Raw genomic sequence first — 87516 nt, 5'->3', positions numbered from 1 at the left:
GGTTACATTCCGAACCCGGAAGCTAAGCCTCACAGCGCCGATGGTACTGCAGGGGGGACCCTGTGGGAGAGTAGGACGCCGCCGAACAATCATTCCAAAAAGCCCCTTCCCGGACCGGGAAGGGGCTTTTTGCGTTAGCCTCTGCCAATGCAGAACCTGACCCTGACCTGGCAGTCCGCCGGGGGCGCCGCCGCCGGCCTCTACGCGGGCGCGTACGTCGCGTCGAGGGTCCGGAAGCCGTGGCTGTCGGCACTGCTGCGGGAGGCCGGCACGCTGCTGGCGCTGTTCGCGCTCTGGCAGTTGGTCGGGCACCTGTCGGTGATGAGCGCGGACCACGCGCTGGACCGGGCGAACTGGATCCATCACGCCGAGCAGGTGATCGGGTTACCGGACGAGGCGTCCTGGCAGGCGGCGGTCATGCCGTACCGGGTGCTGGTGCGGTTGGCGAACTACTACTACGCGGTCATGCACTTCGCGGTGATGCTCGGGGTCCTGCTCTGGGTGTTCCTGCGGCACCGCGAGCGGTACGCGTGGGTGCGGAACACGGTGGTGATCACGACCGCGGTCTGTCTGCTGGTGCAGTTCATCCCGGTGGCACCGCCGCGGATGCTGCCGGAGAGCGGTTTCGTCGACGTGGCCGCGGAGTACGGGCAGTCGGTGTACGGGGGCGCGGTCGGCGGTGTGGTGGTGGCCGACCAGCTGTCGGCGATGCCGTCGGTGCACGTCGCCTGGTGTGTGCTGGCCGCGGTCGCGGTGGTCCGGGTGTCGCGCAGTTCGCTGCGGTGGGTCATGGTGCTGCACCCGGTGGTGACGATCGCGGTGGTCGTGGTGACGGCGAACCACTTCTGGGCGGACGGCATCGTGGCCGTCGCGATCCTTCTCTTCGCCTACGGGGTTCTGGCGTTGGCGGCACGCCGACGGGGTCGGGTCTCCGTCGAGACGGAGACTCGACCCCGCAGTGGTGCCGAGGACCGGTTGGAGCAGGTCGGCTGAGCCCGGCGGGCGGGTCGACCGGACGGGTCGGCTCGGTGGGTCAGCGGAGCCGGGGGCTCACTTGACCGGCAGGGCGAGCTTTCCCCAGGCGCCGTTGCTCAGCGCGGAGGTGGCCCAGTACCAGGCGGCGAGCCCGGAGGCGGCCGCGACCCATCCGGCGAGCTTGGCCAGACCGCCGGAGCTGCCGAAGGTGGCGATGGCGCTGAGCAGCAGGGAGACGGTCAGCAGGCCGTAGACGGCGCGGCCGATCATGCCCGCGCCCCAGCCGGCCGCGGTGAGGGTGAGGGCGAGCAGGGCCCACAGCAGCAGGAACAGACCGGTGGCGTTCTTGCCCGCACCGCCGGCCGCCGACCAGGTCGCCCAGAAGGCGCCGAGGCTGGTGAAGGCGGTTCCGGTGAAGCCCTCGCCGCCGCGGAGCTGCCAGAGGCCCGCGATGAAGAGGGTGACGCCGCCGAGGAGGTGGGCGAGGTGGGCCGCGTCCCCGACGCCGGCGCCGTGCAGGATGCCGGTGGAGAGCAGACCGTAGGCGAGCAGTGTCAGGCCGAGGGCGAGGTAGCCGAGGTTACCCGCGTCGGCTCCGGTGGAGCGGGCGTTCGTTGCCCCGGTAGCGTCATTGCTCACCGGAGGCTCCTTTCACTCTGGGCGCGCGCAGGGCGCAGTAACGCTGTGGTGTCGTTCCGATGAGTGGATGCGCGCGACCGCGCCGAGGGCGCACGGCTGTGAGCGTGCGTGGGCTGCGGTCAGAAGTGAGGGGCCAGCGGAGAGCCCGCTGGTCACGTCCCCGCCGGGGGGTTTCCCGGTGAGATCGGTCTACCCGGCCGAGGGCGCTTGTACCCTTGTGAAGATAACAATTTGTGACTGCGTCAGCTGCGGAACGCTCAGGGCTGGCGCTGGGTGGGCACCCGCAGGGTCAGGATCGCCATGTCGTCGGACGGCGGCTCGGGCGCGAAGCGTTCGACGGCGCGCTGGACCCGGGCGGCGACGGCGCCGGCGGTCAGGCCGGTGCAGCCGGTGAGCACTTCGGCGAGCCCGTCGTCGCCCAGCATCCGCTGCCCCTCGCGGCGTTCGGTGACGCCGTCGGTGACGCAGAGCAGGACCTCGCCGGGGGCGAGCACCAGGCGCTCGGCGGTGAGGTCGAGGTCGTCCATGACGCCGAGCAGGGGCTGGGGGGTCGCGGCGCGGTCGACCTGGCCGTCGGTGCGCAGGCGCAGCGGCAGGGGGTGGCCGGCGCAGACCAGGGAGAGTTCGGTGCTGCCGTCCGGGCGGGGCGTCAGTTCGCCGTAGAGCAGGGTGAGGAAGCGGCTGCGCGAACCCTCGTCCAGGATGGCCGCGTTGAGGCGGCGCAGCACCTGCGGGGCGTCCAGGCCCTCGCGGGCGAGCAGTCGCAGCGAGTGCCGGGCCAGGCCGGTGACCGAGGCGGCCTCGGGGCCGGTGCCGCAGACGTCGCCGATGGCGAAGCCGTAGGTGCCCTCGCGGATGGTGAACAGGTCGTAGAAGTCCCCGCCGACCTCGTTGCCCTCGCCGGCGGCCTGGTAGTACACGTCCACCTCGACGCCGGGGATCTCCGGCAGGTCCGGCGGGAGCAGACTGCGCTGCAGGGCCTGGCTGGTGGCGGTGCGCTCGGAGTAGAGGCGGGAGTTGTCGAGCGCGAGGGCGGCGCGGCGGGAGAGGTCCTCGGCGAGTTCGAGGATCTCCTGACGGAACCGGACCCCGGCCGGGACGCCGAGCGCCAGCAGGCCGATGACGCGGTTGCGGGCGGTGAGCGCGATGGCGACCGTCTCGCCGAGCAGGCCGGCGAGTTCGGGGCTGTCGGTGAGGCCGCCGGCCGCGGCGGTCTCGACCGGCGCCGTCCAGAAGCGGACGCCGTGGGTGGGTCCGGCCTCGGGGACGGGGGTCTTGTCGAGCAGGTCGCGCAGCGGGTCGATGTGGTCCTCGTCCTCGTGCAGGACGAAGGCGAGCCGGGCCGGGGAGGTGTGGTCGGCGGTGGTGTAGACGGCGCACCAGGAGGCGAGGGTGGGGACGGCCATCTGGGCCATCAGCGCGAGGGTCTGCTCGTGTTCGAGGGTGCCGGCCAGCAGGTCGGAGGCCTCGACGAGGAAGGAGAGCGAGCCGCGGCGCAGCCGTTCCAGCTCGGTCAGCCGGGTGCTCTCGACGGCGAGGGCGACCCGGTCGGCGGCGAACTGGAGGCGCAGCGCGTCCTCGTTGTCGTAGCGGCCGGGGGCGGTGGCGGCGATCCCGAGCGAGCCGATCAGGCGGCCCTCGACCTTGAGCGGGACGGTCAGCAGGGAGCGCATGCCGCTGTCGGCGAGCAGGGGCAGGCCGGTGGGGCGCGCGGTGAGGTCCTCGTGGACGGAGGGCAGCCGGGCGGAGTGGTAGCGGTTGCCGGTCTCGACCGGGAAGCGGGCGTGCCGGCGGTGCCCGGAGGTGAGGCCGGTGGCGGCGCGGACCTCGAACTCGCTCTCGTCCTCGGTGGTGAGCAGCAGGTAGGCGGCGTCGCCGTCGAGCAGGTCGCGGGCGCGTTCGACGGTGCGCTGCAGCAGGGTGTCGAGGTCGTCGGTGGCGACCGGGCCGGCCAGCAGGTCGAGCCGGGGGCCGGCCGGGTCGGGGCGCTCGCCGGGCAGGGCGCGGGCGGGGGAGCGCAGGACGGCGCGGTCGGGTTCGAGGACGAGCAGGCAGAGCGTGGAGGGGACGCCCTCGGTGTCGCGCACGCGGACCTGGACGCCGTACACCTCGACCTCGTGCCCGTCCCGGCGGCGGATCCCGTAGCCGCCCTCCCAGCGGGCCAGCCGGAGGGTGTCGGTGAGGCCGAGGCCGCGGCCGGGGGACTGCGGCCAGACGGCGAGGTCGGCCCAGGGGCGGCCGAGGACGGTGGCGGCGGGGTACTGGAAGAGGGCCTCGGCGTCCGGGTTCCAGGCCAGGACGCGGCCGTCCTCGTCGAGCTGGACGACGGCGACGTGGACCGGTCCGGCGCTGCTCGGCAGGTCGCTGCCGGGGGTGGCGGGAACGGCGTAGCGGGTGCCGACCACGTGAGCGGGCAGCTGGAGGCGGAACCAGACGGTCTTGCGGCCGGCTCCGTACTCGACGCCCCATCGCTCGGCGAGGGCGGAGCACATCAGCAGACCGCGGCCGCCCTCGCCGTCGGGGTCGGCGTAGCGGTCGGAGGCGGTGACGGGTCCGTCGCCGAGGGAGGGCAGGCCGCGTTCGGGGTGGTGGTCGGTGACCTCGATCCGGACGGTCTCCTCCTCGCGCAGGCAGCAGACCTCGGCGGCGGTGCCGGCGTGCACGACGGCGTTGGTGACCAGCTCGCTGACCAGGACGACGGCGTCGTCCACGACCTCGGGCAGGCCCCAGCCGAGCAGCGCGTCCCGGACGAACCCCCGGGCGGCGGCCGCGGACCGGCCGTCGGGGTCGAAGGTGGCGGCTGCGCGCGCGGTGACCACGTTGCCACTTCTCCTCTGCTGCTCTTGCCCTGGCTGTCCGGGGTGCGGCGCCGACGCCCCGTGCGCGCCGTCGGGGCAGAGCGGCGGCGCTGGGGTCGGGTTGTGGCCCGGTGCAGCGCTCCACCCTACTTTCCGCTTGGTTCCCCGTGGGGGCGGGGCGTCGAAACAGGCACCTGAGGGTGATTCTGCCCACCTGTTTCGGACGGTGCGGTACCGACCGTGCGCAACCGACCGGACACCGGGCGCCAGTGCTGCCAGACTGGGGGGTCCGCGATGACCGGTACGAGCAGTACGGTCGTGTGGGTGCCGGTGCGCCGCAGGCCGCCGGTACGCAGCCCAACCGGGCCGGTGCCCGGGCGCGTGCCGGGTCCGGCACGGGCGGTCACCGGACAGTTCACGATGTGGGAGGGGCCCGTTGAGTTCGGCCACCAAGGACGCAACCGGTACGACGCCGCCCGCCCAGCGCGGCGGCCGCCCCGGGACCGCGCCGCGGAACGCGGCCGGCCGGCGGGCGAGCCACAACCGCGGCGCGGAGCCCGCCGAGCTGCGCAAGCTGCTGTCCGCGCTGACCGCGATGCGGGACGGCAACTTCCGGCGCCGGCTGACGGTTCCGGGGGACGGGCCGATGGCGGAGATCGCCGCGGTGTTCAACGAGGTCGCCGAGCGCAACCAGCACCTGACCGGTGAACTGGCCCGGGTGCGGCGGGCGGTGGGCCGCGAGGGTCGGCTGAACGAGCGGTTGGAGACGGGCGCGGGCGAGGGCGCCTGGATGGCGGCGGTCGACAACTGCAACGCGCTGATCGACGACCTGGCCCGGCCGATGGCCGAGGTGGGCCGGGTGCTGACCTCGATCGCCGAGGGCGACCTGGACCAGAAGATGGAGCTGCGGTCGCTGCACAGCAACGGGGTGAGCCACCCGCTGCGCGGCGAGTACCTGAAGATCGGCCGGACGGTCAACGGACTGGTCGACCAGCTCTCGGAGTTCACCGACGAGGTGACCCGGGTGGCCCGTGAGGTCGGCACCGAGGGCAAGCTCGGCGGCCAGGCCAAGGTCCGTAGCGTGTCGGGCAGTTGGAAGGACCTGGCGGACTCGGTCAACACCATGGCCGGGCGGCTGACCGCGCAGGTGCGCAACATCGCCCAGGTGACCACGGCGGTGGCCAAGGGCGACCTGTCCCGCAAGGTCACCGTCGAGGTGGCCGGCGAGATGCTGGAGCTGAAGAACACCGTCAACACGATGGTGGACCAGCTGAACGGCTTCGCCGCGCAGGTCACCACGGTGGCCCGGGACGTGGGGACGGAGGGCCGGCTGGGCGGTCAGGCCCAGGTGCCGGGCGTGGCCGGGGTGTGGCGGGACCTCACCGACTCGGTGAACTTCATGGCCGACAACCTGACCGGCCAGGTGCGCAACATCGCCCAGGTGACCACGGCGGTGGCGCGCGGGGACCTCTCGCAGAAGATCGAGGTGGACGCGCGCGGCGAGATGCTGGAGCTGAAGAACACCATCAACACGATGGTCGACCAGCTCTCCGGCTTCGCCGAGCAGGTGACCCGGGTGGCCCGCCAGGTGGGCACCGAGGGCCGGCTGGGCGGTCAGGCCCAGGTGCCCTGGGCGGCCGGGGTGTGGCGGGACCTCACCGACAACGTGAACTTCATGGCGAACAACCTCACCGACCAGGTGCGCAACATCGCCCAGGTGACGACCGCGGTCGCCAAGGGCGACCTGTCGCAGAAGATCCAGGTGGACGCGCGCGGGGAGATCCTGGAGCTGAAGAACACCATCAACACGATGGTGGACCAGCTGGGCGCCTTCGCGGACGAGGTCACCCGGGTCGCCCGGGACGTCGGCACCGAGGGCATCCTCGGCGGCCAGGCGAGCGTGCCCGGTGTGGCCGGGATCTGGAAGGACCTGACCAACTCCGTCAACCTGATGGCCAACAACCTGACCAGCCAGGTCCGCAACATCGCCGAGGTGACCACGGCGGTGGCGCGCGGCGACGTGTCGAAGAAGATCACCGTCGACGCCCGGGGCGAGATCCTGGAGCTGGTGACCACCGTCAACACCATGGTCGACCAGCTGTCGGCCTTCGCCGACGAGGTGACCCGGGTGGCCCGCGAGGTGGGCACCGAGGGGATCCTGGGCGGCCAGGCCAGGGTGCGCGGGGTGTCGGGCATCTGGAAGGACCTGACCGACAACGTCAACTTCATGGCGTCGAACCTGACCGGCCAGGTGCGCAACATCGCCGAGGTGGCCGGCGCGGTGGCCCGCGGCGACCTCTCCAAGAAGATCTCCATCGACGCGCAGGGCGAGGTGGCGGCGCTCGCCGCGACCCTCAACACCATGGTCGACCAGCTCTCCTCCTTCGCGGTCGAGGTCACCAGGGTGGCCCGCGAGGTGGGCACCGACGGCACCCTGGGCGGCCAGGCGAGCGTGCCGGGCGTGGCCGGGATCTGGAAGGACCTGACCGACAACGTCAACCTGATGGCCAACAACCTCACCGGACAGGTGCGGAACATCGCGCTGGTGATCACCGCGGTGGCCCGCGGTGACCTCTCGCAGAAGATCGACGTCGACGCGCGCGGCGAGATCCTGCAGCTCAAGACCAGCATCAACACCATGGTCGACCAGCTCTCCGCCTTCGCCGACGAGGTGACCCGGGTCGCCCGCGAGGTGGGTACCGACGGGCGGCTCGGCGGCCAGGCCCGGGTGCCCGGGGTGGACGGCACCTGGCAGGACCTGACCGAGTCGGTGAACGAGCTGGCCAACAACCTGACCCGGCAGGTGCGCGCGATCGCGCAGGTCGCCACCGCGGTGACCAGGGGCGACCTGAGCCTGCGGATCGATGTGGACGCCGCGGGCGAGCTCGACGAGCTCAAGGACAACATCAACCAGATGATCGCCAACCTGCGCGAGACCACCCGCACCAACCAGGAGCAGGACTGGCTCAAGACCAACCTCGCCCGGATCTCCGGCCTGCTCCAGGGCCGCCGGGACCTGGAGGCCGTCGCCTCGCTGATCATGACGGAGCTGACCCCGGTGGTCTCCGCCCAGCACGGGGCCTTCTTCCTCGCGCAGCCGGCCGGCCGCACCGCGGAGCTGATCACCGAGGACGACGACGAGAACGACACCGTGCTGCGCCTGATCGGCAGCTACGGCTACCAGCGGCGGGCGATGCCGACCACCTTCCGCCCCGGCGAGTCGCTGATCGGCCAGGCCGCGGTGGAGAAGCGGGCGATCATCCTCAAGGAGGCGCCCCCCGGATACCTCAAGATCGCCTCCGGCCTCGGCGAGGCCTCCCCGGCCCACATCGTGGTGCTGCCGGTGCTGTTCGAGGGCCGGCTGCTGGGTGTGATCGAGCTGGCCACCTTCAGCTCCTTCACGACCGTCGCGCTGGACTTCCTCAACCAGATCGCCGACCTGATCGGCGTCACCGTCAACACCATCAGCGTCAACACCAAGACCGAGGGCCTGCTGCTGGAGTCCCAGCGACTCACCGCCGAACTCTCCATGCGCTCCGCCGAACTGGAGGCGCGCCAGGAGGAACTGGAGCGCACCAACGAGGAGTTGCAGGAGAAGGCCGAGCAACTCGCCCAGCAGAACCGCGACATCGAGATCAAGAACAGCGAGATCGAGGAGGCCCGCCAGGTCCTGGAGGAGCGCGCCGAACAGCTCGCCCTGGCCTCCCGGTACAAGAGCGAGTTCCTCGCCAACATGTCGCACGAGCTGCGCACCCCGCTCAACTCGCTGCTGATCCTGGCCAAGCTGCTCTCCGACAACAACGAGGGCAACCTCTCGCCCAAGCAGGTCGAGTTCGCCGACACCATCCACGGCGCCGGCTCCGACCTGCTCCAGCTGATCAACGACATCCTCGACCTGTCCAAGGTCGAGGCCGGGAAGATGGACGTCCGTCCGGCCCGGATCGCCCTGGTCCAGCTGGTCGACTACGTCGAGGCCACCTTCCAGCCCGTCGCGCTGGACAAGAACCTGGCCTTCGCCGTCCGGGTCTCGCCCGCGCTGCCCGTCACCCTGCACACCGACGAGCAGCGGCTCCAGCAGGTCCTGCGCAACCTGATCTCCAACGCGGTGAAGTTCACCGACGCCGGAGCCGTCGACTTCTCGATCCGCCCGGCCGGCCGGGAGGTCCCGCAGCACGTGCGCGAGCGGCTGCTGGAGTCCGGCTCGATCCAGGACCCGGACGACGAGCTGATCGCCTTCGCGGTCTCCGACACCGGCATCGGCATCCCCGAGAACAAGCTGCGGGAGATCTTCGAGGCGTTCAAGCAGGCCGACGGCACCACGAGCCGCAAGTACGGCGGCACCGGCCTCGGCCTGTCGATCAGCCGCGAGATCGCCCGGCTGCTCGGCGGTGAGATCCACGCCGAGAGCGAGCTGGGGAAGGGCTCCACGTTCACGCTCTACCTGCCGCTGCGCACCGAGGCCCCGGACGCCACCGGGGAACCGCGCCAGGCCGGGTCGAACGGCCCGGTGCCGCGCGCCTCGGTCGGCGTGACCCCGGTGGGCCTGCCGGTGCCGGTCGGCGAGAACCCGGCCGACCACTGGGCCCAGGAGGTCCGCGAACTGGCCGAGGAGCGCCGCCGCGGCGCGGTGGAACGGCGGCGCAGCGCCGCCCTGGAGGCGGCCGCCGGGCCGCGGACGGTGGAGCCGGCCCAGCCCCGGCCGGCCAACGGGGACCGGCGCTTCGACGGCCAGCAGGTGCTGATCGTGGACGACGACGTCCGCAACGTGTTCGCCCTGACCAGCGTGCTGGAACAGCACGGCCTGACCGTCCTGTACGCCGAGAACGGCCGCGAGGGCATCGAGATGCTGGAGCAGCACGAGAACGTGGCGCTGGTCCTGATGGACATCATGATGCCGGAGATGGACGGCTACGCGACCACCGAGGCGATCCGCCGGATGCCCCAGTTCGCCGGCCTGCCGATCATCGCACTGACCGCCAAGGCGATGAAGGGCGACCGGGAGAAGTCCCTGGAGGCGGGCGCCACCGACCACATCACCAAGCCGGTGGAGACCGACCACCTGCTGTCGGTGATGAGCGAGTGGCTGAGCGGGGACCGCGGGTGATGCCGGGCGCCGGGGGCGCGAACTCCCGCCCTGGCCCCGGGGTTCGCGCCTGCCGGCCGGTCGGTTTGCTGGCGGTCGGGCCCGGGAACCGGGTAGGGTCACCGATCGTTGCGAACAGTGACCGAATGGCGACGCCCTGCTGAGCGTGCGCCGGAGCACTGGCCGCACGCGCTCCGGACCGGTTCGCGACGGAGCGATGTGCCGGGCGAGGGGGTGCGGCTAGCATGACCGGGGTAGCGGTGGGCAGTACGCGGGTGCCTGCACCGGGAAGCAGGCAGGCGACAGGAGGGCGAGCCCTGATGCAGAAGGCGAAGATCCTCCTGGTCGACGACCGACCGGAGAACCTGCTGGCGCTGGAGGCGATCCTCTCCGCCCTGGACCAGACGCTGGTGCGCGCCGCCTCCGGCGAGGAGGCGCTCAAGGCGCTGCTCACCGACGACTTCGCGGTGATCCTGCTGGACGTCCAGATGCCCGGGATGGACGGCTTCGAGACCGCCGCCCACATCAAGCGCCGCGAGCGCACCCGGGACATCCCGATCATCTTCCTGACCGCGCTCAACCACGGCCCGCACCACACCTTCCGCGGCTACGCGGCCGGGGCCGTGGACTACATCTCCAAGCCCTTCGACCCGTGGGTGCTGCGCGCCAAGGTCTCCGTCTTCGTCGACCTGTACGTGAAGAACTGCCAGCTGAAGGAGCAGGCCGCGCTGCTGCGGCTGCAGCTGGAGGCCGGCGGCGGCGAGCCGGCCCTCGGCGGGGCCCTGCTGGGCGAGCTGTCCGCCCGGCTGGCGGCGGTCGAGGAGCAGGCGGAGTCGCTCGGCAAGCAGCTGGACGGGGTGGAGGACGCCGGGGTGGCGGCGACCGCCGCGCACCTGGAGCGCAAGCTCGCGGGGCTGCGCCGGGCGCTCGACGCGATGCGCCCCGGAAGTTCCTGATCCGCCGCCCCGGCTCACCCGCCCGGGTGGTTCCGTACGGCGACCCGGGTGAATCCCGGTCAGGGTGACGGTGTGTCTGCGACACGTCCGGGCGGCCCGACTCGGGCGCATGTGCTCCGGTGGTCCCCACCGGTAGGCTGCTGACCCATGGCCACTCGCACGCCCGGGAACGCAGCACGTAAGACGAGTCCGGGACCGTCCAAGAAGGCCGCGGCGAAAGCCCCGGGCAAGCCGCCCGCGAAGAAGGCGGCGGCGAAGAAGGCGGCTCCCGCGAAGAGGGCGGCGGCCGCGTCGGCTCCGCCGCCCAAGCCGTCCCGGTCGGTGCTGATGGGCGCCCTCAACGCCCTGGCGAGCCCGATCGCCGCGATCTTCCGGGGCTTCGGCGACGGTGCCAAGAACCTCGATCCGGCCCACCGCAAGGACGGGGTCGGCCTGCTGCTGTTCGCGCTCGCGCTGGTGACCGCGGCCGGCACCTGGTTCAGTCCGCAGGGCTGGCTGGGCGAGGCGGCCACCGCGGTGGTGTCCGGGCTGTTCGGCCGGCTCGACGTGCTGGTGCCGTTCCTGCTGGCCGCGATCGCGATCCGGCTCTGGCGCCACCCCGAGCTGCCGGAGGCCAACGGCCGGATCGTGATCGGGCTGAGCGCGCTGCTGGTCGGCGTCCTCGGCCTGGTCCACATCGGCTGCGGCGCGCCCATGATGGGCAGCGGCGCCTCCCGGATAAGGGCGGCCGGCGGGATCGTCGGCTGGGCCGCCTCCACCCCGATGATGGCCGCCGCCGGGCCGGCCCTCGCGGTACCGCTGCTCCTGCTGCTGGCCTTCTTCGGTCTGCTGGTGGTCACCGCCACCCCGGTCAACCGCATCCCGGAGCGGCTGCGGGCGCTCGGGGTACGGCTCGGCGTGGTCGAGCCGGGGCCCGAGGACGAGCTGCGCCGGGGGCGTGCGCCGGAGCGTGAGCTGTCCACCGAGCCGCCCGAGGACGCCGACCCCGACGCCCTGCCGTTCACCGTGGACAGCGACGACCCGACGGACGAGGTCGCCGCCCGTCGGCGCCGGCGTCGGCGGCGGCAGCCCGACGCGGACGAGCCGGAGCAGGCCCTGCGGGTCTCCCTGGACAAGGAGCCCCTGGACCCGTACGCCACCCGCGACCTGGCCGCCGGCGCGGCCGCCGACCTGGACGGCGCCCTGGTCTACGGCGTGCCCGCCTCCTCCGCGGTGGCGGACATGATGCACCAGGTGCAGGACCACACCGCACCGCCGGAGGAGCCCGCCGTCCCGGCCGCCCGCAGCGGCGGCCCGGGCGCGCCGGAGGAGCACGGCCCGGCGCCGGTGCGGATGGAGCAGCTCCAGCTCGGCGAGGGCGTCACCTACGCGCTGCCCTCGCTCGACCTGCTGGAGCGCGGCGGCCCGGCCAAGGCCCGCAGCGCCCTGAACGACGAGGTGGTCGCCCAGCTCACCGGTACCTTCGCGGAGTTCAAGGTGGACGCCAGGGTCACCGGCTTCACCCGGGGCCCGACGGTCACCCGCTACGAGGTCGAGCTCGGCCCGGCGGTCAAGGTGGAGCGGATCACCGCGCTCGCCAAGAACATCGCGTACGCGGTGGCCAGCCCGGACGTGCGGATCATCAGCCCCATCCCGGGCAAGTCCGCGGTCGGCATCGAGATCCCCAACCGGGACCGCGAGATGGTCAACCTCGGCGACCTGCTGCGCTCGCGCGCGGCGGCCGAGGACCGGCACCCGATGGTCGTCGGCATGGGCAAGGACGTCGAGGGCCACACCGTGATGGCCAACCTCGCCAAGATGCCGCACATCCTGGTGGCCGGCGCGACCGGCGCGGGCAAGTCGTCCTGCATCAACTGCCTGATCACCTCGATCCTCGCCCGGGCCACCCCGGACGAGGTCCGGATGGTCCTGGTCGACCCCAAGCGGGTCGAGCTGACCGCGTACGAGGGCATCCCGCACCTGATCACGCCGATCATCACCAATCCCAAGAAGGCCGCCGAGGCCCTCCAGTGGGTGGTGCGCGAGATGGACATGCGCTACGACGACCTCGCGGCGTTCGGCTTCCGGCACGTGGACGACTTCAACGCGGCGGTGCGGGCCGGCTCGGTCACCCCGCCGCTGGGCAGCGAGCGGGAGCTGCGGCCGTACCCGTACCTGCTGGTGATCGTCGACGAGCTGGCCGACCTGATGATGGTCGCGCCGCGCGACGTCGAGGACTCGGTGGTCCGGATCACCCAGCTGGCCCGCGCGGCCGGCATCCACCTGGTGCTCGCCACCCAGCGGCCCTCGGTGGACGTGGTGACCGGTCTGATCAAGGCCAACGTGCCGTCCCGGCTGGCGTTCGCGACCTCCGCGATGGCCGACTCCCGGGTCATCCTGGACCAGCCCGGCGCGGAGAAGCTGATCGGCAAGGGCGACGCGCTCTTCCTGCCGATGGGCGCGAGCAAGCCGATCCGGATGCAGGGCGCCTTCGTCACCGAGGCGGAGATCGCCAAGGTGGTGCAGCACTGCAAGGACCAGCTGAGCGCCGTCTACCGGGACGACGTGGTGGTCGGCGGCGGGCCGAAGAAGGAGATCGACGAGGAGATCGGCGACGACCTGGACCTGCTGATCCAGGCGGCCGAGCTGGTGGTCTCCACCCAGTTCGGCTCGACCTCGATGCTCCAGCGCAAGCTGCGGGTCGGCTTCGCCAAGGCGGGCCGGCTGATGGACCTGATGGAGTCGCGCGGGATCGTCGGCCCCAGCGAGGGCTCCAAGGCCCGTGACGTCCTGGTCAAGCCGGACGAGCTGGACGGGGTCCTGGTGACCCTGCGGGGCTGAGGGCGCGGCGGGGGCTGACGGGCCGTGCCGTCCGGTGCCTGCCGTCCGGTGCCGCGGGCCCCGGACGGCCCCGTGTCCCGGACGAGGTGTCACTCGTTCGGAGGAGGGCGGGCGCCGTTCGGGGAGCCCCGGGGAACCGGAGATCCGTACGCCGCGTCACAGGCCGGAGAGTGAACCCCGGGGCCCCGCCGGGGCTGCGCTGACGGCCGGTCAGCGGGGTGCCGGACCCGGGGCGGAGCGGGTGCGCGCATTCGGTCCCGTTCCGCTTGAGAAACGATCCGCCCACGCCCCTAGACTGTTCCCCAGCAGGTGGCCATCCGCTCGAAAGGCGTGCCCCGTGACCATCGGCAAGTCCCCCGACCGCGAGAACGCGTCGTCCGTCGAACCGACCGACGACGCGGTACAGGCGGCCGATGCCCCGAGCATCGGCCGGGTGCTGTCCGCCGCCCGGATCGACGCGGGACTCACGGTGGACCAGGTGAGTACCGCCACCCGCGTCCGGGTGCCGATCGTCCATGCCATCGAGGAGGACGACTTCGGCCGCTGCGGAGGCGACTTCTACGCCCGCGGGCACATCCGCCTGATCGCCCGCGCCGTCGGCGTGGACGGCGATGAGCTGGTCGCCCGCTACGACGCCGCGCACGGCGGCCCGCCGGACGCCAAGCGCACGGCGAGCCAGCTGATCGACAGCGGCCCGATCAAGGTGCCCGCCCGCGGCCGGCCCAACTGGGCGGCCGCCATGGTCGCCGCGATCGTCGCGGTGGTCGCCCTGATCGGCTTCAACCTGGTCAGCGGCAAGGACGGGCACGGCACCACGGGCTCGGCCAGCGCGCCGCTGCCCAGCGGCTCCGGCACCGGCTCGGTCGCCCCCGCCGCGACGCCGACCGTCCAGCCGCCGGCGCCCGTGCCGAGCGCCGCCGCGATCGCCGCCGTCCCGGCCGACAAGGTCACCGTCAAGCTGGTCGCCGAGGGCACCAGCTGGGTCTCGGCGATGAACAGCAGCGGCAAGTCGCTGTTCCAGAACAACCTCAGCGACGGCCAGGACCAGACCTTCACCGACCCCAAGCAGATCAAGCTGGTGCTGGGCAACGGCGGGGCCGTGCACGCGTACGTCAACGGCAAGGACCTCGGCCTCCTGGGCAAGGACGGCCAGGTGGTGCACGTCACGTACACCCCCGGAGACCCGCAGGCGGGCTGACCACAGGGGCCGGCGGGGCCCGGTGATGATCAGCTGATCCGAGGCGCGCGGCCTCCGGGGCGAACGGCACCGGAGGCCGCGCGTTAATCTTGGGCCTATGCCTGAACGCCGTACTGTCGCCCTTGTCACGCTCGGATGCGCCCGCAACGAGGTGGACTCCGAGGAACTCGCCGGGCGACTGGAGGCCGACGGCTGGTTGCTCGTCGACGACGCCGCCGAAGCCGACGTCGCCGTCGTCAACACCTGCGGCTTCGTCGAAGCCGCCAAGAAGGACTCCGTGGACGCCCTCCTGGAGGCCAACGACCTCAAGGGCCACGGCCGCACCCAGGCCGTCGTGGCGGTCGGCTGCATGGCCGAGCGGTACGGCAAGGAGCTCGCGGACGCGCTGCCCGAGGCCGACGGCGTGCTCGGCTTCGACGACTACGCCGACATCTCCGACCGCCTGCAGACCATCCTCTCCGGCGGCCACCACGCCCCGCACATCCCGCGCGACCGCCGCAAGCTGCTGCCGATCAGCCCCGCCGAGCGGCAGTCCGCCGCCGAGGCCGTCGCGCTGCCCGGCCACGGCGCCGAGGCCGCCGCCGAGCCCATCGCCGACCTGCCCGAGGGCCTCGCCCCGGCCTCCGGCCCGCGCACCCTGCGCAAGCGGCTGGACGACAGCCCCGTCGCCTCGGTCAAGCTCGCCTCCGGCTGCGACCGGCGCTGCTCCTTCTGCGCCATCCCGGCCTTCCGCGGCTCCTTCATCTCCCGCCGCCCCTCCGACGTGCTGAACGAGGCCCGCTGGCTGGCCGAGCAGGGCGTCCGCGAGATCGTCCTGGTCAGCGAGAACAACACCTCGTACGGCAAGGACCTCGGCGACATCCGGCTGCTGGAGACGCTGCTCGGCGAGATCGCCGCGATCGAGGGCGTCGAGCGGGTGCGGGTCTCCTACCTGCAGCCGGCCGAGATGCGCCCGGGCCTGATCGACGCGATGACCGGCACCCCCGACGTGCTGCCCTACTTCGACCTGTCCTTCCAGCACTCGGCGCCGGCCGTGCTGCGCCGGATGCGCCGCTTCGGCTCCACCGACCAGTTCCTGGAGCTGCTCGGCACCATCCGCGACAAGGCCCCGCAGGCCGGCGCCCGGTCCAACTTCATCGTCGGCTTCCCCGGGGAGACCGAGGAGGACTTCGCCGAGCTGGAACGCTTCGTCACGCACGCCGGGCTCGACGCGATCGGCGTCTTCGGCTACTCGGACGAGGACGGCACCGAGGCCGCGACCTACGACGGCAAGCTCCCCGAGGACGTCATCGCCGAGCGGCTGGACCGGCTGAGCCGGCTGGCCGAGGAGATGACCGCCCAGCGGGCCGAGCAGCGGATCGGCACCGAGGTCGAGGTGCTGATCGAGTCGATCGAGGACGGCGTGGTCGAGGGTCGGGCCGCCCACCAGGCGCCGGAGACCGACGGCCTGACCACCCTGGAGGGCGTCGAGGCGCCCGAGGTCGGGCAGTTCTGGCGGGCCAAGGTGGTGGCCAGCGAGGGCGTCGACCTGATCGCCGAGGCGCTGGAGCAGGTGCGACTGCCGAAGGCCCCCGGGGCCGGGACCCCGGGAGCCGGGGAATGACCAAGGGGCCAGCCGCCCCGGCCGCGGCCCACCCGGGCAGACCGGCGGCCGCGGCGCCGCCGACCCCGGGGGTCTGGAACATCGCCAACGTGCTCACGATGGTCCGGGTGCTGCTGGTGCCGGTCTTCGTGGCGCTGCTGTTCGCCGACGGCGGGCACAACCCCAAGTGGCGCTCGGTCGCCTGGGCCGCGTTCGCCATCGCGATGATCACCGACCTGTTCGACGGTGAGCTGGCCCGCCGCAAGGGCCTGGTCACCGACTTCGGGAAGATCGCCGACCCGATCGCGGACAAGGCGATCATGGGCTCCGCGCTGATCGGCCTCTCGCTCCTCGGCGACCTGCCCTGGTGGGTCACCGTGGTGATCCTCGCCCGCGAGCTGGGCATCACGCTGATGCGCTTCTGGGTGATCCGCTACGGCGTTATCCCGGCCAGCCGCGGCGGCAAGCTCAAGACGCTGACGCAGGGCACCGCGGTCGGCATGTACGTCCTGGCGCTGACCGGCTGGCTGGCCACCGGGCGGGCCGTGCTGATGGGGCTGGCGGTGCTGCTGACCGTCGGCACCGCGCTGGACTACGTCGGACAGGCGCTGCGACTGCGCCGCGAGGGCCAGGCCGCGGAGCGCGCGGGCCGTTGAGCGACGGGGGAGAGCCGATGGCGGAGCACGACTACGCGCTGGCCGAGCGGGTGCACGCCGCGCTGCGGGCCGAGGGCGGCACGCTGGCCGTCGCCGAGTCGCTGACCGGCGGTCTGCTGGCCGCCGCGCTGGTGGACGTCCCCGGGGCGTCCGCGACGTTCCGGGGCTCGGTCACGGCGTACGCGACCGAGCTGAAGGCGTCCGTGCTCGGGGTGGACGAGGGCCTGCTGGACGTGTACGGGCCGGTCCACCCGGTGGTGGCCCGGCAGATGGCCGAGGGCGTGCGCGGGCTGCTGGGCGCGACGTACGGGCTCGCGACGACCGGGGTGGCCGGCCCGGAGCCGCAGGACGGACAGCCGGTGGGCACCGTACACCTCGCGGTCGCCGGACCGGGGGGAACTCTGGTCAGTTCGCCCCTGCTGTCGGGCGCGCGTGCCACAATCCGTCACGGGGCGGTGACCGCCGCGCTGGAACTGCTCGTCGGCCGGCTCACAGGATGACGACGGGCCCCGCTCCGGCGGATCTCCACCGAACCGAGATCCGCCGCTCTGGCGCCCGGGCATGACACAGCTGGAGGATCGTGTTACATCCAACGGCCTGGTTGGGCAGAAACCAGGTGGCGAACGAGTTGCGTGACGGTGGCCGGGTGGCCCGCGTCGGGTACCACGAGGGGCCCGCAAACCCGGGTAGGACACCGGAACAAGGAGGGGGACAGCCTTGCAGCCCAGAGTGAACACGACCAGGGTCCCCGCACGCGAAGCGGGCAAGGCGGTACGGTGGGGGCGTGACATCTCGATCCGCAGTCCGAGGAGGGAGGCACCGATGATCCTGCTCCGTCGCCTACTGGGCGATGTACTGCGTCGGCAGCGCCAGCGCCAGGGCCGCACACTCCGCGAGGTGTCGGCGGCCGCCAGGGTTTCGCTCGGGTACCTCTCCGAGGTGGAGCGGGGTCAGAAGGAGGCCTCCTCGGAGCTGCTCTCCGCCATCTGCGACGCACTCGACGTCCGGATGTCCGAGGTCATGCGCGAGGTCAGCGACGAACTGTCGCTCGCCGAACTTGCGGCGATGGCCACCCTCTCCGAAGGTGATCTGCTGAGGCCGGTACTCGAACCGGTTCCGCTGCCCGCCCCCGGCACCGATCGGGCGAACATGTCGCCCAAGGCTGCCGCGATGGACGTGGTCGCCGCCTGATCCCGGCCTCGACTCCCGGGCGTCCGTGCCCGGGGCGAGCGAAGGGAGGGCGGTCGTGCGGAGAGTCGCGATGGTGCGCCCGGTGGCCCGAATACGGGTCCGGGCGCGGTTGTTGCTCCGGGTGCGACGCCGGGTGCGGTGGGTCCTGGCCGTGTCGGCCGCCGCTCTCGTCTGGCTGCCGGTCGTCCACGGCCGGCCGGCCGACGGGGCGGTGCTGGGCCTGCTCGCGGCCGGAGGCTGGGGGCTCGGTCTCATTCCGGTCCACGCCGACCGGGACGCGACCGGACCGGCCACCCGCCGACGCGCGGAGGCGGTACGACCGGTGGAGGCGCAGCCGCCGCCGATCGGGTGAACCGACGTGGCCGAAGGCCGCGGGGTCCTGGACCTCGCGGCCTCCGGTGTGTTCGGGGCGCTGTGCTTCGGGGGCTGTGTTCCGGGGGTTGCCGGGCGTCCGCGGGCGGCGGCTCGGCGGTGCGGGCGGGGGCGGGCTCAGGGGCGCAGGCGCAGTCCGCGCGGGGTGGCGTGGAAGCCGGCCTCCTCCAGGGCGCGGCCGAGCTCCGAGCCGAGGGCGGGCTCGCCGTTCGCCCGCTCCACCGTGACGCTGCCGAGCGCGCCCTCGCGGACGGCGGCGGCCAGCGCTCCGGCCGCGAGCGCCCGGGTGGGCCCGTCCTCCGGCCAGGCCAGCAGGGACTTTCCGCCGCGCTCCACGTACAGCGCCAGCTCGCCGTCCACCAGGACCACCAGGGCGCCCGCCTTGCGGCCCGGGCGGTGCGCCGTGGACTCCTTGCCGCCGGGAGCGGTGGGCGGCTCCGGCCAGGGCAGGGCGGCGCCGTAGGCGTTCGCCGGATCGGCGGCGGCCAGCACCAGCGTCTGGGCCGGCTCGGTGGCCGGGCCGGACGGCCACTCGGTGGCCCGGGCCCGCTCCAGCCGGCCGTTGACCGAGCGCAGCCGGTCGGCCGCGCCCTCCATGGCGAACTGGGCGCCGCCGAGGCCTTCGACGAAATAGCCCCGGCGGGCCTTGCCGCGCTCCTCCATGGCGGCCAGCACCCGGTACACCCCGGCGAAGCCGCCGGGCACCCGTTCGGCCGCCACCGTGCCCCGGGTGAGCAGGCCGTGCCGGTCCAGCAGGCTCTGCGCCTGGGCGGTGGCCCGGACCGTCGGGTCGGCGGCGAAGGCGGGCAGCAGCGACCAGCGCCCGGCCACCGTCGGCGGGCCGCTGCGCAGGGCGCCGCCGGCCCGGCCGAAGGCGCGACCGGCGCCGCCGTAGCGGCCGCGCGGGGTCGCCCGGGGCGCGCGGTGGGCGGTGGCGCCCGCCGTCCGGCCGGAGCCCAGCAGGGCGCGCAGCGGGGCGAGGGTGTCGTTGGTGACGTACCCGGCCCAGACCAGGTCCCACAGGGCCTCGACCACCTCGGGCTCGGCGGTCTCCTCCGGGAGCTGCTGGACGAGCTGGCGGAAGAACAGGCCGTAGCCGCCGGCCAGCGCGGACATCAGCGCGCTGTGCAGCGGGGTGAGCGTGGGCGGGACGGGCTCCGGGCGCAGCAGGTGGGCGTTCTCGGTGAGGTGGAGGCTGAGCCAGCCGTCCTTGCCGGGCAGCGCACCGGCTCCGCACCAGCCGATCTCGCCGGCCGCCATCAGTTCGTCCAGCAGGCCGGGGGAGTAGTCGGCGAGCCGGGCCGGGAGGACCAGCTTCTCCAGGGCGGAGGCGGGCAGCACGGTGCCCTGGAGCTGCTCGACCACCCGCAGCAGGCCGTCCGGGCCGCGCAGCCGGTGTCCGGCCAGGTGCTGCCACTGCGGGAGGAAGGCGGCCAGGGCACGGGGCGGGACGGGCTCGACCTCCTGGCGCAGGGCGGCCAGCGAGCGCCGGCGCAGTCGGCGCAGCACCTCGGCGTCGCACCACTCGGGGGCGGTGTGCCACTCGGGGGTGCGGAGGCCGTCGGGGGCGGGGTGGCCGTCGGGGGCGAGGTGGCCGGCGACCGGCCTGAACTGCCCTTGGACCAGGCGGCCGGCGGCGGTGAGACGGTGCAGGGTGCCGGTGACGACGGCGCTGCCGAGGCCGTAGCGGGCGGCGGCCTCGGCGGCGGTGAACGGCCCGTGGGTGCGGGCGTGGCGGGCGATCAGATCGCCGAGCGGGTCCTTGACCGGCTCGGTGAAGGCCTCGGGGACGCCGACCGGCAGCGGGGTGCCGAGCGCGTCGCGCAGCCGCCCGGCGTCCTCGATCGCGGCCCAGCGCTGCTCGCCGGCGATCCGGACCTGGATCACCCGGCGGGCGGCCTCCAGCTCCAGGGCCCACAGCGGTTCGGCGCCGCGGGCGGTCAACTCGGTCTCGGAGAGCGGGCCGAGCAGGCGCAGGGCGTCCGCGACGCCCTCGACGTCCTTGATCCGGCGCTCGGGGGTGAGGCGCTGGAGCTCGGCCTCCAGCTCGGCGAGCACCCCGGGGTCGAGCAGCTCGCTCAGCTCGGCCTGGCCGAGGAGCTCGGACAGCAGCCGGGAGTCCAGCGAGAGGGCGGCGGCGCGGCGCTCGGCGAGCGGGGAGTCGCCCTCGTAGAGGAACTGGGCGACGTAGCCGAAGAGCAGCGAGCGGGCGAAGGGCGAGGGCTCGGGGGTGGTGACCTCCACCAGGCGGACGGCGCGGGACTCCAGGTCCCCCATCAGCTCGACCAGGCCGGGGACGTCGAAGACGTCCTGCAGGCACTCCCGGACGGCCTCCAGGACGATCGGGAACGAGCCGTACTCGGAGGCGACCTCGAGGAGTTGGGCGGCGCGCTGGCGCTGCTGCCACAGCGGGGTGCGACGGCCGGGGTTGCGGCGGGGGAGCAGCAGGGCGCGGCCGGCGCACTCGCGGAAGCGGGAGGCGAACAGGGCGGAGCCGCCGACCTGGTCGGTGACCAGCTGCTCGATCTCGCCGGGGTCGAACAGCGCGGCGTCGGCGCCCACCGGGGCCTCGTCGGCGCCGGCCGGGGCCTCGTGGGCGCCGGACCCGCGCCCGTCGGCGGGAAACGGGATGCCGTCCGGACCCCGCTGCTCCGGCGGGCTGCCGAAGTCGAAGTCCGGGGAGAACAGGTCGGCGTCGGGGAGGCGGAGCACGATGCCGTCGTCGGCGTGCATGACCTGCGGGTCCAGGCCGTGCTTCTCTCGCAGCCGGGCGCCGAGGGCGAGGGCCCAGGGGGCGTGCACCTGGGCGCCGAAGGGCGAGTGGATGACGATCCGCCAGTCGCCGAGCTCGTCCCGGAACCGTTCGACCACGATGGTGCGGTCGTCCGGGAGGTGGCCGCAGGCGGCGCGCTGCTCGGCGAGGTAGTCGAGCAGGTTGGCCGCGGCCCAGTCGTCCAGGCCGGCCCGCCGCAGGCGCTCGGTGGCGGCCTCGGGCTGCAGGGCGCCCAGCTCGCGGGTGAACGCGCCGAGGGCGCGGCCGAGTTCGAGCGGACGGCCGAGGGAGTCGCCCTTCCAGAACGGGAGCCGGCCCGGGATGCCGGGGGCCGGGGTGACGAGCACCTTGTCGTGGGTGATCTCCTCGATCCGCCAGGAGGTGGTGCCGAGGGTGAACACGTCGCCGACGCGCGACTCGTAGACCATCTCCTCGTCCAGCTCGCCGACCCGGCCGCCGCCCTTCTTCGGGTCGGTGCCCGCGATGAAGACGCCGAACAGGCCGCGGTCGGGGATGGTGCCGCCGGAGGTCACGGCGAGCCGCTGGGCGCCGGGGCGGCCCGTGACGGTGCCGGCCACCCGGTCCCAGACGAGGCGGGGGCGCAGCTCGGCGAAGGCGTCCGAGGGGTAGCGGCCGGCCAGCATGTCGAGCACGGCGTCGAAGGCGGACTGCGGGAGGGTGGCGAAGGGGGCGGCCCGGCGGACCACCGCGAGCAGGTCGTCGACCGGCCAGGAGTCCAGGGCCGTCATCGCGACCAGCTGCTGCGCGAGCACGTCCAGCGGGTTGCGCGGGACGCGCAGCGCCTCGATCCGGCCCTCCCGCATCCGCTCGGTGACCACCGCGGACTGCACGAGGTCCCCCCGGTACTTGGGGAAGAAGACGCCGGTGGAGACGGCGCCGACCTGGTGGCCGGCCCGGCCGACCCGCTGCAGGCCGGACGCGACCGAGGGCGGGGACTCGACCTGGACCACCAGCTCGACGGCGCCCATGTCGATGCCCAGCTCCAGGCTGGAGGTGGCGACCACGGCGGGCAGCCGGCCCGCCTTCAACTCCTCCTCGACCAGGGAGCGCTGCTCCTTGGAGACCGAGCCGTGGTGGGCCCGGGCGATGACCGCGGGAGCGCCCTTGGCGGCGCCCGAGCCGCCCATCAGCTGGGCCGGGGCGTGGGCCTCGGGGGCGGCGGTGCCGGTGGCGCGCTCGTGGGCGATCTCGTTCAGCCGGTTGCACAGGCGCTCGGCCAGGCGGCGGGAGTTGGCGAAGACGATGGTCGAGCGGTGCGCCTCGACCAGGTCGACGATCCGCTCCTCGACGTGCGGCCAGATCGAGGTCTGCCGCTGCGGGTCGCTGCCGGCGGCGCCGCCGGTGGCCGGGGCGGCGGGCAGGTCGTCCAGGTCGGGGACGGGGACGACCACGGAGAGGTCGAAGTCCTTGGCGGCCGGGGGCTGGACCACGACGGCGCCGCGCTGCGGACTGAGGAAGCGGGCCACCTCCTCGACCGGGCGGACCGTCGCGGACAGGCCGATCCGGCGGGCCGGGCGGTCCAGCAGTTCGTCCAGCCGCTCCAGGGTGAGGGCGAGGTGGGCGCCGCGTTTGGTGCCGGCGACGGCGTGCACCTCGTCGAGGATCACCGTGTCCACGCCGCGCAGGGCCTCCCGGGCGGCCGAGGTGAGCAGCAGGAACAGTGACTCGGGGGTGGTGATCAGGATGTCCGGCGGGTGGGTCGTGAAGCGGCGGCGGTCGGCGGCCGGGGTGTCGCCGGAACGGATCGCGACCTGGACCTCCGGCTCGGGCAGGCCCAGGCGGACGGCGGCCTGGCGCAGGCCCGCCAGCGGGGCGCGCAGGTTGCGCTCGACGTCGACGGCGAGGGCCTTGAGCGGGGAGACGTACAGGACCCGGCAGCGGCGCTTGGGCTCGGCGGGGGGCGGGGTGCTGCTGAGCCGGTCCAGGGCGGAGAGGAAGGCGGCGAGCGTCTTGCCGGAGCCGGTGGGGGCGACGACCAGGACGTCCGTCCCCCGGGCGATGGCGCTCCAGGCCTCGGACTGGGCGGTGGTGGGGGCGGAGAAGGCGCCGCTGAACCAGGCCCGGGTGGCGGGGGCGAAGCCGGCCAGGGGGTCGTCGGCGGGCGGGGTCGGGGGGTGGGGCGCCATGCCCCCATGGTGCCCGGTGGGACTGACAAGTGGGGGTGGGACGGGGCTGGGGAGGGTGCGGGGGCGGGGTGGGGGAGGGCGAGGAGGTGGGGTGGGGGAGGGCGAGGAGGTGGGGTGTAGGCCGGGGGGCAGAAACGGCAAATCGCTCATATGGTGATGATTCGGAATCATGATCCATCCGTGACCCACCGGAACGACGAGCGGAGGCCGGGCGATGGCGCAGGGGCACCCGTCGGGCGGACCCGCTCGGCGCCGCCGGGTCTGCGGGCCGGTCCGGGCACTGCTCGCGATGCTGCTCACGGCGCTCGTGGTCGGCGGGGCCGTCCCGTACGTCTCCGGGCCGGGGCGGGCCTACCTCAGCTACCTGGTGCTGGCCGAGCGGGAGGACGCCTCCGGTGCGGACCGGGCCGGGGCGGAGAGCCGGGCGGTGGGCGGACGGGTGGTGCAGGAGTACCCGCAGATCGGGGCCGTGCTGGCGTACGCGACCGGGGGGTTCGCGGACAAGGTGCGGGCCAGGCCCGGGATCGCCGCCGCGGGGGCGACCAGGACCGCGCCGGTGGTGGCACCGCCCCGCGGGGTGGACGGGGCAGGGGACTTCTCGGCGGGAGTGGGCGGGGAGTACTCGGTGGGGCGGGGTGGGAGTGGGGGGACCAACGGGGGTGGGGCGGTGGGGGTGGGCAGGGTGGGGCGGGCGGACGGGGTGGACGGGGGCACGGTGACCGTGCCCGATCCGGGGGAGGGGGGTGCCTGGAACCTGGCCATGGTGGGCGCGGGTGCCGATCGGGCCGGTGATGCGTCCCCGGCTGCGGGCGGAGGTCCGGACCCCGCTGCGCTGCGCCGGGTGCTGGTCGCGGTGCTGGACTCCGGCGTGGACGACACCCATCCGGACCTGCGCACCGCCGTCGATCCGAAGGCCTCCGCCTCCTGCGCCGACGGCCGCCCCGACGCCCGCACCGGCGCCTGGCGGCCCGACCCCGGGGTGGGCGAGAGCGGCCACGGCACCCACGTCGCCGGGATCGTCGGTGCCGCCCGGGACGGGCACGGTGTCACCGGGGTCGCGCCCGGCGTGCGGATCGCCGCCGTCCGGCTGCTCGGACCGCTCGGGCAGTACTACGTGGAGAACATCGTCTGCGGACTGCTCTGGGCCGCCGACCACGGGGCCAAGGCGATCAACAACAGCTACTTCGCCGATCCGTGGAAGTACAACTGCCCCGAGGACAAGGATCAGGCGGCACTGATCACCGCCGTCGACCGGGCCGTCCGGTACGCCCGGAGCAAGGGCGCGGTCGTCGTCGCCTCGGCGGGCAACGACGCGCAGGACCTCGGCGCCCCGCGGAGCGACGAGCGCAGCCCCAACGACCGGGTCTCCGGGCCGGCGCAGATCCGGTACCTGGGCACCGAATGCGTACGGCTGCCCGGGGAACTGCCCGGCGTCGTCACCGTCACCGCCCTCAACCGGGACGGGCACCCGTCCGCGTACTCCAACTACGGGCGGGGGCGGGTCTCGCTGGCGGCCCCGGGCGGGGATCCGGACGGCGGGCCCCAGAACGCGATCGTCTCCGACTGGCCCGGTGGGCAGTACGCGGCCCTGGCCGGGACGTCGATGGCGGCTGCGCACGTGACCGGTGCGGTGGCAGTGGCGGCTGCGGCGCACCCGGACTTCGGGGCCGATGCGTTGGCGGCGCTGCTGGCGAGCTCGGCGGCGGCGGGGTGTCCGGTGGGGCCGTACGGGTGTGGGGAGAGGCAGTATTTCGGGGCGGGGGTGGTGGGGGTGGGGCGGGTGTGAGGTTCCGCTGCGCGGGGCTGGGGGGTGGGTGGGTGCTCTCGGGAGGGTGGGTGCCGGGGCGGCTCCGGGGGTGGCCGCTCCGAGGGGCTGGATGATTTTCAGACTGCCGACTCTGGCCTGCGGGGGTTGGGCGTCGTTGGCAGTCTGAAAATCACCCGCAACGCCCCTCTCCGGGCCACCCCCTGCGCCGCCCCTTCCGCAGCGCGTCCCTCTCGCGGGGGCCGGTGAGGGGTGAGGAGGGGGAGGTGGGTGAGAGGGAGGGAGGTGGGGTGGGGTGGGTGTGGCGGCGGTGGGGGGCTGTGGGTGGGGTGGGGATTGTTGGGGGCTGGGGGTGTGGGGTGGGTCCGGGATACTGGGGGGTATGAGGCTGACGGAGTTCTGGCGACGGATGTACGCGCACTTCGGGGAGGCGTACGCGGAGTCGTTCGCGACCGATCATGTGATGGCCGAGTTGGGTGGGCGGACGGTGCGGCAGGCGTTGGAGGCGGGGTGGGAGGCCAAGGACGTGTGGCGTGTGGTGTGTGAGACCCAGGGGGTTTCGACGCTGCTGAGGTGAGTTCCGTCGCCCCGTATGGGACAGACTGTCGGGGTGACAAGCAGCGCAGAACAGAGGAATTCGGACAGGGTTGAGGGTGCTGAGCGCGCTGGTGGGGGCGGCGCGCTGTGGGGTGGCGGGATGCCGCGGTGGCTGCCGCGGGCGATGGTGCTGTTCCTGGTGCTGGTGGGGGTGTTCCAGCTCGCGGACTGGGCCTTCCGGCAGCTGATCGACCTGTTCGTGATGCTGTTGGTGGCGTTCTTCCTGTCGCTCGCGCTGGAGCCGGCGGTGGACCGGATGGCGGCGCGCGGGGTGCGTCGGGGGGTGGGCACCTTCCTGGTGTTCGTGGCGGTCGGGGTCGCGGTGCTCGGGTTCCTCGCGGCGCTCGGGACGCTGTTGGTCGACCAGGTGGCGAAGATCGCCGAGGACCTGCCGCACCTGGTCGACGGTCTGATCGGGTGGATCAACCGGACCTTCCACCAGGAGCTGTCCCTGGGGGAGTTGCAGAAGAAGCTGCTCAAGGATTCCGGGACCATCGAGAACTACGCCCAGCAGGCCGCCGACAACGTCTGGGGCGTCTCCTCCACCGTGATCGGCGGGCTCTTCCAGACCTTCACGGTCGGGCTGTTCACCTTCTACTTCACCGCCGAGGGGCCGCGGGTGCGCCGGACGGTGTGTTCGCTGCTCCCGCCCGCGAAGCAGGGGGAGGTGCTGCGGGCCTGGGAGATCGCGCTGGCCAAGACCGGCGGGTACCTCTATTCGCGGGCGGTGCTCGCGGTGGTGTCGGCCGCCGGGCACTGGGTGATGTTCGCACTGCTGGACCTGCCGTACTCGGCGGCGCTGGCGATCTGGGTGGGCGTCATGTCGCAGTTCGTGCCGACCATCGGGACGTACCTGGCCGGGGCGCTGCCGGTGCTGGTGGCGCTGACCGTGGCGCCGGTGGACGCGCTCTGGGGGCTGGTCTTCGTGGTGGTCTACCAGCAGGTCGAGAACTACCTGCTGCACCCGAGGATCACCGCGCGGACGGTGGACGTGCACCCGGCGGTGGCCTTCGGCGCGGTGATCGCGGGCGCGGCGCTGCTCGGTGCGGTGGGCGCGCTGATCGCGATCCCGGCGGCGGCGACGCTGCAGGGCTTCGTGGGGACGTACGTGCGGCGGTACGAGGTGACCACCGATCCGCGGATCGACCGGGGGGAGCAGCGCCGGGCGCGGCGGGAGCTGCGGCGGGAGGCGGCGCGGCGGCTGCGGCGGATGGTGGGCGGGGACGGGGAGTGACCGGATGTGCGAGGCTTGAATCGAACAGATGTTCTTTGTACTCTCCGGCGAAGAGTTTTCCACAGGCGGAGCCGGGTCGGGCTCGTTTGTCAGTGGGACGCGCTAGCGTCGATGACGATGAAGCGCACAGCACAGAACCCGAGGGAAAAAGCCATGGCAGGTACGGACCGCGAGAAGGCCCTGGAAACCGCGCTCGCCCAGATCGAGCGGCAGTTCGGCAAGGGCTCGGTGATGCGCCTCGGCGAGAAGGCCAACGAGCCGGTCGAGGTGATCTCCACCGGATCCACCGCTCTGGACGTCGCCCTCGGGGTCGGCGGCATTCCGCGTGGCCGGGTGATCGAGATCTACGGCCCCGAGTCCTCCGGTAAGACGACCCTGACCCTGCATCTGGCCGCCAACGCCCAGAAGGCCGGCGGCACGGTCGCCTTCGTCGACGCGGAGCACGCGCTCGACCCGGAGTACGCCAAGAAGCTCGGCGTGGACACCGACGCCCTGCTGGTCAGCCAGCCGGACACCGGTGAGCAGGCGCTGGAGATCACCGACATGCTGATCCGCTCCGGCGCGATCGACCTGGTGATCATCGACTCGGTCGCGGCGCTCGTCCCGCGCGCCGAGATCGAGGGCGAGATGGGCGACTCGCACGTCGGTCTGCAGGCCCGACTGATGAGCCAGGCGCTGCGCAAGATCGCCGGTGCGCTGAACCAGTCGAACACCACCGCGATCTTCATCAACCAGCTGCGCGAGAAGATCGGCGTGATGTTCGGTTCGCCGGAGACCACGACCGGTGGTCGGGCGCTGAAGTTCTACGCCTCGGTCCGGCTGGACATCCGCCGGATCGAGACGCTGAAGGACGGCACCGAGGCGGTCGGCAACCGCACCCGCGTCAAGGTGGTCAAGAACAAGGTCGCCGCGCCGTTCAAGCAGGCCGAGTTCGACATCCTCTACGGCGTGGGCATCAGCCGCGAGGGCGGCCTGATCGACATGGGCGTCGAGCACGGGTTCATCCGCAAGTCGGGTGCCTGGTACACCTACGAGGGCGACCAGCTCGGCCAGGGCAAGGAGAACGCCCGGAACTTCCTGCGGGACAACCCGCAGCTCGCCGACGAGATCGAGCGGAAGATCAAGGGCAAGCTCGGCATCGGCCCGAAGACCGAGGAGCCCGCGGCCGAGGGCGCGGCGGACGCCGCCGCCGACGGTGCCGCGAAGCCGATCACCGCGACCGTCACCAAGGCGGCTGCGGCGAAGAAGACGGCGGCGGCCAAGGCCTGAGCCGTTGACGCAGGACGACACGGTGGGCGGCGGCCCGGAGGACGACGACTACGGGCCGCCGGACTGGTTCGCCGCAGTGGCGGAGGAGCCGGAGAACGACCGAGCTCCGGCCCGGGTGGCGCGCGGCGCGGCGCCCGGGCCGGTCGTGGAGTGGGAGCAGTCGTCGGCGGAGGCGCTCGGGCTGGTTCCCGCCTCCGAGCTGCCCGCCGGCAGGCGCCGTCGGCGATCGGCCCTGGAGGTCGAGGCGGCCGGTCACGGGGGTGTGGCCGCCTCGACCCCCCGCTCCGCCGACCGCCGGGCCGGTGAGGAGGAGGGCGCTCGGCGTGGCGCCCGGAAGAAGCAGGCCGAGGAACCGGCCGACCCGGAGACCCGCGCCCGGGACATCTGCCTGCGGCTGCTGACCGGCGCCGCCAAGACCCGTAAGCAACTCGCCGACGCCCTGCGCAAGCGGGAGATCCCGGACGACGTCGCCGACGAGGTGCTCACCCGGCTCGAAGAGGTCGGGTTGATCGACGACGCGGCCTTCGCCGCGGCCTGGGTGGAGTCCCGGCACGCCGTCCGGGGGCTGTCCCGGCGGGCGCTGGCCCAGGAACTGCGCACCAAGGGGGTGCCCGCCGAGCTGGTCGAGCCGGCCCTCGCCCAGGTCGACCACGACGACGAGGAGGACGCGGCCCGGGTGCTGGTCGAGCGCAAGCTGCGGTCCACCCGGGGGTTGGACCGGCAGGTCCGTACCCGGCGGCTGGTCGCGATGCTGGCCCGGCGCGGCTACTCCGAGGGGCTGGCGTTCCGGGTGGTGCGCGCCGCGCTGGACGAGGAGCCGGGGGAACCGCCGGGGAGTGAGTGACCTCCGCCGTCAGCTGGGGGAGTCGACCTGTTCGGGGGCGGGTTCGGGGGCCGGGGTGAGGGTGGCCGGCCCGCCGCGGGCGTGGTCCGCCAGGGCGAGGAGGTCCTCGGCGACGGCGCCCTGGGTGACGCCGACCAGGTGGCCGTCGGGGCGGATCAGCAGGACGGTGTGCGGGCCGGCACCCGGGTAGTCCTCGGTGACCAGGACCTCGGCGGGGACGGGCAGGGCGGCGGCGACCTCGGCGAGCCGGGGCATCAGACCGGCGCCGAGCCAGTGCTCGGACGACCAGACGGCGGTGCCGGGCGCGACCAGCAGCAGCAGGAAGGTGGCGCCGAGCCGGGCGTGCAGGTGGTCCGGGGTGCCGTCGGTGGCGAGCACCGGGAGGTCCGGGACGAGCACGCCCGGGGCGGTGGCGGGCAGCAGTTCGCTGAGCGAGGTCGCGCCGCGCGCGCCGCGCTGCACCGGGACCCGGCCGGGGACCCCGGAGGGGGCCGCCGGGTAGGCGGGCGCGCCGCCGAAGCGGCCGGTGCCGAGCTGGCCGTCGGCGAGCAACGGGGCGTGCTTGCGGAAGCCGCCGACCAGCAGGGAGCGCCGGGTCTGCTGCCAGCCGCGCAGCGGGCGCAGCAGGGGCATGGCCTGGTCGACGGCGCGCAGCCGGGCGCCGACCGCGCCGCGCCGTTCGGCCTCGTAGCCGTCCAGCAGCGAGCCGCCGGGCTGCGGGCCGCCGGCGTGGAGGTGCCAGGCGAGGGCGAGCCGCCAGGCGAGGTTGTCGGCGTCGCGCAGCCCGTCGGCGAGGTTCTGCATGCCGAGCGCGCCGTGCAGGTGGGCGGCGTCGCCGGCCAGGAAGCAGCGGCCGACCCGGAACCGGGCGGCGAGGCGCTGCTGGGCGGTGTGGTCGGCGGCGGCGAGCAGTTCGAAGCGCGGGAGTTCGCCGCACCAGCCGGTGAGGGTGGAGGTGACCCGGGTGAGCAGGGTGTCGCCGGTGACGATGCCCGGCCAGGTGGCGTGCGGGTCGACCGTCTCGGTGGGGGCGGGGCGGCCCGGGGGCAGCCGCCAGTCGAGCCGCCAGACGCCGTCCGGCAGCGGACGGGCGGAGGCCTCGCGGTCGCCGCGCCACGGGGGCTCGCGGTGCAGCCGGGCGCCGTCGAAGGGCAGGTCGACCCGGACGGTGGCGATGGCGTTGCGGTCGACCGCGGGGCGGCCGGGGAAGCGGATCTTCAGCAGCTTGCGGACGGTGGATCTCGCGCCGTCGCAGCCGACCAGGTGGCTGCCGCGCCACCAGGTGGCGGAGCCGTCCTGGGTGCCCACGGTGCGGACGCTGACGCCGTCCCGGTCCTGTTCGAGCTCCCGGACCCGGTGGAGCGGGACCAGCTTGATCAGCGGGGTGCCGGTCAGGGCGTCGCGCAGGCCGCGCTGGAGGCGGTGCTGGGGGAGGTGGAAGGTGGGCGACTCGGTGAGGTCGATCCGCAGGACCTCCTGGCGGCGGCGCCAGATGGCGAAGGAGTCCCACAGGGCGGAGTCCGAGACCGCCCGGGCGTAGCCGATCCGGGTCAGGAAGGCGGTGGTGTCGGCGCCGAGGACGAGGCTGCGGGGGCCCTCGGGGCAGAGTCCGGAGCCCTCGTCGAGGACGACGGTGGGCACCTCGTGCCGGGCCAGGGCGAGGGCCAGGGCCAGACCGACCGGTCCGGCCCCGACCACGATCACCGGGTCCATGCGGGGACCTCCGGGCACGAACCGGCCGATCGGCCGGCGTCAGTTACCGCTGCCGCATATGCCGCGTGGATGCTCCCGGGAGGTGTCACGAAGAGCAATGCAACAGTTCACCTGCGTGTCCGTCAAGCAGCAGCTGATGTGCGCCGGTTCGCGCCGCGACGGCCGCGTGCTTCGATCCAGCGCGCGAGCGCGGTCAGCAGCAGGCACATGGCGATGTAGATCGGGCCGATCACGAGCACCACCGGGATGTAGGGGAAGCCCGCGGCGTTCAACGGCTGGCTGGCGATCTTCTTGCCCATGAACAGCAGCTCGTTGTAGGTGATGATGTACCCGAGCGAGGTGTCCTTGAGGGTGACGACCAGCTGGCCGATCATCGAGGGCAGCATCGAGCGGACGGCCTGCGGCACCAGGATGCCGCTCATCACCTGGGTCTTGCGCATGCCGAGGGCGTACGCCGCCTCGCCCTGGCCCCGCGGGACGGCGTTGACGCCGCTGCGGATGATCTCCGCCTGGACCGAGCCGTTGTAGAGGGTGAGCCCGAGGACCAGGGCCCACATCGGCTCCTTGGCGAAGAACGCGTAGTAGAGCGCGACGATCAGGATCAGCAGCGGCATCGCCCGGAAGAACTGGACGAAGCCGACGCAGAGCCAGCGGACCGGCCGGTGGTCGGAGAGCTGTCCGGCGGCCAGCAGCGCGCCGAGGGTCAGCGAGAACGCCGCCGCGAGGCCGAAGGCCTTCAGGGTGGCGAGCAGGCCGTCCAGGATCATCTGCTGGACGGTGTTGTACTGGAACGCGTCCCACATCTCCGCGTCGAACTGGCCGTTGTCGGCGAGCGCGGTGACGGCGTACCAGAGCAGGCCGGCGACGCCGATCAGCGAGAGCACGCCGAACACGCGGTAGCGGGCCCGGGCCCGGGGGCCGGGGGTGTCGTAGAGGACGCTCGCCGTCGCGGGGCGGTTGAGGACGTTCATCGGGCCACCGCCAGTCGGGATTCCAGGAAGCGGAAGAACGTGGCGACCGTCGCGCTGATCAGCAGGTAGGCGCAGGCCACCCAGAAGAAGATCGCGAAGATCGAGTAGCCGCGCTCGGAGAAGGTCTGCTGGGCGCTGTACAGCTCGGGGACGCTGAAGGCGCCGGCGATCGCCGAGTTCCTCGGGAGGGCGATGAACACGCTGCTCATGGGGGCCAGGACGGTGCGGCCGGCCTGCGGCAGGACGACCAGGGTGAGGGTCTGGCCGAAGGTCATGCCCAGGCTGCGGGCGGCCTCCGCCTGGCCGAGCGGCACGGTGTTGACGCCGGAGCGGATCACCTCGCAGACGAACGAGGCGGTGTACCCGCCGAGCGCCAGCACCGCGAAGACCAGATGGCTGAAGTGCACGCCCAGCGGCGGCAGGCCGAAGGTGACGGCGAAGAACAGCAGGGTCAGCGGGGTGTTGCGGAAGAGCGTCACCCAGGTGGTGCCGAAAGCGCGCAGGACCGGCACCGGGGAGACCCGGAAGGCCGCCAGCAGGGTGCCCAGCAGCAGGGCGAGCAGTGCGCTGAGGGCGCTCAGCTCGATCGTCTGCAGGAAGCCGTCGCGGAACAACGCGAAGTTGTCGTCCTCGAACAGGAACCCCATCCGGCGGCCCTCCTCTCAATCAGGGTCGGGAACGTGTCGTGCGGCGGACGGATCAGTAGCGGTCGAGGGCCGGGACGTCGGGCGCGGGGGAGCCGGAGGCGCCGAGGGTGGCGTCGTAGGCCTTCTTCCAGTCGCCGTTGTCCTCGTGGGCCTTCAGGGCGTCGCTGATGGCGTTGCGCAGCACCGCGTCGTCCTTGTTGAGGCCGACGCCGTAGTTCTCCTTGGTGAAGGGCTTGCCGACGACCTTGAGCTTGCCGGCGTACTTGGAGGCGTAGCCCTTGAGGATGGCGTCGTCGGTGGTGACGGCGTCGACCTCGCCGGAGAGCAGCTTCTCGACGCAGGCCGAGTAGGTGTCGAACTGCGTGATCTTCGGGCTGTACTGCTGGATGTTCTTGATCGAGGTCGAGCCGGTGGCGGTGCAGACGTTCTTGCCGTTGACGCTCTCCGGGCCGGTGATCGAGGTGTTGTCCTGCTTGACGAGGAGGTCCTGGCCGGCGATGTAGTACGGGCCCGCGAAGGAGACGGTCTTCTTGCGCTCGTCGTTGATGCTGTAGGTGCCGACGTAGAAGTCGATCTGGCCCTTGGCGATGGCGGGCTCGCGCTGCGAGGAGACCAGGGTCTGCCACTTGATCTGCTGCGGGGTGAAGCCGAGGTCGGCCGCGATCATCTTGGCGATCTCGATGTCGAAGCCGCTGCGGTCGCCGCTGGCGACGTCCTCCCAGCCGAGGTTCGGCTGGTCGGCCTTGGCGCCGATGATCAGCTGGCCGCGCTTCTTGGCCTCGGCGATGATCGGGGAGTCGACCTTGGCGTCGGTCTTGACCGTGTAGGTCGGGAGCTTGGGGGCGTTGCTCGCGCTGGCGGCGGCGCCGGGAGTGCCGTCCTTGCCGCAGGCGGCGGTGGCGGTGAGCGCGACGGCACAGAGCGCGACGGCGAGGGTGCGGGAAGTCCTCATGAGGGTTGTTCTCCTGGGGCCGGGCCGCGGTGTCAACCGGGCTCTGACGTCTGGAAGTTGTGCGCGGGCAGGGCTGACCGGCACCGTTGCCGGAGGCGGCCCCGCGTGGTCTCGAAGCGTCGGTGGGGCGTCAGTGGTGCAGGATCTTCGAGAGGAAGTCCTTGGCACGGTCCGAGCGCGGCGCGGTGAAGAAGGCGTCCGGGGTGTTCTGCTCGACGATCCTGCCGTCGGCCATGAACAGCACGCGGTTGGCGGCGGAGCGGGCGAAGCCCATCTCGTGGGTGACCACGACCATGGTCATGCCGTCCGCGGCGAGCTGGCGCATGACCTCCAGCACCTCGTTGACCATCTCCGGGTCGAGCGCCGAGGTGGGCTCGTCGAAGAGCATCACCTTCGGCTTCATCGCCAGCGCGCGGGCGATCGCCACGCGCTGCTGCTGGCCGCCGGAGAGCTGGGCCGGGAACTTGCCCGCCTGCGCGCCGACGCCGACGCGCTCCAGCAGCTCGCGGGCGGTCCGCTCGGCCTGCGGGCGGGGCACCTTGCGCACCTTGACCTGGCCGATGACCACGTTCTCCAGCACGGTCTTGTGCGCGAACAGGTTGAAGCTCTGGAACACCATGCCGACCTCGGCGCGCAGCCGGGCCAGCTCCTTGCCCTCGGCGGGCACCGGCCGGCCGTCGATGGTGATGCTGCCGGAGTCGACGGTCTCCAGCCGGTTGATCGTCCGGCACAGCGTGGACTTGCCCGAGCCGGACGGGCCGATCAGCACGACCACCTCGCCCTGGGCGATCTCCAGATCGATGTCCTGCAGGACGTGCAGCGCGCCGTAGTGCTTGTTGACCTTGCTCAGCACGACCAGCGGGGCGGCTGCGGGGGTGGAGTCCTGGACCGGGCTCTCGGTCATCGCGCCTGCTCCCTCGGTATCGGATCGTGCCCCCGGGGAGTCTCAACTCCCTTGGGGGACAATGGTGGTGCTGATCCGGGAGCCGCGACCGGCGGAGCCGCAGCCCCCGGTGGGCCGACCATAGGAGCCGTGACGGCACGCCGTCAGCCGATCTGAGCGGAACTTGAGGATCACGAAACGGCCACACGGCGGGCGCGCGCTGTTCGCACGGATGCCGACGGGGCATGTCACAGCGGGGATCCGCCCCGGTGCTCCCCGTCCCCCACGGGCCCGGTGCGCGGTCGAACCTGGCGCCGGGCCGCCCACTGGCCCATACTGCGCAGGACCGGGACCTGACCGATCGGTCCGGTTCCCACCGGTGATCGCGTGGGGGAAGGAGGAGGACAGGATGCGACTGCTGCTCGTCGAGGACGACGAACGCGTGGCCGCCGCGCTGGTCGCGGTGCTGGGCCGGCACGGCTTCCAGGTCAGGCACGCCCGCAGCGGGCACGAGGCGCTGGACGCCCTGGTGCCGGACGGCAACGAGCCGTACCGGGTGGTGCTGCTCGACCTCGGGCTGCCCGATCGCGACGGCTTCGAGGTGTGCAGCCGGATCAGGGCCGGCAGCGGCGTGCCGGTGATCATGGTCACCGCCCGCGCCGACGTCCGCTCCCGGATCCACGGCCTCAACCTGGGCGCCGACGACTACGTCACCAAGCCGTACGACATGGGCGAGCTGCTCGCCCGCATCCACGCCGTGGCCCGCCGCGGCGCCGTCCCCTCCTCGGTGTCGGTGCCCACGCCCGACGCCGTACCGCAGCAGCGCGGCCCGCTGGAGTCCCGCGGCATCCGGATCGACCGCGAGCGCCGGCGGGTCAGCGTGGACGGCCGCGACGTGCCGCTCACCCGCAAGGAGTTCGACCTGCTCGCCCTGCTCGCGCAGAGCCCCGGCGTGGTCTACCGGCGCGAGCAGATCTTCAGCGAGGTCTGGCGCAGCGGCTGGGAGGGCAACGGACGCACCCTGGAGGTGCACATCGGCTCGCTGCGCAACAAGCTGGCGCTGCCCGGCCTGGTCGAGGCCGTCCGCGGCGTCGGCTACCGCCTGATCCCCGAGTCCCCGGCGCCCGCGGCCGCGGACCCGGCCCCGAACACCCCCGCGGAGCACTGACCGCACGTGCGCACCCGCCTGCTCGGCATCCTGATCGCCCTCATGCTCTGCGTCCTGGCCGCCCTGGGGCTGCCGCTCGCGGCGGCGGTCGCGGCGGCCGAGCAGAGCAAGGTGGTCGTCGACCGGCTCGACGACGCCGCCCGCTTCGCCCAGGACCTGCCCACCTCCGGCGCCAACGACGCCGCCCGCAAGGGCGAGCCCGAGCCCGCCCCCGGCGACCTCAGCCGGCAGCACTCGATCGACGCCGAGGTCCGCCGCTACTACGACCTGTACGGGCTGCGCCTGGGCATCTTCCAGCGCGACGGCCTGCCGATCGCCGCCGCCCCCGCGAACTGGCGGGTGCCCACCACCGGCTGGGGCGCCCAGGCCTTCCAGGAGGCGCTGGACGGGCGGCGCAGCCACAACCCGCCGCAGGTCTGGCCGTGGACCCCGGACCGGACGATCACCGTCGCCGCCCCGGTGGTGCGCGACGGCGACGTGGTCGCGGTGGTGCTGAGCGAGTCCCCGACCGGGCCGCTGCGCACCCGGGTGCTGCACAAGTGGATGGTGCTCGTCGCCGGCGAGGCCGCCGCGATGATCGTCGCCGTGCTGCTCGCCGTCCGGCTCACCGAGTGGGTGCTGCGCCCGGTGCGCACCCTGGACCGGGCCACCCACGACATCGCCACCGGCCGGATGGCCGCCCGGGTCGCCCCTGGCGGCGGACCGCCCGAACTGCAGAGGCTGGCACGCTCGTTCAACGAGATGGCGGACCACGTGGTGCTCGCCATGGACCAGCAGAAAGCCTTCGTCGCGGACGCCTCGCACCAGCTGCGCAACCCCCTCTCGGCCCTGCTGCTGCGGGTCGAGGTGCTCGGCCTGGAACTGCCCGAGGGCCACGAGGAGGAGCTCAGCGGCGTACGGGAGGAGGGCGCCCGGCTGGCCCGGGTGCTGGACGACCTGCTCGGGCTGGCCACCGCCGAGCACGCCCGCCCCGAACCGGAGCGCACCGACCTCGCCGCGCTCACCCTGGCCCGGATGGACGCCTGGCGGCCGGTCGCCGAACAGCGCGGCATAGACCTGCGCTGGGACGGCCCGGCGCTGGCGATCGGCATGGCCGACCCGATCGGCTTCGGCTCGGCGCTGGACGCCGTGCTGGACAACGCGCTCAAGTTCGGGCCGGCCGGCAGCGAGGTGCGGGTGCGGGTCGCGGTGCGCCGGGACGAGGTCGCGGTGACCGTCACCGACGCCGGGCCCGGGCTCACCGAGGACGAGCTGTCCCGGGCGGGGGACCGGTTCTGGCGCAGCCCGCGGCACCAGAACGTGGACGGCTCCGGGCTGGGCCTGTCGATCGCCCGCACCCTGCTGGCGGCCGGCGGCGGCTCGCTCGGCTTCGCGCCGGTCCAGCCGACCGGGCTCGCGGTGACGCTGGCGGTGCCGCGCCCGGAGCGCTGACGGCGGCGGGAGCGCCGGGCGAGCCGCGGGTCTTCCGCTCAGGGCATCCGTACGGGGCTTCCGCTCAGGGCTTCCGCATAGGGCTTCCGCTCAGGGCTTCACCGAGCGGTAGTAGCGCGCCGCGCCCGTGTGCAGCGGGAGTGGATCGGTGTAGACGGCGGTGCGCAGGTCGACCAGCTGGGCGGCGTGCACCTGGGCGCCTATCTGGTCGCGGCTGTCGATCACCGCCCGGGTCATCCCCTCGACCAGCCCCGGGTCCGCGTCGTCCCGGGTGATCAGCAGGTTGGGCACGGCCACCGTGGCGACGGCGTCCGTCGGCTCGGCGTTCGGGTAGGTGCCCTTGGGCATGGTGGCCGCCCGGTAGGCGTCGGTGCCGCCGCCCTCCGCCCTGTGCAGGGCCTCCGACAGGTCGTTCAGCGGCACGATCCGGATCTTGAGGTGGTCGGAGAGGTCCGTGAGCGCGCTGGTGGGCAGACCGCCCGACCAGAAGAAGGCGTCCAGCTGGCCCGCGCGCATCGCGTCGGCGGCCTCGCCGACCCCCGTCGGGACCGCGACGACGTCGCGCTCCGGGTTCAGCCCGGCCGCGGTCAGCAACCGCTTGGTGACCAGGTTCACCCCGGACTGCGGCAGGCCGACGCCGACCCGCAGGCCCTTGAGGTCGGCGGTGCGGCGCACCGGGGAGGAGGCCGGGACGACCAGCTGCAGGTAGTCGTCGTACAGCCGGGCGATCGCCCGCAGCCGGTCCTTGCCGGGGCCCTTGTAGTCGGCGACCGCGTCGGCGGTGGCGATCGCGAAGGCGTCCCGGCCGCTGATCACCCGGGTGAGGTTGTCTATCGAGCCCTCGGTGTTGTCCAGGGCCAGCCGCACCCCCGGCATCGTCCGGGCGACGTGCGTCTGCAGCAGCTGCCCGTACCGGTCGTAGACGCCGCGGTCCACACCGGTGGCGAAGCGGACCTCCCCGCTCGGGTACCCGGGCGAACGGCCCGCCGACAGCCACCAGCCGCCGAACCCGGCGACCAGCAGCACCAGCACCAGCACCGTCCGCCACAGCGGGCTGCGGGCCGCCGTGCGGACGGCGGCACCGAGATGTGACGGGGTGGTGGGGGTCATGCAGGGATACTGCCAGGCGCTCCGGCCGAACGGGAGGGGAACGGGACGGGCAAGCTCCGGGAAAAGCGCTTCGCGGCTGCCCGTACCCTGGTCTGGTGAGCGGTGAGAGCGGATTGAAGAGCTACAAGGTCGTCACGCACGGCTGCCAGATGAACGTCCACGACTCCGAGCGGCTGTCCGGGCTGCTGGAGGAGGCGGGCTACGTCAAGGCCGGGCCCGAGGGCGACCCGGACCTGGTGGTGTTCAACACCTGCGCGGTGCGCGAGAACGCCGACAACAAGCTGTACGGCAACCTCGGCCAGCTGGCGCCGGTCAAGACCCGCCACAAGGGCATGCAGATCGCCGTCGGCGGCTGCCTGGCCCAGAAGGACCGCGACACCATCGTCCAGCGCGCCCCCTGGGTCGACGTGGTGTTCGGCACGCACAACATCGGGCACCTGCCGGCGCTCCTGGAGCGGGCCGCGATCGAGAAGAAGGCCCAGGTCGAGATCCTCGAATCGCTGGAGACCTTCCCCTCCACCCTGCCCACCCGCCGGGACTCCGCGTACGCCGCCTGGGTCTCGATCTCGGTCGGCTGCAACAACACCTGCACCTTCTGCATCGTCCCCGCGCTGCGCGGCAAGGAGGAGGACCGCCGCCCCGGCGACGTCCTCGCCGAGATCGAGGCGCTGGTGGACGAGGGCGTCATCGAGGTGACCCTGCTCGGCCAGAACGTCAACGCCTACGGCTCCGACCTGGGCGACCGCGAGGCCTTCTCCAAGCTGCTGCGCGCCGCAGGCCGGATCGAGGGCCTGGAGCGGATCCGCTTCACCTCGCCGCACCCGCGCGACTTCACCGACGACGTGATCGCCGCCATGGCCGAGACGCCGAGCGTGATGCACCAGCTGCACATGCCGCTGCAGTCCGGCTCGGACCGGGTGCTCAAGGCGATGCGCCGCTCCTACCGCCAGGAGCGCTTCCTCGGGATCATCGAGAAGGTCCGCGCGGCGATGCCGGACGCGGCGATCTCCACCGACATCATCGTCGGCTTCCCGGGCGAGACCGAGGAGGACTTCGAGGAGACGATGCACGTCGTCCGCGAGGCCCGCTTCACCAACGCCTTCACCTTCCAGTACTCCAAGCGCCCCGGGACCCCGGCGGCCGAGATGGCGGACCAGGTCCCGAAGGAGGTCGTCCAGGCCCGCTACGACCGGCTGATCGCCCTCCAGGAGGAGATCTCCTGGGAGGAGAACAAGAAGCAGGTCGGACGGACCCTCGAGATCCTGGTCGCCGAGGGCGAGGGCAAGAAGGACGACCAGACCCGCCGCCTCTCCGGGCGCGCGCCCGACAACCGGCTGGTGCACTTCAGCAAGCCGGAGGAGCCGGTGCGGCCGGGCGACATGGTGACCGTCGAGATCACCTACGCCGCCCCGCACCACCTGCTCGCCGAGGGGCCCGCGCTCGCGGTGCGCCGCACCCGGGCCGGGGACGCCTGGGAGAAGCGCCAGGCCAAGCCCGCGGCCAAGCCGGCCGGCGTGATGCTCGGCCTGCCGTCCATCGGCGCCCCCGCCACGCTGCCGTCGGCGGCACCGGCCGGCGGGGCCTGCTGCGGCGACTGACGCGCGTGCTGCCGTAAGGGCGGCCCGGAGGCGAGCGTGCTCACACCTCCGGGCCGCCCTTCGCTTTGGCTAGAGTGATCGACATGCTGGTAGCCGCCGCCGTGTGCCCCTGTCCGCCACTGCTCGTCCCGGAGGTCGCCGCCGGGGCGGCGGGCGAACTGGACGCGCTGCGCGCCGCCTGCGACGAGGCGCTGGCGGCGCTGGTCGCGGCCGGGCCGCAGCTGGTCGTGGTGGTCGGCACCGGCCCGCAGGCCGAGGTGTGGACCGAAGGCGGGGCCGGCTCCTTCCACCGCTACGGCGTGCCGCTGGTCGCCAAGCTGCCGGGCGGGCGGGTCGGGGGACCGGAGCTGGCGCCCTCGCTGACCGTCGGCGCCTGGCTGCTGGAACGCGCCGGAGTGACCCTGCCCACGCACGCCTGCGCGGTGCCCGCCGACGCCCCGGCCGACCGGATGCTCGGCCTCGGCCAGGGACTGGCCGGGCTCGCCGACCGGGTCGCCCTGCTGGTGCTCGGCGACGGCAGCGCCTGCCGCTCGCTGAAGGCGCCCGGCTACCTCGACGAGCGGGCCGAGGGCTTCGACGCCGCCCTGGCCGCCGCCCTGGGCACGGCCGACCTGCCGGCCCTCGCGGACCTGGACCCGGGCCTGGCCGCCGAACTCAAGGCCGAGGGCCGGGCGCCCTGGCAGGTGCTGGCCGGCGCCGCGGAGGGCGCCGGCCTCACCGGGCGGCTGGGCTACCAGGACGCCCCGTACGGGGTCGGGTACGTCGTAGCGTCCTGGTCCTAGGACGCGCCCCGAACCGGCCCGCGGCGGTACGGGACGGGTGGCCGTACCGGACGGGCGGCGGGACGGGGCTCAGGCCTGCGGGGGCTGTCCCTCGCCGGGCTTCGGCTTGTGGGCGAAGTCGCCGACCGCGTCCTTGGCCTTGCCCGCGCCGTGCTCGATCTTCTCGCTGTACTTGCCCTTGGTCGCCTTGTCGATCGCTCCGCCGGCCTTGTCCACGAAGTGGTCGATCTGGTCGCTGTGCTTGCCGGCCAGCTCGCTCGCCTTCTCCTTGAGCTCCTCGGCCTTGCCCTTGAGGTTGTCCATCAGACCCATGGCGATCTCACCCTTTCATCCCTGTATCCGGGACAACGCCCGTGCCCGGCGAAGCGTTCGCGAACCGGTCCCGGTCGGGGAACGGCCGGAAACGGTCATCTGGCCGGAAACAGTCATATCGTCGCTCAGTCGGAGCGGAGCGGCAGCCCGGTCCGGGGACCGCCGGGGGTTTGCGAGACTGGAGCGGTGAGCAGCTCCCGTACCCCGCGTGTCGTCTCGATCGTCGGCGCGACCGCCGCCGGCAAGTCCGACCTGGCCGTCGCCATCGCCCGGAGCCTCGACGGCGAGGTGATCAACACCGACTCCATGCAGCTGTACCGGGGCATGGACATCGGCACGGCCAAGCTCACCACGGCCGAGCGCGGCGGAGTGCCGCACCACCTGATGGACGTCTGGGACGTCACCGAGGCCGCCAGCGTGGCCGAGTACCAGCGGCTGGCCCGGGCCGAGATCGACCGGCTGCTCGCCGCCGGGCGCACGCCCGTCCTGGTCGGCGGCTCCGGGCTGTACGTCCGGGCGGCGATCGACGAGATGGAGTTCCCCGGCACCGACCCGGCGGTCCGCGCCCGGCTGGAGGCCGAACTGGAGCGGCTCGGCCCGTACGCGCTGCACGGGCGGCTGGCCGCGCTCGACCCGGCGGCCGCCGAGGCGATCCTCACGAGCAACGGTCGGCGGATCGTCCGCGCGCTGGAGGTCATCGAGATCACCGGGCAGCCGTTCACCGCCAACCTGCCGAGCAACACCGCCGTGTACGACGCGGTGCAGATCGGCGTCGCCGTGCCGCGCCCCGAGCTGGACGAGCGGATCACGCTGCGGGTCGACCGGATGTGGGAGGCCGGGCTGCTGGACGAGGTGCGGGCGCTGGAGAAGGCCGGACTGCGCGAGGGGAAGACCGCCTCCCGGGCGCTCGGCTACCAGCAGGTGCTCGACCACTTCGCGGGCGAGTGCACCGAGGACGAGGCGCGGGCCGAGACCGTCCGGGCCACCAAGCGCTTCGCCCGCCGTCAGGAGTCCTGGTTCCGGCGGGACGACCGCATCCACTGGCTCTCCCGACCGGCCGGCACCGACCCCGTCGAGCTGCTGCAGCAGTCCCTCGAACTGATCGGGCGTCAGGGAGTTCCGGCCGCGTAGGACGGGTTCCGGCCAATCCGGCGGTGCACCTGCGCGCGCAGGTGGCCGTGCAGGACGAACCGGCGGTCACGGCCCGATCACGTGATGGCCACGGATCACCCGACGACCCCGGTCAGGCCCGGAACGACCTTCTGGACATGCCATCATCGATGCCATAGGGGTCGGCCGAACGGGCCGACCGTGCCCGGCCGCGAGTCCGCTCGTGTCGAACAGTCAGGGGAGGCCGTGTGTCGACGGGTACCGGCCCCGAACCCGGCCAGAGCGGGAGTGTCACCGCACCGGCCGAGGAGTTCGACGAGTCGACGATGGGCGACCTTCCCGTGCTGACCGGACTGGAGGCGCCGACCTCCTACGCGGCCGCGCTGCCCGCCCTGGACACCCGCACCCCGCCCGACGCCGCGGTGCACGAGCGGGAGATCCGGCCGCTGCGCCGGCTGCGCTGGTGGCAGACGCTGCCGATCGCCCTGCTGGGCACCCTGGGCTCGCTGATGTTCGCCTTCCCGCTCGCCTTCGGCTCGGCCGGGGCGCGCGCCACCATGGTCGGGATGCTCGGACTGCTGCTCACCGCCGCCTCGGTCGGCTGGGGCGCGATGGCCGCCCGGCACGCCGGCTACTCGTGGCCGGGCCTGCCCCGCCGGGGCTCCGGGCAGCGGGCCGGCTGGAAGGCGATCGTGCTCTACACCCTGATCGCGGTGGCCGCCTGCGCGCTCGCGGTCTGGCGGGTCGCCTACCTGCGCTGACCCCCGGGCCTCCCCGCGCCGGGCCGTCCGGCCGCTCAGTACTATCGGGAGGGTGAGCGCATCCTCCTCCCCGCAGGGCGGCATCCCCTTCTTCAAGGGGCACGGCACCCAGAACGACTTCGTCATCGTCCCCGACCCGGACGGCGCGCTGGAGATCGGTCCCGCGACCGTCGCCGCGCTGTGCGACCGGCGGGCGGGCATCGGCGGGGACGGGCTGCTGCGCGTGGTGCGTTCGGCCGCCGACCCGGCCGCCGCGGGGATGGCCGACCGCGCCGAGTGGTTCATGGACTACCGCAACTCCGACGGCAGCGTCGCCGAGATGTGCGGCAACGGCCTGCGGGTCTTCGCCCGCTTCCTGGTCGAGGCCGGTCTGGCCAAGCCCGGGGAGCTGGCGGTCGCCACCCGCTCCGGGGTGCTCACCGCGACGGTCGCCGAGGACGCCCCGGACGGCACCCCCGGCGACGTCACCGTCGACATGGGCCGGGCCCGGCTGCCCGGGCCGGACGGCATCGAGGTCGCGGTCGGCGAGCGGCGCTGGCGGGCGCTGAACGTCAACATGGGCAATCCGCACGCGGTGGCCTTCGTGGCGAGCCTGGACCACGCCGGTGACCTCTTCACCGCGCCGCTGACCAGCCCGGAGGGCGCCTACCCGGAGGGCGTCAACGTCGAGTTCGTGGTGGACCGCGGGCCGCGGCACGTCGCGATGCGGGTGCACGAGCGCGGCTCGGGCGAGACCCGCTCCTGCGGCACCGGCGCCTGTGCCGTCGCGGTGGCCGCGATCCGCCGGGACGGCCTCGACCCGGCGGTCACCGGTGAGGCCGTCGCGTACACCGTGGACGTGCTGGGCGGCCGGCTGGTGATCACCGAGCACCCGGACGGCCGGGTGGAGATGACCGGGCCGGCGGTGATCGTGGCCGAGGGGCGGCTGGACGAGCGCTGGTGGGACTCCGTCCGCACGAGCTGACGGCCCGTTTTGCCCATTTCGCACGGCGACGAATCCCCCCGATCGGGTGATAGCGGTCGCGGACGGGAACCATCGCGTCGCGGAACGTGCTCCGCTCGGTAGCATGGACCACCGGGTCGATCACCCCGCGGGGAGGGGCAGCGCCCGGCGACCGTTGCCGGAGGTGCGCCGATGACCATCGAAGCCGGGCAGTCCCTGACGGGGCAGCCGACGACCGTACGGCAGGCCGGGGCCAGGAGGCCCCTCGGAGAGCTCGGCCGGGCCGCCCTCGGCCGGGCCGGGCGGGCCGCGTTACTGGCCACCGGCCGGCCGCCCGTGCCGGACGCCCTGGAACCGCTCGTCCGGGTCCACCGGCAGCACCATCCGCAGGGCGACCTCGGCCTGCTCGCCCGGGCGTACCGGCTCGCCGAGGCCAGCCACCGCGGCCAGAAGCGCAAGAGCGGCGAGCCGTACATCACCCACCCGCTGGCCGTCACCATGATCCTGGCCCAACTCGGTGCCGGGACGACCACCTTGGTCGCCTCGCTGCTCCACGACACCGTCGAGGACACCGATTTGACGCTGGACCAGGTGAGCGCCGGGTTCGGGCCCGAAGTCGCCTACCTGGTCGACGGAGTGACCAAGCTGGAGAAGGTCGACTTCGGCGCGGCCGCCGAGGCGGAGACCTTCCGCAAGATGCTGGTCGCCACCGGGGACGACGTCCGGGTGATGGTGATCAAGCTCGCCGACCGGCTGCACAACATGCGCACCATCCGGCACATGAAGCCCGCCAGCCAGGTGCGGATCGCCAAGGTCACCCGGGACGTGCTGATCCCGCTGGCCGAGCGGCTCGGCATCCAGGTGCTCAAGGCCGAGCTGGAGGACATCGTCTTCGCCACCCTGCACCCCGAGGAGCACGCCCGCACCCGGGCCCTGATGGCCGGTCACGAGGCCGAGCCGGACACCGTGCTGGAGCCCTTCGCCCGGCAGCTGGCCCGGCAGCTGGCCGAGGCCGGGGTGGCCGCCGAGGTGACCGTACGGCCCCGGCACTGCGTCTCGCTGCACCGGGTGCTGCTCAAGCGGTCCGGCGGGACCGGACCGGACGGTCGGCCGCAGGGGCCGCGCCCGGCCGACTTCGGGCGGCTGCTGGTGGTGGTCGAGGAGAACGCCGACTGCTACGCCGTGCTGGGCGAACTGCACACCTGCTGGACGCCGGTGCCCGGGGAGTTCAAGGACTTCGTCGCCGCGCCCAAGTTCAACCTGTACCAGTCGCTGCACACCGCGGTCGCGCTGAGCGGCGGCGCGGTGGTCGAGGTGCTGGTCCGCACCCGCCGGATGCACCAGGTCGCGGAGACCGGGGTGGTCGCGCTGGGCGACCCCTCCCCGGCCGGCGCCGCCCAGGACACCGACGAGCTGGACCGCACCGACCCGGCTCGTCCGGGCTGGCTCAGCCGGCTGCTGGAGTGGCAGCAGGAGACGCCCGACCCGGACGCCTTCTGGTCCGCGCTCACCGCGGACCTGGCCGGTGACCGCGAGATCACGGTCGTGACGGAGAGCGGCGAAACGCTTCAGCTGAGGGCCGGAGCCACCTGTGTGGACGCGGCCTACCTGCTCGGCGAGGAGACCGGCCACCGATGTATCGGCGTCCGGGTCAACGGGCGGCTCAGCGCCCTGTCCACCGTGCTGGAGGACGGCGACCAGATCGCCGTGCTCACCGAGACCCTCCCGGCCGGCGGAGGACAGCCCTCCGGCCCCGCGCCCGAGTGGCTGGCGCACGCCCGCACCCCCGCCGCCCGGCTGGCCATCGAGCGCTGGCTGGCCGACCCGCCGGCCCGGCCGCCGGCCGTCCGCACCGGCCCGGCCGGGGCGCAACCGGCCCCGCCCGGGCGCCGCGCCCCCGAGAAGCGCTCGGCCCCCGTCACGGTGGTCGGACGGCCCGGGGCGGCCGTCCGGCTGGCCCGCTGCTGCACCCCGGTGCCGCCCGACGCGGTCTGCGGCTACCCGATCCGCGGCGGCGCGGTGGCCGTGCACCGCACGGGCTGCCCGGCCGGGGAGCGGATGCGGGCGGACGGGCGGGCCGTACTGGAGGTCCGCTGGCAGCCGCAGGACGCCCCCGCGGCCGGGCACCGGGTCACCCTGCGGGCCGAGGCGCTGAACCGGCCCCGGCTGCTCGCCGACATCACGGCGGCGATCTCCGCCGAGGGCGTCGGGATCGTCGCGGCCGAGGTCGAGCCGCCGCAGGAGTCACGGGTCCGGCAGACGTACACCGTCGAACTGCCGCAGCCGGGGGCCCTGCCCGGGCTGATGCGGGCGATGCTGCGGGTCTCCGGGGTGTACGACGTCAGCCGGCCGCACGCCCCGGAGGTGGGGTAGCCCCGGGGCCGGGTGTCGGCGACCGGGGGGGCGCGCGCCGGCGGTGCCGGTCGTTCCGGCGCTGCGCGGCGACGGTGCCGGTCGTTCCGGCGCTCCGCGCCGAAATGGGGATGACCCGCCCGCGCCGGGCGTGCGACCATCATGGGGAATTCACGGCCGGTCCACGGCGTTGTCGGGCACAGGAGCCCGGTGGCACCCGGGGACCTGAGGGGTAGCTCACCCCGCCCGGACGGTAGCCGGGGCGGCAGCTGGGCAGACTCCGTACGGGACCGCCCGCCGGTCCCCGAAGCCACCCGTACCAGCAGCCAAAGGACAGAATGACCTCCACGTTCGACACCCGCGACCACGCCGACGCTCCGCGCCGCCTCGACGGTCTGCGGGCGGAAGCCCTCATGGACGAGGACCTCGCGGCCATCGACGAGGACCTCGGCCACCACTACGACGGCGACCAGTACGACCGCAGCGAGCGTGCAGCGCTGCGTCGTGTCGCCGGACTCTCCACCGAGCTCGAAGACGTCACCGAGGTCGAGTACCGCCAGCTCCGCCTGGAGCGCGTGGTGCTCGTCGGCGTCTGGACCGACGGCACCCTGGAGGAGGCGGAGAACTCCATGGCGGAGCTCGCCGCGCTCGCCGAGACCGCCGGCTCCCAGGTGCTGGACGGCGTCATCCAGCGCCGCGACAAGCCCGACGCGGCCACCTACATCGGCTCCGGCAAGGCCAAGGAACTGCGTGACATCGTCGCCTCCACCGGCGCCGACACCGTGGTCTGCGACGGTGAGCTCACCCCCGGCCAGCTGATCCACCTGGAGGACGTGGTCAAGGTCAAGGTCGTCGACCGGACGGCCCTGATCCTGGACATCTTCGCCCAGCACGCCAAGTCCCGGGAGGGCAAGGCGCAGGTCTCGCTCGCGCAGATGCAGTACATGCTGCCGCGCCTGCGCGGCTGGGGTCAGTCGCTGTCCCGGCAGATGGGTGGTGGTGGCTCCGGCTCGTCCGGCGGCGGCATGGCCACCCGCGGTCCCGGTGAGACCAAGATCGAGACCGACCGGCGCCGGATCCGCGAGAAGATGGCGAAGCTCCGCAAGGAGATCGCCGACATGAAGAAGGGCCGCGACACCAAGCGCCAGGAGCGCAAGCGCCACCAGGTGCCGTCCGTGGCCATCGCCGGGTACACCAACGCCGGCAAGTCCTCCCTGCTCAACCGGCTCACCGGCGCGGGCGTCCTGGTGGAGAACGCGCTGTTCGCCACCCTGGACCCGACGGTGCGCCGGGCCGAGACCCCGAGCGGGCGGCTCTACACCCTGGCCGACACCGTCGGCTTCGTGCGGCACCTGCCGCACCACCTGGTCGAGGCGTTCCGCTCGACCATGGAGGAGGTCGCCGACGCGGACCTCATCCTGCACGTGGTGGACGGCTCGCACCCCGAGCCGGAGACGCAGCTGGCCGCCGTCCGCGAGGTCATCGTCTCGGTCGAGGCCCAGAACGTCCCCGAGATCGTGGTGATCAACAAGGCGGACGCCGCCGACCCGCACGTGCTTCAGCGGCTGCTGCGCCGCGAGCCGCACGCCATCGTGGTGTCGGCCCGCAGCGGTGCCGGCATCGAGGAGCTGCTGAAGCTCATCGACGACGAGCTGCCGCGACCGGCCGTCGAGGTGCGGGCCCTGGTGCCCTACACCCAGGGCGCGCTGGTCTCCCGGGTGCACGCGGAGGGCGAGCTGCTCTCCACCGAGCACACCGGCGAGGGCACCCTGCTGCACGCCAAGGTGCCGGCCGAGCTGGCCGCCGAGCTGGAGTACTTCGCGGTCGCCCTGCAGGGCTGAGAGAGCGAGCGTCGGGAGGGGCCCCGGGACCGTACTGGTCCCGGGGCCCCTCCGTGTGCCGTCGGGGGTCATCGGACGTTCTTGGCGAAGTAGTCGAAGGCCTGCTTCGCCTGGTCCTGCAGCGAGGGGCCGGCCTGGTAGCCGGCGGGGTTGCGGTCGCCGATCGCGCCGACGCTGATCAGGTTGGGCTTGCCGTCCCTGGTGACGAACCAGCCGCCGCCGCTCGAACCGGCGGTCATGGTGCAGCCGATCACGTACATCGGCGGGCGGGTCCGGTCGAAGGAGAGCCGGCCGGGCGCGACGGGGGAGTCGCAGTGGGCCAGTTCCGTGCCGTCGGCGGGCCGCTCGGCCGGGTAGCCGTACGCGGCGGCCGAGGTGATCCGGTCGCGCGGGGCGTTGAACCAGATCGGGACGGAGCCGCCGACCGTCTCCTCCAGCGAGGCGCCGGAGCCGCTCTCGGCGCGCACCCGGAGGATCCCGTAGTCGAACTGGTTGCGGGCGCCCACGCCGCTCTCCTGGAGCCAGGTCGGGGAGACCAGCGCGCGCACCGCCGTCCACCGGCCGTACGGGGCGGCCTGCGCGTCGGGGTACGGCTTGCCGTGGCTCGCCCGGCCGTCCCGGTTGAACCCGGGCACGAAGACCAGGTTCTTCAGCCAGCCGCCGCCCTTGCCGTCGTGCAGGCAGTGCGCGGCGGTGAGGACGAGGTTGCTGCGGCCGGGGTCGGTCGGGTCGGAGACCACGGTCGCGGAGCAGGCGGCGTCGCCCTGCGGGGTGGTCATGAAGAGCCGGCCGACGGCCGCGGTGGCCTGGCCGTACGGGTGCGGCTGCGGCTCGGCCGGGACGGCGGCCGGCGGGGCGTCCCGCTCGACGCCGGGGGCGGCGGGGCCGGTGAGCGAGTACTCCGGGGTGGGCCGGGGCTTGGCCGCGTCCATCCGAGCGGCGGACCAGTAGCCCGGCGCCGGGTCGTTGGCGAACCCGCCGGCGGTGACGTACCTCCTCCAGTCCTCCAGCTTCCAGCCCGTCAGGTCGCCCACGCTGGTGGGTGCGGCGGTCGGGAGGGCAGGGGGCGGGGCGGCGGGCCTGGCGGGCCCGCTCGGGCCGCACCCGGCCGCGGTGAGCGCCGCCGCGGCGAGCATCGTGGCGCCGGCCGCCCCGGCCCGGCGCCCCCGGCTGGTGGTTCTCGGCATGCTGCATCGTCCCCCGTGCTGTGCTGGTTCTCCGTACGGCCCCGGTGGCGGTCGCCGCCGCTCGCCCCGCCGCCGGCGACCGCCCCGCTACTGCTTCCTGGAGATCCAGTCCAGGGCCTGCCGGGCGACCGTCTCCAGGTACGGGCCGCTGAGCGAGGTGTGCTCCTGGGTGCCGATCGAGGTGTTGCTGACCAGGGCGGTCCTCCCGTCGGGCATGGTGGCGAACCACCCGCCGCCGCTGGAGCCCTGGGTCATGGTGCAGCCGATGGTGAGCATCGAGGGCCGCTTGGCGTCGAAGGAGAGCCGGGTCGGCTTGCCGCCGTCGCACTTGTACAGCTCCTGGCCGTCGAACGGCTTGAGCAGCGGGTAGCCGACGGCCGAGACGGCGAGCTTGTCGCGCGGGGCGTCGAACCACACCGGGACGGCCGAACCGACCGTCTCCTCAAGGGACTTGCCGGTGTCGTTCTGGTTGTGCACGCGCATGACGGCGAAGTCGTACTGGTTGGCGGCGTCCCCGGTGCCGCCGCCCTCGACCATCCACTGCGGCGAGGTGGTGACCTGGTCGGCCCACCAGGTGCCGAGCGGCGCCAGTTCGGACAGCGGGGCGCGCTTCCCGCCGCTGGAGGCACCCGAGTTGTTGTAGGCGGGCACGAAGACCAGGTCCTTGTAGAAGTTCCCGCCCTTGCCCTCGTGCACGCAGTGGCCGGCCGTCCAGACCAGGTTGCTCCGGCCGGGGTGCTGCGGGTCGGCGATCACCGTCGCCGAGCAGTTGCCGCGGCCCCCCTTGGCGGAGAAGAAGACCTTGCCGGAGGGCTGCTTGGTGTACGGGCGGGGCACCGCCACCGCGTTGACCACCGGCGGCTCGGGGTCGGTCACGCCGTCGTCGGTGGCGGGGCTGGGGGTGGCCGGCGAGGGCTTGGTGACGGGCGGGGCCGGCTCGGCGGGCTTGGAGTCGCCCATCTTGTCCGGGTCCCAGAAGTCCTTCACCACCGGGTTGTTGAAGACGTGCTTGGAGGCCCAGGAGTCCCAGTCCTCGAACTTCCACTTCTTCAGGTCGTCCCAGCTCCGCGGCAGGCCCTCCAGCAGGCTGGTCGGCAGTCCGGACGGCAGGGTGATCCCGCCGATCACCCCGCCGGTGCCGCCGCCCGACGCGGCGGCGGAGGGCGGCGGCGCGGCACTGCCGCCGCCGTCGCCCGGCGGGCCGTCCGGCCCGCAGGAGCTGACGGCGAGCAGGGCCCCCGCGACCAGGGCGGCGGCCAGGGCTGACCGGTGGATCGTGGGCATCTGTGCGCTTCCCCCTGCGTTCGATCGGTGTCGGGTCGGTCGGTGGTCGCTCGGATGGTGCTCGGTCGGATCCGTGCCGTGTCCGGCCGGTCCGGGCCGTGGCGCCCGCCGTCCTGGAGTCTTCCACCGCGGACGAGGACGGCCGTGCCCGCCCCCCGGGTTGCGGCACCGGCCGGAGGCCGCCGATCCGTGACGCGGGCCCGGTCGGCTCGTTGGCACAGCAGGGCGCTTCGCTCCGGTGGCGGACAATCCCCGATCTTCACCCGGACGAGTGAGCCGTCCTTGTGATCACCCCTCAGGGATAGGTAACCCTTACCTGACGCGACGGTGTGAGTGCCCGCCGATCCTGCCGGCACAGAGCGCGTCCGCACGTCCACGCGCCCCAAGGAGCAGCCTTGAGCACCGCCCTCACCGGAGCCCCGCCCGAACCGCCGCAGCAGGTGGCGCCCGTGCGCGAGGAGCACCGGACCGAGCCCGACCCGCTGCTGCACCCCGATCCCGCCGTCGCGGCCGAACAAGCCGCCCTGGAAGCCCTGTTGCGCTGCTGGACCCGGGAGACCGGGGCCCGGCCCGGCCCGGACGGCCGGTTGCGGATCGCCGTCCTCGGCGGCGCCGCCCGGCTCACCGTCCCGGTCCGCTACTGGTCGCCCGGCGGCTGGCACCGCTTCGGCCCGGCCGGCCTCGCGGCCGGCGGGGGCGGTGCCACCGGGGAGAGCGGTGCCGTGGAGGAGATCGGTGCCGGAGCGGACGGCGCCGACGCCCCGGTGGACGCCGTCACCGCCGCCGCGCTGCTCGCCGCCGCGGCCGCCGACCGGCCCGACCCCGGGCAGGTCGCCGACCTCGCCGGCCGGGTCGCCGACTCCGTCGTCCGCACCGCCGAGATCCTCGCCCACCGCCGTACCGCCGCCGCACCCGGCGGCCCCGAGCGTTCGCACTTCCTCGCCGCCGAGCAATCCCTGCTGCTCGGCCACCCGCTCCACCCGACCCCGAAGAGCCGCGACGGCCTCGGCCCGGCCCAGAGCGCCGCCTACTCGCCCGAACTGCACGGCTCCTTCCGGCTGCACTGGTACGCCGTGGACCGCGAGCTGCTCGCCGCGGGCTCCGCCGTCGCGGAGACCGCCGACCGGCTCACCGCCGGACTGCTCGACGGCGCGCTCGCCCTGCCGCCCGGCACCGCCGCCCTGCCGCTGCACCCCTGGCAGGCCCGCGAACTCGCCCACCGCCCCGCCGTCGCCGCGCTGCTCGCGGACGGCCTGCTGCAGGACCTCGGTCCAGCCGGCGAGCCCTGGTACCCCACCTCCTCGGTGCGCACCGTCTACCGGCCCGGCACCCCCTGGATGCTCAAGCTCTCGCTCGGCCTGCGGATCACCAACTCCCGCCGGGAGAACCTGCGCAAGGAGCTGCACCGGGGCCTGGAGATGCACCGGCTGCTGGAGAGCGGGCTGGCCGCCGAGTGGCGGGCCGCCCACCCCGACTTCGACATCGTCCGCGACCCGGCCTGGATCGGCGTCGACCACCCGGCACTCGGCGACCCGGGCGGACTGGACACCGTGCTGCGCGCCCAGCCCTTCGCGCCCGCCGAGCGCGTGCTGTGCGTCGCCGGGCTGGTCGCCGAACAGCCGCTCGGCACCGGCGACACCGTGCCGTCCCGGCTCGGTGAGATCCTGCGGGCGCTCGCCGCCCGCTGCGGCCGACCGCTGCAGACCGTCGCCGCCGAATGGTTCCTGCGCTACCTGGACGCCGTCGTGCTGCCCGTCCTGTGGCTGGACGGCCGCGGCGGCATCGCCCTGGAGGCGCACCAGCAGAACAGCCTGGTCCTGCTGGACCGGGACGGCTGGCCGAGCGGCGGCCGCTACCGCGACAACCAGGGCTACTACTACCGGGAGAGCGCCGCCGAGCGGCTCACCGCCCGGCTGCCCGGGCTCGGTGCCGAGAGCGACACCTTCCTGCCGGACCCGGTGATCGACCACCACTTCGCCTACTACCTCGGCATCAACCACGTCCTGGGCCTGATCGGCGCCCTCGGCTCCCAGCGACTGGCGGACGAGACCGTGCTGATCGCCGGGCTGCGGCGCTTCCTGGCCGGACCGCGGGCGGCCGCCACCGGCTCGGCGCTGCCCGGCCTGCTGCTGGACGCGCCCACGCTGCCCTGCAAGGCCAACCTGCTCACCCGGATCAACGGCATGGACGAGCTGGTCGGCCCGGTCGCCAGCCAGTCCGTCTACGTGGACATCCCCAACCCGGTGGCGGGCCGCTGATGTGGGACGACCTGCCCGGGTGGGGACCGATCCCCACCCCGGCCGGGGAGTTCCGGCTCAGCCCGGTCCGGCTGCCCGGCGACCTGGCGCTGCTCGCCGGATGGATGAACGACCCCGAGGTCGCCGCCTTCTGGGAGCTGGCCGGCCCGCCGGAGCTCACCGACCGGCACATCCGGGCCCAGCTGGACGGCGACGGCCGCAGCGCCCCCTGCCTCGGCCTCCTCGACGGCGAGCCGATGAGCTACTGGGAGGTCTACCGCGCCGACCTCGACCCGCTGGCCGCGCACTACCCCGCCCGGCCGCACGACGCCGGCGTCCACCTGCTGCTCGGCCCCGCCGCCAGCCGCGGCCGCGGGCTCGGCGCCGTGCTGCTGGCCGCGCTCGCGGAGCGGATCCTGCGCCGCCGCCCGTCCTGCGAACGGGTCGTCGCCGAACCGGACGTCCGCAACCGGCGCTCCGTCCGGGCCTTCGAACGCGCCGGGTTCCGGGCGGCCGCCGAACTCGACCTGCCCGACAAGCGGGCCGCCCTCATGGTGCGCTGCCGGGCGGCCACTCCCTAGCCCCCGACCGCGACCGGCCCGACCCGGCAGGCCCCGACCGGCCCGCCCCGAGCCCGACCGGCCCCGCGCCGGCCGGCCCGACCCCGTCTAGGACACCCCGTGGACACCGCAGCACCCCAGCCGCCGTACGACCTGCTCGGCGTCGGCATCGGCCCGTTCAACCTCTCGCTCGCCGCACTCGCCGCGCCCGTCCCCGGCCTGCGCACGCTCTTCTGCGACCAGCGCCCGGAGTTCCGCTGGCACCACGGGATGCTGGTGGACGGAGCCCGGATGCAGGTGCCCTTCCTCGCCGACCTGGTCTCGCTGGTGGACCCGACCAATCCGTGGTCCTTCCTCAACTACCTGCGCGAGCAGGACCGGCTGTTCCCGTTCTACTTCGCCGAGCGCTTCCAGCTGCCGCGCCGCGAGTACGACCACTACTGCCGCTGGGCCGCCGAGCGGCTGGCCAACTGCCGCTTCGGCACCGAGGTCACCGCCCTGCACTGGACCGCCGCACCGGGCGGAACGCCCTGCTACCGGGTCGAGCTGACCGACACCGCGACCGGTCGACGGTCCACCGTACGGGCCCGCAACCTCGTCCTCGGCGTCGGCACCCGGCCGGTGCTGCCCGAGGCCTTCGCGGGCCTGGCCGGCCACCCGCGGGCCTTCCACTCCGCCGACTACCTGGACCGCCGCGCCGACCTGGCCGGCGCCCGGGACATCACGGTGATCGGCAGCGGCCAGTCCGGCGCCGAGGTCTTCCTCGACCTGCTCCGCCGCCACCAGGACGACGACGTCCGGCTGCGCTGGCTCACCCGTACCCGGGCCCTCGCCCCCATGGAGTACTCCAAGCTCGGCCTGGAGCACTTCACCCCCGACTACACCCGCTACTTCCACGGCCTGCCCGGACCCGTCCGGGACGCCCTGGTCAGCGCCCAGTGGCAACTGCACAAGGCCGCCAGCGCCGAGACCCTCGCCGAGATCCACGACCACCTCTACGAGCGCACCATCGGCCGCCCGATCGACACCGCCCCGGTCGAGATCACCCCCGGCACCGCCGTCACCGACGCCCGACCCGGCCCCTGCGGCGGCCTCGAACTGCACTGCCGGCACACCGACTCCGGTGCCGAACACCTCCTGCGCACCGACGCCGTGGTGCTCGCCACCGGCTACCGGGCCGCCCGCCCGGCCGCGCTCGAACCGCTCGCCGACCTGATCGACTGGGACGAGGCGGGGCGCTACCGGGTCGACCTGCACCACCGGGTCGCCACCCGGCCCGAACTCACCGGCGGCCTCTACGTCCAGAACGCCGAACTGCACACCCACGGCGTCGGCACCCCCGACCTCGGGCTCGGCGCCCACCGGGCCGCCGTGATCCTCAACGCCGTGACCGGGCGGACCGTCCACCGGCTGCCCGGCCGCACCGCCTGGACCGGCTTCGCCCCGCCCGCCCCCGCCCCCTACGGACGGACCCCCGTCCTCCCTCGCCCCCAGGAGCTGACCCGTGCCGCAACCGCCGGCCGCTGAACCCCCGCTCTACCTGCCCCCGCACCTCACCGCCGGGCACTGGCGGCGGGCCGGCCGCACCCTCCTGGCCAAGATGCTCGGCGAACTCGCCTACGAGGACCTGCTCAAGCCCGCCCCCGGCGCCCTCGACGGCGAGTACCTCCTGAAGCTGCCCGAGGTCGAGTACCGCTTCACCGCCCGGCGCGGCGCCTACGACGGCTGGCAGGTCGACCCGGAGTCCGTCCGCTGCTCCGAACCCGACGGACTGGACCCCCTGCGCTTCCTCCCGTACGCCCGGGAGACCCTCGGGATGTCCGGCGACACCACCGCCCACCTCATCCGCGAACTCTCCGCCACCCTCACCGCCGACGCCCGCCAGCTCGCCACCGCGCTCACCGCCGCCGAACTCGCCGACCTCGACCACACCGCGCTGGAGGGCCGGCAGGGCGGCCACCCCTGGATCGTCCCGAACAAGGGCCGGATCGGCTTCTCCGCCGCCGACGCCGCCCGCTGGGCCCCGGAGGCCCGCAGCCCGCGCCCGCTGCCCTGGATCGCCGTCCACCGCCGGCTCGCCGAGTACCGGGGGGTGCCCGGCCTGGAGCGTCCCGAGCAGCTGTACGCCCGCGAGCTGGACGACGTGGCCGCCCTGCGCGCCGGGCTCGGCCCGGACGCCGAGGACTACCTGCTGCTGCCCGTGCACCCCTGGCAGTGGGACGAGACCGTCCTGCCGCTGTTCGCGCCCTGGATCGCCTCCGGCGAGATCGTCCCGCTGCCCTCGGACGGCGACCCACGGCTGCCCCAGCAGTCCATCCGCACCTTCTTCAACACCGCCCACCCCGAGCGCTGCACCGTCAAACTGCCGCTGTCCATCCTCAACACCCTGGTCTGGCGCGGCCTGCCCACCGAGCGCACCCTCGCCGCGCCCGCCGTCACCGCCTGGCTGCACGGGCTGCGGGACGCCGACCCCTTCCTGCGCGACGAGTGCCGGGTCGTCCTCCTCGGCGAGATCGCCTCCGTCACCGTCGACCACCCCGTGTACCGGGAGCTGCCCGAGGCCCCGTACCAGTACAAGGAGCTGCTCGGCGCGATCTGGCGCGAACCGCTCGGCCCCTTCCTGGACGACGGCGAACGCGCCCGCACCCTCGCCGCCCTGCTGCAGACCGGCTCCGACGGACGGGCCCTGGCCGCCGAGCTGATCGCCCGCTCCGGCCTCGGCCCCACCGAGTGGACCGGCCGGCTGTTCGCCGCGATGCTGCCGCCGCTGCTGCACTTCCTCTACCGCTACGGGCTGGTCTTCTCCCCGCACGGCGAGAACGCGATCGTGGTCTTCGACGAGCGCGACACCCCCGCCCGGCTCGCGGTCAAGGACTTCGTCGACGACGTCAACCTCAGCGCGCACGACCTGCCCGAACTGCGCGACCTGCCCGCCGAGGTGGCCGACGTGCTGCTGCGGGAGGCACCCCAAGGGCTCTGCCAGTTCATCCACTCCGGGCTGTTCATCGGTGTCTTCCGCTACCTCGCCCCGCTGCTGGAGGCGCAGACCGGACTGCCCGAGACGGAGTTCTGGGCCCTGCTGCGCGCCGAGGTCCTCCGCCACCAGGAGCGCTTCCCCGAGCTGCGGGAGCGCTTCGAGCTGTTCGACCTGTTCCGGCCCAGGATCGACCGGCTCTGCCTCAACCGCAACCGGCTGCTCCTCGACGGCTACCAGGACCGCCCGCACCGCCCGCACGCGGCCCGGTTCGGGACCGTGCCGAACGCGCTGGTGACCGTGGACGTGCGGCTGCCCGCGCAACGGGACCGGATTGTCACCCCCGCCCCGTAGGGTGGGAGGGTCATGACGAACGACTCCGAATCCCACGACTCCGAGCGCCGCGACTCCGAGTCCCGCGATCCCGAAGACCGGCCGGCGGTGGACCTCGGCGACGAGGCCGAGGAAGCCGTCGCCGTCCCGCGCTCGCGGATCCCCGAGCTGCTGCACGCCGCGGTGGCGGCCGTCGGCGGCGTCGAGCGCCCCGGCCAGGTCCGGATGGCCGAGGCCGTCGCCGACGCCGTCGACCACGGCGAGCACCTGCTCGTCCAGGCCGGCACCGGCACCGGGAAGTCCCTCGCCTACCTGGTGCCCGCGCTCGCCCACGGGGACCGCGTGGTGGTCGCCACCGCCACCCTGGCCCTGCAACGCCAGCTGGTGGAACGGGACTTGCCGCGCACCGTCGAGGCGATGCACCCGGTCCTGCGCCGCCGCCCGCTGTTCGCGATGCTCAAGGGCCGCTCCAACTACCTGTGCCTGCACCGGGCCAACGAGGGCACCCCGAGCGACGAGGGCGAGGGCCTGTTCGACCCGGTGGACGCGCTCGGCGGGCCGACCGGCAAGCTCGGCCAGGACGTGCTGCGGCTGCGCGACTGGGCCGACGAGACCGACACCGGGGACCGCGACGACCTCAGCCCCGGCGTCTCCGACAGGGCCTGGGCCCAGCTGTCGGTCACCTCCAAGGAGTGCCTGGGCGCCACCCGCTGCCCGTACGGCCAGGAGTGCTTCGCCGAGAAGGCGCGGGAGCGGGCCAAGCTGGCCGATGTCGTGGTCACCAACCACGCGATGCTCGCGATCGACGCGATCGAGGGCGCGCCGGTGCTGCCCGAGCACGGGCTGCTGATCGTGGACGAGGCCCACGAGCTGGTCAACCGGGTCACCGGCGCGGCCACCGCCGAGCTGACCGTCGGCGCGGTCAACCGGGCGGTGAAGCGCGCCGCCCGGCTCGCCAACGAGAAGGCTGTGGACGCCCTGCAGGCCGCCGCCGAGAACTACCACGGCCTGATGGAGACCGCCCAGCCCGGCCGGGTCGAGGAGCTGCCCGAGTACCTGGCGTACGCGGTCACCGCGATCCGGGACGCCGCCCGCCAGGTGATCACCTCGCTCGGCGAGACCCGCGACAAGGGGCTCAGCGACGAGGACGCCGTCCGCAAGCAGGCGATGGCCTCCGCCGAGGCGCTGCACGAGACCGCCGAGCGGCTGCTGGAGGACTCCGAGTACGACGTCGTCTGGATCGAGCGCAGCGACCGCTACGGGCTGGGCACCGCCTCGCTGCGGGTCGCCCCGCTGAGCGTCTCCGGGCTGCTGCGCGAGGGGCTGTACAAGGAGCGCTCGGTCGTCCTCACCTCGGCCACGCTCAAGCTCGGCGGGGACTTCAACGGCGTCGCCGCCTCGGTCGGCCTGCCCGCCGAGGCGCGGCTGCCGGACGTCCGGACGGCCGGGGACAACCCGGAGCCCGGCCCCGGGTTCGGCGAGGACGCCGTCCCGCACTGGCGCGGGATCGACGTCGGCTCGCCGTTCAAGTACCCCAAGCAGGGCATCCTGTACGTCGCCAAGCACCTGGCCGATCCCGGGCGCGATCCCGAACGGCCGGACATGCTCGACGAGTTGGCCGAGCTGATCGGCGCGGCCGGCGGGCGGACGCTCGGCCTGTTCTCCTCCATGCGCGGCGCCCAGACGGCCGCCGAGGCGATGCGGGAGCGGCTGGACCACCGGATCCTGCTCCAGGGGGAGGACACCCTGGGCGAGTTGATCCGCGAGTTCGCCTCGGACGCGTCCACCTGCCTGTTCGGCACCCTGTCGCTCTGGCAGGGCGTGGACGTGCCCGGCTCGGCCTGCCAGCTGGTCGTGATGGACCGGATCCCGTTCCCGCGGCCGGACGACCCGCTGATGAGCGCCCGCCAGAAGGACGTGGAGCAGCGGGGCGGCAACGGCTTCATGGCGGTCGCGGCGACGCACGCGGCGCTGCTGATGGCGCAGGGCGCGGGCCGGCTGGTGCGCGCGGCCGACGACCGGGGCGTGGTGGCGGTGCTCGACCCGCGGGTGGCGACCAAGCGGTACGGGGGCTTCTTCCGCTCCTCGATGCCCGAGTTCTGGTTCACCACGGACCGCAACCAGGTGCGCCGCTCGCTGGCGGCGATCGACGCCTCGGCGGCGCCCGTACGGCCGGTGGCGAAGCGGGGCTGAGACACCGGGGCCCGGGTCGGCCGGCCCCCCGCGAACGCCGGAGGGGCTCCCCGCTCGTGCGGTGGAGCCCCTCCCGGTGTCGGTGGCTGGGCGCGCTTCAGTGTGGTGGGCGCCTTTGGCGTCGTGGGCGTCTTCGGCGTTCGGGCGTCCGGGGCCCAGGCGTCTGCCGGGCGCGGGTCAGAGGCGGCGCAGGACCGCGACGACCTTGCCCAGGATGGTCGCGTTGTCTCCGTTGATCGGCTCGTACGCCGGGTTGTGCGGCATCAGCCAGATCCGGCCGTCCTCGCGCTTGAGGCGCTTGACGGTGGCCTCGCCGTCGATCATCGCGGCCACGATGTCGCCGTTCTCGGCGACCGGCTGGCGGCGCACGGTGACCCAGTCGCCGTCGCAGATGGCCGCCTCGATCATCGAGTCGCCGCGCACGGTGAGCGCGAACAGCTCGCCCTCGCCGACCAGTTGGCGGGGCAGCGGGAAGACGTCCTCGACCGTCTGCTCGGCCAGGATCGGCCCGCCGGCGGCGATCCGGCCCACCAGCGGCACGTACGAGGTGGACGGGCGGCCGGCCGTCTCGGCGGTGTTGGGGCGGGCCACCTCGACGCCGCGGACCTCGTAGGCGCGCGGACGGTGCGGGTCCCGGCGCAGGAAGCCCTTGCGCTCCAGGGCCATCAGCTGGTGGGCCACCGAGGAGGTGCTGGACAGGCCGACGGCCTGGCCGATCTCGCGCATGGACGGCGGGTACCCCCGGCGCTGGACGGAATCGCGGATGACCTCGATCACCCGGCGCTGGCGCTCGGTGAGACCGGCCTCGTCGGTACGGATGCCGGGGGGGCGGCCGGGCATCGCGCGGGCCGGGGAGGCGTGGGTGTCGTCCATGGCGGGGGAGTGTTCGATCGGCTGGTCGGGCACCCGGTTCGCGCCGGAAAGGCCCGTACCGGACAGGCGGTGGTCTTCACTGCGGTCCATGCTGATGTCCACACTCTGCTGATTCGTGGTGCGCTGCCCCACCTTGAACTGGGAGTGTTCCTGCACCGGGATGGTGTTGCTTTCGATCGTGTTCACGGCGGCCCCTCTCGACGGCTGTCCTCTCCCTTTTCCAGCCCAACGCACCTCCTATCGAAAGGTTGCGCCAAACACACGTTCGAGTGAATTATTCGGGAGTTGGCTGACTCGATCAAGGCTTTGTTGTACATCGATTAAATGTTCGACCGGAACTCGACTCCGGCAGTCTAATCGGCGCCGACACGCCAGGGGTGTCGCCTCCCCCCGAGACCTAGATGTAGTAGCTACAGTCCTCTCCGTGCCCAGTACTAGTGGTCGCGTCGCATGATCAGCTTGCCGAGGCCGGGGTCGCATCGCATAGACTCACCAGGTCCGCACGATCTGCCAGGGAGGGATCCCGAGGTGCACTGCCCCTTCTGCCGGCACTCCGACAGCCGCGTTGTCGACAGCCGGACCACCGAGGACGGCAGCTGTATCCGGCGCCGCCGGCAGTGCCCGGACTGCGGCCGCCGCTTCACCACGGTGGAGACGGCCGCGCTGATGGTCATCAAGCGCAGCGGCGTCACCGAGCCGTTCTCCCGGCAGAAGGTCATCACCGGCGTCCGCAAGGCCTGCCAGGGCCGACCGGTCACCGAGGACGCCCTGGCCCAGCTCGGCCAGCGGGTCGAGGAGTGCGTGCGGGCCAGCGGCAACGCCGAGCTGACCACCCACGACGTGGGCCTGGCCATACTCGGCCCGCTCAAGGAACTCGACGTGGTCGCCTACCTCCGCTTCGCCAGCGTGTACCAGGCGTACGACGGACTGGAAGACTTCGAGGCCGCCATCGCGGAACTCCGCGCCGAGCGGCCGCTCACCACGGAGACGGACGACGCCCGCGTGTCCGTCCCCGCCGCCGCGCCCTAGGAGGCGCCGGCGCACCGGGCTCCGGACGGGGCCCAGCCGCACCACACCGGCCCCACGGGGTCCCCGCGCGCCCGGAAACGGGGCGCAGAACACTACAAACCGTGCGAAAACGAGGCAGGGTCTCCGCCTGCCCGCACACCGGAAGAACGAACCAGCGGTGCCCGGACTTTTCGGGGCACTTCGGGCGTTTGCCCAGGAGGAGGAGCGAGAAGTGACAGACACCACGAGCGGTTCCGCACGCGGGTCGAAGTCCGAGAAGGCCGCGGCCAAGGGCGCCAAGGCGCCGAAGGGCGGTCTCCGGATGGAGCGCATCCACACCACTCCTGGCGTGCACCCGTACGACGAGGTCCGCTGGGAGCGGCGCGACGTCGTCATGACCAACTGGCGCGACGGCTCGATCAACTTCGAGCAGCGCGGCGTCGAGTTCCCCGACTTCTGGTCGGTCAACGCCGTCAACATCGTCACGTCCAAGTACTTCCGCGGCGCCGTCGGCACCCCGCAGCGCGAGTGGAGCCTCAAGCAGATCATCGACCGCGTGGTGCTCACCTACCGCGCCGCCGGCGAGAAGCACGGCTACTTCGCGAGCACGGACGACGCCGACGTCTTCGAGCACGAGCTGACCCACGCCCTCCTCCACCAGGTGTTCAGCTTCAACTCGCCGGTCTGGTTCAACGTCGGCACCAAGCAGCCCCAGCAGGTCAGCGCCTGCTTCATCCTGTCCGTCGACGACTCCATGGAGTCGATCCTCGACTGGTACAAGGAAGAGGGCATGATCTTCAAGGGCGGCTCCGGCGCCGGCCTCAACCTCTCCCGGATCCGCTCCTCCAAGGAGCTGCTGTCCTCCGGCGGCAACGCCTCCGGCCCGGTCTCCTTCATGCGCGGCGCCGACGCCTCCGCCGGCACCATCAAGTCCGGTGGCGCCACCCGCCGCGCGGCCAAGATGGTCGTGCTCGACGTCGACCACCCGGACGTCGAGGCCTTCATCGAGACCAAGGTGAAGGAGGAGGAGAAGATCCGCGCCCTGCGCGACGCGGGCTTCGACATGGACCTCGGCGGTGACGACATCACCTCCGTGCAGTACCAGAACGCCAACAACTCGGTCCGCGTCTCCGACGAATTCATGACCGCCGTCGAGAACGGCACCGAGTTCGGGCTGCGCGCCCGGATGACCGGCGAGGTCATCGAGACCGTCGACGCCAAGAAGCTCTTCCGCAAGATGGCCGAGGCCGCCTGGGCCTGCGCCGACCCGGGCATCCAGTACGACTCCACCATCAACCACTGGCACACCTGCCCGGAGTCCGGCCGCATCAACGCGTCCAACCCCTGCTCCGAGTACATGCACCTGGACAACTCCAGCTGCAACCTGGCCTCGCTCAACCTGATGAAGTTCCTGCGCGACGACGACTCGTTCGACGCCGAGCGGTTCGCCAAGGTCGTCGAGCTGGTCATCACCGCGATGGACATCTCCATCTGCTTCGCCGACTTCCCGACCGAGAAGATCGGCGAGACCACCCGCGCCTACCGCCAGCTCGGCATCGGCTACGCCAACCTCGGCGCCCTGCTGATGGCCACCGGCCACGCCTACGACAGCGAGGGCGGCCGCGCCCTGGCCGGCGCCATCACCTCGCTGATGACCGGCACCGCCTACCGCCGCGGCGCCGAACTCGCCGGCGTGGTGGGCCCGTACGACGGCTACGCCCGCAACGCGGCCGCGCACCGCCAGGTCATGAAGCAGCACGCGGACGCCTCGCTCGACGCCGTCTCGGTGGACGAGCTGGACGCGCCGGTCTGGCTGGCGGCCAACAAGACCTGGCAGGACGTCCTGCGCATCGGCGCGCAGAACGGTTTCCGCAACGCCCAGGCCTCGGTGCTGGCCCCGACCGGCACCATCGGTCTGATGATGGACTGCGACACCACCGGCGTCGAGCCCGACCTGGCCCTGGTCAAGTTCAAGAAGCTCGTCGGCGGCGGCTCGATGCAGATCGTCAACGGCACCGTGCCGCGGGCCCTCAAGCGCCTCGGCTACCAGGACGAGCAGATCGAGGCGATCGTCGCCCACATCGCCGAGCACGGCAACGTGGTGGACGCGCCGGGCCTCAAGACCGAGCACTACGAGGTGTTCGACTGCGCCATGGGCGAGCGCTCGATCTCGCCGATGGGGCACGTGCGGATGATGGCGGCGATCCAGCCGTGGATCTCCGGCGCCATCTCCAAGACCGTGAACATGCCCGCCGCCGCGACCGTCGAGGACGTCGAGGAGATCTACTTCGAGGCGTGGAAGATGGGCGTCAAGGCGCTCGCCATCTACCGCGAGAACTCGAAGGTCGGCCAGCCGCTCTCGGCCAAGAAGAAGGACTCCGAGGCCAAGGCCGAGGAGGCCCCGGGCGCCGCGGTCGAGAAGGTCGTCGAGTACCGTCCGGTCCGCAAGCGCCTGCCCAAGGGCCGTCCGGGCATCACCACCTCCTTCACGGTCGGTGGCGCCGAGGGCTACATGACCGCCAACTCCTACCCGGACGACGGCCTCGGCGAGGTCTTCCTGAAGATGTCCAAGCAGGGCTCGACCCTCGCGGGCATGATGGACGCCTTCTCCATCGCCGTCTCGGTCGGCCTGCAGTACGGCGTGCCGCTGGAGACCTACGTCTCGAAGTTCACCAACATGCGCTTCGAGCCGGCCGGTCTGACCGACGACCCGGACGTGCGGATGGCGCAGTCGATCGTCGACTACATCTTCCGCCGCCTGGCGCTGGACTTCCTGCCGTTCGAGACCCGCTCGGCGCTCGGCATCCACTCCGTCGAGGAGCGTCAGCGCCACCTGGAGACCGGCTCCTACGAGCCGCTGGAGGCCGAGGAGCTCGACACCGAGTCGCTGGCCCAGTCGGCCCCGGTGGTCGCCGCCAAGCCGGCCCCGGCCGTCGAGGCGCCCAAGGCCGCCCCGAAGCAGGCCCACAACTCCACGGAGCTGATGGAGATCCAGCTCGGCCTCAACGCCGATGCGCCGCTCTGCTTCTCCTGCGGCACCAAGATGCGCCGCGCCGGCAGCTGCTACCTCTGCGAGGGCTGCGGCTCCACCAGCGGCTGCAGCTGATCGTGCCCGACCCGGTTTCCACCCGCTGAGGTGAAGACCCGAGGCGGGGCGAGGACTTCAGGTCCTCGCCCCGCCTCTTTTCCGTTTCCCGCCCCCTTTTTTTTCCGCCCGGCGGGGCCGCCGATGTCACGGATCGGGGCCGTGTCCGGTCCGTAGGGGTGACAGGTGTTTCGACGGAGGGAACGGCGTGGTGGACGGGACGGTGCTGGTGACCGGGGCGACGGGGACGCTGGGGCGGGAGGTGGTGCGGCTGCTGGTGGCGCGCGGGGTGGCGGTGCGGGGGTTGAGCCGGCGGGCGCGGGGCGGGGGTGACGGGGTCGAGTGGGTGGTCGGGGACCTGGTGAGCGGGGCCGGGATCGCGGAGGCGGTGGCCGGGGTCGAGGTGGTGGTGGACTGCGCGACCACCCAGCGCAAGGCGGACGTGGCGGCGGTGCGGACGCTGGTGGGGCGGGCGCGGGAGGCCGGGGTCCGGCACCTGGTGTACGTGTCGATCGTGGGGATCGACCGGGTGCCGCTCGGGTACTACCGGACGAAGCTCGTCTGTGAGCGGGTGGTGCGGGAGTCCGGGCTCGGGTGGACGGTGCTGCGGGCGACGCAGTTCCACGACCTGCTGCTGAGGTTCTTCGACGCCTCGGCGAAGCTGCCGGTGTTCCCGGTGTTCGCCGGGGTGCGGTTCCAGCCGGTGGACGTCCGGGAGGTGGCCGCGGCGGTCGTCGGGCTCGTGGGGGAGGAGCCGGCCGGGTTCGCGCCGGAGGTGGGCGGGCCGCGGGTGCGCTCGTACCGGGAGCTGGCCGGGGCGTACCTGCGGGCGGCGGGCAGGCGGCGGCTGCTGCTGCCGCTGCGGTTGCCGGGGGCGGCGGGCCGGGGACTGCGCGCGGGCGGGAACCTCGCGCCGGAGCGGGCGGTGGGCCGGGGGACCTTCGAGGAGGCGCTGGAGCGGCGGTTCGGGGGCCGCTGACGGTCCCAGCTGTCAATCAGGGTTGACACTCGCGCCGATGTCAACCAGAGTTGACGGCATGAGCGAAAGCGGAGAACTCGCGGCCGCGGCGAGCAGTCGTGACCCCGCGGTGGGCCTCCGGGCGGTCCGCGCCCTGCGCGACCTGGCGGACCGTCTGGAGGGCCTGCAGGTGGGCAACGCCCGGTCGCAGGGCTGGTCCTGGCAGGACATCGCGGTCTGCCTCGGGGTGACCAGGCAGGCGGTCCACAAGAAGTACGCCCGGCGCGGAGCCGGCACCGAGCGGGAAGGGGGCTGAGGGATGTTCGAGCGATTCACCGAAGCGGCGCGGCAGGTCGTGGTCACCGCCCAGCAGGAGGCGCGGGAGCTGCGGCACGGCCACGTCGGCACGGAGCACCTCCTGCTGGCGATCCTCAGGCGGTCGGAGGACCCGGCCGCCGGGGTGCTGACGGAGGCCGGACTGGACCACGCCACGGCGCAGCGGGCGGTACGCCGCCTGCTGGGGGACACCGGCGAGGCGCAGGCGCTCGCCGCGATCGGGGTCGACCTGGACGCGGTGCGCGAGGCGGTCGAGTCGGTCTTCGGGGAGGGGGCGCTGGACGCCCCGCCCGAGGAGGCGCCGAAGCGTCGCGGCTGGTTCCGCTCCGGCGGGGGGAGGGGCGGGCACCTCCCGTTCACGGGGCGGGCGAGGAAGGCGGTGGAGCTGTCGCTGCGGGAGTCGCTGCGGCTGAAGTCGGGGGAGATCGGGGTCGGGCACCTGCTGCTCGGCGTGCTCCGCGAGGGGGAGGGGCTGGGGGTGCGGGTGGTGGTCGACCACGGGCTGGACCCGAAGGCCGTCCGGGAGGCGGTCGAGCGGAAGGCGGGCTGAGACCGGCTGCGGGTCCGGCTGCGGGTCCGGGTGGTGGATTTCGGGGGTGGACTCCGGGCCGTGAACCCTGAATGCGGGGCCCGGCTGCGCGGCCCGGCCGTGATCGCCCGACTGCGAACGCCCGGCCGTGATCGCCCGGCCGTGATCGCCCGGAGGTGAAGCAGGCCACTCGGCCGTGCGGCGGTTGCGTCGCCAATCGGTGTACGGCGCGTGGATGGAGGAGACTGCCCGTCAACTGGCCGCTTGAGGGCAATGTCTGAATCGATATGATCGGCCGAAAGCGTGAACCGATCAGCCGCCCGGAGACGTTTCGCTGCGTCCCCGGGCGGTCTGGTATGCGCCCGACCAGCTGTCGGCGGTCGCGATCGTCGCCGACCCGCCGCCGTGCCGCCGCCCGCCGACGTTGCCGAGGACCGCACCGATGAGAGAAGCCACCAGCCCCGACGGCCGGCCGCGCCGACGGCCCGCGCCGCGCACCGTCGCCCTGACGGCGGCCGCCGTCCTGCTGGCGCTGGTCGCCGCACCGGTCGGTGTCAGCCGGGCCCTGGGCGCGCACCAGCCGCTCACCGCCCTGGCCGTGGGCGCCGTCACCGTTCTCTGGCTGATCGCGGTCGGCCTCGCGGCGACCGGCGTCGAGCGCTCCCGCCGACTCGCCGAGGAGGTGGCGGAGCAGCACCAGGAGGCGATGAGGGCGCTGGTCGTCGCCGGCGCCGCCCGGCAGGCGGAGACGGCGGCCGAGGGGCGCGCGACCGCCGCGGAGGCCGAACGGGACGCCGCCCGTGCCGAGCAGGCCCGCGCCGAGGCCGAGGCCGTCGCCGCGCGGGCCGAGGTGGACCGGGTGCGGGCCGAGCTGGACGCCGAGCGGGCGGGGGCGGAGGCGGACCGCGCCGCGGTCGAGGCCGAGCGCGCCGAGCTGGACCGGATCGCGGAGGGTGTGCTGCCCGAGGTGGTGAAGAAGCTGCGCGCGGGCGCGTCCGTGGACAGCGCGCTGGCCGCGCACCGCAAGCACCCCCAGTACGCGCTGCTGCGCGCCGTCGGCGAGGAGATCGGCCGGGGCGAGCGGCTGCGGGCCGCCGCCCTCGCGGTCTGCGCGACGGCAGCCGGGCGGGTGCAGGCGCTGGCCACGAGCATGCACGCCGAGCTGCGCGAGATGCAGCACCGGCACGACGAGGAGGTGCTCGGCGACCTGCTGAGCCTGGACCACTCGACCGCCCAGGCGGGCCGGATGGCCGACAGCATCGCGGTGCTCACCGGCGCCCGCTCGGGCCGGCGCTGGGCCAAGCCGATCGCGGTGGAGTCGGTGCTGCGCGGCGCGCTCGGCCGGATCGGCGCCTACCAGCGGGTGCGGCTGCACAACGCCAGCTCCGCCGCGGTGGCCGGGTACGCCGCCGAGGGGATCATGCACGCGCTGGCCGAGCTGCTGGACAACGCGACCAACTTCTCCGCTCCGCCGGCCGAGGTGCACGTTTACGTCGAGGAGGTGCCCGCCGGACTGGCGGTCACCGTCGAGGACAGCGGACTGGGCCTGAGCGACAGCTGGCTGCGCCGCGCCGAGCGGGCGGTCTCCGCCGAGCCGCTGGACCTCACCACGCTCTCCGCCGGTACCCGGCTGGGGCTCGCGGTGGTCGGGGTGCTGGCGCGCAAGCACGGGCTGCAGGTCTCCTTCCGGCCGTCGGCACGCGGCGGTACGGGGGTGGTGGTGCTGATCCCGCAGCAGCTGATCACGCACCAGGCGCCGGCGTCCGTCCCCGCGCAGGCGCCGGCCGCGGAGTCCGCGCGCCCCGCCCTGACCCCCGCACGCCCGGGCCGTACGCCCCTGCCGCCGGCGCCCGCAGCGCCGACCGCGCTCACCACCCCGGCGGCCCTCACCACCCCGGCGGCGCCGGCGCCGAATGCGGCCCCCCTGCCGCCCGCGCCCGCCCCTGTGACCGACAGCGGCCTGCCGCAGCGCCGTCGCGGGCAGACCTTGACGACCGCCCCGGCGGCGGACCGGACCGCGAAGCCCGTACGCGCCGATGCGGTGACTGCGGCCGCCCGGTTCGGGGCGTTCCGTATGGCGGCCCTGTCGACAAGACGGGACGGGCCGCCGACCACGGACGTCACGTCCGATGGCTCCTCCGCCACCGAGAAGGACACCTCTTGACGTCCTCCTCCGGCCGAGGCCAGAGGACTCCAACCCTCGCGGGTCGGGCTTTCTGCTGCACAGGCGCTTGCCGACCTGGTCCACCGGCGGGGGGACGGTGTGCCGCCCATCGGTCCGACACCAGCTCCACCGACCTGACGTCCCGCCGGCCCGGCGGTAGGCCGGTTCGGAGCTTCACCACGCTCCGGCCGACTCCGGCGACGTAGCAGGCGACGACGATGACGGCGCTGCGACGTGACAAGTCCTGCCGCGTTCTGCCTCGCCGACGGAACGCCCGTATTCTCCCCCGGCCAACGCCGGGGACTCATCGGAGGTATCAGATGACAAGCGCCACTGACCGCGACCTCGACTGGCTGTTGGAGAACCTGCTGGCGGCCACCCCCGGCACCCGGCACGCCCTGGTGCTCTCCGCCGACGGCCTCAAGCTCTGCCACACCGCCGGGCTGGACACCGACCAGGCCGACCAGCTGGCGGCGATCGCCTCCGGTCTGCAGAGCCTCGCGCACGGCGCCTCGATCGAGTTCGGCGACGGCAGCGGCGGCGTCCGCCAGTCGATGACCGAGTTCCACGGCGGCATCCTGTGCATCGTGGCGGCCGGCGAGGGCGCGCACCTCGCGGTGGTCACGGACGACGACGCGGACGTCGGCGTGGTCGGTCACAACATGCACGGCCTGATCGAGCAGATCGGCGTCCACCTCAGCGCGCCGGCCCGTGAGGCGGTGGAGTCGGCGGACGTGGCGGAGGCCGGGGCCGGAGCCGCGGACGGGAGTGCCACCACCACACCAGAGGGCGCGGGGATATGAACGCCGGGCCGGTGCTGCCGGGCCGTGACGACGACCCGGACCGCCTCTACACCATCACCAAGGGCCGCAGCCGCGCCCCGGAGAACGCCTTCGACCTGGTCACCCTGATCGTCGCCGAGCGGCAGCCGGTGCCCGGGATGCAGTCGGAGCACGCCCGGATCCTGCGGATGTGCGAGGCCCCGACCGCGGTCGTGGAGGTGGCGGCGGAGCTGGCGCTGCCCGTCTCGGTGGTGAAGATCCTGCTCGGCGACCTGCTGGAGTCCGGAGCGGTCACCGCCCGCCACCCCCGGTTCGCGCCGAACAAGGCCCGGCTGCCCGACCTCGACACGCTGAAGCAGGTGCTGCATGGCCTCCAACGGCTCTGACGTCCGGCCCGCCGGACGCACCCCGCTGCGGGCGACCGCCGACAACGCGCAGAAGATCGTCGTGGTCGGCGGCTTCGGCGTGGGCAAGACCACGCTGGTCGGCTCGGTCAGCGAGATCCGTCCGCTGAACACCGAGGAGGTGATGACCCGCGCGGGCGAGGGCATCGACCCGGCCGGCGCCTGGGGCAAGCGCTCCACCACGGTCGCCTTCGACTTCGGCCGGATCACCCTCTCCGCGCGCCAGGTGCTGTACCTGTTCGGCGCGCCCGGGCAGGAGCGCTTCTGGTTCCTCTGGGACCGGCTGTTCACCGGCGCCCTGGGCGCGGTCGTCCTGGTGGACACCCGGCGGCTGGAGGAGTCCTGGTACGCGATCGACCGGCTGGAGCACCACGGCACCCCGTTCATCGTCGCCCGCAACAACTTCGGCGAGCCGACCCACACCCTGGAGCAGGTCCGCGAGGCGCTGGACCTGCCGGCCCAGGTGCCGCTGGTGGACTGCGACGCGCGCGACCGCGAGTCCGGCAAGCGGGTGCTGATCGAGCTGGTCCGGCACCTGGCGGCCCTGGCCGGGGCCGATGAGACCGACCTGGCCGTTCCGGCCGGCGCCGACGAGGGCGACCGGGCCGACCCGGCCGACCCGGCCCGTGCCGACGAGGGCGACCCGGCCGGCACGACCGGTTCCGAAGAGGCCGCCGCCCCGGCAGCGGCCGCCACCGCGACGTACGAGGAGAGCATCCCGTGACCGAGCCCGCCGCCACCCCGCCGCCGGGCTGCCCGGCGCACCCCGGCGCCACGCCGCTGTACGGGCCGCGTTTCCAGACCGACCCGGCCCAGCTGTACCGCGAGCTGCGCGCCGCGCACGGCCCGGTCGCCCCGGTCGAGCTGGCCGGCGGCGTGCCCGCCTGGCTGGTCATCGGCTACCGCGAGCTGCAGCAGGTGACCGGCCAGCCGCAGCTGTTCGGCCGCGACTCCAGCCGCTGGCACGCCTGGGAGACGCTGCCCGCCGACTGGCCGCTGAAGCCGATGATGGCGCCGGTGCCGTCGATCCTCTACGCCGAGGGCGAGGAGCACGTCCGGCGGTCGCGCGCGGTCACCGACGCGCTGGCCGGGATCGATCCCTACGAACTGCGCAAGCACTCCGAGGAGATCGCCGACCGGCTGATCGACGAGTTCGCCGGGCGCGGCGAGGCCGACCTGGTCGCCGAGTACGCGCACCGGATGCCGCTGCTGGTGCTGTGCCGGGTGCTCGGCCTGGACGAGGAGCAGGCGCCGCAGCTGATCGCGGCGCTGCTGGCGATGCTGGACGGCGGCTCGGACGCGCCGGCCGGCGCGCAGCGGCTGCTGGAGCTGATGCTCGCGCTGGTGGAGGAGAAGGCCCAGCACCCGGGCGCCGACGTGGCTTCGCGGATGCTGGCGCACGAGGCCGGGCTGAGCCACGACGAGGTGATGCGCGACCTGCGGGTGCTGCTGATCGCCGGTCACCAGCCGAGCTCGTACTGGATCTCCAACGCGCTGCGGCTGATGCTCACCGACGAGCGGTTCGCCGCCTCGCTGGCGGGTGGCCGGCGCAGCATCAGCCAGGCGCTCAACGAGGCGCTCTGGGAGGACACCCCGACGCAGATCTTCGCCGGGCGCTGGGCGGTGCGGGACACCCAGCTGGGCGGCCAGCGGATCGGCGCGGGCGACATGCTGCTGCTGGGCTTCGCCGGGGCCAACGCGGACCCGGCGGTCCGGCAGGCCGACGGCCGTCCGGCCGAGGGCAACCGGGCGCACATGAGCTACTCGTACGGCGAGCACGGCTGCCCGTTCCCCGCGCAGGAGGCGGCCGAGGTGATCGCGACCACCGCGATCGAGGTGCTGCTGGACCGGCTGCCGGACCTGCGGCTGGCGGTGGCCGAGCACGCGCTGGTGTGGCGGCCGTCGGCCTGGGTGCGCGGGCTGGTGGCGCTGCCGGTGTCGTTCACCCCGGGCCACCCCGCCTGATCCGCGGCCGCTGCCAGCCCCCGTCGAGCCCGGTCGACCCCTCGTCGATCGGGGCCGACTCCGTCGCCGGACGTCGGTGCGCCGAACGTCCGGTCGCTGTACGTCCGGTCGCTGTACGTCCGGTCGCTGTACGTCCGAGAGAGAGATCCGTCAGGGATCCGAAGGAGAGTTGCCGATGACCGCCGCCCCGGCCCCGATCGTCCTCGACCCGCTGGCCCGTGACAACGCGGCCGAGGGCGCCCTGCTGCGGGCCGCCGGTCCGGTGGTGCCGGTCGTGCTGCCCGGTGGGGTTTCCGCCTGGGCGGTGGCCCGGCACGCGGAGGCCCGCGAGCTGCTGACGGACGCCCGGCTGGTGAAGGACGCCGCCCACTGGGCGGCCTACCAGCGCGGGGAGGTGCCGAAGACCTGGCCGCTGATCGGCCTGGCGGTGCCCGGTCCGAGCATGGTGACCACGGACGGCGCGGCGCACCGCCGGCTGCGGGCGCTGGTCGCGCAGGCCTTCACCCCGCGCCGGGTGGAGCTGATGCGTCCGCGCGTCGTGGAGATCACCCACGCGCTGCTGGACGCCGTGGCGGCGGGGGAGCCGGAGGTCGACCTGAAGACGGCCTTCGCCTTCCCGCTGCCGATGACGGTGATCTGCTCGCTGCTGGGCGTGCCGGAGTCGGACCACGGCGTGCTGCGCGACCTGTACGAGCGGTTCTTCGGCATCAAGCCGGACCCGGCGGGCATCCAGGCGACCATCGCCGGGCTGAACGCCTTCGTCAACGACCTGGTGGCGCAGCGTCGTTCGGCGCCCGGCGAGGACCTGGCGAGCGCGCTGCTGGCGGCCGACGCCGAGGGCGGGGCGCTGACCGACGCGGAGGCGGCGGCCACCCTGCGGGTGATCATCGCGGCCGGTCACGAGACCACGGTGAACCTCATCGGCAACGCGGTGCGGGCGCTGCTGGCGCACCCGGACCAGCTGGAGCTGGTGCGCTCGGGCCGGGTCTCCTGGGACGCGGTGGTCGAGGAGTCGCTCCGCTGGACGCCGCCCACCAGCAACTTCCTGTTCCGCTTCGCGGCCGCCGACATCCCGGTCGGCGACGTGGTGATCCCGGCGGGCGATCCGGTGCTGGTCTCGTACAACGCGATCGGCCGGGACCCGTTGCAGCACGGGGTGACGGCGGAGGTGTTCGACGTCACCCGTGGCCCCAGCCGTCACCTGTCCTTCGGCCACGGTCCGCACGTCTGCCCGGGTTCGCCGCTGGCCCGGCTGGAGGCGGGGGTGGCGCTGCCGGCGCTGTTCGAGCGGTTCCCGAAGCTGTCGCTCGCGGTGCCGGACGCCGAGCTGCGGCCGAGCCCGTCGCTGGTGGTGAACAGCCTGCTGGAGCTGCCGGTTCGGCTGTTCTGACGTAACGTCATGAGACGGGCCCCGTCCGGGTTTCCGGGCGGGGCCTTCGACTTCTGGTGGCGGGGCTCCGGAAAACGCCTGGTCGTCGGTCACGGTCCGGATACCGAGGGGTGAAGGTCGAACGCAGACCTTGGCGGGGGGCTGCTGCTGCGTTAACGTCTTCGATCAGTCCGGCCGCCGTTCGGCCCTTGATCCCTGTAGGCCCATCTCCGGTACAGCGCAATGTCGTTCAGTCACCACCGGCAGCAATGCCCTGGCGAGGAGGACCGCATTGACTCCCAACCCGACAGCGCCGCAACCGAGTCGCCGCCGCCGATCGGCCGCCGTGCCCGCCCTGTTGGCGGCGCTGGCGCTGACCGCGGCCTGCTCCAACAGTTCCGGCAGTTCGGGTGGCGGCGGTGGGGCTGCCCAGTCGTTGACCGGCGACTGCGCCAAGTACCAGCCGTACGCCGGTCATTCGGGCACCACCGTGACGATGTTCGCCTCCATCCTGAGCCCGGAGTCGGACAACCTGGAGAAGTCCTGGGCCGGGTTCAGCACGTGCACCGGGATCAAGATCAGTTACGAGGGCTCGAACGACTTCGAGTCGCAGCTCCCGGTCCGGGTGGCCGGCGGCAACGCCCCGGACTTCGCGATCATCCCGCAGCCGGGCCTGCTGGCGCAGATGGTGAAGAGCGGCAAGGTGGCCAAACCGCCCGCGCAGACCGTCGCCAACCAGGACAAGTGGAGCCCGATCTGGAAGACCTACGGATCGGTCAACGGCACCTTCTACGCGGCCCCGATGAGCGCCAACATGAAGTCGCTGGTCTGGTACTCGCCGAAGGCCTTCAAGGCGGCCGGCTACGAGGCGCCGAAGACCTGGGCGGACCTGATGGCGCTCAGCGACCGGATCGCCAAGGCGGGCGGCCCCAAGCCGTGGTGCGGCGGCATCGCCTCCGGCACGGCCACCGGCTGGCCGGCCACCGACTGGCTGGAGGAGGTGGTGCTGGGCAGCTACGGCGGCGAGGTGTACGACCAGTGGGTCGGCCACAAGGTGAAGTTCTCCGACGAGAAGATCACCACGGCGATGCGGACGGTCGCCGACTGGATGCAGAACCCGGCCTGGGTCAACGCGGGCTTCGGTGACGTGAAGTCGATCGCCACCACGACCTTCCAGGACGCGGGCACGCCCGTCCTGAGCGGCAAGTGCATGATGCTGCAGCAGGCGTCCTTCTACGAGGCGCAGTGGCCCAAGGGCACCAAGGTCGGTCCGGACGGGGACGTCTTCGCCTTCCACCTGCCCGCGGTGAACCCGTCCGTCGCCAACCCGGTGGAGGGCGGCGGCGAGTTCCTGGCCGCCTTCGCCAGCCGGCCCGAGGTGCAGGCGGTGCAGAACTACCTGTCCAGCGCGGACTGGGCGAGCAGCCGCGTGAAGACCGCGAGCGGCTGGGTCTCGGCCAACCAGGGCGTGGACAAGAGCCTGTACACCGACCCGATCGACAAGCTGTCCGCCGAGGCGCTGACCGACCCGGCGGCCACCTTCCGCTTCGACGGCTCGGACCTGATGCCGGCCGCCGTCGGGGCCGGACAGGAGTGGAAGTCGCTGACCGCCTGGTTCGCGGAGGGGCAGTCGATCCAGAAGACGGCCGCCGACATCGACGCCGCCTGGCCGCAGTAGCCGGTTCGCCGCGGCCCTTCCCGGCGCGGCACAGGACCACCTGTCGAGGGCGGTGCGGGGCCACCCACCCGCACCGCCCACCCCCTTCCCACCGGACCCGAAGGGACGCGCAGCCATGTCCGTACCCGGATTCCCGTCACCCCTAGCCGCCCTGGCCGCCGGGGGACCGGCCGCCGGAGGGCCGGCCCCCGAGAGACTGGCGGTCGGCGCCTGGGGTGACGCGGCGGTCAAACTCGGCAACACCTTCGGTGCCGTCGCGGGCTTCCTCGGCATCCTGCTGGTCGTCTTCCTGGTCGCCGGCCGGGCCCGCGGCCGGCTGTCCCGCCCGCTGAGCGTCGCCGTGTTCCTCGGCCCGGCGGTGCTGCTGCTGGCGGTCGGCCTGGTGGTGCCGCTGGTCCGCACGGTCTACCTGAGCCTGCAGAACGACGACGGCAGCCGGTTCGTCGGCGGTGAGAACTTCGGCTGGGCCCTCACCACCGACTCGGTGCAGAAGGTGCTGCTGAACACCCTGCTGTGGCTGGTGGTCGCCCCGCTGGTGGCGACCGGGCTGGGGCTGGTGCTGGCGCTGCTGGTGGACCGGATGCGCGGCCAGTCGGTCTACAAGTCGCTGATCTTCATGCCGATGGCGATCTCGCTGGTCGGCGCCTCGATCATCTTCAAGTTCGTCTACGAGTCGCGCGGACCGGGGCAGCCGCAGATCGGCCTGCTCAGCCGACTGGCCGTCGCGGCGGGCTGGGACGACCCGCCGAACTGGATGCTGTCGCAGCCGTTGAACACCTTCCTGCTGATGGCGGTGCTGGTCTGGGTGCAGACCGGCTTCGCGATGGTGGTGCTGTCGGCGGCGATCAAGGCGATCCCGGACGAGGTCGTGGAGGCGGCCCGGCTGGACGGCGCGAGCGGGGTGCGGCTCTTCTGGTACGTCACGGTGCCGATGATCCGCACCACGGTGATGGTGGTGCTGACCACCGTCATGATCATCACGCTGAAGGCCTTCGACATCGTCCGCACCATGACCGGCGGAAACTTCGGCACCCAGGTGCTGGCCAACGAGATGTACTCGCAGTCCTTCGTGCAGTTCAACTCCGGACGGGGGAGCGCCCTCGCGGTGATCCTCTTCCTCGCGGTGCTGCCGCTGGTGGCCTACAACATCGTCCAGCTGCGGAAGGAGCGTGAGGTGCGGTGACCTCGCTTCGGAAGGATTCCGTTCCCGGGGGGAACGCCGGCGCGGGTGGCGCTGCCGCCGTGGGCGGCGCCGGTGCCGCCGTTGCCGTGGGCGGCCCGGGCGGCGGCGCACGGGCCGCTGTCGCCGTGGGCGGCGGGAACCCGGTCCGCAAGGCCTTCAGCAGCCCGCTGGCCTCGGTGTTCGTGATCGCGATGACGGTGCTCTGGACGATCCCCACGCTGGGCCTGCTGGTGACCTCGCTGCGGCCCAAGCAGGACGTGACCTCCAGCGGCTGGTGGAGCTCGCTGCTGCACCCGGACTTCGGCCTCGGCAACTACCACTCCGTCCTGTTCGAGGGCGGCTCGGGCGCCTCCACCGGCCTGATGCCGTTCCTGGTGAACTCGCTGGCGATCAGCGTCCCGGCGACCGTCTTCCCGCTGGTGCTCGCGGCGATGGCGGCGTACGCGCTGGCCTGGGTGCGGTTCCGGGGGAGCGACGTGGTGTTCTTCACGGTGTTCGCGTTGCAGGTGGTACCGCTCCAGATGGCGCTGATCCCGTTGCTGCGGCTGTTCTCCAGCGGTGCGCACCTGGGCTCGTTGACGCTGGTGCCGGCGGTGGACCTCCAGGGCAGCTACGCTCCGGTCTGGCTGGCGCACACCATGTTCGCGATGCCGCTCGCGGTGTTCCTGCTGCACAACTTCATCGCGCAGCTGCCGCGCGACCTGATGGAGGCGGCGGTGGTGGACGGCGCCTCGCACTTCAAGATCTTCCGCTCGATCGTGCTGCCGTTGAGCGCGCCGGCGCTGGCCTCGTTCGCGATCTTCCAGTTCCTCTGGGTCTGGAACGACCTGCTGGTCGCGCTGACCTTCGCGGGCGGCACGCCCGAGGTGGCGCCGATGACGGTGCGGCTGGCGCAGCTGTCGGGTTCCCTCGGCGGGCGCTGGGAGCTGCTGACGGCCGGGGCGTTCCTGTCGATCCTCGTGCCGTTGATCGTCTTCTTCAGCCTGCAGCGGTACTTCGTCCGGGGGCTGCTGGCCGGGTCGGTGAAGGGCTAGTTGGTTCTGAACGCGTTCAGAACCAACTTTTGAACCTGTTCAGAATGGTCTACAGTCAGCGATGCGGCGCCCGGCGCGCCCATCGGGGGACCACCCCGAGGGCGGCTTCCGCATGCCTGTCGACCACTGAGGGGGACTCATGCCAGGCCCGTCCACGCCTGCCTCGTCCGACGCGTCCGGACCGGCCGGGCCGCTCGACCCGACCGGCCCGGCGAACGAGCCGGCGGACGTCGAGGACGGCCCCGACGGCGACGGGCACGGCCCGGTCGATGTCGCCGAGGCCCCGTACGACCCCTTCGACCCGTACGCGCCGTACCGTTCGGCGGGCCGGGGTGCGCACCGTTCGGCGGGCCGGGGCCCGCAGCGGGCGGCAGCCGGTCCGCGGCAGCCCTCGGTCTCCTCCTGGCTGCGCCGCAGCGACCCGGAGCGGCGGGCGGCGGCCGGCCCGAAGGTCCTCCTGGCGGCGTCGGCCACCGGCCTGCTCACGGCCTGGCAGCTCTACGACGGCCTCGGCCCCGACCTGCTGCTGCTCGCCGCCGTCGGGGCCGCCGGAGCCGGGTTCGCCGCCCGGGCGGCCGGCCGCCGGCTCCGGCCCTGGACGGTGGTGTGGAGCCTGCTCGCCCTCGCCCTGCTCGCCGTCCCGGCCTGCTGGGACGCCGGCTGGCCCGGGGCGTCGGCCCTGCTCGGTGCGCTCGCGCTGGCCTCACTGGCCCTGCACGGCGGGCGTCGCTGGCCGGGCGTGGTGCTCCCGCTGCCCGGCATCCTGTGGCAGCTGGCGCCCTCGGCGGCCTGGGCCTGGAAGGGTCGGGGCCGGCGGCCGCTGCCCGGCCGGGACCGGATCGTCCCGGTGCTCAAGGCGCTCGCGGTCGCCGCCGTCCTGCTGACCGTCTTCGGCATGCTGTTCGCCGGCGCCGACGCCGCCATGGCGGACCTGCTGGGCAACCTCAGCCCGGACCTCCAGCTCGACCAACTCCCCGGCCGCACCCTGCTGTTCGTGCTCGGGACGCTGACCGCGCTGGGCTTCGCCCACATGGCCGCCGGGCCGCGCCGCTGGGACCGCACGACCATCCCGCCGGGCCGGGAGCGGCGGCGGCTGGAGTGGGCGCTGCCGCTGGCCGCGCTGAACCTCCTGTTCGGGGTCTTCGCGGTGGTCCAGGCCGTGGTGGTGCTCGGCGGCGCGGACGCCGTGCTGCGCAACACCGGGATGAGCCGCTCCGAATACGCCCGCCAGGGCTTCTGGCAGCTGAGCGTGATCACCGTGCTGACCCTGGTCGTGGTGGCGGTCGCCAAGCGCTGGGCGCCGCGCACCACCGCCGCCGACCGCCGGCTGGCGCGGATCCTGCTCGGGCTGCTCTGCGTGCTGGCGCTGGCCGTGGTCGCCGCGGCGCTCGGCCGGATGTGGTTCTACGTGGACGCCTCCGGGCTCACCCGGCTGCGGCTCTGGGTGCTCGTGGTCGAGATCTGGCTGGGCGTCGTCTTCCTGCTGCTGATCGCCGCCGGCCTGACCCGCCGCACCGGCTGGCTGCCGCGCGTCGTCGTCCTCAGCGGGGGGCTCACCCTCGCGGTGTACGGCCTGATGGGCCCGGACGCGATCATCGCGGACCAGAACGTCGGCCGGTACGAGCAGGCCCTGCGCGCCGACCCGCGCAGCGCGTCGATCGACCTGCGCAACGTCCGCGACCTGTCGGCGGACGCGGTGCCCGCCCTGGACCGGCTCCCCGAGCCGCAGCGCAGCTGCGCGCTGCAGCTGATCGCCCAGGACCTGGGCCCGGCCGCGACGCCCTGGTACGCGACCGACCTCGCGGCCGCCCGGGCCCGGCGGATCCTCGCGGAGCGGCCGCCGGTCGAGGACTCGCCGATGATCGGCCGCCGGGCCTGTGACCGGGCGGGGCTGGCGGACACGGACTGGTAGCCGCCGGCCCGGGCCCGGGGGCCGATGCTCGGGCCCGCGCGGGGGTCGATGTCCGGGGGTGATCGCCGGGGTCGATGTCCGGGGTCGATGTCCGCGGCGTCGGGCCGGTGCCGGGGGCGGCGGGGAAGGCGGAGGGCCGACCGGGAGCGTGCTGCTCCCGGTCGGCCCTCGGTGCCGTGTCGGCGCGGCGCCACGTCGGCGCGGTGTCGTGCCGTGTCGGCTGGTGCCGTGCCGTGCCGTGCCGTGCCGTGCCGTGTCGGCTCGGTGCCGATGCCCTACCGGCGTCAGTGCATCGCCACGGCGGTGTCACCGCTCGGCAGGTCGCCGGCCTTGGCCTTGATCACGAAGACCGCGACCAGCAGGGCGACCGCCGCGAGCGCGGCACCCACGATGAAGCCGTGCGAAATGCCCTGGGTGAGCACGGTGTTGGCGGCGTCGGTGCCCGCCGGGAACTCATGGTGCTGCTGGAGGTAGCCCAGTTGCTCCGGGGTCGCGCTCTCCATGAACTTCGGCAGCTGCACGGCGGATTCCGCCGTCGCGTAGTGCGCGAAGACCGTGGTCAGGATCGACAGGCCGAGCGAACCGCCGATCTGCTGCATCGAGTTGAGCAGTCCTGAGGCGGCACCGGTCTCCTCGCCAGGGACGCCCGCGACGGCGAGCAGCATCACCGGCACGAAGATCAAGCCCATGCCGAAGCCGAACACCACCGTGGGGCCGAGCACCCCGTCCAGGTAGCCGCTGTCCTTGCCCATCTGGGTCAGCCAGGTGAGGCCGACGGTGACCAGCAGCGCGCCGCCCGCCATGAACGGCTTCGGGCCGTACTTGGCCTGGAGGTTGGACGCGAGCTGTGCCGCGATGATGATCGAGACGCTGATCGGCAGGAAGGAGACACCGGCCATCAGCGGGCTGTAGCCGAGCGGGCCCTGCACGAACAGCACCACGTAGAAGAAGATGCCGAACATGGCCGCGGCCAGGCAGAGCATCATCACCAGACCGCCGGTGCGGTTGCGGTCGGCGAACAGGTGCAGCGGGGTGATCGGCTGGTCGGTGCGGGTCTCGATCACGAGGAAGGCGGCCAGCAGGACGGCACCGGCCGCGAAGGAGCCGAGCGTGACGCTGTCCGACCAGCCGTCCGAGGCGGCCCGGATGAAGCCGTAGACCAGGCCGACCAGGCCGAGCGTCGAGGTGAGCGCGCCGGGCAGGTCGAATCGGCCCGGGTGGCGCTCGGACTCGGCGATGTAGCGCGGCGCGGCGATCGCGATCAGGATCGCGATCGGCACGTTGACGAAGAACACCCAGCGCCAGTTCAGGTATTCGGTGAGCAGGCCGCCGGCCAGCAGGCCGATCGCGGCGCCCGAGCCGGCCACCGCCGAGAACACGCCGAACGCCTTGTTGCGCTCCGGCCCCTCCTCGAAGTTGGTGGCGATCAGCGCGAACGCGGTCGGGGAGCAGATCGCGCCACCGATGCCCTGGAGCGCGCGGGCGGCCAGCAGCAGGCCGCTGTCCTGGGCGAAACCGCCGAGCAGCGAGGCCAGGCCGAACAGCAGGGTGCCGAAGATGAACACCCGGCGGCGGCCGAGGATGTCACCCGCGCGACCGCCGAGCAGCAGCAGGCCGCCGAAGGTCAGCGTGTAGGCGTTGATGACCCACGACAGGTCGGTGGTCGAGAAGTTCAGGGCGTCCTTGATGTGCGGCAGCGCGATGTTCACGATGGTCGCGTCGAGCACCACCATGAGCTGGGTGGCCGCGATGACGGTCAGGGTGATGCCCTTGCCCCGCCCCTTTCCGGCCTGCGGTGGTGAGTTCTTGTTGAGCGTGTCGGAGATAGCCACGAATGTGCCCCCTGCTGGCTACGTGCTCGGTGCTGTGGACCCGGCCGAGCGCCGGCGTCCGAGATTGGCGCTGCGCCCTTGCGCAGACCGGGAAGGAACGGGATCGTTCACTAATCTGGACGATATCCTGAGCGTGATTGTGAACGCAAGCGTTCCTTAAGGGTGGTGGGGATGGAACGGTTGGTGCGGCGCCTGGTGGCGGACCGGTCCGGCCGGTCGGCGGAACGGTCGGCGGAACGGTCGGCCGGCACGTCGGCGGGCGGGCCGGTGGACGGGTCGGAGGGCGGACCGACGGCTGAGGCGTCCTCGCCCGCGGGAGCGACCTCTCCCGCAGGTGTCTCCGGGGTGGCCGGCGCGGCCGGGTCCTCGGGGGCCCCGGGCGGCTGCCCGGTCCGGACCGCCCATCAGGCCCTGGCGCGGCCGGGCCGTCGCCGGGGCAAGGAGTTGGAGAACGCGATCTTCGAGGCCACGATCGACCAGCTCACCTCCGGTGGATACGCGCGGCTGACCATGGAAGGCGTCGCCGGTGCGGCGCGGACCGGGAAGGCCGCGCTCTACCGGCGCTGGGCGTCCAAGGACGAACTCGTCATCGACGCCCTGGACGCCACTCTTCCACGCCCTTACGACACCCCCGACCTCGGGGCCGCTCGGGACGAACTCCTGCAGCTCATCGAGACGTTCACGGTCGCGGTGACATCCCGGGTGGGCGCTGCCCTGCACGCGCTGATGGCCGAGATCGACCAGGAGCAGGCCGAGGTCTTCAAGGGCTTCCTCGAGGACCGGGTCATCGGGCCGACCACGGCGACCATCCTGGAGATCCTCCGCCGCGGTGCCGAGCGCGGGGACGTGCGGCCCGGTGCGGCCACGCCACTGGTGGCCGACGTCATCCCGGCGATGCTGCTCTACCAGGCCAAGATCCGCGGATTCCAGGACCTGGCACCGGAGTTCGCCACCCGGCTGGTGGACGAAGTCCTGCAGCCGATGATCCGGTCCTGAGATCCGGGCCGCGGGCCCGAGGGCGGTGGATCCGGCGGGTGTGCGGCGGGCTTAGGCTGGAGGCTGCCCCAGTTGAACGGAAGCCGCCATGCCCATCGTCCCGCCGACGCACTCCGTCGAACGCTCGCTCCGCCGGGCCGGCGCCAGGATCGTGGTCGGTCTGGACGAGGTCGGGCGCGGCGCCTGGGCCGGTCCGGTCACCGTGGGCGCTGCCGTCACCGGCCTGCGCAAGGCGCCCGAGGGGCTGACGGATTCCAAGCTGCTCACCGAACTGCGCCGCCGCGCGCTCGCCCCGGTCCTGGCCGACTGGGTCACCGCCTACGCCCTCGGGCAGGCCTCGCCGCAGGAGTGCGACGAACTCGGCATGACGGCGGCGCTGCGCCTGGCCGCCGTGCGCGCGCTGGAGGCGCTGCCGGTCGAGCCCGACGCGGTGATCCTCGACGGCAAGCACGACTACCTCGGCGGCCCCTGGCGGGTGCGCACGGTGATCAAGGGCGACCAGTCCTGCGTCTGCGTCGCCGCCGCCTCGGTGCTCGCCAAGGTCCACCGCGACGGCCTGATGGCCGACGTGGGCGAGGGGTGCCCCGACTACGGCTTCGCCGACAACGCCGGCTACCCCTCCCCGGTGCACCGCGCCGCACTGGAGGAACTCGGCCCCACCGAGCACCACCGCGTCTCCTGGGCGTACATGGACGGTCTGCCGAAGTGGCGCCACCTCAAGCACGTCCGGGCGCTCGCGGGCGGGGGTCCGGGGTCCGCTGACGAACAGTTGACGCTCGGTTTCTGACGGTCCGTCTGGAATTGCCCCGGGTGGGGGTGGCGGGAGTTCGGTGCCCAATGGGTGGGGCGCCCGTGCGCGTCCGACCGGCATTTGATAGATATCCGGGTATGCCTGTCTTCCCCGAGGAGCCGGAGATTCACGAGAGCCTCCCGGGCCCCGGCGTTCCCTTCCCCCGAGAGTCGGACGCACAAGCCCTCCACGCGCCTGCCACCGGCGGCGCACCCGCCACCGCACCCACCACCGTCGCCGCCCCGGCTCCGGTGCCCGGCCCCCGGCCGGCGCCGCCGCGCCCGGCCCCGCCGCGCGCCGCCCGGCCCGGTCCGCCGGGGCTGATCCCCAAGCCCGGCCCGGCGCCGCGCATTCCGGCGCCCGCCGCGCCGCAGGTGGACGTCCAGCGGATCGAGGCCGCCGCGCACCAGGCGCTGGAGCGCGCCGACGACGCGGTCGACCTGCTGCTGGACTCCGGCCGCAACCCGGGCGACATCCTGGTGCTGACGGTCGGCGAGGCGCACCCCTGGCAGCAGCACGAGCTCTCCTTCGGCGAGGAGCGCTACTGGGCGCAGCTCGCCGACGGCGGGGACGTGTTCTACGCGGACGCCGCGCTGACCCGTCCGGCCCGCCGCGAGGTGGTCGTCCTGGTGGTCAACGGCGGGACGCCCGCCCGGGCCGCCGAGGCGTACACCGAGGCGCTCGGCCGTGCGACCGCCCTGCTGGTGGTCTGCGGCGACGCGGGCCCGGCGACCGCGGGGGCGGCCGGCGCCGCACCCGGCCGCCCGGTCAAGGCCTGACCCAGCCGTTCCGTTCCGGGCCCGGTACCGCACGGTGCCGGGCCCGACCTCCGTCCTGCGGCGGGCGGTCCGGGGAGCCCGCCCTCGCGGAGGGTGGCGCCGCGCCATCGCTCCGCGCCGTGACCTTCGTGCCGTGGACCTTCGTGCGGTGACGTGCGCGCCGTGACGTCCTGAAGCGCCGTGCCGTGGCTTCCTGCTGTGCCGTGCCGTGCCAGGGCATCCGCGCCGGGACTTCCTGCCGCGCGTGACGTCCTGCCGTGCCGTGCCGTGCGTCCGTCCGGCTGCCCGACCGGCGGCCGTCCGCCCGCGCGGCCCGGCACGGACTCAGCGCGTGCCGGTGCGGCGGGTCGGCCCGGCCGCCGTGACCCGCGCCGGGCTCCACGGCAGCTCGGACTGCGGGGGCCGCTGCGCGTCGCCGAGTGCCGAGCGCGGCGGCAGCTCCGTCACGGTGTGCACCGGTCCGTCGGTCCATGAACCCGCGTGCGGACTGCGCCCGCTCCGCCCGTCTCCGAGGACCTGCCAGCCCGCCGGGGTGAGCCCGATGTACGCGCCGCAGCGCAGCCCGTGCAGCGCGGCCGCGTCCCGCAGCGCCCACATCCAGGCGCCGTCCTGCTCCGTCCAGCCGGGTGCGCCGTCGCGGCAACGCAGCACCACGGCCGTGCGGGTCGGCTCGGGCAGCCGCAGGTCGTGCGGCACGACCCGGCGCAGGTTGTACAGCAGGGCGTTGCGGTGCTGCCAGCCGTCGGTGTCGTGCGGCCAGGGGGTGAAGGAGGCCGACGCGGCGAGGTGGTGGAGCGCGTCCAGGACGGCGACCACGACCGTGCCCGGTTGGGGCAGGTGGCGCTGGTGCAGCTCCAGGACGAACTCGCGGGGGTCGCGCAGCAACGGGATCCCCGAGGCGGTCCAGGTCTCCAAGTCCAGTACCCGTCTGGGTGCCGAACTCCGGGAGAGGGGATTCTGACCTCGGTCGAAGCCGTTGATCACGATCCTCCTTCCTGACCCGCGGGCAGCCGGGTGCCTGAGTACGCCGAAGGGCTGGTCCGGCGGACCGAGTTTCGGGTACCCCCCGATTCTCGGGGCATCGGGGGCGGAGCGGCAACGATGAAATGATGAACGCCACCCGAAAGCCCATGGTCTGCCGGATATGTTCCACCGCGGGCCGAGCGCCGCCTGAGCGCTGCCGGGCCTTGATCCGCGACATGCGGAGCGCGGGGCGGGTCGTCAATGGCGCATTGGCCACTCCTTTCTCCGATCGGCTGGGCCGTGTGATCGAAATCGCCTCGCTTGATCCTTTCCGTTAGGCCATTCGAGTGAAGGCCGCCGTCCTGCCGGCCCGCTCCCTCCCGTCACCCCTGAACGGCGAGCACCAGCGGCAGCACCGCGCTCGCCCCGGCCCGGCGCAGCAGCCGGGCGGCCACGGTGACCGTCCAGCCGGAGTCGACGAGGTCGTCCACCAGCAGCACCGGCCCTCCGGCGGTCGCGACCGCCTGCTCCAGCTCCGGCGGCAGGGTCAGCGCTCCGGCCAGCGAGTGCAGCCGTTGGGCGCTGTTGCTGCGGGCCCCGTGCGGCGCGAGCCCGCCCGCGTACTCGATCCGGCCGAGCAGCGGCAGCCGGCCGATCTCGGCGATCCGCGCGCCGAGGCTGCCGACCAGCTGGGGGCGGGACGAGGAGGCCATGGTCACCACGCCGACCGGCCGCTCCAGTCGGCTGCCCTCCGTCGGCGCGGGCCCGGCCCAGCCGCCCGGTCCGCGCGCCCAGTCGGCGAGCACCGCCACCAGCGCGTCCACCGCCTCGCCGGGCACCGGCACGTCCGGTGCCTGTTCGGCCAGCAGGGTGCGCAGCCGGTTGCCCCAGCCGATGTCGGACAGCCGGCCGAGCGCCCGGCCGGTCCCGGCCTGCTCGCCGGCCGGGATCCGGCCCTTGAGCGGCACCCCGAGCGCGTCCATCCCGGTGGGCCAGAGCCGGCGCGGCTCGAAGGTCACGCCCGGGCGCCCCAGCGCGGCCCGGGCGGCGGCCAGCGCCTCGGCGGAGACGTCCGGGGTGTGCAGCGGCCCCGCGCAGTTGTCGCACCGCCCGCACGGCGCGGCCTGCTCGTCGTCCAGCTGGCGGCGCAGGAACTCCATCCGGCAGCCGGTGGCCGCCGCGTAGTCGCGCATCGCCCGCTGTTCCGCCTCCCGGGAGGCGGCGACCTTGGCGTAGCGGGCGGTGTCGTACGCCCAGCTCTGCCCGGTGGCCGTCCAGCCGCCCTTGACCCGGCGGACGGCGCCGTCCACGTCCAGCACCTTGAGCATGGTCTCCAGCCGGGCCCGGCGCAGGTCCACCCGCGGCTCCAGGGCGGCGGTGGAGAGCGGGCGGCCGGCCTCGGCCAGCGCGTCGATGGTGCGGCGCACCTGCTCCTCCGGCGGGAAGGCCAGCGAGGCGAAGTAGCGCCAGATCGCCTCGTCCTCGCGCCCGGGCAGCAGCAGCACCTCCGCCCGGTCCACGCCGCGCCCGGCCCGGCCGACCTGCTGGTAGTAGGCGATCGGCGAGCTGGGCGAGCCGAGGTGCACGACGAAGCCGAGGTCCGGCTTGTCGAAGCCCATGCCGAGCGCGGAGGTGGCGACCAGGGCCTTGACCCGGTTGGCCAGGAGGTCGGCCTCGGCGGTGCGGCGCTCGGCGTCCTCGGTGCGGCCGGAGTAGGAGGCCACCGGGAAACCGCGCTCGCGTAGGAAGGCCGTCACCTCCTCGGCCGCGGCCACCGTCAGGGTGTAGACGATGCCCGAGCCGGGGAGCCGGTCGAGGTGGTCGGCCAGCCAGGCGAGCCGGTGCGCCGGGTCGGGCAGCGCCAGCACGCCCAGCGTGAGGCTCTCCCGGTCGAGCGGGCCGCGCAGCACCAGCGCGTGCTCGTCGGAGCTGCCGGTGCCGAGCTGCTCGGCGACGTCCGCGGTGACCCGGGCGTTGGCGGTGGCGGTGGTGGCCAGCACCGGGACCCCGGGCGACAGTTCGGCGAGCATGGTGCGCAGCCGGCGGTAGTCGGGCCGGAAGTCGTGCCCCCAGTCCGAGATGCAATGGGCCTCGTCGACCACTAGCAGGCCGGTGGAGGCGGCGAGCTTGGGCAGCACCTGATCGCGGAAGTCCGGGTTGTTCAGCCGCTCGGGGCTGACCAGCAGGATGTCGACCTTTCCGGAGGCGACCTCGGCCTGGACCTCGTCCCACTCGTCGGTGTTTGCGGAGTTGATGGTGCGCGCGTGGATGCCGGCCCGGGCCGCCGAGTCCACCTGGTTGCGCATCAGGGCGAGCAGCGGCGAGACGATCACCGTGGGCCCGGCGCCGCGGGCCCGGAGCAGGGCGGTGGCGATGAAGTAGACCGCGGACTTCCCCCAGCCGGTGCGCTGGACGACCAGGGCGCGGCGGTGGTCGACCACGAGGGCCTCGATGGCCGTCCACTGGTCCTCGCGCAGGACGGCGCCGGGGCCGGCGAGCTCGCGCAGGACGGCCTCGGCCCGGGCCCGGACCTCGGCGCGGTCGGCGGTGGCGGTGGTGTGGGTGTCGGGCTGCTGCATGGCGTCCATGTAACCCCCTGCCGCCGACAAGCGGCGAATGCCCGGGGTCGGGACGAGGGAGAAGGCCGGATGTATTTCATCTGCTGTACCGCTGAACGGAGCTCAAAATCCACTCCATGGAAGGGGTTTCACTTGCTCCGAATGAGTGAGTGGCGCGTCGGAGGCGGAGTTATCCACAGAAAAAAATCGGTTTCGGCGCCGTTCGCGGATTGCGTCCACTCTTGCGGTCATGAACGCCATGAACAACGAACACGTCATTCTGTCCCTCGGCCCGGCCTCCGAGCACCGGCCCGTCGTCATGCGCGGTCCGGCCGACATGGCCGAGCTGCTGCCCTACCTGCTGGGGTTCTACCCCGACGACAGCATCGTCGCGGTCGGCCTGCAGGGCCCCGACCTGCGCCAGGGCGGGGTGATCCGGGCGGACCTGCCGGACTCGCCCGCCCAGTGGCCGGCCGCCGCGGAGGAGACGGCCGCCCTGCTGGTGGCCCTCACGGAGCGGCACGGCGGCCGTCCGCTCCAGGTGCTCCTCTACCTCTGCCAGGATCCCGGCGCACCGCACGCCCCGCCGGTGGTGGACGGCCTGCGGCCGCTGGCCGACGACCTGAGGGCGGCCTTCGGGCGCCGGGGCGTCGCCGTCAAGGAGTCGCTGTGCGTCTCGGGCGGCCGGTGGTGGTCCTTCCTCTGCCGCGGCACGGGGTGCTGCGATCCGGCGGGCAACCCGGTGCGGCGCGGCCCCGACCCGGGCCCGGCGGCGGCCGCCGCGACGGTGGCCGGCCTGGTGCCGCGCGGCAGCCGGAAGGCGATCATCGGCGGGCTGGTCCCGATCGGCCCGCCGGAGGACGCCGTCCAGCGCGGGGCGCTGGCACACGCCGAGTCGGCCGCGGGCGCCCTATCCCGCGAGCAGGGCATCGGGCTGCTCGACCAGGCGGTCGCCGAGTTCGCGGCCGGCGTCCGGGAGCTCGACCCGGACCGGACGGCCCGGCTGCTGTTCGCCCTGCGGGACCGGACCGTCCGGGACCGCGGCGTCGAGTACGTCAGGCCCGCCGAGCTGGCTCCCGCCGAGCGGCTCTGGCGCTTCCTCGCCCGCCGCGCCGTCCCGCCGTACGAGAGCTGCGCGGTGGCCCCGCTCACCCTGCTCGCCTGGGCCTCCTGGGTCGCCGGGGACACGGCGACGGCCCGGGTCGTGCTCGGCCACGTCCTGAGCCTCGCCCCGGACTACCTGCTGGCCGAGCTGCTCCACGAGTCGCTCAACGACGGCATGACGCCCGCGGCGCTGCTGGCCGCCGTGGACGCCCAGCGGCGACGGCGCGAACAGCGACCGCCCGCGCCGGCCCCGGTCGGCGACCCTCCGCCCGCCGACGATCCGCCCGCCGAGGGGGCGCAGCCCGCCGACCCGCCGCCCGCCGCGGCTGCGCCGCCCCTCCCCCCGGCGGGCGAGGCCGCCGACGAACGCTCCGGCCGCTCCTCCGGCGCGCGCCGACGGCGCCGGGGCGGCCGCCGGAAGGGCACGCGCACGGCGCCCGCGCAGGCACCGTCCGATCCCGGCCCGGCCGGCCCCGGCGGGCCCGCCCCCGGCGCGGGTGCGCCCGGTCCGGTCGCCCTGCTGACCGCGCCCGGCCGGCCCCGGGCGGAGCGGCCCCCGATGTCCGGGAGCGCCCGCTCGGCCGGGGAGCGGGCGGCGGCCCGGAGCCCGCGGCTCGGCCGAGCGGCGTGCGCTCCCGCCACGGCTCGCCCCGGGAGCGGCGCGCAGCGGTGCCGTGGGGTCCGGCGGGTGGCGAGGGGAGGCCGTCGTGCCCACTGAGCCACCCGCCGCCGCGCCGGTCCGTCGGCCGCTACGCCTCGCCGTGCGCCATCGCGATCAGGCGGTCCAGCACCGCGCGGCCGCTCACCCGCAGGCCGTCGTGCTCCCACTCGTTGGTGATCCAGGTCCGCAGGCCGCGCACCGCGCGCGCGGTCTCCAGCGAGTCGGCGGTGTCCACGTACATGTCGTCGTGGTACACCGCCGCCACGACCGGCACGCTGTTGGCGGCCAGCCGCGCCCGGTCGTACAGGTCGG

Annotated in this window: 65 protein-coding genes and 1 rRNA gene (1 of these 66 running past the window's edge); 49 read left to right on the top strand and 17 right to left on the bottom strand. The window is 73.6% G+C overall.

From position 1 onward, the window contains the following. Together rrf and ACZ6Y7_RS31355 are read left to right on the top strand one after the other, a co-directional pair. Nucleotides 1-87: ribosomal RNA gene (rrf, locus tag ACZ6Y7_RS31360) — 5S ribosomal RNA — on the top strand; the annotation flags it as partial. A 60-nt stretch (nucleotides 88-147) separates the two neighbouring features. After that, nucleotides 148-993 carry a phosphatase PAP2 family protein gene (locus ACZ6Y7_RS31355; protein WP_465761320.1) on the top strand — a complete coding sequence of 282 codons (846 nt, stop codon included), beginning with the start codon at nucleotides 148-150 and terminating at the stop codon, nucleotides 991-993. Between the two features lie 57 nt (nucleotides 994-1050). Here the strand turns inward: ACZ6Y7_RS31355 and ACZ6Y7_RS31350 are convergent, their stop codons facing one another. Together ACZ6Y7_RS31350 and ACZ6Y7_RS31345 are read right to left on the bottom strand one after the other, a co-directional pair. Next, complete coding sequence (locus ACZ6Y7_RS31350) at nucleotides 1051-1614, bottom strand: GPR1/FUN34/YaaH family transporter (RefSeq protein ID WP_465761319.1); 564 nt, start codon at nucleotides 1612-1614, stop codon at nucleotides 1051-1053. Between the two features lie 257 nt (nucleotides 1615-1871). Then, nucleotides 1872-4433 (bottom strand): SpoIIE family protein phosphatase, encoded by a 2562-nt coding sequence (locus tag ACZ6Y7_RS31345; protein ID WP_465761318.1) that lies wholly within the window; start codon nucleotides 4431-4433, stop codon nucleotides 1872-1874. 574 nt (nucleotides 4434-5007) lie between these two features. On the opposite strand from ACZ6Y7_RS31345, the gene ACZ6Y7_RS31340 reads away from it, so the two are divergent. The 9 genes from ACZ6Y7_RS31340 (at nucleotide 5008) to ACZ6Y7_RS31300 (ending at nucleotide 18250) form a co-directional block, all read left to right on the top strand. Beyond that, nucleotides 5008-9516 (top strand): HAMP domain-containing protein, encoded by a 4509-nt coding sequence (locus tag ACZ6Y7_RS31340; protein WP_465761330.1) that lies wholly within the window; start codon nucleotides 5008-5010, stop codon nucleotides 9514-9516. Between the two features lie 296 nt (nucleotides 9517-9812). Then, nucleotides 9813-10451, top strand: a complete 639-nt coding sequence (locus tag ACZ6Y7_RS31335; protein WP_402226766.1) for a response regulator — start codon at nucleotides 9813-9815, stop codon at nucleotides 10449-10451. A gap of 147 nt (nucleotides 10452-10598) precedes the next feature. After that, a complete protein-coding gene (locus ACZ6Y7_RS31330; protein ID WP_465761317.1) occupies nucleotides 10599-13271 on the top strand; it encodes a DNA translocase FtsK in 2673 nt (890 codons plus the stop codon). A 337-nt stretch (nucleotides 13272-13608) separates the two neighbouring features. Further along, the gene (locus ACZ6Y7_RS31325; RefSeq protein ID WP_465761316.1) at nucleotides 13609-14469 is read left to right on the top strand and encodes a helix-turn-helix domain-containing protein; all 861 of its coding nucleotides are present in this window, start codon (nucleotides 13609-13611) and stop codon (nucleotides 14467-14469) included. A gap of 97 nt (nucleotides 14470-14566) precedes the next feature. Next, a complete protein-coding gene (gene rimO / locus ACZ6Y7_RS31320; protein WP_465761315.1) occupies nucleotides 14567-16072 on the top strand; it encodes a 30S ribosomal protein S12 methylthiotransferase RimO in 1506 nt (501 codons plus the stop codon). Then, nucleotides 16069-16707, top strand: coding sequence for a CDP-diacylglycerol--glycerol-3-phosphate 3-phosphatidyltransferase (pgsA, locus tag ACZ6Y7_RS31315; RefSeq protein WP_465761314.1), 639 nt, complete (start codon nucleotides 16069-16071; stop codon nucleotides 16705-16707). Before rimO ends, pgsA begins: the two co-directional genes overlap by 4 nt. Before the next feature lie 17 nt (nucleotides 16708-16724). After that, nucleotides 16725-17207 carry a CinA family protein gene (locus tag ACZ6Y7_RS31310; RefSeq protein ID WP_465761313.1) on the top strand — a complete coding sequence of 161 codons (483 nt, stop codon included), beginning with the start codon at nucleotides 16725-16727 and terminating at the stop codon, nucleotides 17205-17207. Nucleotides 17208-17529: 322 nt separating this feature from the next. Next, nucleotides 17530-17898, top strand: a complete 369-nt coding sequence (locus ACZ6Y7_RS31305; protein WP_049660741.1) for a helix-turn-helix domain-containing protein — start codon at nucleotides 17530-17532, stop codon at nucleotides 17896-17898. A gap of 82 nt (nucleotides 17899-17980) precedes the next feature. Beyond that, the gene (locus tag ACZ6Y7_RS31300; protein ID WP_465761312.1) at nucleotides 17981-18250 is read left to right on the top strand and encodes a hypothetical protein; all 270 of its coding nucleotides are present in this window, start codon (nucleotides 17981-17983) and stop codon (nucleotides 18248-18250) included. Between the two features lie 137 nt (nucleotides 18251-18387). On the opposite strand, the gene ACZ6Y7_RS31295 is transcribed toward ACZ6Y7_RS31300, so the two are convergent. Then, the gene (locus tag ACZ6Y7_RS31295) at nucleotides 18388-23190 is read right to left on the bottom strand and encodes a DEAD/DEAH box helicase (RefSeq protein ID WP_465761311.1); all 4803 of its coding nucleotides are present in this window, start codon (nucleotides 23188-23190) and stop codon (nucleotides 18388-18390) included. A gap of 214 nt (nucleotides 23191-23404) precedes the next feature. Between ACZ6Y7_RS31295 and ACZ6Y7_RS31290 the strand changes: the two genes are divergently transcribed. The 5 genes from ACZ6Y7_RS31290 to recX all read left to right on the top strand — a co-directional run bounded on the left by ACZ6Y7_RS31290 (nucleotide 23405) and on the right by recX (nucleotide 28899). Then, nucleotides 23405-24976: a S8 family serine peptidase gene (locus ACZ6Y7_RS31290; RefSeq protein ID WP_465761310.1), complete on the top strand. Its 1572-nt coding sequence runs from the start codon at nucleotides 23405-23407 to the stop codon at nucleotides 24974-24976. Nucleotides 24977-25337: 361 nt separating this feature from the next. Continuing rightward, nucleotides 25338-25532 carry a DUF3046 domain-containing protein gene (locus tag ACZ6Y7_RS31285; protein ID WP_402223376.1) on the top strand — a complete coding sequence of 65 codons (195 nt, stop codon included), beginning with the start codon at nucleotides 25338-25340 and terminating at the stop codon, nucleotides 25530-25532. Between the two features lie 120 nt (nucleotides 25533-25652). Further along, on the top strand, nucleotides 25653-26786 hold the full coding sequence (locus tag ACZ6Y7_RS31280; protein ID WP_465761309.1) for an AI-2E family transporter: 1134 nt from the start codon (nucleotides 25653-25655) through the stop codon (nucleotides 26784-26786). Nucleotides 26787-26939: 153 nt separating this feature from the next. After that, nucleotides 26940-28055, top strand: a complete 1116-nt coding sequence (gene recA, locus ACZ6Y7_RS31275) for a recombinase RecA (RefSeq protein ID WP_402223373.1) — start codon at nucleotides 26940-26942, stop codon at nucleotides 28053-28055. Nucleotides 28056-28059: 4 nt separating this feature from the next. Further along, complete coding sequence (gene recX, locus ACZ6Y7_RS31270; RefSeq protein ID WP_465761308.1) at nucleotides 28060-28899, top strand: recombination regulator RecX; 840 nt, start codon at nucleotides 28060-28062, stop codon at nucleotides 28897-28899. A 9-nt stretch (nucleotides 28900-28908) separates the two neighbouring features. Here recX and ACZ6Y7_RS31265 read toward each other — a convergent pair whose 3' ends face one another. The 5 genes from ACZ6Y7_RS31265 to ACZ6Y7_RS31245 form a co-directional block, all read right to left on the bottom strand. Then, nucleotides 28909-30612 carry an FAD-dependent monooxygenase gene (locus tag ACZ6Y7_RS31265; protein WP_465761307.1) on the bottom strand — a complete coding sequence of 568 codons (1704 nt, stop codon included), beginning with the start codon at nucleotides 30610-30612 and terminating at the stop codon, nucleotides 28909-28911. A 122-nt stretch (nucleotides 30613-30734) separates the two neighbouring features. Continuing rightward, entirely contained in the window at nucleotides 30735-31583 is an 849-nt protein-coding gene (locus ACZ6Y7_RS31260) for an amino acid ABC transporter permease (protein WP_465761306.1), read from the bottom strand. Continuing rightward, entirely contained in the window at nucleotides 31580-32230 is a 651-nt protein-coding gene (locus tag ACZ6Y7_RS31255; RefSeq protein ID WP_465761305.1) for an amino acid ABC transporter permease, read from the bottom strand. Before ACZ6Y7_RS31255 ends, ACZ6Y7_RS31260 begins: the two co-directional genes overlap by 4 nt. Before the next feature lie 52 nt (nucleotides 32231-32282). Then, entirely contained in the window at nucleotides 32283-33182 is a 900-nt protein-coding gene (locus ACZ6Y7_RS31250; RefSeq protein WP_465761304.1) for a glutamate ABC transporter substrate-binding protein, read from the bottom strand. A 130-nt stretch (nucleotides 33183-33312) separates the two neighbouring features. Next, nucleotides 33313-34086, bottom strand: a complete 774-nt coding sequence (locus tag ACZ6Y7_RS31245) for an amino acid ABC transporter ATP-binding protein (RefSeq protein ID WP_465761303.1) — start codon at nucleotides 34084-34086, stop codon at nucleotides 33313-33315. Nucleotides 34087-34474: 388 nt separating this feature from the next. Here ACZ6Y7_RS31245 and ACZ6Y7_RS31240 point away from each other — a divergent pair, with 388 nt between their 5' ends. Both ACZ6Y7_RS31240 and ACZ6Y7_RS31235 read left to right on the top strand, forming a co-directional pair. Further along, nucleotides 34475-35233, top strand: a complete 759-nt coding sequence (locus ACZ6Y7_RS31240; RefSeq protein WP_465761302.1) for a response regulator transcription factor — start codon at nucleotides 34475-34477, stop codon at nucleotides 35231-35233. Nucleotides 35234-35239: 6 nt separating this feature from the next. Beyond that, nucleotides 35240-36664 (top strand): sensor histidine kinase, encoded by a 1425-nt coding sequence (locus tag ACZ6Y7_RS31235; protein WP_465761301.1) that lies wholly within the window; start codon nucleotides 35240-35242, stop codon nucleotides 36662-36664. Nucleotides 36665-36754: 90 nt separating this feature from the next. On the opposite strand, the gene ACZ6Y7_RS31230 is transcribed toward ACZ6Y7_RS31235, so the two are convergent. Then, the gene (locus ACZ6Y7_RS31230) at nucleotides 36755-37774 is read right to left on the bottom strand and encodes a TAXI family TRAP transporter solute-binding subunit (RefSeq protein WP_465761300.1); all 1020 of its coding nucleotides are present in this window, start codon (nucleotides 37772-37774) and stop codon (nucleotides 36755-36757) included. A gap of 95 nt (nucleotides 37775-37869) precedes the next feature. Here ACZ6Y7_RS31230 and miaB point away from each other — a divergent pair, with 95 nt between their 5' ends. Together miaB and ACZ6Y7_RS31220 are read left to right on the top strand one after the other, a co-directional pair. Next, nucleotides 37870-39372: a tRNA (N6-isopentenyl adenosine(37)-C2)-methylthiotransferase MiaB gene (gene miaB / locus ACZ6Y7_RS31225; protein WP_465761299.1), complete on the top strand. Its 1503-nt coding sequence runs from the start codon at nucleotides 37870-37872 to the stop codon at nucleotides 39370-39372. Between the two features lie 83 nt (nucleotides 39373-39455). Next, entirely contained in the window at nucleotides 39456-40154 is a 699-nt protein-coding gene (locus ACZ6Y7_RS31220; RefSeq protein WP_465761298.1) for a class III extradiol dioxygenase subunit B-like domain-containing protein, read from the top strand. 69 nt (nucleotides 40155-40223) lie between these two features. Here ACZ6Y7_RS31220 and ACZ6Y7_RS31215 read toward each other — a convergent pair whose 3' ends face one another. After that, nucleotides 40224-40466, bottom strand: coding sequence for an antitoxin (locus ACZ6Y7_RS31215; protein WP_465761297.1), 243 nt, complete (start codon nucleotides 40464-40466; stop codon nucleotides 40224-40226). 186 nt (nucleotides 40467-40652) lie between these two features. Here ACZ6Y7_RS31215 and miaA point away from each other — a divergent pair, with 186 nt between their 5' ends. The 5 genes from miaA (at nucleotide 40653) to hflX (ending at nucleotide 47473) form a co-directional block, all read left to right on the top strand. Continuing rightward, nucleotides 40653-41597: a tRNA (adenosine(37)-N6)-dimethylallyltransferase MiaA gene (miaA, locus tag ACZ6Y7_RS31210; protein ID WP_465761296.1), complete on the top strand. Its 945-nt coding sequence runs from the start codon at nucleotides 40653-40655 to the stop codon at nucleotides 41595-41597. A gap of 227 nt (nucleotides 41598-41824) precedes the next feature. Then, nucleotides 41825-42337 (top strand): hypothetical protein, encoded by a 513-nt coding sequence (locus ACZ6Y7_RS31205; RefSeq protein ID WP_465761295.1) that lies wholly within the window; start codon nucleotides 41825-41827, stop codon nucleotides 42335-42337. A 52-nt stretch (nucleotides 42338-42389) separates the two neighbouring features. Then, complete coding sequence (dapF, locus tag ACZ6Y7_RS31200; protein ID WP_465761294.1) at nucleotides 42390-43301, top strand: diaminopimelate epimerase; 912 nt, start codon at nucleotides 42390-42392, stop codon at nucleotides 43299-43301. A gap of 171 nt (nucleotides 43302-43472) precedes the next feature. After that, the gene (locus ACZ6Y7_RS31195; RefSeq protein ID WP_465761293.1) at nucleotides 43473-45653 is read left to right on the top strand and encodes a RelA/SpoT family protein; all 2181 of its coding nucleotides are present in this window, start codon (nucleotides 43473-43475) and stop codon (nucleotides 45651-45653) included. Between the two features lie 317 nt (nucleotides 45654-45970). Beyond that, on the top strand, nucleotides 45971-47473 hold the full coding sequence (hflX, locus tag ACZ6Y7_RS31190; protein ID WP_465761292.1) for a GTPase HflX: 1503 nt from the start codon (nucleotides 45971-45973) through the stop codon (nucleotides 47471-47473). 68 nt (nucleotides 47474-47541) lie between these two features. Here the strand turns inward: hflX and ACZ6Y7_RS31185 are convergent, their stop codons facing one another. Beyond that, nucleotides 47542-48660 carry a trypsin-like serine peptidase gene (locus ACZ6Y7_RS31185; RefSeq protein WP_465761291.1) on the bottom strand — a complete coding sequence of 373 codons (1119 nt, stop codon included), beginning with the start codon at nucleotides 48658-48660 and terminating at the stop codon, nucleotides 47542-47544. Nucleotides 48661-48747: 87 nt separating this feature from the next. Further along, entirely contained in the window at nucleotides 48748-49944 is a 1197-nt protein-coding gene (locus ACZ6Y7_RS31180; protein ID WP_465761290.1) for a trypsin-like serine peptidase, read from the bottom strand. Nucleotides 49945-50339: 395 nt separating this feature from the next. Between ACZ6Y7_RS31180 and ACZ6Y7_RS31175 the strand changes: the two genes are divergently transcribed. The 5 genes from ACZ6Y7_RS31175 to ACZ6Y7_RS31155 all read left to right on the top strand — a co-directional run bounded on the left by ACZ6Y7_RS31175 (nucleotide 50340) and on the right by ACZ6Y7_RS31155 (nucleotide 58241). Further along, complete coding sequence (locus tag ACZ6Y7_RS31175) at nucleotides 50340-52202, top strand: IucA/IucC family protein (protein ID WP_465761289.1); 1863 nt, start codon at nucleotides 50340-50342, stop codon at nucleotides 52200-52202. Next, nucleotides 52094-52762 carry a GNAT family N-acetyltransferase gene (locus ACZ6Y7_RS31170; RefSeq protein WP_465761329.1) on the top strand — a complete coding sequence of 223 codons (669 nt, stop codon included), beginning with the start codon at nucleotides 52094-52096 and terminating at the stop codon, nucleotides 52760-52762. Before ACZ6Y7_RS31175 ends, ACZ6Y7_RS31170 begins: the two co-directional genes overlap by 109 nt. A 99-nt stretch (nucleotides 52763-52861) precedes the next feature. Continuing rightward, a complete protein-coding gene (locus ACZ6Y7_RS31165) occupies nucleotides 52862-54268 on the top strand; it encodes a lysine N(6)-hydroxylase/L-ornithine N(5)-oxygenase family protein (RefSeq protein WP_465761288.1) in 1407 nt (468 codons plus the stop codon). Beyond that, the gene (locus ACZ6Y7_RS31160) at nucleotides 54246-56069 is read left to right on the top strand and encodes an IucA/IucC family protein (RefSeq protein WP_465761287.1); all 1824 of its coding nucleotides are present in this window, start codon (nucleotides 54246-54248) and stop codon (nucleotides 56067-56069) included. The genes ACZ6Y7_RS31165 and ACZ6Y7_RS31160 overlap by 23 nt, the downstream gene beginning before the upstream one ends. A gap of 12 nt (nucleotides 56070-56081) precedes the next feature. After that, nucleotides 56082-58241, top strand: a complete 2160-nt coding sequence (locus ACZ6Y7_RS31155; RefSeq protein WP_465761286.1) for an ATP-dependent DNA helicase — start codon at nucleotides 56082-56084, stop codon at nucleotides 58239-58241. Nucleotides 58242-58418: 177 nt separating this feature from the next. Here ACZ6Y7_RS31155 and lexA read toward each other — a convergent pair whose 3' ends face one another. Further along, nucleotides 58419-59114: a transcriptional repressor LexA gene (gene lexA / locus ACZ6Y7_RS31150; RefSeq protein ID WP_465613571.1), complete on the bottom strand. Its 696-nt coding sequence runs from the start codon at nucleotides 59112-59114 to the stop codon at nucleotides 58419-58421. A gap of 528 nt (nucleotides 59115-59642) precedes the next feature. On the opposite strand from lexA, the gene nrdR reads away from it, so the two are divergent. From nrdR to ACZ6Y7_RS31075, 15 genes are all read left to right on the top strand, one after another. Then, a complete protein-coding gene (nrdR, locus tag ACZ6Y7_RS31145; protein WP_465761285.1) occupies nucleotides 59643-60143 on the top strand; it encodes a transcriptional regulator NrdR in 501 nt (166 codons plus the stop codon). 211 nt (nucleotides 60144-60354) lie between these two features. Further along, entirely contained in the window at nucleotides 60355-63228 is a 2874-nt protein-coding gene (locus ACZ6Y7_RS31140) for a vitamin B12-dependent ribonucleotide reductase (protein ID WP_465761284.1), read from the top strand. A gap of 187 nt (nucleotides 63229-63415) precedes the next feature. Then, the gene (locus ACZ6Y7_RS31135) at nucleotides 63416-64186 is read left to right on the top strand and encodes an SDR family oxidoreductase (RefSeq protein WP_465761283.1); all 771 of its coding nucleotides are present in this window, start codon (nucleotides 63416-63418) and stop codon (nucleotides 64184-64186) included. Nucleotides 64187-64244: 58 nt separating this feature from the next. Continuing rightward, the gene (locus tag ACZ6Y7_RS31130; protein ID WP_465761282.1) at nucleotides 64245-64481 is read left to right on the top strand and encodes an RNA polymerase subunit sigma-70; all 237 of its coding nucleotides are present in this window, start codon (nucleotides 64245-64247) and stop codon (nucleotides 64479-64481) included. Nucleotides 64482-64484: 3 nt separating this feature from the next. Then, complete coding sequence (locus tag ACZ6Y7_RS31125) at nucleotides 64485-65051, top strand: Clp protease N-terminal domain-containing protein (RefSeq protein WP_465761281.1); 567 nt, start codon at nucleotides 64485-64487, stop codon at nucleotides 65049-65051. Nucleotides 65052-65472: 421 nt separating this feature from the next. Continuing rightward, nucleotides 65473-67194 (top strand): sensor histidine kinase, encoded by a 1722-nt coding sequence (locus ACZ6Y7_RS31120; RefSeq protein ID WP_465761280.1) that lies wholly within the window; start codon nucleotides 65473-65475, stop codon nucleotides 67192-67194. Between the two features lie 320 nt (nucleotides 67195-67514). Continuing rightward, nucleotides 67515-67997: a roadblock/LC7 domain-containing protein gene (locus ACZ6Y7_RS31115; RefSeq protein WP_465761279.1), complete on the top strand. Its 483-nt coding sequence runs from the start codon at nucleotides 67515-67517 to the stop codon at nucleotides 67995-67997. Continuing rightward, on the top strand, nucleotides 67994-68362 hold the full coding sequence (locus tag ACZ6Y7_RS31110; RefSeq protein ID WP_465761278.1) for a DUF742 domain-containing protein: 369 nt from the start codon (nucleotides 67994-67996) through the stop codon (nucleotides 68360-68362). Before ACZ6Y7_RS31115 ends, ACZ6Y7_RS31110 begins: the two co-directional genes overlap by 4 nt. After that, entirely contained in the window at nucleotides 68343-69104 is a 762-nt protein-coding gene (locus ACZ6Y7_RS31105; protein WP_465761277.1) for a GTP-binding protein, read from the top strand. Before ACZ6Y7_RS31110 ends, ACZ6Y7_RS31105 begins: the two co-directional genes overlap by 20 nt. Continuing rightward, complete coding sequence (locus ACZ6Y7_RS31100) at nucleotides 69101-70345, top strand: cytochrome P450 (RefSeq protein WP_465761276.1); 1245 nt, start codon at nucleotides 69101-69103, stop codon at nucleotides 70343-70345. The genes ACZ6Y7_RS31105 and ACZ6Y7_RS31100 overlap by 4 nt, the downstream gene beginning before the upstream one ends. Nucleotides 70346-70520: 175 nt before the next feature. After that, a complete protein-coding gene (locus ACZ6Y7_RS31095) occupies nucleotides 70521-71735 on the top strand; it encodes a cytochrome P450 family protein (protein ID WP_465761275.1) in 1215 nt (404 codons plus the stop codon). Between the two features lie 325 nt (nucleotides 71736-72060). Continuing rightward, nucleotides 72061-73392 carry an ABC transporter substrate-binding protein gene (locus ACZ6Y7_RS31090; protein WP_465761274.1) on the top strand — a complete coding sequence of 444 codons (1332 nt, stop codon included), beginning with the start codon at nucleotides 72061-72063 and terminating at the stop codon, nucleotides 73390-73392. Nucleotides 73393-73507: 115 nt separating this feature from the next. After that, nucleotides 73508-74575 (top strand): carbohydrate ABC transporter permease, encoded by a 1068-nt coding sequence (locus ACZ6Y7_RS31085; RefSeq protein WP_465761273.1) that lies wholly within the window; start codon nucleotides 73508-73510, stop codon nucleotides 74573-74575. Nucleotides 74576-74700: 125 nt separating this feature from the next. Beyond that, nucleotides 74701-75609: a carbohydrate ABC transporter permease gene (locus tag ACZ6Y7_RS31080; protein WP_465761272.1), complete on the top strand. Its 909-nt coding sequence runs from the start codon at nucleotides 74701-74703 to the stop codon at nucleotides 75607-75609. 139 nt (nucleotides 75610-75748) lie between these two features. After that, on the top strand, nucleotides 75749-77521 hold the full coding sequence (locus ACZ6Y7_RS31075; protein ID WP_465761271.1) for a DUF4153 domain-containing protein: 1773 nt from the start codon (nucleotides 75749-75751) through the stop codon (nucleotides 77519-77521). A gap of 284 nt (nucleotides 77522-77805) precedes the next feature. Here the strand turns inward: ACZ6Y7_RS31075 and ACZ6Y7_RS31070 are convergent, their stop codons facing one another. Next, a complete protein-coding gene (locus tag ACZ6Y7_RS31070) occupies nucleotides 77806-79353 on the bottom strand; it encodes an MFS transporter (protein WP_465761270.1) in 1548 nt (515 codons plus the stop codon). Nucleotides 79354-79797: 444 nt separating this feature from the next. On the opposite strand from ACZ6Y7_RS31070, the gene ACZ6Y7_RS31065 reads away from it, so the two are divergent. The 3 genes from ACZ6Y7_RS31065 (at nucleotide 79798) to ACZ6Y7_RS31055 (ending at nucleotide 81918) form a co-directional block, all read left to right on the top strand. After that, complete coding sequence (locus tag ACZ6Y7_RS31065) at nucleotides 79798-80349, top strand: TetR/AcrR family transcriptional regulator (protein WP_465761269.1); 552 nt, start codon at nucleotides 79798-79800, stop codon at nucleotides 80347-80349. Nucleotides 80350-80437: 88 nt separating this feature from the next. Further along, on the top strand, nucleotides 80438-81136 hold the full coding sequence (locus ACZ6Y7_RS31060; RefSeq protein WP_465761268.1) for a ribonuclease HII: 699 nt from the start codon (nucleotides 80438-80440) through the stop codon (nucleotides 81134-81136). 101 nt (nucleotides 81137-81237) lie between these two features. After that, on the top strand, nucleotides 81238-81918 hold the full coding sequence (locus tag ACZ6Y7_RS31055; RefSeq protein WP_465761267.1) for a hypothetical protein: 681 nt from the start codon (nucleotides 81238-81240) through the stop codon (nucleotides 81916-81918). A 324-nt stretch (nucleotides 81919-82242) separates the two neighbouring features. On the opposite strand, the gene ACZ6Y7_RS31050 is transcribed toward ACZ6Y7_RS31055, so the two are convergent. Together ACZ6Y7_RS31050 and ACZ6Y7_RS31045 are read right to left on the bottom strand one after the other, a co-directional pair. Beyond that, nucleotides 82243-82902, bottom strand: a complete 660-nt coding sequence (locus ACZ6Y7_RS31050) for a hypothetical protein (RefSeq protein ID WP_465761266.1) — start codon at nucleotides 82900-82902, stop codon at nucleotides 82243-82245. A 362-nt stretch (nucleotides 82903-83264) separates the two neighbouring features. Further along, complete coding sequence (locus ACZ6Y7_RS31045) at nucleotides 83265-85460, bottom strand: RecQ family ATP-dependent DNA helicase (RefSeq protein WP_465761328.1); 2196 nt, start codon at nucleotides 85458-85460, stop codon at nucleotides 83265-83267. A gap of 229 nt (nucleotides 85461-85689) precedes the next feature. Here ACZ6Y7_RS31045 and ACZ6Y7_RS31040 point away from each other — a divergent pair, with 229 nt between their 5' ends. Continuing rightward, on the top strand, nucleotides 85690-87261 hold the full coding sequence (locus ACZ6Y7_RS31040; RefSeq protein WP_465761265.1) for a DUF4192 domain-containing protein: 1572 nt from the start codon (nucleotides 85690-85692) through the stop codon (nucleotides 87259-87261). A 31-nt stretch (nucleotides 87262-87292) separates the two neighbouring features. Here the strand turns inward: ACZ6Y7_RS31040 and ACZ6Y7_RS31035 are convergent, their stop codons facing one another. Then, nucleotides 87293-87516: the end of an alpha/beta fold hydrolase gene (locus ACZ6Y7_RS31035; protein WP_465761264.1), read on the bottom strand. It continues 1090 nt past the right edge of the window; only the last 224 of its 1314 coding nucleotides appear in the window; its start codon lies off the right edge, out of view; its stop codon occupies nucleotides 87293-87295.

The sequence above is a fragment of the Kitasatospora sp. NPDC053308 genome (assembly GCF_055585785.1).
This window is presented reverse-complemented; position numbering and strand designations above follow the sequence as displayed.

Coding starts and splice junctions, on each gene's coding strand:
- ACZ6Y7_RS31355 (WP_465761320.1), top strand. CDS start 148: ATGCAGAACCTGACCCTGACCTGGCAGTCCGCCGGGGGCGCCGCCGCC.
- ACZ6Y7_RS31340 (WP_465761330.1), top strand. CDS start 5,008: ATGCGGGACGGCAACTTCCGGCGCCGGCTGACGGTTCCGGGGGACGGG.
- ACZ6Y7_RS31330 (WP_465761317.1), top strand. CDS start 10,599: ATGGCCACTCGCACGCCCGGGAACGCAGCACGTAAGACGAGTCCGGGA.
- rimO (WP_465761315.1), top strand. CDS start 14,567: ATGCCTGAACGCCGTACTGTCGCCCTTGTCACGCTCGGATGCGCCCGC.
- pgsA (WP_465761314.1), top strand. CDS start 16,069: ATGACCAAGGGGCCAGCCGCCCCGGCCGCGGCCCACCCGGGCAGACCG.
- ACZ6Y7_RS31310 (WP_465761313.1), top strand. CDS start 16,725: ATGGCGGAGCACGACTACGCGCTGGCCGAGCGGGTGCACGCCGCGCTG.
- ACZ6Y7_RS31305 (WP_049660741.1), top strand. CDS start 17,530: ATGATCCTGCTCCGTCGCCTACTGGGCGATGTACTGCGTCGGCAGCGC.
- ACZ6Y7_RS31295 (WP_465761311.1), bottom strand. CDS start 23,190: ATGGCGCCCCACCCCCCGACCCCGCCCGCCGACGACCCCCTGGCCGGC.
- ACZ6Y7_RS31290 (WP_465761310.1), top strand. CDS start 23,405: ATGGCGCAGGGGCACCCGTCGGGCGGACCCGCTCGGCGCCGCCGGGTC.
- ACZ6Y7_RS31285 (WP_402223376.1), top strand. CDS start 25,338: ATGAGGCTGACGGAGTTCTGGCGACGGATGTACGCGCACTTCGGGGAG.
- ACZ6Y7_RS31280 (WP_465761309.1), top strand. CDS start 25,653: ATGCCGCGGTGGCTGCCGCGGGCGATGGTGCTGTTCCTGGTGCTGGTG.
- recA (WP_402223373.1), top strand. CDS start 26,940: ATGGCAGGTACGGACCGCGAGAAGGCCCTGGAAACCGCGCTCGCCCAG.
- ACZ6Y7_RS31265 (WP_465761307.1), bottom strand. CDS start 30,612: ATGGACCCGGTGATCGTGGTCGGGGCCGGACCGGTCGGTCTGGCCCTG.
- ACZ6Y7_RS31260 (WP_465761306.1), bottom strand. CDS start 31,583: ATGAACGTCCTCAACCGCCCCGCGACGGCGAGCGTCCTCTACGACACC.
- ACZ6Y7_RS31255 (WP_465761305.1), bottom strand. CDS start 32,230: ATGGGGTTCCTGTTCGAGGACGACAACTTCGCGTTGTTCCGCGACGGC.
- ACZ6Y7_RS31250 (WP_465761304.1), bottom strand. CDS start 33,182: ATGAGGACTTCCCGCACCCTCGCCGTCGCGCTCTGTGCCGTCGCGCTC.
- ACZ6Y7_RS31245 (WP_465761303.1), bottom strand. CDS start 34,086: ATGACCGAGAGCCCGGTCCAGGACTCCACCCCCGCAGCCGCCCCGCTG.
- ACZ6Y7_RS31240 (WP_465761302.1), top strand. CDS start 34,475: ATGCGACTGCTGCTCGTCGAGGACGACGAACGCGTGGCCGCCGCGCTG.
- ACZ6Y7_RS31230 (WP_465761300.1), bottom strand. CDS start 37,774: ATGACCCCCACCACCCCGTCACATCTCGGTGCCGCCGTCCGCACGGCG.
- ACZ6Y7_RS31220 (WP_465761298.1), top strand. CDS start 39,456: ATGCTGGTAGCCGCCGCCGTGTGCCCCTGTCCGCCACTGCTCGTCCCG.
- ACZ6Y7_RS31215 (WP_465761297.1), bottom strand. CDS start 40,466: ATGGGTCTGATGGACAACCTCAAGGGCAAGGCCGAGGAGCTCAAGGAG.
- ACZ6Y7_RS31195 (WP_465761293.1), top strand. CDS start 43,473: ATGACCATCGAAGCCGGGCAGTCCCTGACGGGGCAGCCGACGACCGTA.
- hflX (WP_465761292.1), top strand. CDS start 45,971: ATGACCTCCACGTTCGACACCCGCGACCACGCCGACGCTCCGCGCCGC.
- ACZ6Y7_RS31185 (WP_465761291.1), bottom strand. CDS start 48,660: ATGCCGAGAACCACCAGCCGGGGGCGCCGGGCCGGGGCGGCCGGCGCC.
- ACZ6Y7_RS31180 (WP_465761290.1), bottom strand. CDS start 49,944: ATGCCCACGATCCACCGGTCAGCCCTGGCCGCCGCCCTGGTCGCGGGG.
- ACZ6Y7_RS31155 (WP_465761286.1), top strand. CDS start 56,082: ATGACGAACGACTCCGAATCCCACGACTCCGAGCGCCGCGACTCCGAG.
- lexA (WP_465613571.1), bottom strand. CDS start 59,114: ATGGACGACACCCACGCCTCCCCGGCCCGCGCGATGCCCGGCCGCCCC.
- ACZ6Y7_RS31130 (WP_465761282.1), top strand. CDS start 64,245: ATGAGCGAAAGCGGAGAACTCGCGGCCGCGGCGAGCAGTCGTGACCCC.
- ACZ6Y7_RS31125 (WP_465761281.1), top strand. CDS start 64,485: ATGTTCGAGCGATTCACCGAAGCGGCGCGGCAGGTCGTGGTCACCGCC.
- ACZ6Y7_RS31120 (WP_465761280.1), top strand. CDS start 65,473: ATGAGAGAAGCCACCAGCCCCGACGGCCGGCCGCGCCGACGGCCCGCG.
- ACZ6Y7_RS31115 (WP_465761279.1), top strand. CDS start 67,515: ATGACAAGCGCCACTGACCGCGACCTCGACTGGCTGTTGGAGAACCTG.
- ACZ6Y7_RS31110 (WP_465761278.1), top strand. CDS start 67,994: ATGAACGCCGGGCCGGTGCTGCCGGGCCGTGACGACGACCCGGACCGC.
- ACZ6Y7_RS31105 (WP_465761277.1), top strand. CDS start 68,343: ATGGCCTCCAACGGCTCTGACGTCCGGCCCGCCGGACGCACCCCGCTG.
- ACZ6Y7_RS31095 (WP_465761275.1), top strand. CDS start 70,521: ATGACCGCCGCCCCGGCCCCGATCGTCCTCGACCCGCTGGCCCGTGAC.
- ACZ6Y7_RS31085 (WP_465761273.1), top strand. CDS start 73,508: ATGTCCGTACCCGGATTCCCGTCACCCCTAGCCGCCCTGGCCGCCGGG.
- ACZ6Y7_RS31075 (WP_465761271.1), top strand. CDS start 75,749: ATGCCAGGCCCGTCCACGCCTGCCTCGTCCGACGCGTCCGGACCGGCC.
- ACZ6Y7_RS31060 (WP_465761268.1), top strand. CDS start 80,438: ATGCCCATCGTCCCGCCGACGCACTCCGTCGAACGCTCGCTCCGCCGG.
- ACZ6Y7_RS31055 (WP_465761267.1), top strand. CDS start 81,238: ATGCCTGTCTTCCCCGAGGAGCCGGAGATTCACGAGAGCCTCCCGGGC.
- ACZ6Y7_RS31045 (WP_465761328.1), bottom strand. CDS start 85,460: ATGCAGCAGCCCGACACCCACACCACCGCCACCGCCGACCGCGCCGAG.
- ACZ6Y7_RS31040 (WP_465761265.1), top strand. CDS start 85,690: ATGAACGCCATGAACAACGAACACGTCATTCTGTCCCTCGGCCCGGCC.